The organism is Streptomyces avidinii, assembly GCF_045161815.1.
Classification (GTDB): Bacteria; Actinomycetota; Actinomycetes; order Streptomycetales; family Streptomycetaceae; genus Streptomyces; species Streptomyces avidinii.
In genome coordinates this window covers 2,410,066-2,525,408 of the sequence record NZ_CP108863.1, presented here as the reverse complement: position 1 = coordinate 2,525,408, position 115,343 = coordinate 2,410,066, and the positions used below count along the sequence as shown (strand labels likewise).

The 115,343-nt window shown below is 73.1% G+C and carries 77 protein-coding genes and 2 pseudogenes (2 of these 79 only partly in view); 50 read left to right on the top strand and 29 right to left on the bottom strand.

Going from position 1 to position 115,343, the window contains the following annotated elements:
* The 4 genes and pseudogenes from OG373_RS11005 to OG373_RS10990 form a co-directional block, all read right to left on the bottom strand.
* On the bottom strand, nt 1-914 hold the 5' portion of the coding sequence (locus OG373_RS11005) for an alpha-hydroxy-acid oxidizing protein (RefSeq protein WP_405437828.1). Its footprint begins 1,183 nt before the window's first position; the window shows 914 of its 2,097 coding nt (coding positions 1-914); the start codon lies at nt 912-914; its stop codon lies off the left edge, out of view.
* Nucleotides 911-7,426, bottom strand: a pseudogene (locus OG373_RS11000) (type I polyketide synthase); the annotation flags it as partial. The gene OG373_RS11005 and the pseudogene OG373_RS11000, both read right to left, overlap by 4 nt.
* Nucleotides 7,427-7,540: 114 nt before the next feature.
* Nucleotides 7,541-26,005, bottom strand: coding sequence for an SDR family NAD(P)-dependent oxidoreductase (locus tag OG373_RS10995; protein ID WP_405437826.1), 18,465 nt, complete (start codon nt 26,003-26,005; stop codon nt 7,541-7,543).
* Nucleotides 26,006-26,114: 109 nt separating this feature from the next.
* Nucleotides 26,115-27,305 carry a cytochrome P450 gene (locus OG373_RS10990; protein WP_405437823.1) on the bottom strand — a complete coding sequence of 397 codons (1,191 nt, stop codon included), beginning with the start codon at nt 27,303-27,305 and terminating at the stop codon, nt 26,115-26,117.
* A 454-nt stretch (nt 27,306-27,759) separates the two neighbouring features.
* Here OG373_RS10990 and OG373_RS10985 point away from each other — a divergent pair, with 454 nt between their 5' ends.
* Nucleotides 27,760-28,572, top strand: a complete 813-nt coding sequence (locus tag OG373_RS10985) for an LmbU family transcriptional regulator (RefSeq protein ID WP_405437821.1) — start codon at nt 27,760-27,762, stop codon at nt 28,570-28,572.
* A gap of 87 nt (nt 28,573-28,659) precedes the next feature.
* Here the strand turns inward: OG373_RS10985 and OG373_RS10980 are convergent, their stop codons facing one another.
* Nucleotides 28,660-29,310, bottom strand: coding sequence for an FMN-binding negative transcriptional regulator (locus OG373_RS10980; RefSeq protein ID WP_405444021.1), 651 nt, complete (start codon nt 29,308-29,310; stop codon nt 28,660-28,662).
* Nucleotides 29,311-29,544: 234 nt separating this feature from the next.
* Between OG373_RS10980 and OG373_RS10975 the strand changes: the two genes are divergently transcribed.
* Nucleotides 29,545-30,906, top strand: a complete 1,362-nt coding sequence (locus OG373_RS10975; protein WP_405437819.1) for a lysine N(6)-hydroxylase/L-ornithine N(5)-oxygenase family protein — start codon at nt 29,545-29,547, stop codon at nt 30,904-30,906.
* Between the two features lie 109 nt (nt 30,907-31,015).
* Here OG373_RS10975 and OG373_RS10970 read toward each other — a convergent pair whose 3' ends face one another.
* The gene (locus OG373_RS10970; RefSeq protein ID WP_397730028.1) at nt 31,016-31,252 is read right to left on the bottom strand and encodes an MbtH family protein; all 237 of its coding nucleotides are present in this window, start codon (nt 31,250-31,252) and stop codon (nt 31,016-31,018) included.
* 419 nt (nt 31,253-31,671) lie between these two features.
* Between OG373_RS10970 and argB the strand changes: the two genes are divergently transcribed.
* Nucleotides 31,672-32,580 carry an acetylglutamate kinase gene (gene argB, locus OG373_RS10965; RefSeq protein ID WP_030386168.1) on the top strand — a complete coding sequence of 303 codons (909 nt, stop codon included), beginning with the start codon at nt 31,672-31,674 and terminating at the stop codon, nt 32,578-32,580.
* 466 nt (nt 32,581-33,046) lie between these two features.
* Nucleotides 33,047-35,296 (top strand): MMPL family transporter, encoded by a 2,250-nt coding sequence (locus tag OG373_RS10960; RefSeq protein WP_397730026.1) that lies wholly within the window; start codon nt 33,047-33,049, stop codon nt 35,294-35,296.
* A gap of 122 nt (nt 35,297-35,418) precedes the next feature.
* Here OG373_RS10960 and OG373_RS10955 read toward each other — a convergent pair whose 3' ends face one another.
* On the bottom strand, nt 35,419-35,874 hold the full coding sequence (locus OG373_RS10955; RefSeq protein ID WP_397730025.1) for an Lrp/AsnC family transcriptional regulator: 456 nt from the start codon (nt 35,872-35,874) through the stop codon (nt 35,419-35,421).
* A 151-nt stretch (nt 35,875-36,025) separates the two neighbouring features.
* Between OG373_RS10955 and OG373_RS10950 the strand changes: the two genes are divergently transcribed.
* Both OG373_RS10950 and OG373_RS10945 read left to right on the top strand, forming a co-directional pair.
* A complete protein-coding gene (locus OG373_RS10950) occupies nt 36,026-37,027 on the top strand; it encodes an asparaginase (RefSeq protein WP_397730024.1) in 1,002 nt (333 codons plus the stop codon).
* Nucleotides 37,028-37,093: 66 nt separating this feature from the next.
* Complete coding sequence (locus tag OG373_RS10945; protein ID WP_405437816.1) at nt 37,094-38,212, top strand: NACHT domain-containing protein; 1,119 nt, start codon at nt 37,094-37,096, stop codon at nt 38,210-38,212.
* Nucleotides 38,213-38,255: 43 nt separating this feature from the next.
* On the opposite strand, the gene meaB is transcribed toward OG373_RS10945, so the two are convergent.
* From meaB to OG373_RS10925, 4 genes are read right to left on the bottom strand one after another with little or no spacing between them, the layout of a single operon-like run.
* On the bottom strand, nt 38,256-39,245 hold the full coding sequence (gene meaB / locus OG373_RS10940) for a methylmalonyl Co-A mutase-associated GTPase MeaB (RefSeq protein ID WP_397730022.1): 990 nt from the start codon (nt 39,243-39,245) through the stop codon (nt 38,256-38,258).
* A gap of 10 nt (nt 39,246-39,255) precedes the next feature.
* Nucleotides 39,256-41,442 carry a methylmalonyl-CoA mutase gene (gene scpA / locus OG373_RS10935; protein WP_405437814.1) on the bottom strand — a complete coding sequence of 729 codons (2,187 nt, stop codon included), beginning with the start codon at nt 41,440-41,442 and terminating at the stop codon, nt 39,256-39,258.
* Nucleotides 41,439-43,304 (bottom strand): methylmalonyl-CoA mutase family protein, encoded by a 1,866-nt coding sequence (locus OG373_RS10930; RefSeq protein WP_405437812.1) that lies wholly within the window; start codon nt 43,302-43,304, stop codon nt 41,439-41,441. Before OG373_RS10930 ends, scpA begins: the two co-directional genes overlap by 4 nt.
* A complete protein-coding gene (locus tag OG373_RS10925; RefSeq protein WP_405444020.1) occupies nt 43,288-44,529 on the bottom strand; it encodes an ROK family protein in 1,242 nt (413 codons plus the stop codon). Before OG373_RS10925 ends, OG373_RS10930 begins: the two co-directional genes overlap by 17 nt.
* Before the next feature lie 1,848 nt (nt 44,530-46,377).
* Between OG373_RS10925 and OG373_RS10920 the strand changes: the two genes are divergently transcribed.
* From OG373_RS10920 to OG373_RS10885, 8 genes and pseudogenes are all read left to right on the top strand, one after another.
* On the top strand, nt 46,378-47,340 hold the full coding sequence (locus tag OG373_RS10920; RefSeq protein WP_405437811.1) for a TauD/TfdA dioxygenase family protein: 963 nt from the start codon (nt 46,378-46,380) through the stop codon (nt 47,338-47,340).
* An 18-nt stretch (nt 47,341-47,358) separates the two neighbouring features.
* Nucleotides 47,359-47,928, top strand: coding sequence for an NADPH-dependent FMN reductase (gene ssuE, locus OG373_RS10915; RefSeq protein WP_405437809.1), 570 nt, complete (start codon nt 47,359-47,361; stop codon nt 47,926-47,928).
* A gap of 41 nt (nt 47,929-47,969) precedes the next feature.
* Nucleotides 47,970-49,004: an ABC transporter substrate-binding protein gene (locus OG373_RS10910; protein ID WP_405437806.1), complete on the top strand. Its 1,035-nt coding sequence runs from the start codon at nt 47,970-47,972 to the stop codon at nt 49,002-49,004.
* A 5-nt stretch (nt 49,005-49,009) separates the two neighbouring features.
* On the top strand, nt 49,010-49,840 hold the full coding sequence (locus OG373_RS10905) for an ABC transporter ATP-binding protein (protein ID WP_405437804.1): 831 nt from the start codon (nt 49,010-49,012) through the stop codon (nt 49,838-49,840).
* Nucleotides 49,837-50,829, top strand: a complete 993-nt coding sequence (locus tag OG373_RS10900; protein ID WP_405437802.1) for an ABC transporter permease — start codon at nt 49,837-49,839, stop codon at nt 50,827-50,829. Before OG373_RS10905 ends, OG373_RS10900 begins: the two co-directional genes overlap by 4 nt.
* A gap of 77 nt (nt 50,830-50,906) precedes the next feature.
* The gene (locus OG373_RS10895) at nt 50,907-52,238 is read left to right on the top strand and encodes an LLM class flavin-dependent oxidoreductase (protein ID WP_405437800.1); all 1,332 of its coding nucleotides are present in this window, start codon (nt 50,907-50,909) and stop codon (nt 52,236-52,238) included.
* Nucleotides 52,235-52,840 (top strand): annotated as a pseudogene (locus OG373_RS10890) (FAD-dependent oxidoreductase); the annotation flags it as partial. The gene OG373_RS10895 and the pseudogene OG373_RS10890, both read left to right, overlap by 4 nt.
* A gap of 1,003 nt (nt 52,841-53,843) precedes the next feature.
* Nucleotides 53,844-54,197: a 4Fe-4S dicluster domain-containing protein gene (locus OG373_RS10885; RefSeq protein WP_405444018.1), complete on the top strand. Its 354-nt coding sequence runs from the start codon at nt 53,844-53,846 to the stop codon at nt 54,195-54,197.
* Nucleotides 54,198-54,257: 60 nt separating this feature from the next.
* On the opposite strand, the gene OG373_RS10880 is transcribed toward OG373_RS10885, so the two are convergent.
* Nucleotides 54,258-55,178, bottom strand: a complete 921-nt coding sequence (locus tag OG373_RS10880; RefSeq protein WP_405437799.1) for an NADP-dependent oxidoreductase — start codon at nt 55,176-55,178, stop codon at nt 54,258-54,260.
* A 50-nt stretch (nt 55,179-55,228) separates the two neighbouring features.
* Nucleotides 55,229-55,948, bottom strand: a complete 720-nt coding sequence (locus OG373_RS10875) for a DUF2470 domain-containing protein (RefSeq protein WP_405437798.1) — start codon at nt 55,946-55,948, stop codon at nt 55,229-55,231.
* 156 nt (nt 55,949-56,104) lie between these two features.
* Between OG373_RS10875 and OG373_RS10870 the strand changes: the two genes are divergently transcribed.
* The 4 genes from OG373_RS10870 to OG373_RS10855 all read left to right on the top strand — a co-directional run bounded on the left by OG373_RS10870 (nt 56,105) and on the right by OG373_RS10855 (nt 59,007).
* A complete protein-coding gene (locus OG373_RS10870; RefSeq protein WP_030012729.1) occupies nt 56,105-56,500 on the top strand; it encodes a cell division protein SepF in 396 nt (131 codons plus the stop codon).
* A gap of 67 nt (nt 56,501-56,567) precedes the next feature.
* Nucleotides 56,568-57,983 carry an ATP-binding protein gene (locus tag OG373_RS10865; RefSeq protein ID WP_405437796.1) on the top strand — a complete coding sequence of 472 codons (1,416 nt, stop codon included), beginning with the start codon at nt 56,568-56,570 and terminating at the stop codon, nt 57,981-57,983.
* 74 nt (nt 57,984-58,057) lie between these two features.
* The gene (locus tag OG373_RS10860) at nt 58,058-58,399 is read left to right on the top strand and encodes a nucleotide pyrophosphohydrolase (protein ID WP_030386148.1); all 342 of its coding nucleotides are present in this window, start codon (nt 58,058-58,060) and stop codon (nt 58,397-58,399) included.
* A gap of 122 nt (nt 58,400-58,521) precedes the next feature.
* Nucleotides 58,522-59,007: a DUF6099 family protein gene (locus OG373_RS10855; protein WP_030386147.1), complete on the top strand. Its 486-nt coding sequence runs from the start codon at nt 58,522-58,524 to the stop codon at nt 59,005-59,007.
* A 47-nt stretch (nt 59,008-59,054) separates the two neighbouring features.
* Here the strand turns inward: OG373_RS10855 and OG373_RS10850 are convergent, their stop codons facing one another.
* Entirely contained in the window at nt 59,055-59,300 is a 246-nt protein-coding gene (locus OG373_RS10850; protein WP_405444383.1) for a hypothetical protein, read from the bottom strand.
* Nucleotides 59,301-59,501: 201 nt separating this feature from the next.
* Here OG373_RS10850 and OG373_RS10845 point away from each other — a divergent pair, with 201 nt between their 5' ends.
* The 7 genes from OG373_RS10845 to argF all read left to right on the top strand — a co-directional run bounded on the left by OG373_RS10845 (nt 59,502) and on the right by argF (nt 68,631).
* Complete coding sequence (locus tag OG373_RS10845) at nt 59,502-60,425, top strand: LLM class F420-dependent oxidoreductase (protein ID WP_405437795.1); 924 nt, start codon at nt 59,502-59,504, stop codon at nt 60,423-60,425.
* 14 nt (nt 60,426-60,439) lie between these two features.
* The gene (mmuM, locus tag OG373_RS10840; RefSeq protein WP_405437794.1) at nt 60,440-61,354 is read left to right on the top strand and encodes a homocysteine S-methyltransferase; all 915 of its coding nucleotides are present in this window, start codon (nt 60,440-60,442) and stop codon (nt 61,352-61,354) included.
* A 65-nt stretch (nt 61,355-61,419) separates the two neighbouring features.
* On the top strand, nt 61,420-62,922 hold the full coding sequence (locus tag OG373_RS10835) for a 3' terminal RNA ribose 2'-O-methyltransferase Hen1 (RefSeq protein ID WP_405437793.1): 1,503 nt from the start codon (nt 61,420-61,422) through the stop codon (nt 62,920-62,922).
* Nucleotides 62,919-65,474, top strand: coding sequence for a polynucleotide kinase-phosphatase (locus OG373_RS10830; protein ID WP_405437791.1), 2,556 nt, complete (start codon nt 62,919-62,921; stop codon nt 65,472-65,474). The genes OG373_RS10835 and OG373_RS10830 overlap by 4 nt, the downstream gene beginning before the upstream one ends.
* Nucleotides 65,475-65,653: 179 nt before the next feature.
* Complete coding sequence (locus OG373_RS10825; RefSeq protein WP_405437789.1) at nt 65,654-66,166, top strand: hypothetical protein; 513 nt, start codon at nt 65,654-65,656, stop codon at nt 66,164-66,166.
* A 46-nt stretch (nt 66,167-66,212) separates the two neighbouring features.
* Complete coding sequence (locus OG373_RS10820; RefSeq protein WP_397730001.1) at nt 66,213-67,439, top strand: arginine deiminase; 1,227 nt, start codon at nt 66,213-66,215, stop codon at nt 67,437-67,439.
* 172 nt (nt 67,440-67,611) lie between these two features.
* A complete protein-coding gene (gene argF, locus OG373_RS10815; protein ID WP_405437787.1) occupies nt 67,612-68,631 on the top strand; it encodes an ornithine carbamoyltransferase in 1,020 nt (339 codons plus the stop codon).
* A 12-nt stretch (nt 68,632-68,643) separates the two neighbouring features.
* On the opposite strand, the gene OG373_RS10810 is transcribed toward argF, so the two are convergent.
* Nucleotides 68,644-69,087 (bottom strand): ATP-binding protein, encoded by a 444-nt coding sequence (locus OG373_RS10810; protein WP_405437785.1) that lies wholly within the window; start codon nt 69,085-69,087, stop codon nt 68,644-68,646.
* Nucleotides 69,088-69,327: 240 nt separating this feature from the next.
* Here OG373_RS10810 and OG373_RS10805 point away from each other — a divergent pair, with 240 nt between their 5' ends.
* On the top strand, nt 69,328-70,155 hold the full coding sequence (locus OG373_RS10805; RefSeq protein WP_189973907.1) for an enoyl-CoA hydratase family protein: 828 nt from the start codon (nt 69,328-69,330) through the stop codon (nt 70,153-70,155).
* A gap of 4 nt (nt 70,156-70,159) precedes the next feature.
* Complete coding sequence (locus OG373_RS10800; RefSeq protein WP_405437784.1) at nt 70,160-72,427, top strand: bifunctional salicylyl-CoA 5-hydroxylase/oxidoreductase; 2,268 nt, start codon at nt 70,160-70,162, stop codon at nt 72,425-72,427.
* A 168-nt stretch (nt 72,428-72,595) separates the two neighbouring features.
* Here OG373_RS10800 and OG373_RS10795 read toward each other — a convergent pair whose 3' ends face one another.
* The 5 genes from OG373_RS10795 to OG373_RS10775 form a co-directional block, all read right to left on the bottom strand.
* Entirely contained in the window at nt 72,596-74,155 is a 1,560-nt protein-coding gene (locus tag OG373_RS10795) for a M12 family metallo-peptidase (RefSeq protein WP_405437782.1), read from the bottom strand.
* Between the two features lie 168 nt (nt 74,156-74,323).
* Nucleotides 74,324-74,731 carry an SgcJ/EcaC family oxidoreductase gene (locus OG373_RS10790; RefSeq protein WP_405437781.1) on the bottom strand — a complete coding sequence of 136 codons (408 nt, stop codon included), beginning with the start codon at nt 74,729-74,731 and terminating at the stop codon, nt 74,324-74,326.
* Between the two features lie 84 nt (nt 74,732-74,815).
* A complete protein-coding gene (locus tag OG373_RS10785) occupies nt 74,816-75,655 on the bottom strand; it encodes a GNAT family N-acetyltransferase (protein ID WP_405437779.1) in 840 nt (279 codons plus the stop codon).
* 121 nt (nt 75,656-75,776) lie between these two features.
* On the bottom strand, nt 75,777-76,577 hold the full coding sequence (locus tag OG373_RS10780) for a PaaX family transcriptional regulator C-terminal domain-containing protein (protein WP_405437778.1): 801 nt from the start codon (nt 76,575-76,577) through the stop codon (nt 75,777-75,779).
* Nucleotides 76,578-76,586: 9 nt separating this feature from the next.
* Nucleotides 76,587-78,242 carry an AMP-binding protein gene (locus OG373_RS10775; protein WP_405437777.1) on the bottom strand — a complete coding sequence of 552 codons (1,656 nt, stop codon included), beginning with the start codon at nt 78,240-78,242 and terminating at the stop codon, nt 76,587-76,589.
* Nucleotides 78,243-78,388: 146 nt separating this feature from the next.
* Between OG373_RS10775 and OG373_RS10770 the strand changes: the two genes are divergently transcribed.
* From OG373_RS10770 to OG373_RS10750, 5 genes are all read left to right on the top strand, one after another.
* A complete protein-coding gene (locus OG373_RS10770) occupies nt 78,389-79,522 on the top strand; it encodes an acyl-CoA dehydrogenase family protein (protein WP_405437775.1) in 1,134 nt (377 codons plus the stop codon).
* Nucleotides 79,519-79,917 carry a RidA family protein gene (locus tag OG373_RS10765; RefSeq protein ID WP_405437773.1) on the top strand — a complete coding sequence of 133 codons (399 nt, stop codon included), beginning with the start codon at nt 79,519-79,521 and terminating at the stop codon, nt 79,915-79,917. Before OG373_RS10770 ends, OG373_RS10765 begins: the two co-directional genes overlap by 4 nt.
* 170 nt (nt 79,918-80,087) lie before the next feature.
* Entirely contained in the window at nt 80,088-80,792 is a 705-nt protein-coding gene (locus OG373_RS10760; RefSeq protein WP_405437771.1) for a VanZ family protein, read from the top strand.
* A gap of 67 nt (nt 80,793-80,859) precedes the next feature.
* A complete protein-coding gene (locus OG373_RS10755; RefSeq protein WP_405437769.1) occupies nt 80,860-81,576 on the top strand; it encodes a response regulator transcription factor in 717 nt (238 codons plus the stop codon).
* A complete protein-coding gene (locus OG373_RS10750; RefSeq protein ID WP_405437768.1) occupies nt 81,569-82,648 on the top strand; it encodes a sensor histidine kinase in 1,080 nt (359 codons plus the stop codon). Before OG373_RS10755 ends, OG373_RS10750 begins: the two co-directional genes overlap by 8 nt.
* Here the strand turns inward: OG373_RS10750 and OG373_RS10745 are convergent.
* A complete protein-coding gene (locus OG373_RS10745; protein WP_405437766.1) occupies nt 82,645-84,048 on the bottom strand; it encodes an aminopeptidase P family protein in 1,404 nt (467 codons plus the stop codon). The two genes, OG373_RS10750 and OG373_RS10745, sit on opposite strands and share 4 nt — an antisense overlap.
* A gap of 175 nt (nt 84,049-84,223) precedes the next feature.
* Here OG373_RS10745 and OG373_RS10740 point away from each other — a divergent pair, with 175 nt between their 5' ends.
* The 9 genes from OG373_RS10740 to OG373_RS10700 all read left to right on the top strand — a co-directional run bounded on the left by OG373_RS10740 (nt 84,224) and on the right by OG373_RS10700 (nt 94,534).
* Nucleotides 84,224-86,608, top strand: a complete 2,385-nt coding sequence (locus OG373_RS10740) for a collagenase (protein ID WP_405437765.1) — start codon at nt 84,224-84,226, stop codon at nt 86,606-86,608.
* Between the two features lie 117 nt (nt 86,609-86,725).
* On the top strand, nt 86,726-87,901 hold the full coding sequence (locus tag OG373_RS10735) for an NAD(P)/FAD-dependent oxidoreductase (protein WP_405437763.1): 1,176 nt from the start codon (nt 86,726-86,728) through the stop codon (nt 87,899-87,901).
* Nucleotides 87,898-88,212: a (2Fe-2S)-binding protein gene (locus OG373_RS10730; RefSeq protein WP_405437762.1), complete on the top strand. Its 315-nt coding sequence runs from the start codon at nt 87,898-87,900 to the stop codon at nt 88,210-88,212. Before OG373_RS10735 ends, OG373_RS10730 begins: the two co-directional genes overlap by 4 nt.
* A gap of 67 nt (nt 88,213-88,279) precedes the next feature.
* Nucleotides 88,280-89,782 carry an FAD-dependent oxidoreductase gene (locus OG373_RS10725; RefSeq protein ID WP_405437760.1) on the top strand — a complete coding sequence of 501 codons (1,503 nt, stop codon included), beginning with the start codon at nt 88,280-88,282 and terminating at the stop codon, nt 89,780-89,782.
* 75 nt (nt 89,783-89,857) lie between these two features.
* Entirely contained in the window at nt 89,858-90,772 is a 915-nt protein-coding gene (locus OG373_RS10720; RefSeq protein WP_397729979.1) for a dihydrodipicolinate synthase family protein, read from the top strand.
* A gap of 18 nt (nt 90,773-90,790) precedes the next feature.
* On the top strand, nt 90,791-91,795 hold the full coding sequence (locus tag OG373_RS10715; protein ID WP_405437758.1) for a proline racemase family protein: 1,005 nt from the start codon (nt 90,791-90,793) through the stop codon (nt 91,793-91,795).
* Nucleotides 91,792-92,811: a proline racemase family protein gene (locus OG373_RS10710; protein WP_405437757.1), complete on the top strand. Its 1,020-nt coding sequence runs from the start codon at nt 91,792-91,794 to the stop codon at nt 92,809-92,811. The genes OG373_RS10715 and OG373_RS10710 overlap by 4 nt, the downstream gene beginning before the upstream one ends.
* A gap of 29 nt (nt 92,812-92,840) precedes the next feature.
* Entirely contained in the window at nt 92,841-93,749 is a 909-nt protein-coding gene (locus OG373_RS10705; RefSeq protein ID WP_397730051.1) for an ornithine cyclodeaminase family protein, read from the top strand.
* Between the two features lie 71 nt (nt 93,750-93,820).
* Nucleotides 93,821-94,534, top strand: a complete 714-nt coding sequence (locus tag OG373_RS10700) for a GntR family transcriptional regulator (RefSeq protein ID WP_030386117.1) — start codon at nt 93,821-93,823, stop codon at nt 94,532-94,534.
* 8 nt (nt 94,535-94,542) lie between these two features.
* Here the strand turns inward: OG373_RS10700 and OG373_RS10695 are convergent, their stop codons facing one another.
* Nucleotides 94,543-96,462, bottom strand: coding sequence for a bifunctional metallophosphatase/5'-nucleotidase (locus OG373_RS10695; RefSeq protein WP_405444017.1), 1,920 nt, complete (start codon nt 96,460-96,462; stop codon nt 94,543-94,545).
* A gap of 289 nt (nt 96,463-96,751) precedes the next feature.
* Between OG373_RS10695 and OG373_RS10690 the strand changes: the two genes are divergently transcribed.
* The 6 genes from OG373_RS10690 (at nt 96,752) to OG373_RS10665 (ending at nt 103,391) form a co-directional block, all read left to right on the top strand.
* Entirely contained in the window at nt 96,752-98,494 is a 1,743-nt protein-coding gene (locus OG373_RS10690; RefSeq protein WP_405437755.1) for an ABC transporter substrate-binding protein, read from the top strand.
* Between the two features lie 23 nt (nt 98,495-98,517).
* Nucleotides 98,518-99,540 (top strand): ABC transporter permease, encoded by a 1,023-nt coding sequence (locus OG373_RS10685; RefSeq protein WP_405437753.1) that lies wholly within the window; start codon nt 98,518-98,520, stop codon nt 99,538-99,540.
* Complete coding sequence (locus tag OG373_RS10680; RefSeq protein WP_405437751.1) at nt 99,537-100,523, top strand: ABC transporter permease; 987 nt, start codon at nt 99,537-99,539, stop codon at nt 100,521-100,523. The genes OG373_RS10685 and OG373_RS10680 overlap by 4 nt, the downstream gene beginning before the upstream one ends.
* Complete coding sequence (locus OG373_RS10675; protein WP_405437749.1) at nt 100,523-101,581, top strand: ABC transporter ATP-binding protein; 1,059 nt, start codon at nt 100,523-100,525, stop codon at nt 101,579-101,581. The genes OG373_RS10680 and OG373_RS10675 overlap by 1 nt, the downstream gene beginning before the upstream one ends.
* 104 nt (nt 101,582-101,685) lie before the next feature.
* Nucleotides 101,686-102,621 (top strand): ABC transporter ATP-binding protein, encoded by a 936-nt coding sequence (locus OG373_RS10670; RefSeq protein WP_405444016.1) that lies wholly within the window; start codon nt 101,686-101,688, stop codon nt 102,619-102,621.
* A 122-nt stretch (nt 102,622-102,743) separates the two neighbouring features.
* Complete coding sequence (locus OG373_RS10665; RefSeq protein ID WP_405437747.1) at nt 102,744-103,391, top strand: HAD family hydrolase; 648 nt, start codon at nt 102,744-102,746, stop codon at nt 103,389-103,391.
* Between the two features lie 122 nt (nt 103,392-103,513).
* On the opposite strand, the gene OG373_RS10660 is transcribed toward OG373_RS10665, so the two are convergent.
* Entirely contained in the window at nt 103,514-105,583 is a 2,070-nt protein-coding gene (locus OG373_RS10660; protein ID WP_405437746.1) for an alpha/beta fold hydrolase, read from the bottom strand.
* An 83-nt stretch (nt 105,584-105,666) separates the two neighbouring features.
* Here OG373_RS10660 and OG373_RS10655 point away from each other — a divergent pair, with 83 nt between their 5' ends.
* Nucleotides 105,667-107,220 carry an MFS transporter gene (locus tag OG373_RS10655; protein ID WP_405437744.1) on the top strand — a complete coding sequence of 518 codons (1,554 nt, stop codon included), beginning with the start codon at nt 105,667-105,669 and terminating at the stop codon, nt 107,218-107,220.
* A gap of 42 nt (nt 107,221-107,262) precedes the next feature.
* Here the strand turns inward: OG373_RS10655 and OG373_RS10650 are convergent, their stop codons facing one another.
* Both OG373_RS10650 and OG373_RS10645 read right to left on the bottom strand, forming a co-directional pair.
* Nucleotides 107,263-107,766: an FBP domain-containing protein gene (locus tag OG373_RS10650; protein ID WP_397729967.1), complete on the bottom strand. Its 504-nt coding sequence runs from the start codon at nt 107,764-107,766 to the stop codon at nt 107,263-107,265.
* 14 nt (nt 107,767-107,780) lie between these two features.
* A complete protein-coding gene (locus OG373_RS10645) occupies nt 107,781-109,238 on the bottom strand; it encodes a cytochrome P450 (protein ID WP_405437742.1) in 1,458 nt (485 codons plus the stop codon).
* Between the two features lie 144 nt (nt 109,239-109,382).
* On the opposite strand from OG373_RS10645, the gene OG373_RS10640 reads away from it, so the two are divergent.
* Entirely contained in the window at nt 109,383-109,715 is a 333-nt protein-coding gene (locus OG373_RS10640; protein WP_405437740.1) for a hypothetical protein, read from the top strand.
* Between the two features lie 82 nt (nt 109,716-109,797).
* Here OG373_RS10640 and OG373_RS10635 read toward each other — a convergent pair whose 3' ends face one another.
* Complete coding sequence (locus OG373_RS10635) at nt 109,798-110,052, bottom strand: hypothetical protein (protein ID WP_397729964.1); 255 nt, start codon at nt 110,050-110,052, stop codon at nt 109,798-109,800.
* Between the two features lie 547 nt (nt 110,053-110,599).
* Here OG373_RS10635 and OG373_RS10630 point away from each other — a divergent pair.
* Nucleotides 110,600-111,151, top strand: a complete 552-nt coding sequence (locus OG373_RS10630) for a hypothetical protein (protein ID WP_405437738.1) — start codon at nt 110,600-110,602, stop codon at nt 111,149-111,151.
* A 179-nt stretch (nt 111,152-111,330) separates the two neighbouring features.
* Here the strand turns inward: OG373_RS10630 and OG373_RS10625 are convergent, their stop codons facing one another.
* The 3 genes from OG373_RS10625 to OG373_RS10615 all read right to left on the bottom strand — a co-directional run.
* Nucleotides 111,331-112,860 carry a helix-turn-helix domain-containing protein gene (locus tag OG373_RS10625; RefSeq protein WP_398676047.1) on the bottom strand — a complete coding sequence of 510 codons (1,530 nt, stop codon included), beginning with the start codon at nt 112,858-112,860 and terminating at the stop codon, nt 111,331-111,333.
* A 70-nt stretch (nt 112,861-112,930) separates the two neighbouring features.
* Nucleotides 112,931-113,416 (bottom strand): MarR family winged helix-turn-helix transcriptional regulator, encoded by a 486-nt coding sequence (locus OG373_RS10620; protein ID WP_405437736.1) that lies wholly within the window; start codon nt 113,414-113,416, stop codon nt 112,931-112,933.
* A 193-nt stretch (nt 113,417-113,609) separates the two neighbouring features.
* Nucleotides 113,610-115,343: the 3' portion of an amidohydrolase gene (locus OG373_RS10615; RefSeq protein ID WP_405437735.1), read on the bottom strand. The gene runs 198 nt beyond the window's last position; the window shows 1,734 of its 1,932 coding nt (coding positions 199-1,932); the start codon falls outside the window, past its right edge; the stop codon is at nt 113,610-113,612.

Here is a 115,343-nt window from a genome sequence, read left to right as displayed (position 1 = left end):
CGGCCCTCGAGACCGTCCAGCAGGATCTCCCGCACCAGGTCGGCGAGGGGCTCCTCCGGGGCCGGGGCGGCCGTCTGAGCAGATGCCTGAGCAGATGCCGGGGCGGGCGCCGGATCGGCCCGGGTCAGGTCCGCGCGGACCTGGTGGGTGAGGATCGGTCCGCTCTCCCCGGGGCGTTCGACGAGCGAGAAGTGCCCGCCGGACAGCGTCACGAGGTCCTGCCCGCCGGTGGTGTGCCGGGCCCAGCCGGCCATCTGCTCCAGGGAGTTCTTCGGGTCGGCCGCCGCCAGCAGCACGGTGACGGGGGCCGCCACGGCGGTCCCCTCCGCGCAGTGGTGGCGCAGCAGCGCCCGGTGGTCGGCGCGCAGCAGCCGCAGTACCTCGGCGACGATCTCCGGGTCCCGCAGCAGTGGTTCGGGGATGCCGCCGAGCCGCCGCAGCCCCGCCACCAGCTCCTCGTCACCGACGAGGGTCAGGTCGGGCTCCTCCCAGTCCTGCGCCGGGGGCCGGGCGGCCGAGACGAACAGCCGGGCCACGGTGCCGTGTTCCTCCAGGAGGCGGGCCGTCTCGAAGGCGACGAGCGCGCCCATGCTGTGGCCGAGGAGGAACAGCGGCAGGTCGGAGCGGGAGGCGAGGGCCCCGGTCACTCCCGCGGCCAGCTCGCCGATCTCCTCGGCGCAGGGCTCGGCGCGCCGGTCCTGACGGCCGGGGTACTGGACGGCGAGCAGCTCGATGTCCTCGGGCAGCCCGGCCGACAGCGCGGTGAAGGCGTTCGCGGCGCCGCCCGCGTGCGGGAAGCACACGAGGCGGGCGGTCGCGTCCGGCCGGGCGTGCGGGGTGCGGATCCACCCGGCGGTCCGGCCGGCCGACGGAGCCGCCTGCGGCGCCGGCGGGGCCGTGGTGGTGTTGGTCATGCCCACGCGGACTGATCCTCCTTCATAGAACCCAGTTCGGTCAGCAGCTCGCGCAGCCGCTCGCTGACGACGGCGCTCTGCGCGTCGCTGAGCGGCCGGTCGGCGACGGCGGCCTCCAGCCGGGCGATGTCGGCGAGGAGCGCCACGGTGCCGCCCGCGTCTGCCCCTGCGTCCTGCGCGCCGCTCGTTCCGGCATCCTCCTGCGGGAGCTGTTCCCGCAGGTGGACCACCAGCTCGGCCGGGGTCGGCCAGTCGTAGATGAACGTGGCGGGCAGCCGGACGCCGGTGGCGACGGCGAGCCGGTTGCGCAGCTCCACCGCGGTCAGCGAGTCGAAGCCCAGCCGGTCGAAGGCTCCGTCCCGGTCCACCGCCGCACCGGAGGTGTGCCCGAGGACGGCCGCGACCTCGTGGAGCACCGCGTCCAGCAGCCGGTCGCCGGTCAGCGAGGCCTCGGCCGCCTCCGGCCGCTCCGCCGCCCCGGGCGCCCCGGACCGCGCCCCCGAGGCCGGTGCCGGGGCGGGCACCAGGCCGCGCAGCAGCGGCGGCACCGCCGCGCCCTCCGCGATCCGGGCCCGCAGTCCGTCCAGGTTCCAGCGCGCGGCCACCGTGACCGGACGGTCCCGGCGCACCGCGGCGTCCAGCAGTTCCAGTCCCAGCTCCGAGGTCAGCGGGGCCACGCCCACCCGGGCCATGCGGGCGACGTCCGCGTCGGTGAGCCCGGCGCCCATGCCGCCGGCTCCCTCCCACAGACCCCACACCACGGAGACCCCGGGGCGGCCCACCGAACGCCGGTACTCCATCAGCCCGTCGAGGAAGGCGTTGCCGGCTGCGTAGCCGGCCTGCCCCGGGGCACTGAGCGTTCCGGCGAGCGAGGAGAAGGCCACGAACGAGTCCAGGCCGAGGGGCTCCGTGAGCTCGTGCAGGTTGAGCGCCGCGTCCACCTTCGGGCGCAGCGTCCGCTCCAGGCTCTCGGCCGTCAGCGAGGTCACCAGGCCGTCGTCCAGGACGCCCGCCGCGTGCACCACCCCGCCGATGCGGACGCCGTCTCCGGCCAGCCCGGCGAGGGCAGCGGCCAGCGCGTCCCGGTCGGCCGCGTCGCAGGGCACCGTACGGACGTCCGCGCCGAGGGCGCGCAGCCCGGCGATGTCCCGGGCGGCGTCCTCGCCGGGCAGCCCGCGGCCCATCAGGACCAGCTGCCCTACGCCGTGTTCCGTCACCAGGTGCCGGGCGGCGAGCCGGCCCAGCCAGCCGAGACCGCCGGTGATCAGCACGGCCCTGGTGGTGTCCCAGCGCTCGGTCTCGTCCGCCAGGTCCAGGACCACCTTGCCGATGTGCCGGGCCTCGCCGAGGTGGCGGAAGGCGTCGGGGGCCCGCCGCAGGTCCCAGGCCGCCACCGGCGGCGCCTGGAGCGCGCCCCGCTCGAACAGGTCGAGGAGGTCGGCGAAGATCTCCTGGATCCGGTCCGGCCCGGGGTCGCGCACGTCGTACGTCCGGTAGGTGACCCCGGGGTGCAGGGCGGCCACCTCGGCGGCGTCGCGCCGGTCGGTCTTGCCCATCTCCAGGAACCGGCCGCCGCGCGGCAGCAGTCGCAGCGAGGCGTCCGCGAACTCCCCGGCGAGGGAGTTGAGCACCACGTCGACGCCGGCACCCCCGGTCCCGGCGAGGAAGGTCTCCTCGAAGTCCAGGGTGCGGGAGGAGGCGATCCGCTCCTGCGGGACACCCGCGCCGCGCAGCGCGTCCCACTTGGCGGGGCTCGCCGTGGAGTACACCTCGGCGCCGAGGTGGCGGGCGATCTGGATCGCCGCCGTGCCGACGCCGCCGGTGCCCGCGTGCACGAGGACCTTCTCGCCCGCGCGCAGGTCGGCCAGGTCCACCAGGCCGTAGTAGGCCGTCAGGTAGGTGACGGGGACCGCCGCCGCCTGCCGGAAGGACCAGCCCTGCGGGATCCGGGACACGAACCGGCGGTCGGTGACCGAGGTCGGACCGATGCCGTAGAACAGGCCCATCACCCGGTCGCCGGGCCGGAGGTCGGTGACTCCGGGACCGACTTCCACGACGACGCCGGCGCCCTCGCCGCCCTGCCCGGAGCCGCCCGCGTGCCCGTCCACGGACGGCGGGATCACCCCGAGGGAGAGCAGTACGTCACGGAAGTTCAGGCCCGCGACGCGCATCCGGACCCGTACCTGGCCCTCCTCCAGCGGGGCCGCCGCCTCCGGCCAGGGCTTCAGGGCCAGGTTCGCGAAGGTCCCCTTGGCCACGTAGTCGAGGTGCCAGTACGGGGTGTCCGCGGGCGGGGTCAGCAGCGTCTCGGTGTCGGCGGCGGTGAGCGAGGGCCGGTAGGCGGCGCCGCCGCGCAGGGCGAGCTGGGGCTCACCGGTGGCCAGCGCGGCCGCCAGTGCCCGCCGGGAGGCGGGGGTGCCGTCCTCGTCGAGGACCGTGAACCGGTCCGGGTGCTCGGCCTGCGCGGAACGCAGCAACCCCCACACGGCGCGGTGGGCGAGCTCGCCCGGGTGCTGTTCGCCGCCCAGGGTGACGGCGCCCCGGGTGAGGACCGCCAGCCGGGTGCCGGCCAGCCGCTCGTCCTCGACGAGGAGCCTGACCGTGTCCAGGACCTGGTGCAGGGCCGTGCGCACGGCGTCCGCGCCGGTGCCCGCCGGGAGCGCGCAGGGCAGCAGGAGCAGCGAGGGCGCGGCCTCGCCGGCGGCCAGTGCGTCGACCAGGGCCGCCGCGTCGGTCAGGGCGCCGCCGAGCCCCAGTTCGTGCTCCTGCCCGTAGGCGCCCAGCAGCGACCAGCGGTGCGTGGCGGGTGCGGCGGGCAGTTCGGGGAGCTCCTCCCAGGTCGGCATCAGCAGACCGTCGCGAGGCCCGGCCGTGGCGTGCACGGCCCCCGCCGGGAGCGGGCGCAGGACCAGCGAGCCGATCGATGCCACCGCCCGCCCGGAGGCGTTCGCGACGTCGATGCTCACCGCGTTCACCCCGGCCGGCGCGAGCCGGACCCGCAGCGCCGCCCCGGATTCGCCGTGCGTGCGGACGCCGGACCAGGCGTACGGCAGGAAGGTCCGCTCGTCTCCCTCGTCCGCCTCGTCGATCAGACCGCCGAGCGCGATCGGGTGCAGCGCCGCGTCGAGCAGCGCCGGGTGCAGACCGTAGAGACCGGCGTCCGGCCGGCTCTCAGCGGGCAGCGCCACCTCGGCGAAGACCTCCCGGCCGCGCCGCCACACGGCGCGCACGCCGCGGAAGACGGGACCGTAGGCGAGGCCCTTGGCGCCGAGGGCCTCGTACAGGTCGGCGACCGGTGTGGTGACCGGCTCGGCGCCCCGCGGGGGCCACACCGAAGCCAGGTCGGCGCACTGCACCTCGCCGGAGTCCTCCCGTAGGACCGCGCCCTGGGCGTTGCGGGACCAGCCCTGCCCCTCGGCCCCGTCCTCGGCCCCGTCCTCGGGACGGGAGTGCACGGAGACGGTCCGGCGGCCGGAGCCGTCCGGTGCGGCCAGGGACACCCGCAGCCGGACCTCCCCCTCCTCGGGGACGACCAGCGGGGCTTCGAGGACGAGTTCCTCCACCAGGGCGCAGCCCGCCTCCCGGGCGGCGCGCGTCACCAGGTCGAGCAGCCCGGTCCCCGGCAGCAGTACCCGGCCGCCGACCCGGTGGTCGGACAGCCACGGGTGACGGGCCAGGGAGAGCCGGCCGGTCAGCAACAGGCCGTCACTGTCCGGAAGTTCGGTGACCGCGCTCAGCAGCGGGTGGTCGACGGCGGTGAGGCCGGCCGACCGTACGTCCCCGTGAGGGGCCGGCAGGTCGATCCAGTACCGCCGGTGCTGGAAGGCGTACGTGGGCAGGTCCACCCGCCGCGCCCCCCGGCCCCCGAACACGGCGGCCCAGTCCACCTCGCCCCCGGCGGCGTGCACCCGCGCGACGGCCGTGAGCAGCGCGGTCGCCTCCGGAAGGCGACGCCGCAGCGAGGGGATCAGCGTCGCGGCCGACGTCTCCGGGCAGTCCGCGGCCATCGAGGTGAGATCGGTACCCGGCCCCACCTCCAGGTAGCGGCCGCAGCCCAGCTCCGCGAGGGCGCCCACACCGTCCTGGAAGCGGACGGCGCTGCGCGCGTGCCGGACCCAGTACTCCGGGTCCGCGAGCTCGTCCGCACCCGCGGGCCGGCCCGTCAGGTCCGAGACGAAGGTCAACTGCGGCTCGTGGAAGGTCAGACGGGCGACGACGGACCGCAGCTCGGCCAGGGCCGGGTCCATCAGCGGCGAGTGGAAGGCGTGGCTGACGCGCAGCCGGGTGGCCTTCCCGCCGGCCGCCTCGAAGCCCTCGACGACGGCGGTCAGGGTGTCGCGGTCGCCCGAGAGCACGGTGGCGGCCGGGCCGTTCACCGCGGCCAGCGATATGAGCTCCGGGTGGCCCGCGAGCAGGTCCGTCGCCTCCTCCTCGGAAGCGCGCAGCGCCACCATCGCCCCGCCCGGGGGCAGTTGCTGCATGATCCGGCCGCGTACGGCGGCCAGCTCGGCGGCGTCCGCCAGCGACAGGGCGCCCGCCGTGTGGACGGCCGCGAGGGCGCCGACCGAGTGCCCGAGCACGGCGTCGGGCCGGATGCCCCACGACTCCAGCAGCCGGAACAGGGCCACTTCGAAGGCGAACAGCGCCGGTTGCGTGTACTGCGTCCGGTTCAGCAGCTCGCCCTCGGGGCTGTCTGCGGCCGCGAGGACCACCTCCCGCAGCGGCCGCTCCAGGTGCGGCTCCAGGGCCGCGCACACCGCGTCGAAGGCTGCCGCGTACACCGGGAAGGTCTCGTACAGCTCCTGGCCCATCCGGGCGCGCTGGGCACCCTGTCCGGCGAAGAGGAAGGCGGTACGGCCCTCCCCGGCGGTGGCCCGGACCACGTCCGGCCCCGGCACGCCGTCGGCCAGCGCCCGCAGCCCGTCGAGCAGTTCGTCGCGGTCCCCGGACAGCAGCACCGCCCGGTGCGCCAGGTGCCCCCGCGTGGTCGCCAGCGAGAAGCCGACGTCCAGCAGCCCGTCGCCGTCGGCCTCCGTCAGGTGTTCGTACAGCCGGTCGGCCTGCGCCCGCAGCGCCGGCTCGCTGCTCGCCGACAGCACCGCCGGTACGGTCGGCAGCGCGGCCGGCCGGTCGGCCGCCGCCACCGGCTCCGGCGCGGGCGCCTGCTCCAGGATGACGTGCGCGTTCGTCCCGCTGATGCCGAAGGAGGACACCGCGGCCCGGCGGGGCCGGTCCTCCCGGTCGGGCCAAGGGATCGTCTCGGTCAGCAGGGAGACGGCGCCGCCGGCCCAGTCCACGTGCGGGGTGGCCTCGTCCACGTGCAGGGTCTTCGGCAGCAGCCCCTCCCGCAGCGCCATCGTCATCTTGATGACGCCGCCGACACCGGCGGCGGCCTGGGTGTGCCCGATGTTCGACTTCAGGGAACCCAGGTGGAGCGGCCGGTCCGCCGGGCGGCCCCGGCCGTAGGTGGCCAGCAGCGCCTGCGCCTCGATCGGGTCGCCCAGCGAGGTGCCCGTCCCGTGCGCCTCCACCGCGTCGACATCGGCGGCGGTGAGACCGGCACCCGCCAGGGCGTCGCGGATCAACTGCTCCTGCGCCGGACCGTTGGGCGAGGTCAGACCGTTGCTCGCACCGTCCTGGTTGATGGCAGACCCGCGGACCACCGCCAGCACCGGGTGGCCGTTGCGACGCGCGTCGGACAGCCGCTCGACCAGCAGCAGACCGGCGCCCTCGGCCCAGCCGGTGCCGTCCGCGGAGGCCGAGAAGGCCTTGCAGCGGCCGTCCGGGGAGAGGCCGCGCTGCCGGCTGAACTCCACGAAGGGCATCGGCGTCGCCATCACCGTGGCACCGCCGACCAGCGCCATCGAGGACTCGCCGCGCCGCAGCGAGGCACAGGCCAGGTGGAGCGCCACGAGCGAGGAGGAGCACGCCGTGTCCACGGTGAGGGCCGGACCCTCCAGCCCGAAGGTGTACGACAGCCGGCCGGAGGCCACGCTGCCGGCGCTGCCGACGCTCAGGAAGCCCTCGTACTCCTCCGGCGCCGGTGACAGCCGCGACATGTAGTCGCCGTACATGGTGCCGACGAACACGCCGGTGCGGCTGCCGCGCAGCGTCGCCGGGTCGATGCCCGCGTTCTCGAAGGCCTCCCACGCCGTCTCCAGCAGCAGCCGCTGCTGCGGGTCGATGCTGTGCGCCTCGCGGGGCGAGACGCCGAAGAACTCGGCGTCGAACTGCGCCGCCCCGTAAAGGAAACCGCCCTCGCGGGTGTACGAGGTGTGCGGCCGGTCCGGGTCGGCGTCGTACAGGCCCGCCAGGTCCCAGCCCCGGTCGGCCGGGAACGGACCGACGGCGTCCACCTCGTCGGTGGCCAGTCGCCACAGGTCCTGAGGGGAACGGACCCCACCCGGGTAACGGCAGGCCATCGCCACGATCGCGATCGGCTCCTGCTCGCGTTCCCGGAGGTGGGCCCGGTCCGCCTTGAGCCGCTCGTTCTCCTTCAGCGCGGCCCGCAACGCCTCGACGACCTGCTGTTGGGTTGTGGAAGCCATCCTGCTCTCTCCGTACTTTCCCGTTGGGGTCTGGGTCTGGTGGTGGGGTGTGCGGCCGGGGTGTGCGGCCGGGCGGGGCTAGTGCTCGCCCAGGGCGAGGCGGACCAGGTCGTCGGCGCTCATGGTGTCGAGCGCGCTCCCGCCGTCCGCCGGGTCAGTGCCGTCGGCGCCGTCCCCTACGTCCGTACGGTCCCTGCCGTCCATGCGGTCCGTGCCTTCCTCGGGGACGTCCTGCGCCGGGAGGTCGGGCGCCAGCGAGGCCCGCAGCCGGTCCGCCAGGGCGCCCGGCGTCGGGTGGTCGAAGACGAGCGTGGGCGGCAGCTTGACGCCGGTCGCCGCCGTCAGGCGGTTGCGCAGCTCGACCGCGGTGAGGGAGTCGAAGCCCAGGTCCTGGAACCTGCGGTCGGCCGGCACCCGGCCCTGGCCCGAGTGGCCCAGTACGGCCGCCACTTCGGCCCGTACGGTCTCGAGCAGCAGGTGGTGGTGCTCCCGCCGGGGCGCCCGGGCCAGCCGGTCGCGCAGGGCGGCCGCCGTGTTCGCGGCCTTCGGCGCGGTGTCCTCGCGGCGGCGGGCCGGAGCCAGCCCCCGCAGTACGACCGCCACCGCGTCCGGATCCACCGTCCGCAGGTCCAGGTGCGCGGCCGTCAGGACGGCGGCGCCGGAGGCGACGGCCGCGTCGAACAGGTCCAGGCCCTCCTCGGCCGACAGCGCCCCGATCCCGGAGCGGGCCAGCCTGTTCAGGTCCGCCGCGCCGAGGTCGCCGCTCAGGGCGCTTTCCTGCGCCCACAGGCCCCAGGCCAGCGACAGGGCCGGCAGCCCTTCGGCGCGGCGCCGCTGCGCCAGGGCGTCCAGGAAGGCGTTGGCCGCCGCGTAGTTGCCCTGACCGGCCGAGCCCAGGGTGCCCGCCAGGGAGGAGAACAGCACGAAGGCCGACAGGTCCAGGTCCCGGGTCAGTTCGTGCAGGTGGAGGGCGGCGTCGGCCTTGGGCCGCAGCACCGCTGCCATCCGCTGTGCGGTGAGCCCCGCCAGGACCGAGTCGTCGGTCACGCCCGCCGCGTGGACCACCGCGGTCAGCGGCCGGTCCGCCGGTACGGCGGCCAGCAGGGCGGCCAGCGCCGCCCGGTCGCCGGTGTCGCAGGCGGCCACGGTCACCTCGGCGCCCAGCGAGGTCAGTTCGGCCGCGAGCTCCCGCGCGCCCGGGGTCGCCGCACCGCGGCGGCCGGTCAGCAGCAGCTGCCGTACCCCGTGGTGCTTCACCAGGTGCCGGGCCAGCAGTCGGCCCAGGGTGCCCAGACCGCCGGTGAGCAGGACGTGGCTGTCCGCGCCGAAGACCGCGGCGGCGGGTGCGGCGGCGGGTGCGGCGCCGCCCGCGGGCCGGTGCCCGCGCAGGGCCGGCGTCGACGCCCGGCCGGCCCGCACCGCGAGCTGCGGCTCCGCCGAGGCCAGCGCCCGGGCGAGGGCGCGTAGGGATTCGGGCCGCCCGTCGGTGTCGACCAGGGCGAACCGGCCGGGCTGCTCCGACTGGGCGGAGCGGATCAGACCCCAGACCGCCGCCAGGGCGGGATCCGGGCGCTCGGTGTCCAGGGCCGCCACCGCGCCCTCGGTGAGGACGGCGAGCCGGGAGTCGGCGAACCGCTCGTCGGCCAGCCACTGCTGGGCCAGCTCCAGGACCGGGAGCACCCCGGACCCGTCGGAGGTGGCGGCCAGCACCACGGAGGGCACCGGAGCTCCGGCGCCGACCGCGGCCCGCAGTGCGTCGAGGCCCGCGTGGCTCCGTACGGTCACACCGGCGGCGCGTACGGCATCCGCGACGGCGGAGTCCGCGTCGCCCAGGACGGCCCACGGACCGGCCGGTACGGGAGCGGACCGGCGCACCGGCGACCAGTGCAGGTCGAACAGGGCGGCCCCGTGCACCGGACCGGCGGCAGCCGCCGTCTCCGCCGCATCGGCCCGGAGCTCGCGCACCGCCAGCGCCTCGGCCTCGAACACCGGGCTGCCCGTAGCGTCCGTGATCCGCAGGGAGTAGCTGTCACCGCCCGGGGCCCGCCGCAGCCGGACCCGTAGCTCCGTGGCACCGGCCGCGCCCGGGGTAAGGCCGCTCCACGCGAAGGGCACCAGCAGCCGGTCCCCGGCCCCGGCCCCGACGAGGGCGGTGTGCAGGGCGGCGTCCAGGGCGGCGGGATGCAGGCCGAAGCCCTCGCCCTGCGGGCCGCCGGCGCTCTCGGGGAGCACCACGTCCGCGTAGAGGTCGGAGCCGCGGCTCCATACGGTCCGCAGGCCCTGGAAAGCGGGCCCGTACGTGTATCCGCGCCCGGCGAGCCGCGTGTAGAGGTCGCCGACCGGGATCTCGGTGGCTCCGCGCGGCGGCCAGACGTCCGCGCCGTCCGGGTCGGCCGCATCGACGGCCCGTACGGCGGGAACCTCGTCGGCCAGCAGACCGGAGGCGTGCCGCACCCACGCGGCGCCCGGCGCTCCCTCGGGCCGCGCGTGCAGGGCGACCGTCCGCGTCCCGTCCTCGCCGGGGCCCACCATGAGCTGGACCGCGACGCGCTCGTCGAGCGGGAGCGGCTGCTCGAGGGTGAGTTCGGCGACCTGCGCCGCGCCGGTCCGCCGCGCGGCGTACAGGGCGAGCTCGGCGACGGCCGCCCCGGGCAGCAGCGGCCGGCCCTGGATGGCGTGCTCCGCCAGCCATGGATGGACCTCGGCGTCGAGCGTGCCGGTGAACAACCAGCCCTGCCCGGCGGCGAGTTCGACCGCCCGGTCCAGCAGTGGATGGCCGCCGGCCGGCCTCGGCGCCACCGGGGCCGCGGGGGCGCTCAGCCAGTAGCTGTCGCGCTGGAAGGGGTACGTGGGCAGGGCGACGGCCCGCCCGCCGGGCAACAGCCCGTCCCACCGGATGTCCGTCCCGCGTACGTAGGCGTGGGCGAGGGCCGCACCGAGGGTGTGGCCCTCGGGGTGCCCCGTCCGCAGCAGCGGGATCGCGGTGTACGGCGCCTCCGGCCCCGCGGAGCCCAGGATCGTACGGACCATGGCGGTGAGGGTGGGGTCGGGGCCGATTTCGATGTAGGTGGTGGTGTTGTGGTGGTGGTGGAGGTGGTGGATGGCGTCGTTGAAGCGGACGGTGTGGCGGAGGTGTTGGACCCAGTAGTCGGGGTCGGTGAGTTGTTGGGTGGTGGCGGTGGTGCCGGTGAGGTTGGAGATGATGGGGATGGTGGGGGTGTGGTAGGTGAGGGTGGCGGCGGTGGTGCGGAATTGGTGGAGTATGCCGTCCATGTGGGGTGAGTGGAAGGCGTGGCTGACGTTGAGTTGTTTGGTGCGTCGGCCGTTGCTGCGCCAGGTGGTGGCGAGTTGGTGGGCTGCGTGGTGGTCGCCGGTGATGACGGTGGAGTTGGGTCCGTTGATGGCGGCGATGTCGAGGTGGCCGTGGTGGGTGGGGAGGGTGTGGCGTATTTCGGTTTCGGTGGCTTCGATGGAGATCATGGCGCCGCCGGTGGGGGCGGTTTGCATGAGTCGGCCGCGTGTGGCGACGAGGGTGCAGGCGTCGTCGAGGGTGAGGACTCCGGCGACGTGTGCGGCGGTGAGTTCGCCGAGGGAGTGCCCGACGAGGAAGTCGGGCCTGAGGCCGTAGTGCTCCAGCAGCCGGAACAGCGCGACCTCGACGGCGAACAGCGCCGGCTGGGTGTACTGCGTCCTGTCGAGGAGCGCGGCCTGCTCGCTCCCCTCCTCGGCGAGGATCAACTCCTTGAGTGACCGGCCCAGGTGTACGTCCATCCGGGCGCACACGGTGTCGAGCGCCTCGGCGTAGACGGGGTGCGTCGCGTACAGCTCGGCTCCCATGCCGGGGCGCTGACTGCCCTGCCCGGTGAACAGGAACGCGACCCCGGACGCCCCGTTCGCCCGCCCCGGGTCACCGCTGACGAGCTGCGGCGCGGACTCACCGCGCGCCAGTGCGTCCAGGCCCGCCACCAGAGCGGCCGGATCCTCGGCGAGCACGACGGCACGGTCCGCAAGGGCCGCCCGCGTCGTGGCCAGCGAGTGGCCGATGTCCAGGTGCTCCGGGCCGAAGCCGCCCTCCGTCCCCGCCTCGGCGGCGAGCTGCCGCAGCTGTCCGGCCCGGGCGCGCAGCCCGTCCGTACCGCGACCGGAGACCACCCACGGCACGAGGCCGCCGGTCACCGGCCCGCGGGGCTGTGCGGGTTCGGCGGTGGGGGCCTGTTCCAGTACGACGTGGGCGTTGGTGCCGCTGATGCCGAAGGAGGACACGGCGGAACGGCGCGGCCGGTCCGTCTCGGGCCAGGGAGTGGCCTCGGTGAGCAGGGACACGGCGCCGCTCGACCAGTCGACGTGCGAGGTCGGCCGGTCCACGTGCAGGGTGCGGGGGAGGGTGCCGTGGCGCATGGCCATGACCATTTTGATGACGCCGCCGACGCCGGCTGCGGCTTGGGAGTGGCCGATGTTGGATTTGAGGGAGCCGAGGTGGAGGGGGTGGTCGGGGGTGCGGTTCTGGCCGTAGGTGGCGAGGATGGCTTGGGCCTCGATGGGGTCGCCGAGTGTGGTGCCGGTGCCGTGTGCTTCTACGGCGTCGACGTCGGTGGCGGTGAGTCCGGAGGCGGCGAGGGCTTCGCGGATGACCCGTTCCTGGGAGGGTCCGTTGGGGGCGGTGAGTCCGTTGCTGGCTCCGTCCTGGTTGACGGCGGAGCCGCGGATCACGGCGAGGACCTCGTGCCCGTTGCGGCGGGCGTCGGAGAGCCGCTCCAGCAGCAGCATCCCGACACCCTCGCTCCACGTCGTACCGTCTGCGGAGGCGGAGAACGACTTCACCCGTCCGTCGGGTGCGAGCCCGCGCTGCCGGCTGAACTCGACGAAGGGCCGCGGCGTGGCCATGACGGTGGCACCACCGGCGACCGCGAGCGTGCATTCGCCCTGGCGCAGGGCCTGGGCGGCCAGGTGCAGTGCGACGAGCGAGGAGGAGCAGGCCGTGTCGACCGTGATCGCCGGACCCTCCAGGCCGAAGGTGTACGACAGCCGGCCGGAGGCGACGCTGCCGGCGCTGCCGGTGCTCAGGTAGCCCTCGTACTCGACCGGGACGGCGGACAGCCGGGAGGCGTAGTCGTCGTACATGGTGCCGACGAACACACCCGTGCGGCTGCCACGGAGGGTGGCCGGGTCGATCCCCGCCTGCTCGAAGCTCTCCCAGGTGGTCTCCAGCAGCAGGCGCTGCTGCGGGTCGATCGCGAAGGCCTCGCGGGGCGAGACGCCGAAGAACTCGGCGTCGAAGCGGTCGGCGTCGTACAGGAAGCCACCGTGCCGGGTGTAGCTCTTGCCGGCGCGGGTGGGGTCGGGATCGTAGAGGTTGTCGACGTCCCAGTCGCGGTTGGTGGGGAAGGGGCCGATGGCGTCGACGCCGCCCGCCACGAGCTGCCACAGGTCCTCGGGGGAGCGGGTGTCGCCGGGGTAGCGGCAGGCCATGCCGACGATGACGATCGGATCGTCGTCCCGGCCGACGCCGGTGGTGCTGGTCGCGGCCGCGGACTCCGACGAGCGGTGGGCGGCCGCCTCACCGGCGATCCCGGCGAGCTCGGCGAGCACGAAGTCGGTGAGCGCACCGGGCGTGGGGTGGTCGAAGACGGCGGTCGCGGGAACCGCGATGCCGGTTTCCGACGCCAGCCGGCGGCGCAGCTCCATACCGGTGAGGGAGTCCATGCCCAGCTGGATGAACGGCCCGCTGTCGATGACGGCGGCGGGTCCGGCCAGCCCGAGCACGGCGGCGACGGTGGCCCGTACGAGCTCACTCGCGGCGCGGCGGCGATCGGCGGGGGGAAGGGCGGCGGTGCGCTCGGCCCACGAGGACCCGGTGGCCGCCGCGGCGCGGCGACGCGGGGCGCGCACCAGCGTGCGCAGCAGGGCCGGGGCGGCCTGCTCCGGGGAACGCAGCGCCTTGAGGTCCAACTCGATCGGCACCAGCTCCGGTTCGCCCGAGGCGAGCGCGGCGTCGAACAGCTCCATCCCGCGCTCGGGGGTCAGCGGAAGGATGCCCTTGGCCGCCCAGCGCTTGATGTCGGCCTCCGAGAACTGGGCGGCCATGCTGCCCGTACTCGTGTCCCAGAGTCCCCAGGCGAGGCTGGTGGCGGGGAGGTTGTGGTGGTGGCGGTGGTGGGCGAGGGCGTCGAGGTAGGTGTTGGCGGCGGCGTAGTTGGCCTGGCCGGGGTTTCCGATGAGTCCGGCGATGGAGGAGAAGAGGACGAAGGCCGACAGGTCCAGGTCCCGGGTGAGTTCGTGGAGGTGGTGGGCGGCGTCGGTCTTGGGGCGTAGGACGTGGGTGACGTGGTGGGGGGTGAGGTTGTCGAGGGTGGCGTCGTCGAGGGTGCCCGCGGCGTGGATGACGGCGGTGAGCGGGTGGGCGGCGGGGACGGCGTCGATGACGTCGGCGAGTTCCTCGCGGTCGGAGGTGTCGCAGGCGGTGATGGTGATGTGGGCGCCGGCTGCGGTGAGTTCGGTGGCGAGTTGTTGTGCGCCGGGGGCTCCCGGTCCGGTGCGGCTGGTGAGGAGGAGGTGTTTGGCGCCGTGGTGGGTGACGAGGTGGCGGGCGAGGATGTGGCCGAGTCCGCCGGTGCCGCCGGTGATGAGGACGGTGCCTTCGGGGTCGAAGGGTGTGGCCGCACCGCTTGCGGCGGGCGTGGTTTCCAGGCGGGGGCTGTGGAGTCGGCCTTGTCGCAGGGCGAGTTGGGTGTCGGGGGAGTCGGCGGCGGTCTGCGCTGCGGTGGTGAGGTGTTCGGTGGTGTCGATGTCGAGGAGGGTGATGCGGCCGGGGTACTCGTTCTGGGCGGTTCGTACGAGGCCGGTGAGGGCGGCGGCGGGGAGGTCGAGGATGTCCTCGTCGGCGGCGAGGGCGGTGGCGCCGCGGGTGAGGACCACGATGCGGGTGGAGTCGAGTGCGGTGTCGGCCAGGAGTTGCTGGAGCGTGGCCAGGGTGTTCTGGACGGCCGCGTGCACCTCGGTGATGTCCTCGGACAGGCCGATGAAGGACGGGAGCCGGGTGCCCGAGGCGATCGCGGCCCGTAGGGCGGCCACGTCGGCGTACGTGCCCCCGGATACGGCCGCGGCCAGCCCGTGCGGGTCGGAGCCCAGCACCGCCCAGGGGCCCGTGGCGGCATCCGTGGTCGCCGGGAACGGCTTCCACGCCATGCGGTACAGCCCATCCTGCTTTCCGCCGCGGCCCTGGAGGTCACCGGCCGGGCGCAGGGCGATCTCGTCCACCGTCAGCACGGGTCGGCCGTCGGCGTCCGTGGCCGTCAGTGACGCGGCGCTCGTGCCGTTCGGCGCCAGGCGCACGCGCAGCGCGGTCGCACCCGCGGCGTGCAGGGTGACCCCGGTGAACGAGAACGGGACGTTCACCTCGTCGGAGTCCTCGATCAGCAGACCGTGGAGAGCGGCGTCCAGCGCGGCCGGGTGCAGGGCGAAGGCGTCGCTGTCGATGCCCTCCGGCAACGCGATCTCCGCGTACAGATCCGTACCGCGTCTCCACGCCCGCCGCAGGCCCTGGAAGGTGGGGCCGTACGCGTATCCGCGCTCGGCGAGCCGGGAGTAGAGGTCACCGACCGCCAGCTCCTTCGCCCCCTCCGGCGGCCAGACGGCAGCACCCGGCGCGGGGACCGGGGCCGGGACCGGACCGGCCTCGGCGAGGACACCGGAGGCGTTCCGGGTCCATTCCTCGTCCGCCCCGCCCTCGGCGCGGGAGTGGACGGTGACGGAGCGGGTGCCCGACTCCTCGGCGCCGAGGGACACCTGGAGGTGGATCCGGCCGTCCTCGGGAACGAGCAGCGGTGCCTCCAGGACCAGCTCCCGGAGCCGGTCGTAGCCGAAGCGCTCGCCCGCCGCGACGGCCATCTCGACGAAGGCCGTGCCCGGCAGCAGCACGGTCCCGGAGACCGCGTGCTCGGTGATCCACGGGTGGGTGTTGCGCGAGACGCGCCCCGTGAACAGCAGCCCCTCCCCGCCCGCGAGGCTGGTCACCGCGCCGAGCAGCGGGTGCTCGGCCGGCGTCAGGCCCAGACTCGCCACGTCCTCCGCCGTGGCCGGGCTGTTCAGCCAGAATCGCGTGCCCTGGAAGGCGTACGTCGGCAGCACGACCCGCCGCCCGCCGGGGAAGAGACGCTCGGTGTCCAGTGCCGCACCCCGGACGGCCGCGTGGGCCAGAGCGACCGCCAGCGTCTGTGCCTCGGGCCGGCCCTTGCGCAGGACGCCGACGGCCGTCACCGCGCCCCGGGCGATGTCCTCCCCGAGGATGTTGGTGGTCATGGCGGTGAGGGTGGGGTCGGGGCCGATTTCGATGTAGGTGGTGGTGTTGTGGTGGTGGTGGAGGTGGTGGATGGCGTCGTTGAAGCGGACGGTGTGGCGGAGGTGTTGGACCCAGTAGTCGGGGTCGGTGAGTTGTTGGGTGGTGGCGGTGGTGCCGGTGAGGTTGGAGATGATGGGGATGGTGGGGGTGTGGTAGGTGAGGGTGGCGGCGGTGGTGCGGAATTGGTGGAGTATGCCGTCCATGTGGGGTGAGTGGAAGGCGTGGCTGACGTTGAGTTGTTTGGTGCGTCGGCCGTTGCTGCGCCAGGTGGTGGCGAGTTGGTGGGCTGCGTGGTGGTCGCCGGTGATGACGGTGGAGTTGGGTCCGTTGATGGCGGCGATGTCGAGGTGGCCGTGGTGGGTGGGGAGGGTGTGGCGTATTTCGGTTTCGGTGGCTTCGATGGAGATCATGGCGCCGCCGGTGGGGGCGGTTTGCATGAGTCGGCCGCGTGTGGCGACGAGGGTGCAGGCGTCGTCGAGGGTGAGGACTCCGGCGACGTGTGCGGCGGTGAGTTCGCCGAGGGAGTGCCCGACGAGGAAGTCGGGCCTGAGGCCGTGGTGTTCGAGCGTGCGGTAGAGGGCGACCTCCGTGGCGAAGAGTGCCGCCTGGGTCCACATGGTCTGGTGGAGGGGCGAGGCGGGGTCGTCCTCTTCCGCGAGGATGAGGGTCTTCAGGGGGATGGCCTGCTGGAGGTGCCGGTCGAGGTGGGTGCATACCTCGTCGAGGGCGGCGGCGTAGACGGGGTGCGTCGCGTACAGCTCGGCTCCCATGCCGGGGCGCTGACTGCCCTGCCCGGTGAACAGGAAGGCGGTCTTGCCACCGCCCCGGCCCGCCGGCGGGCCCACGATCACATCGGCCGATTCCTCACCCGCGGCCAGCGCGGCGAGCCCCCGCAGGTAGCCGTCCCGGTCCTGCGCGACCACGGCCGCCGAATGGGCCAGCAGCCCCGGCGCCTCGGCCAGCGTCCTGCCGATGTCGGCCGGTGAGAACGACCGCTTTCCTTCCTCCGCCTTCCTCTCCGCCTCCACCTCCGTCTCCGATGCGGACTCGGAGACGAAGGTCAGCAGCCGGTCCGCCTGGGCGCGCAGGGCCGCCTCCGTGTGGCCCGACAGCAGCCACGGGGCGGACGGCAGGGCCACGGGGGTTTGCGCCGCACGCTCGGCGGGTTCGGCGGTGGGGGCCTGTTCCAGTACGACGTGGGCGTTGGTGCCGCTGATGCCGAAGGAGGACACACCGGCCCGGCGCGGCCGGTCGGTCTCCGGCCATGCGGTGGCCTCCGTCAGGAGGGACACCGAGCCCGTGCTCCAGTCGACGTGCGAGGTCGGCCGGTCCACGTGCAGGGTGCGGGGGAGGGTGCCGTGGCGCATGGCCATGACCATTTTGATGACGCCGCCGACGCCGGCTGCGGCTTGGGAGTGGCCGATGTTGGATTTGAGGGAGCCGAGGTGGAGGGGGTGGTCGGGGGTGCGGTTCTGGCCGTAGGTGGCGAGGATGGCCTGGGCCTCGATGGGGTCGCCGAGTGTGGTGCCGGTGCCGTGTGCTTCTACGGCGTCGACGTCGGTGGCGGTGAGTCCGGAGGCGGCGAGGGCTTCGCGGATGACCCGTTCCTGGGAGGGTCCGTTGGGGGCGGTGAGTCCGTTGCTGGCTCCGTCCTGGTTGACGGCGGAGCCGCGGATCACGGCGAGGACCTCGTGCCCGTTGCGGCGGGCGTCGGAGAGCCGCTCCAGCAGCAGCATCCCGACACCCTCGCTCCAGGCGGTGCCGTCCGCCGCGTCCGCGAAGGACTTGCAGCGGCCGTCCGTCGCCAGCCCGCGCTGCCGGCTGAACTCCACGAACAGATCGGGCACGGCCATCACGGTCACGCCACCCGCCAGCGCGAGCGTGCATTCGCCCTGGCGCAGGGCCTGGGCGGCCAGGTGCAGTGCGACGAGCGAGGAGGAGCAGGCCGTGTCGACCGTGATCGCCGGACCCTGCAGGCCCAGCGTGTACGAGACGCGGCCGGAGGCCACGCTGAGCGTGTTGCCGGTCGTACGGTAGGCCTCCACCGCCTCCGGTGCATTGCGCAGGTGGGAGGCGTACTCGCTGTACATGGCGCCGTTGAAGACACCGGTACGGGTACCGCGCAGCGCGGCCGGGGCGATGCCCGCGCTCTCCACCGCCTCCCAACTGGCCTCCAGCAGCAGGCGCTGCTGCGGGTCCATGGCCGCCGCCTCGCGCGGGCTGATCCCGAAGAACTCCGCGTCGAAGCGGTCGGCGTCGTACAGGAAGCCGCCGTGGCGGGCGTACGAGTGGCCCGCCTGGTTGGGATCGTCGTCGAACAGCCGGTCCAGTGCCCAGCCGCGGTTGGTGGGGAAGGGGCCGATGGCGTCGACGCCGCCCGCCACGAGCTGCCACAGGTCCTCGGGGGAGCGGGTGTCGCCGGGGTAGCGGCAGGCCATGCCGACGATGACGATCGGGTCATCCGGGTCGGAGCTGCTGCGCGCCACGATCGGCTGCCCGGGCCGGACCACCTCGGTCTCTCCGGCCAGCTTGGACAGCTCGCCCGCCAGGAATCCGGCGAGGGCGTCCGGGGTGGGGTGATCGAAGACGGCCGTCGCGGGCAGCGTGACACCGGTGACCGCGACGACCCGGCGCCGCAGCTCCAGGCCGGTCAGCGAGTCCATGCCGAGGGTCTTGAACGCCGCGTCGTCGTTGACGGCGTCGGGCCCGGCGAGGCCGAGTACGGCGGCGACGGTGGCCCGTACGAGCTCACCGACGGTACGCCGGCGGTCGGCCGGGGGAAGGGCGGCGGTGCGCTCGGCCCAGGAGGAGTCACCGGCCGCGGTGACGGCCGCGGCCGCGGCGCGACGCCGGGGTGCGCGAACCAGCGTGCGCAGCAGCGCGGGCGCGGACCGGTCGGGGGAGCGCAGGGTCGCCAGGTCCAGGTCGGCCGCGGCGAGCAGCGGCTCGGGCGAGGCGAGGGCCGCGTCGAAGATTTCCATGCCGCGCTCGGCGGAGATCGGCCGGACACCCTTGCGGGCCCACCGCTTGATGTCGCGCTCGCTCAGCCCGCTCGTCATCGCACTGGAGGTGTCCCAGAGTCCCCAGGCGAGGCTGGTGGCGGGGAGGTTGTGGTGGTGGCGGTGGTGGGCGAGGGCGTCGAGGTAGGTGTTGGCGGCGGCGTAGTTGGCCTGGCCGGGGTTTCCGATGAGTCCGGCGATGGAGGAGAAGAGGACGAAGTGGGTGAGGGGGTGGTTCTGCGTGAGTTCGTGGAGGTGGTGGGCCGCGTCGGTCTTGGGGCGGAGGACCCGGGCGACGTGATCGGGGGTGAGGTTGGTCAGGGTGGCGTCGTGGAGGGCGCCGGCGGCGTGGATGACGGCGGTGAGCGGGTGCTCGGCGGGGATGGTGTCCAGCAGCCGAGCCGTCGCCTCGCGGTCGGAGGTGTCGCAGGCGGTGATGGTGATGTGGGCGCCGGCTGCGGTGAGTTCGGTGGCGAGTTGTTGTGCGCCGGGGGCGCCTGGTCCGGTGCGGCTGGTGAGGAGGAGGTGTTTGGCGCCGTGGTGGGTGACGAGGTGGCGGGCGAGGATGTGGCCGAGTCCGCCGGTGCCGCCGGTGATGAGGACGGTGCCTTCGGGGTCGAAGGGTGTGGCCGCACCGCTTGCGGCGGGCGTGGTTTCCAGGCGGGGGCTGTGGAGTCGGCCTTGTCGCAGGGCGAGTTGGGTGTCGGGGGAGTCGGCGGCGGTCTGCGCTGCGGTGGTGAGGTGTTCGGTGGTGTCGATGTCGAGGAGGGTGATGCGGCCGGGGTACTCGTTCTGGGCGGTTCGTACGAGGCCGGTGAGGGCGGCGGCGGGGAGGCTGAGGATGTCCTCGTCGGCGGCGAGGGCGGTGGCGCCGCGGGTGAGGACCACGATGCGGGTGGAGTCGAGTGCGGTGTCGGCCAGGAGTTGCTGGAGCGTGGCCAGGGTGTTCTGGACGGCCGCGTGCACCTCGGTGATGTCCTCGGACAGGCCGATGAATGAGGGCAGTTGCGCGCCGTCACCGAGCGCGGTCCGCAGCTCGGCGACATCGGCGTACGTGTCCCCGGATACGGCCGCGGCCAGCCCGTGCGGGTCGGAGCCCAGCACCGCCCAGAGCCCGGTCGTGCTCTGCGCGCTCCGGGGGAGCGGCTTCCAGCCGATCCGGTGCAGACCGGCCTGCTGCCTGCTTCCGCCGCGAGCCCGGAGGTCGCCGGCCGGCCGCAGCGTGATGGAGTCGATGGTGACGACGGGCCGGCCGTCGGGGTCCATGGCCGTCAGCGAGGCGCTGTTGGCGTCGACCGGGATCACGTGCACCCGCAGCGCGGTCGCACCGGTGGCGTGCAGAGTGACCCCGTTGAACGAGAACGGGATGGTCAGCCCCGTGCCGTCACCGACGAGCATCGCGTGCAGGGCGGCGTCGAGGAGCGCCGGGTGCAGGGCGAACATGGCGGCGTCGGCGTGCTGCTCCTGCCGGAGGGAGACCTCCGCGAAGCGCTCGGCGAACGGCTCCGCGCCCGACTGCCAGACCCGGCCCAGGCCCTGGAAGACGGGCCCGTACTCGTAACCGCGGTCGGCGAGACGGTCGTAGGCGTCGTCGAGGTCGACGGGCCGTGCGCCCTGCGGCGGCCAGACCGTCGTGGTGGCGGGTGCCGACCGGTCACCGGCGGTCAGCAGGCCCGAGGCGTGCAGGGTCCACTCCTCGTCGGCCCCGGACCCGTCCCCGGCGGACCCGTCCCCGGCGGCCCCGCACTCCGGGCGGGAGTGGACGGTTACGGTGCGGGTGCCCGACTCCTCGCCGCCGAGGGTCACCTGGAGGTGGATGCCGCCTTCCTCGGGGACGAGCAGCGGTGCCTCCAGGACCAGCTCCTGGAGCCGGTCGTGACCGAAGCGCTCGCCCGCCGCGACGGCCATGTCGACGAGGGCGGTACCGGGCAGCAGGACCGTGCCGACGACCGCGTGGTCGACGACCCAGGGGTGGGTGCGCCGGGAGACGCGGCCGGTGAACAGCACTCCCTCACCACCGGCGAGGGTGGTCGTCGCGCCGAGCAGCGGGTGCTCGGCCGGGGCGAGGCCCAGGCCGGACGGGTCCTCCGCGGTGACCGGGGTGTCGAGCCAGAAGCGGGTCCGCTGGAAGGCGTACGTCGGCAGCGGGACCGGGCGGGCGCCCGTACCGTCGAACACGGCGGACCAGTCGACGCCGACGCCGTGGCAGTGCGCCTCGCCGAGCGAGAGCAGCAGCCGGTCGGCCTCGTCCTCGTCGCGGCGCAGGGTGCCGAGGGCGGTGCCCCGGGTGCCGGCCTCGTCGAGGGCGGCCTGCACTCCGATGGTGAGTACCGGATGCGGGCTGACCTCGATGAAGGTGTGGTGGCCGGCGGCGAGCAGGGCGCCGACCGCCGACTCGAACTGCACGGTCTCGCGCAGGTTCTGGTACCAGTACCCGGCGCCCATCACCTTCGCGTCGGGCAGCAGCGCTCCGGTCAGTGAGGAGTAGACCGGGACCTCGCCCGAGCGGGCCTCGATACCGTCGAGGATCCGCGCCAACTCGCCTTCGAGCTCCTCGACATGGGCCGAGTGGGAGGCGTAGTCCACGTCGACGAGGCGGGCCCGCGACCCTCCCTCCTTGCACTGGGCGAGGAACTCGCGGAGCGCCTCCGGGTCACCGGACACCACGGTCTGCGCCGGGCCGTTGACCGCGGCGACCGAGATCCGGCCCTGCCAGGCCCCGATCCGCTCCCGTACCCACGCGGCGGGCTCGGCCACGGACATCATGCCGCCCCGGCCCGACAGCACGGTCAGGGCGCGGCTGCGCAGCGCCACCACGCGGGCCGCGTCCTCGACGCTGAGCACGCCGGCCACACAGGCGGCGGCGATCTCGCCCTGCGAGTGGCCGATCACTGCGGCCGGCTCGACGCCCAGCGAGCGCCAGACCTCGGCCAGGGACACCATCACGGACCACAGCACGGGCTGTACGACGTCCACGCGCTCGAAGCCGGGGGCTCCTTCCGCACCGCGTACGACGTCGAGGAGCGACCAGTCCACCAGCGGCTCCAGGGCCGCCGCGCACTCGGCCATCCGGCGGGCGAACACGGGGGAGGACTCCAGCAGTCCGGCCGCCATGCCCACCCACTGCGCGCCCTGGCCGGGGAAGACGAAGACGGGGCGGGCGGCGGGTCGGCTCTGCCCGGTGACCAGGCCGCGGTCGGTGGAGCCGTCGGCCAGGGCCCGCAGGCCCTGCTCCAGCCCCGCGAGGTCGTCGGCGACGACGGCGGCCCGCCGGTCGAAGTGGGCGCGGCCGAGGGCGAGGGAGTGGCCGATGTCCGCGAGCCGGACGCCGGGGTTCTCCCGGAGGTGGTCCAGGAGCCTGCCGGCCTGGGCCCGCAGTGCCTGGTCGCTCTTGGCGGAGAGGACGAAGGGGACGGAGGCGGGGGAGGCGCCGGAGGCCCCGTCCGTCGGCGCGCCGTCCACATCGGATGCCGTCGCCGGCACGGGCGCCGGTACGGGAACGGACGCCTGCTCCAGCACCAGGTGGGCGTTGGTGCCGCTGACGCCGAAGGAGGACACACCGGCCCGGCGCGGCCGGTCGCTCTCCGGCCACGGGGTGGCCTCGGTCAGCAGCGAGACCGCCCCGCTCGACCAGTCCACGTGCGAAGTGGGGGTGTCCACGTGCAGAGTGCGGGGCAGCAGGCGGTTGCGTATCGCCATGACCATCTTGATGACGCCGCCCGCTCCCGCGGCGGCCTGGGTGTGCCCGATGTTGGACTTGAGCGAGCCGAGGTACAGCGGCCGGTCGGCCTCGCGGCCCTGACCGTAGGTGGCCAGCAGGGCCTGCGCCTCGATGGGGTCGCCGAGCCGGGTGCCCGTACCGTGCGCCTCGACGGCGTCCACGTCCGTGGCCGACAGCCCGGAGGCGGCGAGGGCCTCCCGGATGACCCGTTCCTGCGACGGGCCGTTGGGGGCGCTGAGTCCGTTGCTCGCGCCGTCCTGGTTGACGGCCGATCCGCGGATGACGGCGAGCACCTCGTGACCGTTGCGCCGTGCGTCGGAGAGCCGCTCCAGGAGGAGCATGCCGACCCCCTCGCCCCAGCCCGTGCCGTCGGCCGCCTCCGCGAAGGACTTGCAGCGCCCGTCCACGGACAGGCCGCGCTGCCGGCTGAACTCCACGAACATGCCGGGCGTCGCCATCACGGTGACACCGCCGGCGAGGGCCAGCTCGCACTCGCCGGCCCGCAGTGCCTGCGCGGCCGTGTGCAGGGCCACGAGGGAGGCCGAGCACGCGGTGTCGACGGTGACGGCCGGGCCCTCCAGGCCGAGGGTGTAGGAAGCGCGGCCGGAGACCACGCTGGTGTAGGTGCCGGTCAGCAGGTAGCCGCCGACGCCCTCGCCGGCCTCGTGGAGGCGGGGTCCGTAGTCCTGGGCCATCGCACCGACGTACACGCCGGTGCCGCTGCCGCGCAGGGCGGCCGGATCGATCCCTGCCCGCTCCACGGCCTCCCACACGGTTTCGAGCACCATGCGCTGCTGCGGGTCCATGGCGGTGGCCTCGCGCGGGCTGATCCCGAAGAACTCGGCGTCGAACCGGTCGACGTCGTGCAGGAATCCGCCCTGCCGGGTGTACGAGGTGCCCGCGCGGTCGGGGTCGCCGTCGAAGAGGGTCTCCAGTGCCCAGCCGCGGTTGCCGGGGAACTCGGAGACGGCGTCCCGCTCCTCCACGAGCAGCCGCCACAGGTCCTCCGGGGAGGCCACGCCGCCCGGGAAGCGGCAGGCCATGGAGACGATCGCGATGGGCTCGTCGGAGCTCGCGGTCCGGCGGGCGAGGGCCCGGGAGACAGGTTCGTGCGCGGCGACGACGCCCGACAGTTCGGCGAGCCGGGCCACGAGCTTCTCGGGGGTGGGCCGGTCGAACAGCAGGGTGGTCGGCAGCTTCAGGCCGGTCGCGGCGACCAGCCGGTTGCGCAGTTCCACGGCGGTCGCCGAGTCGAGGCCGAGGTCGGTGAAGGAGCGGGTGGGGTCGATGTCGGCGCCCTTGCCGCGGCCGAGGACGAGGGCCACCTCGGAGCGCACCAGGTCCATCAGGAACCCGGTCGTACGCTCGGGGTCGCCGCCGCTTCCGAAGGGGGCCGGGGCGGCCTCGGGCGTGTCACGCCGGAAGGGGTACGTCGGCAGGTCGACGATCGCGGCGTCCGCCGGGAAGACGGGGCTCCAGTCCACCGGGGCGCCGTGCGCGTACGCCTCCGCCACGGAGGACAGGAACCGGTGCGGGCCGTCGGCGCCGCGCCGCAGCGAACCGACCACGACAGCCGTCGAGTCGGTGGTCTCCAGGGTCTGCTCGACGGGCAGGGTCATCACCGGGTGCGGGCTGATCTCCACGAAGAGGTCGTGGTCGGCGAGGCAGCGGATCCCGCTCTCGAACAGCACGGCCTCGCGCAGGCTGCGGAACCAGTAGGAGGCATCCAGCGAGCGGGTGTCCAGCTGTGCGCCCGTGAGGCCGGAGTAGAAGGGGATGCTCCCCTTCCGGGGGCGCAGCGGTGCGAGGACGGTGAGCAGTTCCTCGTGGATCTCGTCCATGTGGGCGCAGTGCGGTGCGTAGTCGATGGCGACCCGCCGGGCCCGTACCCCTTCGGCGGTCAACTCCTCCTGGAGGCGCTCGACGGCGTCCAGGTCGCCGGCCACCGCGATCGACCGCGGGCCGTTGATCCCGGCGACGGACAGCTTCCCGTCCCACGCCGCCAGGCGCGTCCGCACCTCCTCGAGGGGCAGCAGGACCGAGAGCATGGAGCCGCGGCCCGCGAGCCGGGCCTGCGCCTTGCCCCACAGTGCGCCGGCCCGCGCGCCGTCCTCCAGGCTCAGCCCGCCCGCGACGACGGCCGCGGCGAGCTCGCCGATGCTGTGGCCGACCACGGCGGCGGGCTCGATGCCGAAGGAGCGCCAGAGGGCGGCGAGTCCGAGCGCGGTCGCGAACAGGGCGGGCTGGATGACGTCGATGCGGTCCAGCCCGGGCGCGCCGGGCACCTCGCGCAGGACGTCCTCCAGCGACCAGTCGACGTACGGGGCGAGCGCCTCGGCGGTGGCCCGGATGCTGGTGAGAAAGACGTCGGAGGTGTCGAGCAGGTCGGCTGTCATACCGGCCCACTGCGAGCCGTGGCCGGGGAAGACGAAGACGGCCCGGTCGCGGCGGGTGGCCGTGCCGCTGATGCGGGCGCGGCCGCGGCGGCCCACGGCGAGTGCGGTCAGCTCCTCGGTGAACTCCGCCTCGGTGGCGGCCAGCAGGACCGAACGGTGGGTGAAGGCGGTGCGCGACACGGCCAGGGAGCGGCCGATGTCGGCGGGGCGCGGGCGTGCGGCGCCGCTCGCGTGCTCGGCCTGCTGAGCGTGCTCGGCGTGCTCGGCCTGCTCGGGGTTCGACGCGAGGTGCGCGAGGAGTCGCTCCGCCTGCGCGCTTTCGGCCGCAACGGTGTGTCCGGAGAGGACCCAGGGGAGCGTGCCGCCGCGGAAGGCGGCCGGGGTGCCGGATCGTTCCTGCCCGCCCGCGGTGTCCCCGGCCGCCACCCGTACGGCGGTGGGGTCCAGAGCCTCGACCAGTCCGGCCAGTCCGGCCAGTCCGGCCGTACCGTCCTCGGGCTGCTCCGTGGCGGACCCGGCGCCGGGCAGGACACCGCGCACGCGGTCGCCGTCGGCCAGGGCCCGCGCCAGGGTCTTGAGTACGAGAACGGCCCCGCCCCCGGGTGCCTCCCCGGCGCGGGCTCCGGCCCCGCCCGCGAGCGCGATCACGCTCTCCCCGGTGCGCAGGCTCTCGCACGCCAGGCGGACGGCCGTGAGGGCGGCCGCCGGGCCGTCGGTCACGGTCCGGGCCGGACCGCTCAGACCCAGCACGGACCGGATGCCGTCGGCCGGGCCGGCATCCTCCGCGCCGTCCCCTCCGTCCGTGCCGTCGGAGCCGGCCGCTCCGTCCGTGCCGAGGAAGACCCCCGTGTCGCCGCCGCGCAGTGCGGCCGGCACGATGCCTGCCTGCTCCAGCGCCTCCCAGCCCAGTTCCAGCAGGAGTTGTCGGTGCGCGTCCATCGACGCGGCGGCGTCCGGCGCGATGCCGAAGAAGCCCGCGTCGAAGCCCCCGGCACCCTCGGCGCCTTCGGCGTGCGTGTCCGGGAAGCGGCAGGACAGCCCGATGACGGCGACGGGCTCGGCATCGCGGCGGGTGGTCTCGACAGACATGCGGATCCTCACTCCAAGTCCAAAGGTGTTCCAGGAAGCAGCACTTCATGGGGGACGCCCGGAACACCCGGGAGGCGACCCGCCTGTACGACCGGCCTGCGCGGAGCCGCTACCACTCCACCAGCAGCCGGGACAGCCCGCGCGTACCGAGGCCGTCCTTCCAGACCACGGCCTCGGGGCCGGAGGCCAGCCGCAGCGTCGGGAACCGCCCTACCAGGCGCTCCAGCACGATCCGCACCTGGAGGCGGGCCAGCGGCGCGCCGAGACAGCGGTGCACCCCGTGCCCGAACGTCAGGTGCGCGGCGTCGTGTCCCTGCGGGTCCAGTCCCTCCGGTTCCGTGAACGTCCTGCCGTCCCGGTTCCCGTGCAGCAGCGAGACGATCACGCCCTCCCCGGCCTGGACCGTGACGCTGCCGAGCGGCACCGGCTCCACCGCGACGCGCGGGAAGCTGATGGGGGTGGAGGGGGTCAGCCGCAGCAGCTCCTCGACCGTCGGGGCCAGCTCCTCGGGCCGGTCGCGCAGATCCGCGTACCCGGCGGGGTCGGAGAGCAGGGCGTGCACCGACAGGCCGAGCTGCCCGACGACGGTCTCGTAGCCGGCCATCAGCAGGGTGAGCCCCATGGTGAGCAGTTCGCCCATGGACAGCTCGCCCTGCTCGTGCGCCCCGATCATGGAGGTGAGCAGGTCGTCCTCGGGCCGCCGCCGCTTCGTGTCGATCAGGTCGGCCATGTAGTCGATGAGTTCGAGGCGGCGGCGGGCCTTCTCCTGCGGGGTGCTGGCGGAGATGTCGAAGAGCACCTCGACCCAGTCGCGGAACCGGGTGCCGTCCTCGGGCGGGACGCCCAGCAGCGAGCACAGGACGGCCAGCGGCAGCGGTGCGGCGAGTCCCTCGATCAGGTCGGTGCCCGGTCCCGACGCTGCCATCGCGTCCAGGTGCCGGTCGGCGAGCCGCTCGATGGCCGGTGCCATCGCCGTGGCCCTGCCGGTGGTGAACGCCTTCGTCACGACGCGTCGCAGCCGCGAGTGCTCGGCCCCGTCCATGCTCATCATGGAATTCGGCACGGGCTGGGCGTCGTTGAGCTTCGGGGCGTGCGCGGTGACGGCCTCGGCCCGGCTGAACCTCTTGTCGGTCAGGACCCGGCGCGCCAGCGCGTAGTCGCACACCAGCCACATCTTGTCGCCGGCGGGCGTGAAGAACGGAACGACGTCGATGCCGTCCGGAACGTGCCCCTCCGCGGCCACGTACTGCCCAAGGAATGCCGGAAGCGGGCCCAGCGGGCCGGCGCTGCGGTGCTTCATGCGTGTCCTCCCCGTTGTGTTCGGCGGTCAGATTTCCGGACCTCCCGTCCGAGCGGAATCGATGACCGAATCAGCCGAATGGAGAGGTGGCGTGCTGCGGTTGTGCGGGAAACAGAAAAGGAGCGGTGCCCCCGCTTTACCTCTGACTGCCTTGTGAACAAGCCGAGTCGGCGGCGATTCGAGAATTCTGATGTGCCGCAGCGAAGAAACTCTGGCCGAGAATGAACATACCTCCCGCCCGGGAGGCGGAGAACAGAAAGGCACCGACAACGGTCGGTGGCTGTTCAGTTGTTCGACGAGCTCTCCGGAGGTGTCCCGTCGACGGGACGGCGGCCCGTGCGCCGACGCGGCGCCGCCCGCCGCCGCCCGCCCCGCCCGGGCCGCTTTGGCCTGCCTTTAGCACGGGCTGCGAGCCTCCACACCTGTTCTGTGGACCCCTTCACGTGGAGGCACGATGGCGATTCAGGCCGGCGACATCGAGGGATCGAGAATCGGGCAGATCCGTACGGGCCCCGATCTGGCGCCCCGGCAGCGCAGGCCCATGGGCGAGGATCCGCGCCGCGGGCAGGTGCTGACCACGAAGGTGGGTCTGCAGATGCCCGCCGGGATGTCCTTCGACGACTGGGAGAAGGCCGGTCGCCAGCTTTCCGGAATCGTCGATTCCTCCTCCTGGTGGCTCGGCGACTGGCTCGTGTACGGGAAGGACCACTACACCGACCGTTACCAGCGCGGGATCCGCGCCGCCGGACTCCAGTACCAGACCCTGCGCAACTACGCCTGGGTCTCCCGGCGGTTCGACTTCAGCCGTCGGCGGGGTGCCCTCAGCTTCCAGCACCACGCCGAGCTGGCCTCCCTGCCGCACGACGAGCAGGAATCGTGGCTGGACCGCGCCGAGCAGCGGAAGTGGACCACCAAGCAGTTGCGCAGTGCCATCCGCGCCGCGCGCGAGGACGAGGCGCAGGTCAGACTGCCCGCCGAGCCGACGCGTCGGCTGGAGGTGCCGGGCAGCCGGCTCCAGTGGTGGCACAAGGCGGCGGAACGGGCCGGGGTCGACTTCGAGCGCTGGGTGCTGGTGACCCTGGACAGCGCGGCCAAGCAGGCCCTGGCGGAGCTGGAGCGGCTCGGGGAGCTGGAGGACCCGGACGCTCCGGAGGCTGCGGCACAGGAAGAGCGCGTGGTGGAAGTGCAGGCCGCGGGGGAAGAGGAGGGGATCAAAGGGCTGCAGCAGCCGGCCGGCGCCGTGCGGCGACTGGCCATCGAGGCCTGACCCCGCGGCCCCCGGAGGTCCAGGGCCCGCACTCCCTCCGGAGTGGGGGCCCTGAAGGCCGTCGGGCGCCACTTGCCGTCCGGCGGATCAGACGGGCAGCTGACGCATGAGGTCGGCCGTGTCGCGCTGCCGGGTGCACCCGCTCCCGGTGAACGAGTCCAGTACGCGGCCACGGACCTCGTCGGGCTGTTCCTGGCTGAGCTTGAACATGCCCTCGGCTCCGGACACGGTGACCCGGAAGGCGCCGACGGCGGGCACGATGCGGCGGAAGTAGCCGATCGACTCGCTCATGTCCCAGCCGGTGCCGAACTTGGAGCCCTCGAAGGCCGCGACGGTGGCCTGCACCACGCCCATCGTCTCCTCGATCGAGTCGATCTTCTCCACCACTCCGCGCACGTGCACGGAGGTGAAATTCCATGTCGGCGCGGCCGGCGACTTCTTGTACACCGTCGGCGAGACATAGGAATGCGGGCCGGTGAAGGTCAGCAGGATGACGCTGCCGTTCTCGATCGCGGCCCAGTGCGGATTGGCCCTGTTCATATGGCCGAGCAGTTTTCCGCCGGACAGGTCGGGCGCCCATTCCTCAGGGGCCTGCGGGTCCGCGATGACCGGCAGATGGGTCGCGAACGGGCCTTCCTCCACGGTCCCGTTGATAACCGCCAGGGCCAGTGGATTGTCTCGTATCAGATCGGTCATCCACGAACTGTCCGGTTCGCGGTAATTGCTGGGGACGAACATCCGGAATTCACCCTTTCGGTCGGCGCGGAGCGCGAAGACATAGAAATCCCGGCCGACCGTACCGCTGTCCCGTCGGCCGGACATCGGTATTCGGTAATCGGTCCGCACAAAGGTCTCTCGGATTGCCTTCCTGACGTCTTCAGGTTGGCGCCGGGACGTTCTGCGGCGCAATACTGAATAAAGGTCTCCCGGATCACCGGTCGAGATTCCAAGACGCTAGCGGGAGAATTGTCTATGGGTACAACGGGTACGCATGAGCACGAGATATACGACGTGGTCGGCATCGGCTTCGGCCCGTCCAACCTGTCGCTCGCGATCGCACTGGAAGAGCACCGGGCCAATGTTCCGGAGCGCCCGGTCAAGGCCGCGTTCTTCGAACGTCAGGCCTCGTTCGGCTGGCACCGCAACATGCTGCTGCCGTCGACGACCATGCAGATTTCGTTCCTGAAGGACCTGGCCACGTTCCGCAATCCGGTGTCCCGGTTCAGTTTCGTATCGTATCTGCACGCAGCGGGCCGACTGGTGCAGTTCGTCAACAACCAGGACTTCTTTCCGACGCGTCAGGAATTCCACCAGTACCTGGAATGGGCGGCGTCGAGCCTGGGTGACCAGGTCTCCTACGGATCCGAGGTCACCGCCATCCGGCTCTCGGAGGAAGCCGGACCCGGAGCCACCGAGTGCCTGCAGCTCGATGTCCGTGAGGCCTCGGGCGGTGTACGCCGGGTCAAGGCGCGCAACGTGGCCGTCTCGACGGGACTCGTACCGCGCATGCCGACGGGCGTGGCCCGCGACGAGCGGGTGTGGCACAGCTCCGAATTCCTGGAGCGGTTCCGCGGCCTGGACCCGAACGAGCTCAAGAGCGTGGCGGTGGTCGGGGCCGGCCAGAGCGCGGCCGAGATCACCCGGTTCCTGTACGACATGCTTCCGCACGCGCGGGTCTCGGCGATCCTCCCGTCCTACGGGTACTCCGTCGCCGACGACACCCCCTTCGCCAACCAGGTGTTCGACCCGGCCGCCGTGGACGAGTACTACTTCGGCACCGACCAGGCGCGGGAGGCGTTCTGGCACTACCACCGGAACACCAACTACTCGGTGGTCGACGACGAGGTGATCCGTGACCTGCACCAGCGCTCGTACGACGACGAGGTGCGGGGGACCAAGCGGCTGCACTTCCTCAACCTCACCCGGGTGGCCGGCGTCGCCCGGACGGGCAACGAGACGCGGCTGACCCTGGGCGCGATGCTCGACAGCGAGCCGCAGGAGCTCGACGTCGACGCGCTCGTCTTCGCCACCGGCTACGAGGGGATGGACCCGGCGCGTCTGCTCGGCGACTTCGACCGGGAGTTCCTGCGCGACGAAACCGGCCGGCCCCGGGTGGAGCGCGACTACCGGCTGGTCAGCGCGTCCGGGCTGTCCTGCGGCATCTACCTCCAGGGAGGCACCGAGCACACCCACGGCCTGTCCTCGTCCCTGCTGTCGAACATCGCCGTCCGCAGCGGCGAGATCGCCGACTCCATCGTGCTGCGACGGGCCGAGCGGGAGCTCGGCGGGGCGCGGACCGTGGAGGTCGCGGGAGCCACCGCCGGCCGGGCCTGACCCGGCTTCCCCCGGTCACGGCCGAAGGGTGGGCCCCGGTGCTGGACGAACAGCACCGGGGCCCACCCTTCGGCCTTCTTCGGTCATTCCGCGGAATGCCGCATTCACCTCACGCGGCGCCGGCGGCAACCGGGTCCGCGGCCATCGCGTCGCGCAGGCTCTTCGGTCGCAGGTCGGTCCAGTTGGCCTCGACGTGTTCCAGGCACTGCTGGCGGCTTTCCTCGCCGAATACGATGCGCCAGCCGGCGGGAATCTCGGCGAAGGACGGCCACAGCGAGTGCTGTTCCTCGTCGTTCACCAAGACGTAGAACCGGCCGTCAGCGTCGTCGAACGGGTTGCTGCTCATGAATCCACTCCAATTCAAGCCGTTCACGATCCGATTTCCGGACGGGAATCGGATCGTCATCCATTAGTGGGGATGGAGTTGGCGAGACCGCCGTGCCCGATCATGGCATCTTTCGGGCGCCCCGTGGAGACCGGTGTGCGGATGACGTGCTCCACCGGACGCCGATGTGCCTTCCCCCGCCGTCCTGTTGACGGGACAGCGGTAACACACTGCCCCGAATCTCCTGCGTTCTGCACCGAGTTCGCAGGAATGGGCTTCCGGTCCCGGCTTCCCGCGCGCGATGCTGAACGGGCGACCGCGGCCTCGTTCCGCGGCCCATTGACGTCCCCGGGGAGTCCGGAGTCCTCCACAGAAGGAGTTGTGCCGATGAGCGTCACCAGCGCGGCCGGCGTTCTCTTCACCCTGCGCGCGAGGTTCTCATGACGACCCGTCAGCATCCCGCGATGGCCAAGGCGCAGTCCCTCGGCGACGCGCTGCCGTGGCTGACCCGCCACCAGGACCGGACCGTCGTCATCAAGCTGGGCGGACACGCCATGGTCGACGACCAGTTGACGGCCGCCTTCGCCCGCGACGTGGTCTTCCTGCGCTACGCCGGGCTGAAGCCCGTGGTCGTCCACGGCGGCGGCCCGCAGATCGGTGCCGAGCTGGAACGGCGCGGTCTGGCCAGCGAGTTCAAGGCGGGCCTGCGGGTCACGTCGTCCCGCGCGATGGACGTGGTCCGGATGGTGCTGGCCGGGCAGGTGCAGCGCGAACTGGTCGGGCTGATCAACGCGTACGGCCCGCTCGCCGTCGGTATGACCGGCGAGGACGCCGACACCCTGACCGCGGTCCGCCACGTGCCGTGGATCGACGGTGAACCGGTGGACATCGGCAGGGTCGGCGACATCACCCGGGTGAACACCGGCGCCATCGAGGGGCTGCTTGCGGACGGCCGCATTCCGGTGGTCTCCTCCATCGCCCGCAGCGCCGAGGACGGGCACGTCTACAACGTCAACGCCGACACCGCGGCCGCGGCGCTTGCCACCGCCCTGCAGGCCCAGGCGCTGGTCATGCTCACCGACGTCGAGGGCCTGTACGCGGGCTGGCCGCTGAGCGACGAGGTCATCGGCCGGCTCACGGCCCGTGAGCTGGAGAAGCTGCTGCCGGAGCTGGCCGACGGGATGGTTCCCAAGATGACCGGCTGCCTGCACGCGGTGCGGGGCGGCGTCGGTACGGCGCGGGTGATCGACGGGCGGGTGCCGCACGCGATCCTCCTGGAGATGTTCACCGACGAAGGCGTCGGCACGGTGATCGTGCCGGACCTCGACGAGGCGGAGGTGCTCGCGTGAGCGGGTCGGCCGGGAGCGGCTGCTTAACCCAACTGGTGCCATGGTGGCGCCATGGGTGCCGGAGTGGCTCCGGTGCGGTGGCGGGATCCGGTGAGGTGCCGAGACCGCCGGAAGCGACCTCCGGAATCCCGTACGGCCCCTTGTCTGCAAAGGATTTCCGGGCCGTTTCCCGTGGTGGGCGCCCCGGTCGGCCGGTCGCCCGCACCCCCGTCGGGATGCCCCGCGGTGCGTCCGGCGGGAGGCGCTTTTCGGCCGACTCGACGCACTGGCGCACTTCTGGCACGACAGTGGCGCCATGTGTGTGCCATGATGGCGTCACGACCTCGGCGGCGCCGTCCGCACCGCCGGGGGCGAGACGCCCACCGTCCCTGCCGTCCCCACTGTCGGCCGCCGGTCGTCCTGACCGACTGCTCTGACCCGAATCACCCGCTCGTTCTGTACCGATTCACACAGGAGTTCTTTCGCTATGGCCACCTTCCTTTACAAAGTGGGGCGTCTCGCCTTCCGGCGACGAGGCCTGGTGTCACTGCTGTGGCTCGCCGTCCTCGTCGGGGTCGGTTTCGCCGCCTCCGCCGCTCCGCCTCCGCCCACCGACACGTTTTCGATGCCGGGCACGGAGTCGCAGAAGGCCTTCGACCTGCTGAAAGAGAAGTTCCCGGCCATGAGCGTGGACGGCGCGACCGCCCGCGTGGTCGTCCGGGCACCGGCCGGCGCGAAGCTCTCCGATCCCGCCGAGAAGGCCAAGGTCGAAGCCCTCGTCGGCGCGCTCGCCAAGGCGCCGGACGTCGTTTCCGCCTCCGACCCCTTCAAGACCAACGCCCTCAGCCAGGACGGCACCACGGCGTACGCCGCGGCCACTTACAAGGTGTCCGCCCTCAAGGTGACCGACGAGGCGCACAAGGGCCTCGACAAGGTGCTCGAGGACGCCCGGAGCACCGGGCTGGTCGTCGAGGCCGGCGGTGACGCCGTCAAGGTGGACGGAGCGCCCGGCGGCGGTGCCGAAGGCATCGGCATCCTCGTCTCCGCCATCGTCCTGGTCCTCACCTTCGGCTCGATGATCGCCGCGGGCATGCCCCTGCTGACCGCCATCATGGGCGTCGCCATCGGCGGCGCGGCGATCACCGCACTCGGCAGCACCCTCGGCCTCTCCAGCACGACCTCCACCCTCGCGCTGATGATCGGCCTCGCCGTCGGTATCGACTACGCCCTGTTCATCGTCTCCCGCTACCGCTCCGAACTGGCCGAGGGACGGGAGCGTCAGGACGCCGCGGGACGGGCCGTCGGCACGGCCGGCTCCGCCGTCGTCTTCGCCGGTCTCACCGTCATCGTCGCCCTCGCGGGCCTCAGCGTGGTGAACATCCCGATGCTCACCAAGATGGGTCTCGCCGCAGCGGGCACGGTCGCGGTCTCGGTCCTCATCGCGATCACCCTCGTCCCGGCCCTCCTCGGCTTCGCGCCGATCAAGGTCATGCCCCGCAGGGAGCGCAAGAAGTACTACGGCAAGCCGCTCACCGATCGTCAGCAGCGCAAGGCCGACAAGCGGGCCGCGCGCCAGAAGCCGAACCTGGGCACCCGTTGGGCGACCTTCGTCGTCCGCCGTCCCCTTGCCGTCCTGCTGCTGGGCGTCGTCGGCCTCGGTGTCGTCGCGGTGCCCGCCGCCTCCCTCCAGCTCGGCCTGCCGGGCGAGGGCACCATGGCTCCGGACACCACGCAGCGCAAGGCGTACGACATGCTGTCCGAGTCCTTCGGGGCGGGCTTCAACGGGCCGCTGATGGTCACCGTCCAGGCCAAGGACGCGGCGACCGCCGCCGCCAACGTGGGCAAGGAGCTCGGCAAGGTCGAGGGTGTCGCCGCGGTGACCCCCGCCACGCCGAACGACAAGGGCGACACCGCGGTCCTCACCCTCATCCCGAAGACCGGCCCCGCCGAGCACGAGACCGAGGAACTGGTCGGCAAGATCCGGGGCGTCACCGGCGGTCTCGGGGCCGACAACGGCGCCGAGATCCTGGTGACCGGTCAGACGGCCCTGTTCATCGACTTCTCCCAGACCCTCGACGACGCGATGCTGCCGTACCTGGGCCTGGTGGTCGGTCTCGCCTTCGTCCTGCTGGTGCTCGTCTTCCGCTCGCTGCTCGTCCCGCTCAAGGCGGCCCTCGGCTTCCTGCTCTCCGTCAGCGCGGCCCTCGGCGCGGTCGTGGCCGTCTTCCAGTGGGGCTGGCTCGCGGACGTCTTCGGCATCGACCAGCCCGGCCCGATCATGAGCACCCTGCCGATCTTCATGATCGGTGTGGTCTTCGGTCTCGCCATGGACTACGAGGTCTTCCTCGTGACCCGGATGCGGGAGGCCTACGTCCACGGCGCTCGGCCCGACGAAGCGGTGGTCACCGGATTCCGCTACGGCGGACGGGTGGTCGGCGCCGCCGCGATCATCATGGTCAGCGTCTTCTCCGGCTTCATCATGGAGGTGAACGTCTTCGTCAAGATGGTCGGCTTCAGCCTCGCGATCGCCGTCCTGTTCGACGCCTTCGTCGTCCGCATGGCCCTGGTGCCCGCGCTGTTCGCCCTGCTCGGCCGGTCGGCCTGGTGGCTGCCCCGCTGGCTCGACCGACTGCTGCCGAACATGGACGTCGAGGGCGAGAAGCTCGGCCGCACGGACGGTACCCCGGTCCTGCCCACCCAGCGGCGCCAGGAGCAGGAGGCCCACATCCCGGGCTGACGACCCACCGGGCGCACAGCCCGTACGCCGGCGGCCACGAGCCGCCGGTGTACGGGCCTTTCGGCTGTCAGGGCTCTACCGCGCCGCCGGGACCGGCCACCGGCCCGCTCCGCTCGCGCGGGTCAGCGGTCGACGGGCAGGCCCTTCGGTTCCTTGATGCGCTTCATGATGATCTGCGAGTTGACCTCGGTGATGCCGGTGAGGGCCGTCAGCTTCTCGATCCACAGGCGCTCGTACGCGCGCAGATCGGCGACGGCGATCCGCAGCAGGCAGCCCGGGCTCCCGAAGAGGCGGTAGGCCTCGATGACGTCCGGGATGTCCTGGAGGGCGGCCTCGAAGGCCTCGACCGCCTCCCGGTCGCGCCGCACCTCGACCGAGACGAGCACCTCGAACCCCCGCTCGACCGCCTCGGGGGAGATCACGGCCCGGTAGCCCTGGATCACCCCGTCCTGCTCCAGCTGCCGCACCCGGCGCATACAGGGGGAGGGGGTCAGTCCCACCCGCTGGGCGAGCTCCTGGTTGCTCAGGCGGCCGTCGGCCTGAAGCTCGCGCAAGATATCTCGATCAATGGCGTCCATGGCGCAATTATCACTCGGCGAATGTGAACAGCCCTGGTGGAATACGCAATCACATTGCGCCCGGATCGCTCTATCATTGCTGCTTTGAGCACATATGTACGAGTGACGTACGAGTGACACGAGTGACACGAGTGAAGGGCGGCCACGGCCAATGGGACGGATCGTCGTCATCAGCACCGGCGGGACGATAGCCAGCCGCTGGCAGGGTTCCGGCTTCGCGGCCGACGCCGACGGGAACGAGGTGATCGCCACCGCACCGCTCCCCGAGGGCGTCAGCGTCGAACTGGTCGACCTGTTCAGCGTGAACAGCCCGCGACTGACCACCGCACACCAGCTCACCCTGCTGCGCACCGTGCACGAGGTCCTCGCCGACCCCGGCGTGGACGGCATCGTCGTCACGCACGGCACCGACACCCTGGAGGAGTCGGCCTTCCTCCTCGACCTCCACCACCACGACCCGCGCTCCGTGGTCTTCACCGGCTCGCAGCGCCCCATGGGCACCGCCGACGGGGACGGCCCGGGGAACCTCTACGACGCCCTGCTCACCGCCGCGAACACGCGCGGGCTCGGCGTACTGATCGCCTTCGCCGGACGGGTGCACGCCGCCCGCGGCACCGTGAAGACGCAGGCCGTGGAACTGGACGCGTTCGCCGACCCCTCGAAGGAACTCTTCGGGAAGATCGGCTTCGGCAAGGTCACCGTCCTGCGCACCCCGCAGCGCCCGGCGCCGCTCCCGCTGCCCGCGATGCCGGAGATCCCGCCGCGCGTGGACGTGGTCGTCCACCACGCCGACGGCGACCCGGTCCTGCTGAACGCCGCCGTCGAGGCCGGCGCGCGCGGCGTCGTCCTCGTAGGGACCGGCGCGGGCAATGCCACCCCGGAGATCGTCGACGCCGTCCGGGCCGCCGTCGGCCGCGGGGTGCTGGTCGCCCTGACCACCCGGGTCATGGCCGGACCGGTCACCGAGATCTACACCCACGGCGGCGCGGTGGACCTCGTGGCCGCCGGAGCCGTCCCGACCGGCACCCTGCGCGCCGGCCAGGCCCGTATCGCCGTCCTTTCCGCGCTGCTCGCCACGGACAACAAGGTCGAACAGACCCGCATCCTGCGCGAGGCGCTGGGCGCGGACGGCCCGGTGCTCGTCGGGGCATAACCCCTCCGGGGCAGCGTGTGCGGCCGCTACGATTCGGGTAACGGTCGCTACGCTGCGGGGGGTTGCATGGAGCCCGGGACCATCGGCGTCCGGCTGGCCTCGGCGGCCATCGGGCCCCTCGTCAAGAAACTGTTCGTCACCGAGGGCGGCGGGGCGGGCCTCGTCGACAAACCGATCCGCCTCTCCGGCTACGTGTCCTTCACGGGCGAGAAGCGCACGCTCACGGAAGCCGACCTCCGCACGCTCGCCGCCAAGCTGGTGAAACAGGCACTGCGCACGGGCGAGCGCCCGATCCCCGCGGACGAACAGCAGGCCGTCACCGACGCCCTCGCGCAGACCCTGCGGGGTCTCGGCGACCTGACGATGACCGACCTGGATGCCGTCCGGCTCGGTTCCGCGGCCTTCGCCCGGGAGCTGCGCGCCGTGAGCGGCCGCCCGGAGCGTGAACTCAGCGCCGACGCCACGTACTTCCACGAGCGGCTCGTCGACGCCGCCTGCCTGCACATCCTGCAGTTCTTCACGCAGCGCTCGACGTTCGTGGCCCACGCCATGGTGGAACAGACCCGCGGGATCGCCGAGCTGACGGCCAAGGTCGACGAACTGATCCGCCGCGATCCGCTGCCCGGCGCCGAGGACGCCGCGTTCGAGCAGCTGTACCTGCCGTACGTGGAGAAGAAGCACGGCAAGCTGACCATCTACGGCATCGACCTCAGCAACTCCCCGACCCGGTGGCCGCTGGACGCGGCGTACCTGAGCCTGGAGGCGACATCCGTCCCGCCTGCGCAGGGACCCCCGGACTGGCAGGACCGGGACCGGGACCGGGACCGGGACCGCCGGGACGGTACACAGGACGCGGAGAGCGAGGTGGTCCGTCAGAACGTGGCCGCCTTCTTCTTCGAGCACGGGATCAGCCGGTTGTCGGCGCCGGCACCCGCCGATCAGGCTCTGGCCGACAGCCCCCGGGTCCTGCTCCGGGGCGAAGCCGGGTCGGGCAAGTCCACCTTGGTGCAGTGGCTGGCCGTCACCGCCGCCCGCCAGGACCTCCCGACGCAGATGGACTACCTCTACGACCGCATTCCCTTCGTCCTGCCCCTGCGCACCCTCACCCGCCACGGTGAACGGCTGCCCGCTCCCGCGGACTTCGCCGAGCTGCTGTCTCCGTCCGTACGGCTGCGCTGCAAATGACCGGGCGGCGCCCGGAGGGCGTCGCCCGGTCCGCCGTCCGTCCTCAGATCCCCGGGTTTCCGAAGGCCGCCAGGATGCGGTCCGCCGCCGACGTCGGGGTGACCGTGCCCGCCCGGACCGCGGACTCCAGGCCCGGCGCCAGCTCCCGTACCGCCGGGTCCGCCCGCAGGCGTTCCAGCAGTTCGTCGCGGACCATCGACCAGGTCCACTCCACCTGCTGCGCCGCCCGCTTCGCCGCCAGCCGGCCCCCCGCGTCCAGCAGGGTCCGGTGCTGCTCGAGGCGGTTCCACACCTCGTCCAGCCCGGTCGACTCCCGCGCGCTGCACGTCAGCACCGGCGGGGTCCAGGCCGCGTCCACCGGGTGCATCAGCCGCAGCGCGCCCGAGAGTTCCCGGGCCGCGGCCTTCGCGTCGCGCTCGTGCGGGCCGTCCGCCTTGTTCACCGCCAGGACGTCCGCCAGCTCCAGGACGCCCTTCTTGATGCCCTGCAACTGGTCGCCCGTACGGGCCAGGGAGAGCAGCAGGAAGGAATCGACCATCCCCGCCACCGTGGTCTCCGACTGGCCCACGCCGACCGTTTCGACGAGGACCACGTCGTAGCCCGCCGCCTCCATCACGATCATCGACTCTCGGGTGGCCTTGGCGACCCCGCCCAGCGTGCCCGCCGAGGGCGACGGCCGCACGAACGCCGCCGGGTCCACCGACAGCCGCTCCATCCGGGTCTTGTCACCCAGGATGGAGCCGCCCGTGCGCGTCGACGAGGGGTCCACCGCGAGCACCGCCACCCGGTGGCCGAGCCCCGTCAGCATCGTGCCGAAGGCATCGATGAAGGTGGACTTGCCCACCCCCGGCACACCGCTGATGCCGATCCGGCGGGCCCGGCCCGCGTGCGGCAGCAGCTCCGTCAACAGGCCCTGCGCCAGCACCCGGTGAGCGGGCAGGGTCGACTCGACGAGAGTGATCGCGCGCGCGATGAACGCGCGCTTCCCGTCGAGCACCCCCTTCGCGTAGGCCTCGATGTCGATCTTCGGCACCGGCGGCCGCCTACAGCTCGTGGCCCAGGTCCGCGGCCAGCCGCGTCACCAGGTCGTGGGCCGCGTCCGGGATCACCGTGCCCGGCGGGAAGACCGCCGTCGCGCCCATCTCCAGCAGCGTCGGGACATCGGCGGGCGGGATCACCCCACCCACGACGATCATGATGTCCTCGCGGCCCTCCTCCGCCAGCTGCTCGCGCAGCGCCGGTACGAGGGTCAGGTGGCCGGCCGCCAGCGACGAGACGCCCACGACGTGGACGTCCGCCTCGACGGCCTGCCGGGCCACCTCCGCCGGGGTCTGGAACAGCGGGCCGACGTCCACGTCGAAGCCCAGGTCGGCGAAGGCGGTCGCGATCACCTTCTGGCCGCGGTCGTGACCGTCCTGCCCCATCTTGGCGACCAGGATGCGCGGACGGCGACCCTCCGCCTCCTCGAACCGGTCGACCAGCGCACGGGTGCGCTCCACGGACGGGGACTCGCCTGCTTCGTTGCGGTACACGCCCGCGATCGTACGGATCTGGCTCGCGTGCCGTCCGTACACCTTCTCCAGTGCGTCCGAGATCTCACCGACGGTGGCCTTGGCGCGCGCCGCGTCCACCGCCAGGGCCAGCAGGTTGCCGTCGCCGCGCTCGGCCGCGTTCGTCAGCGCCCGCAGGGTGTCCTGGGTGACCGCCTCGTCGCGCTCCTCGCGCAGCCGCCGCAACTTGGCGATCTGCTGGCTGCGCACCGAGGAGTTGTCGACCTTGAGGACGTCGATCGCCTCGTCGCTGGCCACGCGGTACTTGTTGACGCCGATCACCGGCTGCCGGCCCGAGTCGATCCGCGCCTGCGTCCGGGCCGCGGCCTCCTCCACCCGCAGCTTCGGGATGCCCGCGTCGATGGCCTGCGCCATGCCGCCGGCCGCCTCGACCTCCTCGATGTGCTGCCAGGCACGGCGCGCCAGGTCGTACGTCAGCTTCTCGACGTACGCGCTGCCGCCCCACGGGTCGATCGACCGGCAGGTCCCCGACTCCTGCTGGAGCAGCAGCTGGGTGTTGCGGGCGATGCGCGCGGAGAAGTCCGTCGGCAGCGCGAGGGCCTCGTCGAGGGCGTTGGTGTGCAGCGACTGGGTGTGGCCCTGGGTCGCGGCCATCGCCTCGATACAGGTGCGCGTCACGTTGTTGAAGACGTCCTGAGCGGTCAGCGACCAGCCCGAGGTCTGCGAATGCGTGCGCAGCGACAGCGACTTGGCGTTCTTCGGGTCGAACTGCTTGACCAGCCGCGCCCACAGCAGGCGGGCCGCGCGCAGCTTGGCGACCTCCATGAAGAAGTTCATGCCGATCGCCCAGAAGAACGACAGGCGCGGCGCGAACGCGTCCACGTCCAGCCCGACGGCCTGCCCGGCCCGCAGGTACTCCACGCCGTCGGCGAGGGTGTACGCCAGCTCCAGGTCGGCCGTGGCCCCGGCCTCCTGGATGTGGTAGCCGGAGATGGAGATCGAGTTGTACCGCGGCATCTTCTGCGAGGTGAAGGAGAAGATGTCGGAGATGATCCGCATCGAGGGCTTGGGCGGGTAGATGTAGGTGTTGCGGACCATGAACTCCTTGAGGATGTCGTTCTGGATGGTCCCGGCGAGCTTGTCGGGGGAGACGCCCTGCTCCTCCGCCGCCACGATGTACAGCGCGAGGACAGGCAGCACCGCGCCGTTCATCGTCATCGACACCGACATCTTGTCCAGCGGGATCCCGTCGAACAGCTGCCGCATGTCGTAGATCGAGTCGATCGCCACGCCCGCCATGCCGACGTCGCCCGTGACGCGCGGGTGGTCGCTGTCGTAGCCGCGGTGCGTCGGCAGGTCGAAGGCCACCGACAGGCCCTTCTGGCCGGACGCCAGATTGCGCCGGTAGAAGGCGTTCGACTCCTCGGCCGTGGAGAAACCGGCGTACTGCCGAATCGTCCAGGGCTGGTTGACGTACATCGTCGGGTACGGGCCGCGCAGGTACGGGGCCACGCCCGGGTAGGTCCGCAGGAAGTCCAGGCCCTCCAGGTCCCGCCCGGTGTACAGCGGCTTGACGCCGATGCCCTCGGGGGTCTCCCACAGCAGGTCGGCGGCCGCGGTGCCGGTGGACTCCTTCACCGCGGAGCGCCACTGCTCCTCGGACACCCCTGCGACGGCGGTGGGGTCGAGCGCCAGCTCGGAGAAATCGGGGATGCTCAAGACGGCACTCCCATCCGGTCGAGTACGGAGGACAGCACGGCGACGGCGTCACAGCCGGCGAAGACGTACTCGTCCACGGAAGCCTCTGCGGTGCCCGGCCGGCCGGCGAGGAAGACGGTCGTGGCGCCCGCCGCGCGCAGCGCCCCGGACACCGCCGCGGCCTGCTCCTCGTACAGCGCGTCGCTGGAGCAGAGCACGGCCATGCCGTCCGCTCCGCTCGCGGCGTAGGCCTCGGCGGCCGTCGCCGGATCCACCGACACCGGATCGTGCACCGGTTCGATGCCGCCCGCCTGGAACAGGTTCGAGGCGAAGGTGGCGCGCGCGGTGTGCGCGGCCGCCGGGCCCAGTGCGGCGAGGAAGATCCTCGGCCGGGCCCCGGTCGCCGCCAGGTGCGCGTCGCTGCGGGCGCGCAGTGCCTCGTACGCCTCGTCGCGCCGCACCCGCGGCAGTCCGCCGGTGGGTCCGGCGGGCGCGGGATCGCGGACCACCGGCTTCTCCGACAGCAGCGGGAACTCGCTGACACCGGTGATCGGTTCGCGGCGCCTGGCCAGCTTCTTCGAACGCTCGGCCCAGGTGGCGGCGAGCCGTTCGGCGACCAGCCCGGAGCGCAGGGCGGCGGCCTGACCGCCGGCCTTCTCCAGGGTCTGGAAGAACTCCCAGGCCGCGTGGGCGAGTTCGTCGGTGAGGCGCTCCACGTAGTACGAGCCGCCGGCCGGGTCGATCACCCGGGCCAGGTGCGACTCCTCCAGCAGGATGGTGGAGGTGTTGCGGGAGATCCGGCGCGCGAAGGCGTCCGGCAGACCCAGCTCGTTGTCGAAGGGGAGCACGGTCACCGAGTCCGCGCCGCCCACCCCCGCGGCCATGCAGGCCACGGTGGTGCGCAGCATGTTCACCCAGGGGTCGCGGCGGGTCATCATCACCGGCGAGGTCACCGCGTGCTGGAGCTGGGCACCCGCCTCCGGGGCCCCCGAGGCCTCGGCGATACGGGCCCACAGCCGGCGCGCGGCGCGCAGCTTGGCGATGGTGAGGAACTGGTCCGCGGTGGCGGCGTAGCGGAACTCCAGCTGCCCGAGCGCATCCGCGGTGCTCAGCCCGGCCTCGGTGAGCGCGCGCAGGTAGGCGACACCGGTGGCCAGGGACAGGCCCAGCTCCTCGGCGGCGCTGCCGCCGGCCTCGTGGTAGGGCAGCGCGTCGACGGTCAGGGCGCGCACCCCGGGCCAGTCGGCGGCGGCCTCCCGGGCCAGCTCGACGGCGGCGGCCGAGTCCAGTGCCTCACCCGTGCGGGCCTCGTGGCCCAGCGGGTCGGCGCCCAGCGAGGCCCGAGCGGCCTCGGGGGCCACCGCGCGCTCGGTGAACAGGCGCAGCAACGCGCGCGCGGCCTCGGCGTATTGCGCTCCGGCGTCCAGGACGACGGGGGCGAGGTCCAGGTAGACCCCGTCCAGCGCCCGGGCGAGGCCCTCGACCGGGAGACCGCCCCGGCCCACCGTGAGCCAGAGGGAGGTGACCCCGTTCTCCAGGTCGGCGAGGGCCGCCTCGTTCAGCCGTACCGGATCGGCGCCCGCGAGGCGCTGGCGCACGTCCCAGCCGTTCGCGGTGGTGCCTTCCGGCCTGCCCCCGCGGACGAACGGGGCGAAGCCGGGGAAACCGGTGTCGGGAGCCGTCCCGTCGGGCGGCGCGGTGTACAGCGGGCGCGTGGTGAGCCCGTCCTCGATAGGGGTGGACAACGCGTCTTCTGCGGCCTCGCCGGAGACTTCCTTGCCCGACTTTCGCAGTACGCCTTCTACAAGGCGCTGCCACTGCTCATGCGTCGCGTCAGGGAACTCGGCGGCCAGGGAGAGCCCGTCGTCAGGCAGGACCGTCATGGCTCGAATGTAGGGGAGGGCGCTCAGGTGGCACCATACCGGTGGGTGTGATCTCGCCCTCTCGGGCCAGGCCGAAGGGATCCTGGAACACCCGGCTGAGCAGCACGGTTGCCGCCGCCTCCGGAAGGACGGCCGGACCGGCGTGCGGGACGACGATCCGCTCGGGATCGTCGCACACGTGCGAGAGCTCCGTCGCGGCGTCCCGGATCTCCTGCAGATATCCCTCGTCCAGGACGCTCGCCAGCTCGGTCACGACCATGACCGCCGGATTGAAGACATCCAACAGAAGAGCCGCCGCGCGGCCCACCGCGCGGGCGCGCTCGCGCAGCAGCCGGTCGGCGCGGGGGTCACCGGTGGCGGCCGCGTCCACCAGCAGGTTGACCGAGGGGTCCGGCACGATGCCCCGGCGCACGGCCTCGGCGCCGAGCGCCGTGTCGGACGCGGTCGCCTCCAGGCAGCCGGTACGCCCGCACGCGCACGGGACGTCCGACCGCGGCACCGGCAGATGGGCCACGTCGCCGGCGGCCGCGCCCGGACCCTGGTGCACGGTCCCCTCGATCCCGAAGGCGGCGTCGACGACCCGGCCGATGAACAGGTGCACGAGGCTCCGGCGGGCCGCGGGGCGGCCGAAGAGGATCTCCGCCCGCGCGACGGCCCGGGCGTGGTTGTCCACCCGCACCGGCAGCCCGAGCGCGGCCGACAGCTCGGCGGCGAGCGGCTTGCGGCTCCACCCCAGCGCGGGGTGCCGTACGACGATCCCGTCGTCCGGGCTGACCCAGCCGCCCAGGGCGGCGCCGACGCCGAGGAGCGGCCGCCCGGAGTCGAACGCGGCGAGGAAGCGGCGGAGTTCGGCGGTGATGGCGAGGGAGAGGTCGGCCGTGGGGCGCCCCTCGTGCGGGAAGGCCCGGCGGGCCAGCAGTTGCCCCCGCAGGTCGACGAGGCTGAAGGTCGAATGCGGCACCCCGATGTGCAGACCGGCGGCGACCGGCCCGCCGACGGCCCCGGTGTGCAGGTCCAGCGGGATCCGCGGCCGCCCCACGCCGCCACCGGGCCCGGGCAGCTCGCGCAGCAGCCCGCCGCGGAGCAGCCCGGTGGTCTGGCGGGACACGGCGGCGGGGCTCAGCCCGGACAGCGGGGCGATCCCGCTGCGGGCGACCGGGCCGTGGTCGAGCACCGTCCGCAGCACGGTGGCGGCATTGGCGGAGGCCCGGCTGTCGCCGGCCATACGCGTCACGCGGTCTCCTCGGGGGTGGGGTGTGTGTCCCCCGATCATGCCGGGTCGGCCCCGGCGGCCCCGTACCCCGGCGAACGCGTGGCGGCCGCGTTGCGGGGGCATGAAATCCGGCCACGGTTTTCGGCCGCCGGAAGGGGGTGGCGGGCGGTTCGGGGTACGGGGGAAAGTGCAGGTCGTAGGGGGTGTGCAGGGTGGGCCGGAGGCCCGGGTGCGGGAGCGTTCGGTGGCTGCGGACGGGGGTTGACCGGGGGCCGGAGCCGCTGACACGCTCCGGGACATGTCCGCGAACGCATACCTCGCCCCGCGGCTCCACACCCCCGGCCTCTGTACCGAGCCGGGCGAGTGTCCGGGCCGCTGTCCGGCCCCCGGCCACCCCTGACCCACCGATCCGGCGGAACGCCTGACCGGGCCACCTCGAGGCGGTGCCCGACCCGTCCGGGAGGGCCGCGGGGATCGCCCGGGGACGCTGTCCTCCGACTGCTCCTTTCACGACGCCCCTCACGGGGAGGCCTTCGGGCGGTGTCCCGCCGGGAAACCCCTGGGGTCGCCGCCTTCGGCGCCGAATCGGCGGCGTCGTCCTACGGGTGACCCAGGGGTCAGCCCCCACCGGGCCCATCCCGGCAGGCCGCCCCACCGGGTGCCCCACGGGACGTCGCCCCAGGGGTGATCCACGGGACAGCGCCCGCGGGGCCTCCCCGGGGCGACGTTCCACAGGTGCCCACCGGCGCTCCCTGAGGGGGCGTTGTCCGGAGGCGACCCCAGGGCGGACCTTCCGGGAGACGTCCTCCGGGGCCTGCCCTCCGGGATCCGTCCTGGGGGTGATCCACGGGGACGGTCCCCATGGGGCTTCCCGTGGGAGGACGTTCCACGGGGTGTCCTCCGGGGCTTCCCGGTGGGGGAGTCGCCCTGGGGGTGACCCGCGGGGCGGTCCCCAGGGGCTTCTCGTGGGAGGACGTTCCACGGGGTGTCCTCCGGGGCTTCCCGGTGGGGGAGTCGCCCTGGGGGTGACCCGCGGGGCGGTCCCCAGGGGCTTCTCGTGGGGAGACGTTCCACGGGGTGTCCTCCGGGGCTTCCCGGTGGGGGAGTCGCCCTGGGGGTGACCCGCGGGGTGGTCCCCAGGGGCTTCTCGTGGGGACCACCCCGCGGGCTGTTCTCCGGGGTCTCCCGGTGGGGAGTCGTCCTCGGGGTGATCCACGGGGACGGTCCCCATCGGGCCTCTTGCGGGAAGACGTTCCACGGGTGCCCACCGGCACTTCCCGCGGGGTGTCGTTCCGCGGGTTTCCTGCAGGGTCCCCTCGAGGGTTCCCTGCTGTGCGATCCATGGAGGGGCCGCCGCCGGGTTTCCGTCCGGGGATCGGGCGGTGCACCTGCTGGGGCACCGCCAGGGGGATCCCCAGCGGTTCCTTCGCGAGGGATCCCTGCGTGGGTTGCCACTCGGGGTGACCCACGGGGGTCCGTCGCCGGGGCGTACTGGCGGGCGGCGCGCCGACCGGGGGCGCGTCCCGAGGGGAGCGCCCTGCCTGGACGCAGCTTCGGAGCGTCCGCCCGGGTGGCGCCGCTCTCCGGGGTCCCCGGTTGCGCCGGGGTCACCCGAGGGGCCTCCGCGCCCTCGGGAGCCCGGTGCCCGCACCACCGCATACCTGCACCACCGCGTACCCGGACCACGTACCCGAGCCCGCACGACCTCGTCCCGGCCCAGCCGATCCCGGCCCGCACCGCACACCCGAACCCGGACACAGGACAACCGCACCGCACAGCGCAGCGAACACCGCGGCGCCTCGTCAGCCTATTTCTTCCGCTGCGGAAAAAATCACCGCAGCCCCCGACCAGGGAGTCCTCATGGCCACTGCCACTGCCACTGCCACCATCACCGTCACCAAGATCGGCGGCCGCATCGGCGCCGAGATCGGCGGCGTACAGCTCGGCGGCGATCTGCCCGACGGCACCGTCGCCGAGATCCGGGCCGCCCTCCTCGCCCACAAGGTCGTCTTCTTCCGCGGGCAGGACCACCTCGACGAGGCCGGGCACGAGGCCTTCGCCCAGCGGCTCGGCGCGCCCGTGGCGCACCCCACCGTCCCCTCCGCCGACGGCCGCTACGCCCTCGGCATCGACTCCCACCACGGCGCCCGGGCCAACCAGTGGCACACCGACGTCACCTTCGTCCCCGCCTACCCCGCCTTCTCCATCCTCCGCGCCGTCACCATCCCCCCGTACGGCGGCAACACCCTCTGGGCCAACACCGCCACCGCCTACAGCAACCTCCCCGAGCCGCTCCGCGCCCTCGCCGACAGCCTGCGCGCCGTCCACTCCAACGAGTACGACTACGCCGCCCTCAAGCCCGACGCCCTCCCCGAGGCGCTGGCCCAGTACCGCGAGGTGTTCACCTCCACCAAGTTCCTCACCGAGCACCCGGTGGTCCGCGTCCACCCCGAGACCGGCGAACGCACCCTGCTCCTCGGCAACTTCGTCCAGCGGATCAACGGCCTCACCGGCCGCGACTCCCGCGCCCTGCAGGACCTCTTCCAGTCGCACATCGAGAGCCCCGAGAACACCGTCCGCTGGCAGTGGCGGGCCGGCGACGTCGCGATCTGGGACAACCGCGCCACCCAGCACTACGGCGTGGACGACTCCGACGACCACGAGCGCACCCTGCGCCGCGTCACCGTCGACGGCGACGTCCCGGTCGGTCCCGACGGCGAGCCCTCCCGCCTGATCAGCCCGGAGGCCGTCCCGGACCCCGCCTTCGGCATCGCCTCCGGCGCCTCCGCCTCCACCTCGTCCGCCGCCACCGCCACCGCCTGACCTCGAAGGAGCGCCCCCGTGCCCCACCTGCTCGCCATCACCGGCAGCCCCTCCGCCCACTCCCGCACCGCCGTCGTCGCCGACCACGTGCTGCGCCGCCTGTCCCACTCCGGCTTCGAGACCGCCCACCTGTCCGTGCGCGAGCTCCCCGCCGCCGACCTCCTCGCCGCCCGCCGCGGTGAGCCCGAGATCCGCCGGGCGCTCGAAGCCGTCGCCGGGGCCGACGGCCTGGTCATCGCGACCCCGGTCTACAAGGCCTCGTACACCGGACTACTCAAGGCCTTCCTCGATCTGCTCCCGCAGGACGGCCTCGACGGCAAGACCGTCCTGCCGCTGGCCACCGGCGGCAGCCTCGCCCACGTCCTGACCATCGACTACGCCCTGCGCCCGGTGCTCGCCGCCCTCGGCGCCCGGCACGTCACCGCCGGCCGCTTCGTCCTGGACTCCTCCGTCGAGCGCGGATCCGGCCCCGACCGGTTGCGACCCGAGGCCGAACTCGACCTCTACCAGGCCGTCGACGAGTTCGCCGCCGCCCTGCGCTCCGCCCCCGTGGCCGTCGCGCCCGCCGCCCTCACCACCACCCCGTAGCACCGCCGCCACCCAGCACCCCGCACCGACAAGGATCCGTCATGCCCGCAGCCTTCACCTCGACCACCACCTCCCGACGCCAGTTCCTCGCCCTGCTCGGCATCTCGGCGGCCGCGGTGAGCTGCGGCACGGCCACCGCACGCGGCGGCGGTTCCGGCGCTCAGGTCACGACCTTGAAGTACCAGGGCTCGGTCGGCGCCGTCACCCTCCCCGAACTCGCCGCCGACCTCGGATACCTGGGCGACCTCAAGCTGGAGTGGGTCGGCAACACCATCAGCGGTCCGCAGGACATCCAGTCCGCAGCCACCGGCCAGACCCACTTCGGCGGCGCCTTCAACGGCGCGATCGTCAAACTCGCCTCCAGCAAGGCCCCCATCAAGGCCGTCATCTCCTACTACGGCGTCGACGAGCACTCGTACAGCGGTTACTACGTCCTGGAGGACAGCCCGATCCGCTCCGCCCGCGACCTGCTCGGCAAGAAGGTCGGCATGAACACCCTGGGCGCGCACTCCCAGGCCGTCCTCGACATCTACCTCAGCCGCAACGGCCTCGCCAAGGCCGACTCGTCCAAGGTCGAGTCGCTCGTCGTGCCGCCCGTCAACACCGACCAGGTGCTGCGCCAGAAGCAGATCGACGTGGGCGTGCTGGGCGGCGTCCTGCGCGACAAGGCCGTCGCGGCCGGCGGGATCAGACCGCTGTTCAGCGACTTCGACCTGCTCGGCAAGTTCAGCGCCGGCTCCTACATCATGACCGACCGGTTCATCAAGGAGAACCCGGACACCGTACGGACCTTCGTGACCGGCGTGGCCAAGGCCATCGAGTGGGCCCGCACCACCCCGCGCGAGGAGGTCATCGCGCGACAGACCGAGATCGTCAAGAAGCGCGGCCGCAACGAGGACACCTCGACCCTCCAGTACTGGCGCTCGTACGGGGTCGCCGAACAGGGCGGCCGGATCGAGGACAAGGAGTTCCAGCTCTGGCTGGACTGGCTCGGCGAGCGCGGCGACATCAAGCAGGGGCAGCTGAAGGCCGCCGACCTCTACACCAACGAGTTCAACGGCTTCGGGAAGGGCTGACCGGCATGGCGAAGATCGTGTTCGAGGAAGTGACCAAGACCTTCCCGACCAAGGACAGGAAGAACAGGAGGAACAAGGAGGCGTTCACCGCCCTCGACGGCATCGACCTGGAGATCGGGGCGGGGGAGTTCGTGGTGGTCGTCGGCCCCAGCGGCTGCGGCAAGTCCACCCTCCTGGACCTGCTCGGAGGTCTGACCCGCCCGACGTCCGGGCGGATCCTGCTCGACGGGAAGCCCATCACCGGGCCGGGCCTGGACCGGGGCATCGTCTTCCAGCAGTACGCCCTGCTGCCCTGGCGGACGGCGCTCGGCAACGTGGAGTTCGGCCTGGAGGCGACCGGCGTCCCGCGCCGCGAACGCAAGGACAGGGCGCGGGAGTTCCTGGACCTCGTCGGCCTCACCGGCTTCGAGGACCGGCACCCGCACGAACTCTCCGGAGGGATGCGCCAGCGCGTCGCCATCGCCCGCTCGCTCGCCTACGACCCGGACGTGCTGCTGATGGACGAGCCGTTCGCCGCCCTCGACGCGCAGACCCGCGAGTCCCTCCAGGACGAGCTGCGCCGCATCTGGCAGCGCACCGGCAAGACCGTCGTCTTCATCACGCACGGCATCGAGGAGGCGGTCTACCTCGGCCAGAAGGTGGCCGTCATGACCTCCCGCCCCGGCCGCGTCAAAGAGATCGTTCCGGTCTCCTTCGGGGCCCGAGGCGCCGGCCTCCAGGGCGAGGACCTGCGCTCCAGCCCCGAGTTCGCCCGCTACCGCCACGAGATCTGGACCCTGCTCCATGACGAGGTGGCCCGTGCTCAGCAACTGGAGAAGGAGGAGGCCACCGTATGACCACGAACGTCACCACCCCCGCCACCGAGGCCCCGGCCCGGCCGGACACGGTACGGGCGGACTCCGCGCCCGCCGCTCCCACAGCTCCCGCATCCGCCCTGGCGGAGGCTCCCGCCACCGGACCGGATGCCGCGCCGGTACCGAAGGCCGCCTCCTCACCGGGCGCCGACCCGAGCACAGGCCGCACCGGCCACGCCCCGTCGGCCGTCCGGCAGACCGCCCGGGCCCTCGCCCGGTGGCTGCGCGCCGCCGCCGTGCGCTCGGCGGCCCTCGTCGCCCTGCTCGCCCTCTGGGAGACGGCGCCCCGCCTCGGCCTGGTCGACGCCACCTTCCTGCCGCCGGTCAGCGAGGTCGCCACGGCCTGGTGGGAGCTCCTGGGCAACGGCCAGCTCGGCCAGCACACCCGGGCCAGCCTCGCCCGTTCCTTCGGCGGCTTCGGCATAGCCGTCGCCATCGCGGTCCCGCTCGGCCTGCTCATCGGCTGGTACCGGCCGGTCGCCGCGCTGCTCGGCCCCCTGCTGGAGGTGTTCCGCAACACCGCCGCGCTGGCCCTGCTGCCGGTCTTCGTGCTGCTGCTCGGCATCGGCGAGACCTCGAAGGTCTCGATCGTCGTCTACGCCTGCGTGTGGCCGGTCCTGCTGAACACCATCAGCGCGGTCGGCAACGCCGACCCCACCCTCGTCAGACTGGCCCGCTCGATGGACCTGTCCACCCCGAGGCTCTTCCAGAAGGTGATCCTGCCGTCCTCCGTGCCGGCCGTCTTCACCGGCATCCGGCTGGCCGGCGCGGTCTCCATCCTCGTCCTGGTGGCCGCCGAGATGATCGGCGCCAAGGCGGGCCTCGGCTACCTGATCAACGCCTCGCAGTACAACTTCGCGATCCCGCAGATGTACGCGGGGATCATCACCATCTCCGCCGTCGGCGTGGCCTTCAACCAGCTGCTGGTCACGATCGAACGCCGCCTCAGCACCTGGCGCGTCCCCGCCTGACCCGCGCGCAGCGCCACCGCCGCACCGCGGCTGCCGCACCGCCACCGCCGCACCGCCACCGAACACGAGGAACAGCCATGACCGCGAACCGGACCCTCCACCTCAACGCCTTCCTGATGAACGCCGGTCACCACGACGCGGCCTGGCGTCACCCCGACAGCCGGCCCGACCTGATCACCGACGTGCGGTACTTCCAGGACCTGGCCCGCACCGCCGAGCGCGGCCTGCTCGACTCCATCTTCTTCGCCGACGGGGTCGCCCTCTGGGGCAAGGCCCGCCACAACGCCCTCGGCGGTTTCGAGCCGCTCACCCTGCTCTCCGCCATCGCCGCCGTCACGGAGCACATCGGGCTGATCGCCACCGTCTCCACCACCTTCAACGAGCCCTACAACCTGGCCCGCAAGTTCGCCTCGCTCGACCACATCAGCGGCGGTCGCGCCGGCTGGAACATCGTCACCTCCGGCACCGTCGACGAGGCCCGCAACTTCAACCGCGACGAGCACCTCGAACACCACCTGCGCTACGAGCGGGCCCGCGAGTTCCTCGACGTCGCCACCAAGCTCTGGGACAGCTGGGAGGACGACGCGATCGTCCTCGACAGGGAGCGCGGCATCTACGCCGACACCGACAAGCTGCACCCCGCCGCCCACCGCGGGGAGTACTTCGGGGTCGCCGGACCGCTCAACGTCCCGCGCTCGCCCCAGGGCCACCCGCTGCTCGTGCAGGCCGGTTCCTCCGAGGACGGCAAGGAGTTCGCCGCCCAGTACGCGGAGGCCGTCTTCACCGCCCAGCAGACCCTCGCCGACGGCCAGACCTTCTACAAGGACCTCAAGTCCCGCCTCGCCAAGTACGGCCGCGCCGAGAGCGACCTCCTCGTCCTGCCCGGCATCGCCCCCGTCATCGGATCCACCGAGGCCGAGGCGAAGGCCCTGGAACAGCAGCTCACCGACCTCCAGGTGCCGGAGTACGGGCTCGCCCAGCTCTCCGGGATGCTGAACGTGGACCTCACCGGGCTGCCCCTGGACGGCCCGCTCCCGGACCTGCCCGAGGAACGGGACATCAACGGCAACAAGAGCCGCTTCACCCTCGTCGCCGAGCTGGCCCGCCGCGACGGGCTCACGCTGCGGCAGCTGATCGCCCGCCTCGGCGCCGGCCGCGGCCACCGCGTCTTCGCCGGCACCCCCGAGCAGATCGCCGACCAGCTCCAGGAGTGGTTCACCCAGGGCGCCGCCGACGGCTTCAACATCATGGCGCCGGTCCTGCCCACGGGCCTGACCGCCTTCGTCGACCACGTCGTGCCGATCCTCCAACGGCGAGGTCTCTTCCGCACCGAGTACACCGGCGCCACCCTCCGCGAGAACTACGGCCTGGCCCGCCCGGTCAACCGGTACACCCGGGAGAGTTCATGACCGGGTCCATGGCCGGGTCCATGGCCGGGTTCGACACCGACGTCCTCGTGGTCGGCGGTGGACCGGCCGCCACCTGGGCCGCCCTCAAGGCCGCCGGGGCGGGAGCCCGGGTCGTCCTCGCCGACAAGGGCTACTGCGGGACGAGCGGGGCCACGGCCGCGGGCGGTACCGGTGTCTGGTACGTCCCGCCCGAACCCGCCGCCCGGGAGGCCGCCATGGCCTCCCGGGAGGGACTCGGCGGGTACCTCGCCGACCGCCGCTGGATGGCCCGGGTCCTGGACGAGACCTACGACCGGGTGAACGAGCTGGCCACGCAGGGCCGTTACCCGTTCCCCAGCGGCCCGGACGGGCAACCGCTGCGCGGCGGGCTGCAGGGCCCCGAGTACATGCGGCGGATGCGCATCCGGATCCGCCGGGCCGGGGTCCGCGTCCTGGACCACAGCCCGGTCACCGAGCTGCTCACCGACGCGGACGGGGCCGTCGCGGGCGCCGCCGGCTACCGCCGGCAGGTGCGCGAGTCCTACCGGGTACGGGCCGGCGCCGTCGTCCTCGCCACCGGTGGCTGCGCCTTCCTCAGCGGGGCACTCGGCACCAACACCAACACCGGGGACGGCGCGCTCTTCGCCGCCGAGGCCGGGGCGGAGCTCTCCGGGATGGAGTTCTCCAACGCCTACGGGATCGCCCCCGAGGGCACCTCGGTCACCAAGACGGCCTTCTACTCCTACGCCACCTTCTACCGGGAGGACGGCGGCGTCCTGGAGGGCGCGGCCAGCCAGGGCGGCCGCTCGGTGATCGCCCGCGAACTCCTCACGGGAGCCAAGGTGTACGCGCGCCTCGACCGCGCCGACGAGCCCGCCCGGGCGGCGATGCGCCTCGCGCAGCCCAACTTCTTCCTCACCTTCGACCGGCTCGGCATCGACCCCTTCACCGACCGATTCGCCGTCACCCTGCTCGCCGAGGGCACGGTCCGCGGCACCGGCGGCATCCGCATCACGGGCGACGACTGCGCCACCGGCGTCCCGGGGCTGTACGCCGCCGGGGACGCGGCAACCCGCGAGGAGATCTGCGGGGGCTTCACCGGAGGCGGCAGCCACAACGCCGCCTGGGCCATCTCGTCGGGCAGCTGGGCCGGCCGGGGCGCCGCCGGACACGCCCTGTCCCTGGGCTCCGGCAGCGCCGCCCGCCGCACCGTCACCGGGGCGGGCGGTGCGGGGCTGCGCCCGACGGGGCACCGGGCCCGTCCCGGCGGGCACCGGGCGGCCGTGGAACTTGTACAGGCCCAGGTCCTTCCGTACGACAAGAACTACCTGCGCCGCGGCGAGGTCCTGGCGGATTCGCTGCGGACCCTCGACGCGGCCTGGTCCGAGCTGCGGGCCACGCTGCACGGCGAGGGGGCGGAGCTGGTCAGGGCCCGGCAGGCGGCGGCGATGACGGCGCACGCGCGGTGGATGTACGCGGCCGCCCTCGCCCGGACCGAGCCCGGGGGATGGCCAAGCGCCTGGACCACCCGCACCAGGACCCGCGGCAGCACCACCGGATCCTGGTGGGTGGCCTGGACCGGGTGTGGACCCGACCCGCGGCGCTGGCCGCAGCGGGGGCCACGGGATGATCGAACTGATCTCGGACGCCCGGTGCATCGCCTGCGACAAGTGCATCGAGGTGTGCCCGACGGACGTGTTCGAGCGGGGGCCGGAGGGGATTCCGCTGCTCGCCCGGCACGAGGACTGCCAGACCTGCTTCCTGTGCGAGGCCAACTGTCCGGTGGACGCGCTGTACGTGTCCCCGCTGACCCGGCCGCTGCCGCAGGACCCGGCCGTACGGGACGAGGCGGGGCTGGTGGGGCGCGGGCTGCTCGGCAGCTACCGACGGGAGATCGGCTGGGGCGAAGGGCGGACGCCCGGTGCGCTGCGGGCCGTGGGACCGGCGCCGGCGCCGACGGCGCCGCCGATCACGTCCTGACCGCGGGGGAGGCGGGGCGGGCCGGCCGGGACCCCGGCCGGCATGCCCCGCCGTGCCTGCTCAGACCGTCAGGACGATCTTGCCCCGGGTGCGGCCCGAGGCGCTCAGCTCCCAGGCCCTGGCGGCCTCGGCGAGCGGCAGCGCGTGCTCCACGTTGACCGTGAGCTTCCCCGCCTCGGCCAGTTCCGCCAGGAACGTGAGGTCGGCGGTGTCGGGGCGCACCCACAGCTGGTGGGCGCCCTGGGCGGCCGCCTCGTAGTCGGCGATGGAGACCACCCGGTGGCGCTCCTTGACCAGGGACTGGAGCGTCCCGATGACGCCGTCCCCGTAGAAGTCGAGGCCCGCGTCGATGCCTTCGGGCGCCAGCTCGCGGATGCGGTCCGCCAGGCCCTCCCCGTACAGCACGGGCTCCGCGCCGAGGGAGCGCAGGTAGTCGTGGTTGTGCGCGCCCGCCGTGCCGATGACCCGCAGACCGAGCGCGACCGCGATCTGCACGCCGAAGGACCCGGTGCCGCCCGCCGCGGAGTGGATGACCACGGTCTCCCCGGCCTTGAGGCCCACCCGCGTGAGCGACTGGTAGGCGGTCAGGCCGGCCAGCGGGATGCCCGCGGCCTGCTCGAAGGTGAGCCCGCGGGGCTTGCGGGCGAGGGTGCGGACGGGAGCGGACACCAGCTCGGCGTACGTGCCGAGTTCGACCCACTCCTTGCGGACGTAGCCGTAGACCTCGTCGCCGACGGCGTGGTCGAAGGTGTCCTCGCCGACTGCCTCGACGACTCCGGCCACGTCCCAGCCGGGTATGACCGGATGGCGGACCTCGAGGATCGGGTCGAGATATCCGGCGGCGAGTTTCCAGTCCACCGGGTTGACCCCGGCGGCCTTGACACGGACGAGCACCTCGCCCGGGCCGACCTTCGGCTTCGGTGCATCAACGAGCGTGAGGGTGGCGGGAGTTCCATATGCGTTGTATGTGATGGCCTTCATGATCGTCCCCAACGCGGGGCCGCGGCCGGGTATTCCGGCCCGTCAGGCCGTCAGGCCGGAAGGGTGTTGCGGTGCGAGTTGCGGCGGGCCGCGCTGAAGAGCGCCTGGATCTGCGCACCCGCCTGCTCGACGTCGTCGAGGGGCGAGGGGAAGGGCAGCCGCACGTCGCGGTGGCCGCGCCGTTCCTCCAGCCGCAGGGTGATCCCGTACCGGTCCATGGCGACCGGCAGCGCGCGGAGCACGGTGGCGGTGGGCAGCGGCCGGACCAGCCGCAGCAGCAGGGTGACCAGGTCCTGGTGGTCGTCGAGGAGGTGCGTGAGCATGCCCGCCTCGTACGGGGCCAGCGGGTCGGGGCAGGCCGCGTCGAGCTCTTCGAGGCCGACGTGCGAGCGGCCCTCCGGGGTCTCCAGGACGGCCCGGTCGAATTCCATGCAGGTGGAGTTGACGCCGGAGTCGTCGGCCGGGTCGGAGTACGGGGTGAGCAGGCGGCCCAGCACGGTGACCCGGGCGCGCACCCGGTCCCGTACGGGGGTGGGGGCGACGTCGGTGAACTCCAGCCGGATCGCGGGCCGGTACTCGCACTCGCCGCCGGGCTCGGCGGGGTGCAGGTGCAGCCGTCCCATCGGGTCGCTGCCGTCGAGGTGGCGCACCTCCGACCGCAGCCCGTCGGTGACCACGTTCATGGAGTGGGCGGCGGTCAGGATCGACCGGATCCGCTCGGCATCGGTGGGCCGGGCGGCCGGGGTGGCGGGGGCACCGAACTGGCGCATGCGGATCTCTCCATCGTCCGGGTGACTTAGGTATGCCTAACCTAACCTATCCGGCTCTTCGAGAGTACCCGGCCCGCTCGTGTCGTTGTTGGGCTGAACGGGTGAAACGCGAGAGGATGGGGGGATGCACATGAAGCGCACGGCCGAGGCGGCCCGGTGAGCAGGTACGACGTCACCGACGAACAGTGGGAGGGGCTCGCGCAGGTGGTCCCCCTGCGCAGTCGCAACGAATGGCCCTCCCGGGTGGACCACCGCACGATTCCCACGGCGCCCGGAGCGTCGGCGGCGGAGCAGCGGCGCTTCGTGGTGATCAGAGTCCAGATCTTCGCGGACGCCCGGGAGGTGGCGGAGTACCTGATCGCGCAGATCCCGGTGCTGCTCGACCTCACCGGTGCGGACAGCGAAGTGGCCAAGCGGATCCTCGACTTCAGCAGCGGCGTGGTCTTCGGTCTGGGCAGCGGCATGCACCGGGTGGACCGGAACGTCTTCCTGCTCGCGCCGGTGGGGACCGAGGTCGAGGGGATCGCGGCCGCGGCCGTCCCCCGATCGTAGGAAGGTCCGTGCGAGGGAACGGTTCGCCGGAGCCGCGGGGGGTCCGGCGGGCCGTACCGTCCCGCGCATGGACGCCACTTCGGACACGACGGCGGTAGGCACGGCCGCCGCCGTCGCGTTAGCCGACACCCGTACCGATCCCCCCGAGGCCGGCCCGGCCGGTGCCGCGGGAGGCCCGTCCGCCGCGGTGCCCCCGGCCCCGGCCGACCCGCCCGTTGCGCCCCGCGCGCCGGCCGCTTTCACGGCCCCGGCGCCGGGCGGGCCTCCCGAGGCACCGGCCGGGCCCGGCGCCGACCCGGTCGTGCCGGGGCAGGCGGGGCCCCGTGGCGCCGGTCGTCCTGCCGGGCCCGCGCAGCGGTATCCGCGGCCCGCGGTCACCGAGCTGCGGCTCTCCGCCTTCGGGCCGCATCGCTCGGCGGTCTTCCCACTGGGCCCCCTCACCCTCTTCGCCGGACCGAGCGGCAGCGGCAAGTCCCAGGCCCTGGAGGCCTACGAGGCCCTGGCCGGGCTTGCTTCCGGAGTCATGCTGGAGGAGGCCTTCCCGGACGCGTGCGCCCGCATCCCGGACCGGGCCGTCCCCGACGCGCAGCGGCGCCGCGGATTCCGCCTCGGCGTCACCGTCGACGGCCCCGCCGGCCCGGTCCGGCTCGACCTCGCGGTCCAGGCCGAGCCCGCACTGCGGATCGTCGGCGAACGGCTCTCGCAGGACGGGAAGATCCTGCTCGCCACCGCTCTGCGCGACCCCGGCCGGCGCTCGGTCCAGGCCGCCTGGCTGACCGGCGGGACCATCGGCGTCACCCGGGCCCCGCTGCCCGACGACCGGCTCGGCACGGCGCTGCTCCCGCTGCGCGTCGCCGGATCCACGGCGGGCCAGCGCCAGGTCCTGGCCGCCGCGGAACAGGTGGTCGTGGCCCTGCGCGCGGTGTTTCCCTGCGACCCCCGCCCGGACCGCATGCGCGGGGCCGTCCCACCGGGCGAGGGCCGGCTGCTGGGCGACTGCGCCAACCTGGCCGACGTGCTGCGCCGGACGCGCAGCGAATGCGGCACCCGCCACGCGCTGCTGGCGGAGGCGGCCCGTACCGGCTGCGCGGGGCCCGTCGCGGGGCTGGACGTACGGGCTGCCGCGGGTGGCGGCCCCGTCGCGGCGGTCCTGGACCGCGGGCCGGACCGGCCCGCCACGGGACTGGGCCGGTTGGGCGCGGGCGAACTCCGCTTCCTGGCACTGGCGCTGGTCCTGCTCACCGGGCCGGGGGTGCTGGCCGTGGATCCGGCCGCCGAGTTGCTCTCCGCGCGGCAGGCGCTGACGGTGCTGGCCGACGACTTCGACCGCGGCCTGGACCGGCGGCAGAGCGCCGAACTGCTGCGGCTCGCCCTGCTGTCCTGCGGCCGCGGTCACATCAGGCTGGTGGCGGCGGTGGGGGAGACGACCGCGGCCGCCGCCCGCGACCTTGCGGGCGTCGCGATGGTAGACCTGGGTACATGAACGAGACGCAGGAGCCGCCCCGGCCGCCGGAACCGTCGGAGTCGTCCGGGCAGCGGCAGCCGCCCGAGGAGCGGCTGGACCGGCTGCAGCGACGGCTCGCGCAGTTCGCGGCGGCGCGCGGCTGGGAGCCGTACCACACGCCCAAGAACCTGGCGGTGGCGCTGAGCGTGGAGGCGTCCGAACTGGTCGAGATCTTCCAGTGGCTGACGCCCGAACAGTCGGCGAAGGTCATGGAGAAGCCGGAGTCCGCCCATCGCGTGGCCGATGAGGTGGCCGACGTGCTGGCGTATCTGCTGCAGTTCTGTGAGGTCCTCGGGGTGGATGTGCTGGATGCGCTCGCCGCGAAGATCGAGAGGAACGAACTCCGCTTTCCGGTTCCGGGCTCATCCAGGCCGAATCGTCACTCTTCGGAGTGATGGACTCATCCACAATCACGATTCTGTCCACATTTTCCGAATACCCCTGGCTTTACTGGCCTGTTGCCCTCACTCTGGGTAGTGGTGAGGATGGCGGATGTCGTGCGGACGGGGGACGGCATATGGATGCGGTACGGCTCATCGCGGCCGGCCGGCACGCGCTGGCACAGAGTGGGGCTGCGTGGGACATCGTGGGCGAGGCCTGGCAGGCCCAGGCGCTCGCACAGGGCGTAGGGAGCTATCTGGCGGTCACCGGGCCGCCGGAGCTGAGATCGGAGGCACGGGGACTGGGGGAAGCGGGTGGCAGAGGCTGCGGGGTGCTCGACCGGGCGGCCCTGCGCGGAGAGGGCAGTGCGCCCGAGTATCCGCCGCGGGCGGCGCAGTTGAGCGAGGTGTCGGACATCCGGCAGGCACTGCTCGGACTCCAGGCACTGCTGGGTGAAGTCGGCATAGCCCTGGTCGGGGTGGCCTGCGGGACGGACGACGAATCCCTGTACTGGCAGTGCATAGAGTCGATCGACGCGGCGGACGAGTCGAGCGACCGGGTGCGGGCGATCCTGCGCCGTATGACGGTCCGCGAGCGGGGGTCGGCCTCGGGCGTGGCCTGAGGGCCGACACAGGTGGGGTCCCGCCGTGCGTGGCGGGACCCGCACGGTCAGGACGACCGGGAGGACGGGCGTTCGCCTTCGGGGGTGCGGTCCGTGGAGGCCTGGAGATCGGCGTCGAGCCGTGACAGGTCGGCGTTCAGCGCCGCCATCAGTTCTTCCATCTGCTGCAGCAGGCCCTTCGGCGCCCCGCCGCCCTGGGCGGGCACCGCGAACTCCTGACCTGCTTCGCCGTGTGCTGCCTGTCCGGTCGGTCCGGTGTGTCGGTGGGTATCCGGCACGGCCTCGTGGGACATGGCGGCCTCCTCGGCCCTGGCCCTTCCGAGGGGGAAGGGGGCGGTGGACGCACCGGCGGGACGCCGCCGGCGCGTGGGCCGGGCGGTCCGGCTCCGTCCGAGCAAACGATCCCCATCCGGCCCGGTCACCGGCGCGCCGGGGGGTGGACCTTCCGGTTGACGAAGATTCACCCTGCCGGGGCGGGAGGGCAGGATGGGGGTATGGACCTCCGCATTTTCACCGAGCCCCAGCAGGGCGCGAGCTACGAAACCCTCCTGACCGTCGCCAAGGCCACCGAGGACCTGGGCTTCGACGCGTTCTTCCGCTCCGACCACTACCTGCGGATGGGATCCGCCGACGGCCTGCCCGGACCCACCGATGCCTGGATCACCCTCGCGGGCCTGGCCCGGGAGACCAAGCGGATCCGCCTCGGCACGCTGATGACGGCCGGCACCTTCCGGCTGCCCGGTGTCCTCGCCATCCAGGTGGCCCAGGTCGACCAGATGTCCGGCGGGCGCGTGGAACTCGGCCTCGGCGCGGGCTGGTTCGAGCAGGAGCACAAGGCGTACGGCATCCCCTTCCCGGCGGACCGGATGTCCCGGCTGGAGGAGCAGCTGGCCATCGTCACCGGCCTGTGGGCCACCGAGCCCGGCGCCTCTTTCGACCACGCGGGCAAGCACTACCGGGTGGAGAACTCGCCCGCGCTGCCCAAGCCCGCCCAGACCAAGATTCCCGTCCTCATCGGCGGCCACGGGGCCAAGCGCACCCCGCGGCTCGCCGCGCAGTACGCGGACGAGTTCAACATGCCCTTCGCGTCGATCGCGGACAGCGAGAGGCAGTTCGGCCGGGTCCGGGAGGCCGCCGAAGAAGCCGGCCGCAAGGCCGGCGACCTGCGCTACTCCAACGCCCTCGTCGTGTGCGTGGGCAAGGACGACGCAGAGGTGGCCCGCCGGGCCGCCGCCATCGGCCGCGACGCGGACGAGCTCAAGGCCAACGGCCTGGCCGGCTCCCCGGCCGAGGTCGTGGAGAAGATCGGCGCCTACGGCGCCGCCGGCTCCTCCCGCGTCTACCTGCAGCTGCTCGACCTCGACGACCTGGACCACCTGGAGCTGATCTCCGCCCAGGTGCTCGCCCAGCTCCGCTAGGGCTCGGGGAAGCCGTGCCGCGCGCGTCCGGCCCGCTCGCCGAAGCCCTGGCCCACAGGGCCGTACTCCTGGACGGCGGGCTCAGCAACCAGCTCGCCGCCCAGGGCTGCGACCTGTCCGGCGGCCTCTGGTCCGGCCGGGTGCTCGCCGAGCGCCCGGACCAGGTGGAGGCCGCCCACACCGCGTACGCGCGAGCCGGCGCCGAGGTGCTGATCACCGCCAGCTACCAGGTCGGCTACGAGGCCTTCGCGGCCCACGGCCACGACCGCGCCGAGACCACCGCCCTGCTGCACCGCAGCGTGCGCCTGGCCGCCCGGGCCGCCGAGGCCGCCGACCACGAGGTGTGGGTGGCCGCCTCCGTGGGCCCGTACGGTGCGGTGCTCGCGGACGGCTCCGAGTACCGCGGCCGGTACGGCCTGGGCGTCCGCGAACTCGCCGCCTTCCACCGTCCCCGCATCGAGGCCCTGCTCGCCGCCGGCCCCGATGTGCTGGCCGTGGAGACGATCCCGGACGCCGACGAGGCCGAGGCGCTGCTCACCGTCCTCGCGGAGACCGGCGCCCCCGCCTGGTTCTCGTACACGGTGGCCGCCGGCCGTACGCGGGCCGGCGGTCCCCTCCCGGAGGCCTTCGCCCTCGCCGCCGCGTCCCCGCAGGTCATCGCGGTCGGCGTCAACTGCTGCGACCCCGCCGACGTGCTGCCCGCCCTCGGAGCGGCGGCCGCCGTCACCACCAAACCGCTGCTGGCCTACCCCAACGACGGCTCCGTCTGGAACGCCGCCACCGGAACCTGGCACACCCCCGAAGCCCCTGCGCCCTGGCCCCTGCGGGCCTGGCGCAGCGCCGGCGCCCGCCTCGTCGGCGGCTGCTGCCGCATCGGCCCGGAACACATCTCCGCCCTCGCAGCCCTCCTGCCGGACCGGCGGCCCTGAGGGCTGTCCCAAGGGCGCGAAAAAGCAGAGGCACGCAGAGAGGGTGACCAGCGAGAATCGGTCGTGTGTTCCTGACGATCTCCACCACCGGCTCCCCCGAACGACCCGCGACCGACCTGGGCTACCTGCTGCACAAGCATCCCGGGAAGACGCAGGCGTTCTCCACCTCCAACGGCAACGCCCACGTGTTCTATCCCGAGGCCTCGGTCCAGCGGTGCACGGCGGCCCTGCTGCTGGAGGTCGACCCCGTCGCGCTCGTGCGGCGCGGCCGGGGCAAGGGCCGCGGCGGGGCGCCGGACGCCGCGCTCGCGCAGTACGTGAACGACCGGCCGTACGCCGCGTCCTCGCTGCTCGCCGTCGCGCTCGGCGGAGTGTTCCGCACCGCCCTCAAGGGACAGTGCACCGCCCGCCCGGAGCTCGCGGAACAGGCCCGGCCGCTGCGCATCGAGGTTCCGGTACTGCCCGCCCGCGGCGGGGCCGAGCTGGTGCGACGGCTGTTCGGGCCGCTCGGCTGGGACCTCGTACAGGCCGAGGCCGTGCCGCTCGACGCGCAGTTCCCCGAGTGGGGCGACTCCCGCTACGTACGGCTCGTCCTGGAGGGCGAACTGCGCCTCGCCGACGCCCTGCGCCAGCTCTACGTGCTGCTGCCGGTGCTCGACGACGCCAAGCACTACTGGATCGCCCCGGACGAGGTCGACAAACTGCTGCGCGCCGGGGACGGCTGGCTCGCCGCCCACCCCGAGCACGGGCTGATCACCTCCCGCTACCTGGCCCGCCACAAGCGGCTGACCCAGGACGCCATCGAGCGCCTGGAACTGGTCCGCCTCGCCGAGGCCGACGGCAGCGAGGTCGAGGAGCTCGACAACGCCGTGGACGAGAACCGCGACACGGAGGAGCGGCCCGTGCCGCTCGCCGTACAGCGGCGCGAGGCGATCCTCGCCGCGCTGCGGGCCGCCGGCGCCCAGCGGGTGCTGGACCTCGGCTGCGGCCAGGGACAGCTGGTCCAGGCGCTGCTGAAGGACCCGGCGTACACCGAGATCGTCGGTATGGACGTGTCCGTGCGGGCCCTGCAGATCGCGGCCCGGCGGCTGCGGCTGGAGCGGATGGGCGAGCGGCAGAGCTCGCGCGTCACGCTCCTGCAGGGTTCGCTCGCCTACACCGACAAGCGGCTGGCCGGCTACGACGCGGCCGTGCTCAGCGAGGTCATCGAGCACCTGGACCCGGAGCGGCTGCCCGCGCTGGAGTATGCGGTGTTCGGCTCGGCCCGCCCCCGGACGGTGCTCGTCACCACCCCGAACGTCGAGTACAACGTGCGCTGGGAGACCCTGCCCGCCGGGCACGTCCGCCACGGCGACCACCGCTTCGAGTGGACCCGCGAGGAGTTCCGGGCCTGGGCCGGCGAGGTCGCGCGGCGCCACGGCTACGGGGTGCGGTATGTGCCCGTCGGCGACGACGACCCCGAGGTGGGGCCGCCGACCCAGATGGCCGTCTTCACCCAGCACGACCCCACCGACACCACCGACGCCGCCGCAGGCACCGAGACCCCGAAGGAGGGCGAGGCAGCATGACCGGCACCGAGACCCCCCGTACGCGCACACTTCCCGTCACCGATCTGTCCCTCGTCGTCCTGATCGGGGCCACCGGATCCGGCAAGTCCACCTTCGCCCGCAAGCACTTCAAGCCCACCGAGGTCATCTCCTCCGACTACTGCCGGGGGCTGGTCTGCGACGACGAGAACGACCAGAGCGCCAGCCGGGACGCCTTCGACGTCCTGCACTACATCGCGGGCAAGCGCCTCGCCGCCGGCCGCCTCACCGTCGTCGACGCCACCAGCGTCCAGGCCGACGCCCGCCGGCAGCTGGTCCAGCTCGCCCGCGAGCACGACGTCCTGCCCATCGCCATCGTCCTGGACCTGCCCGAGGAGGTCTGCGCCGAGCGCAACGCCGGCCGCCCCGACCGGGCCGGCCTGCCCCGCGCGGTCATCCAGCGGCACCGCCGCGACCTGCGGCGGTCGCTGCGCGGGCTGGAGCGCGAGGGCTTCCGCAAGGTCCACGTGCTGCGCTCCGTGGAGGAGGCCGAGACGGCCCAGGTCGTCCTGGAGAAGCGGTTCAACGACCTCACCCACCTCACCGGTCCCTTCGACATCGTCGGTGACATCCACGGCTGTTCCTCCGAGCTGGAGACGCTGCTCGCCGAGCTCGGCTACGAGGACGGGGTCCACCCCGCGGGCCGCACCGCCGTCTTCGTCGGCGACCTCGTCGACCGGGGCCCCGACAGCCCCGGCGTCCTGCGCCGCGTCATGGGCATGGTCAAGTCCGGGAACGCCCTGTGCGTGCCGGGGAACCACGAGAACAAGCTCGGCCGTTACCTGAAGGGCTCCAAGGTCCAGCGAACCCACGGCCTCGCCGAGACCATCGAGCAGCTGGAGAAGGAGCCGGAGGAGTTCGTCCAGGAGGTACGGGAGTTCATCCGCGGCCTCGTCAGCCACTACGTCCTCGACGGCGGCAAGTTGGTGGTCTGCCACGCCGGCCTGCCCGAGAAGTACCACGGCCGCACCTCCGGCCGGGTCCGCTCGCACGCCCTGTACGGGGAGACCACCGGCGAGACCGACGAGTTCGGCCTGCCCGTGCGCTACCCGTGGGCCGAGGACTACCGGGGCAAGGCCGCCGTGGTCTACGGCCACACCCCGGTCCCGGACACGACCTGGATCAACAACACCATCTGCCTCGACACCGGCGCCGTCTTCGGCGGCCGGATGACGGCCCTGCGCTGGCCCGAGCGTGAACTGGTCGACGTACCGGCCGAGAAGGTCTGGTACGAGCCGGTCAAGCCGCTCGCCGCCGAGGCGCCGGGCGGACACGACGGCCGCCCGCTCGACCTGGCCGACGTACACGGCCGCCGGGTCGTGGAGACCCGGCACCTGGGCAACGTCAACGTGCGCGAGGAGAACGCCGCGGCGGCCCTGGAGGTCATGAGCCGCTTCGCCGTGGACCCCCGCCTGGTCCCGTACCTGCCGCCGACCATGGCGCCCACGGCCACCTCCCGCGAGGAAGGCTACCTGGAGCACCCGGCCGAGGCCTTCGCCCAGTACCGCAAGGACGGCATCGCCCAGGTGGTGTGCGAGGAGAAGCACATGGGCTCCCGCGCCTCCGTCCTGGTCTGCAAGGACGCCGACGCGGCCCGGACGCGCTTCGGCGTCGACGGCCCGACCGGATCCGTCTACACCCGCACCGGGCGGCCCTTCTTCAAGGATCCGGCGGTCACCGAGGAGGTCGTCGCCCGGCTGCGCTCGGCGGTCACCGACGCCGGCCTGTGGGAGGAGCTGGGCACCGACTGGCTGCTGCTCGACGGGGAAATCCTGCCCTGGTCCCTGAAGTCCGCCGGCCTGCTGCGCAACCAGTACGCCGCCGTCGGCGCGGCCTCCGGCGCCGTCTTCCCGGGCGCCCTCGCCGCCCTGGAGGCGGCCGCCGCCCGGGGCGTCGACACCGGAGAACTGCTGGAGCGCCAGCGCGGCCGGGCCACCGACGCGGCCGCCTTCACCGAGGCCTACCGCCGCTACTGCTGGACCACCGACGGGCTGGACGGCGTGCGCTTCGCGCCGTTCCAGCTGCTGGCGGTGGCCGGGCGGTCGCTGGCCGCCGTGCCCCACGACGAGCAGCTGTTCTGGCTGGACCGCCTGGTCGCCGCCGACGAGGCGGCGGGCACCGGACTGCTGCGCCGCACCGGCCGGATCCTGGTGGACACCGCGGACGAGGACTCCGTACGCGCCGGCACGGACTGGTGGCTGGAGCTGACGGCCGCCGGGGGCGAGGGCATGGTCGTCAAGCCGCTCCAGGCCTACGCACGGGACGGCAGGGGCCGGCTGGTCCAGCCCGGGGTGAAGGTGCGCGGGCGCGAGTACCTGCGGATCATCTACGGCCCGGAGTACACCCGTCCCGACCAGCTGGAGCGGCTGCGCGACCGGTTCCTCGGGCACAAGCGCTCGCTCGCCCTGCGCGAGTACGCCCTCGGGCTGGAGGCGCTGGACCGGCTGGCGGCCGAGGAGCCGCTGTGGCGGATCCACGAGGCGGTCTTCGCGGTGCTCGCGCTGGAGTCGGAGCCGGTCGACCCGCGGCTGTGAGCCGGGACCGTCGCCGGGGCGGGCCGCGTCAGCACGGCCCGTAAAGGAGGGGCCCCCGTACGGCCGCTAATTAGGTCGTATGGGGGAACTTTCACGGAGAACGCCGGGAAAACCACCGGCGGGATCGTTCATCCAGGGCAGCGGAATGTCCGCGACCCTGGAAGGACGGAACGTCACCTATGAAGATGACCGCGCGCGGAAGCATTGCGGCGCTCATGACCTGTATGGCCGCGGCCGGCGCGGCCACCCCGGCCGTGGCCCAGTCGGTGCCGGTCGGTGTCCCGCTGGACGCCGTGAAGACCACGCTGGGCGTGGACACCCCGCGCGTGGGCACCGGCGTGCCGGTGCCGGTCGTGGGAGCGCCCGAGGCGCCCCGCTTCCACAAGGGGAACATGCTCCCGACCCCACTGCTCCCCTCGGTCCCGCTCGGCACCGAGCTCGGCAGCACCCTCGTCACCTCCCCGGTGCCGAACCTGCTGGGCAAGCCGGAGACGGACGGCGAGGGTTCCGTGGAGGCGCCGGCCACGAACCTGCTCGCCCGGACCCCCGGGCTGGTCGCCGGCGGTCTGCTGACGATGCCGGACGCCTCCAACTCCGGTGTGCCGAACCTGGCCGCGCCCGAACTGGGCCTGACCGCCCCGCAACTCACCGGCGCCCCCTCGGCACTTCTCGGCCTCGCCACCCCCCGCTGAGCAGACGCCGCGTCAAAAAGCCGTTCGGTCTGGGAATGTGTACGTCATGGGATTCCATGTCGACTCCGAGACCGGGCGGCTTCGCCGCGTCATCCTCCACCGGCCCGACCTGGAGCTGAAGCGGCTCACACCGAGCAACAAGGACGCGCTCCTCTTCGACGACGTGCTGTGGGTGCGCCGGGCCCGCCAGGAGCACGACGGATTCGCGGACGTGCTGCGGGACCGGGGCGTGGAGGTCCACCTCTTCGGGGACCTCCTGTGCGAGGCCCTCGACATCCCGGAGGCGAGACACCTCGTCCTGGACCGGGTCTTCGACGAGAAGGAGTACGGCCCGCTCGCCACGGACCACCTGAGGTCGGTCTTCGACGGTATGTCCTCGGCCGATCTGGCGGAGGCGCTGGTCGGCGGGATGACCAAGCGGGAGTTCCTGGAACGGCACGCCGAACCGGTGTCCGTGCGCTTCCACGCGCTGGACCTGGACGGCTTCCTGCTGGGCCCGCTGCCCAACCACCTCTTCACCCGGGACACCTCCGCCTGGATCTACGACGGGGTGTCCATCAACGCGATGCGCTGGCCCGCCCGGCAGCGCGAGACGGTCCACTTCGAGGCGATCTACAGGCACCACCCGCTCTTCACCACCTCCGGCGCCTTCCACTACTGGTCGCAGGGGCAGGCGGACTACCCCTCGACGATCGAGGGCGGGGACGTGCTGGTCATCGGCAACGGCGCCGTGCTGATCGGGATGAGCGAACGGACCACCCCGCAGGCGGTGGAGATGCTGGCCCGGGGCCTGTTCGCGGCCGGTTCGGCGAAGACCATCGTGGCCCTCGACATGCCGAAGTCGCGCGCCTTCATGCACCTGGACACGGTGATGACGATGGTCGACGGAGATACGTTTACTCAGTACGCGGGGCTCGGCATGCTCCCCTCCTACACGATCGAGCCGGGCGGCGGCCCGCACGAGCTGAAGGTCACCGACCACCCCGAGGACCACATGCACCGGGCCATCGCGGGGGCGCTCGGACTGGACTCGATCCGGGTACTGACCGCGACGCAGGACGTGCACTCGGCGGAGCGCGAGCAGTGGGACGACGGGTGCAACGTGCTGGCCGTGGAGCCGGGGGTGGTGGTCGCGTACGAGCGGAACGTGACCACCAACACGCACCTGCGCAAGATGGGCATCGAGGTGATCGAGATCCCGGGCAGTGAGCTGGGGCGGGGCCGGGGCGGGCCGCGCTGCATGAGCTGTCCGGTCGAGCGGGACGCCGTCTGAAGCCGGCCGGGTCCGGGGAGGCGCCGCCCCGGACCCGGGAGGGGCCCGGCGAGGACGAGGGCGGGCCGGCGAGGACGGGGGAGAGTCGGGGAGAGCCCCCGGTCTGTATATCAATACAGAGGATCGTATAGACTTCCAGCATCCCCTGTCACCGTGACGCTGGAGCGACCCCATGGCCACCGACCTCGCAGGCCGCAGTTTTCTCAAGGAGCTGGACTTCACGGCCGCCGAGTTCCGCAGCCTGATCGAGCTCGCCGCCGACCTGAAGGCGGCCAAGAAGGCCGGGGTCGAGCGGCGTCTGCTCCGGGGCAGGAACATCGCGCTGATCTTCGAGAAGACCTCGACGCGGACCCGCTGCGCCTTCGAGGTCGCCGCCGCGGACCAGGGAGCGCACACCACCTACCTCGACCCCGCCGGCTCCCAGATGGGTCACAAGGAGTCGGTCAAGGACACCGCGCGGGTGCTGGGCCGGATGTTCGACGGGATCGAGTACCGGGGTGACAGCCAGCAGGCCGTCGAGGAGCTCGCCGCCCACTCGGGAGTCCCCGTCTTCAACGGCCTCACCGACGACTGGCACCCGACCCAGATGCTGGCCGACCTGCTCACCATGACCGAGCACACCACCAAGCCGCTGGAGCGGATCGCCTTCGCCTACCTCGGCGACGCCCGCTTCAACATGGGCAACTCCTACCTCGTGACCGGTGCGCTGCTGGGCATGGACGTACGGATCGTCGCGCCCCGCTCGTACTGGCCCGCCGAGTCGGTGGTGGCCGCGGCGCGGGAGCTCGCGGCGGAGAGCGGCGCGCGGATCACCCTGACCGAGGAGGTCGCCGAGGGGGTCGCCGGGGCGGACTTCGTCGTGACCGACATCTGGGTGTCCATGGGGGAGCCCAAGGAGGTCTGGGACGAGCGGATCGCGGCCCTGTCCCCGTACGCGGTGACCATGGACGTGCTGCGCGCCACCGGGAACCCGGACGTGAAGTTCATGCACTGCCTGCCGGCCTTCCACGACCTCGGTACCAAGGTGGCCCGGGAGATCCACGAACGGCACGGGCTCGCATCGCTGGAGGTGACGGACGAGGTGTTCGAGTCGGAGCACTCCGTCGTCTTCGACGAGGCCGAGAACCGGCTGCACACGATCAAGGCCGTACTCGTCGCCACCCTCGGCCGGCCCGGCCGGGGTGACGCATAGTCATACGCCGGGTCATGCCCCGGTGGGGCGGGTCCGCTGTGCGGGCAGGGTGAACCACACGGCCTTGCCGTGCGGGGTCGGACGGTGCCCGCAGCCGGAGCTCAGGCTCCGGATCAGCAGCAGCCCGCGGCCGTGTTCCTGCCAGGGGTCGGGCCGGTCCGCCTCCGGCCGGTCCACGTCCGGCCGGGCCGACAGGCCGCCGGGCGGGTTCGGATCGCTGTCGTGGACCTCGACCTGGCAGCCGTTCGCCAGCAGCTCCACGACCAGCTCGATCGGGGCGCCGGAGCGGGTGTGCGCCACGGCGTTGGCGACCAGTTCCGCCGTCAGGAGCTCCGCCGTGTCCCGGTCGGCGGGCGCGTCGGTCTCGGCCAGCGCCGTACGGACGAGGGCGCGGGCGAGGGGTACGGCGGCCGCCGTGTGGGGCAGGGCGATCCGCCAGGCGGAGGCGTCGTGCAAGGAAGGACCATCCGTTCCGGGGTCTGGTTCGGGTTCGGGTTCGGGCCGATGGGGAGAGGTGAACTCCCGGTTTCAACGATACGAACTCGAATTCTCATCCCGCGCGGCACCCCGGCACCCCGGCACCCGGCGCCCCGACATCCCGAAACTCCGGCGCCCCGGCACGACCGTGACGGCCGACGGGATGAAGATGTCGCGCTTCTGTGACGGCAGTCACGATCTGGTGATACCTTCGGTGGTGTGAGCCCCTTCACCGGTTCCACCCCAGCGACCGAACGGTGGCACCACCTCCGGGTCACCCGGCAGGACGGCGTCGCCACCGTCACCTTCGACCGCCCCCAGAAGCTGAACGCGCTCACCTTCGGCGCCTACGCCGACCTGCGCGATCTGCTCGGCGAACTGTCCCGTGAGCGATCCGTACGCGCCCTCGTGCTGGGCGGCGAAGGGCGCGGCTTCTGCTCCGGCGGGGACGTGGACGAGATCATCGGCGCCACCCTCGCCATGGACACCGCCCAGCTCCTCGACTTCAACCGGATGACCGGCCAGGTGGTCCGCGCCATCCGGGAATGCCCCTTCCCCGTGATCGCCGCCGTGCACGGGGTGGCCGCCGGAGCCGGCGCGGTCCTGGCGCTCGCCGCGGACTTCCGGATCGCCGACCCCACCGCCCGCTTCGCCTTCCTCTTCACCCGCGTCGGCCTCTCCGGCGGGGACATGGGCGCCGCCTACCTGCTGCCCCGCGTCGTCGGCCTCGGCCATGCCACCCGGCTGCTGATGCTCGGAGAGCCCGTACGCGCCGCCGAGGCCGAGCGGATCGGCCTGCTCAGCGAGCTCACCGAGGAGGGCAAGGCCCACGTACGGGCCGCCGAACTCGCCGCGCACCTGGCCGCGGGCCCCGCCCTCGCCCACGCGCAGACCAAGGCGCTGCTCACCGCCGAGCTCGACATGCCGCTGGCCGCGTCCGTGGAACTGGACGCCAACACGCAGGCCCTGCTGATGCACGGCCAGGACTACGCGGAGTTCCACGCGGCCTTCACCGGGAAGCGGCCGCCGGAGTGGAAGGGCAGGTAGCCACATGACTCCTGGTGCCATGAGGGTCGCCGTCGTCGGCGGGGGACCGGGAGGGCTGTACGCCGCCGCACTGCTGGCCCGTCAGGGCCACCGGGTGGAGGTCTGGGAACGCAACGCCCCGGACGACACCTTCGGCTTCGGCGTGGTCCTCTCCGACGAGACCCTCGGCGGCATCGAGCGGGCCGACACCCTCGTCCACGCGGCCCTGAGCGCGGAGTTCGTGCGCTGGGACGACGTGGACATCGTGCACCGGGGGCGGCTGCTGACCTCCGGCGGCCACGGCTTCGCGGCCATCGGGCGGCGCCGACTGCTGGAGATCCTGCACGAGCGCTGCTCCGGGCTCGGCGTCCGGCTCCGCTTCCACTCCGGGGCGCCGGCCGCCGCCGGGCTCGCGGCCTCGTACGACCTGGTGGTCGCGGCCGACGGGGTGCACAGCGCCATCCGGGAGGCGGACGCGGCGCACTACGGCCCGACGCTGACGAGCGGACGCTGCCGCTACATCTGGCTCGCCGCCGACTTCGCCTTCGACGCCTTCCGCTTCGAGATCGCGGAGACCGAGCACGGGGTCGTGCAGCTGCACGCCTACCCCTACTCGGCCGACGCCTCCACGGTGATCGTGGAGATGCGCGACGAGGTGTGGCGGGCGGCCGGCTTCGACCTGTGCGACGAGAACGAGTCCGCGGCCCGCTGCGCCAAGATCTTCAGCGAGGCCCTGCGGGGCCGGCCGCTGCACGGCAACCGCTCCACGTGGACGCAGTTCCGTACCGTCGTCAACGCGCGCTGGTCCCACGGCAACGTGGCCCTGCTCGGCGACGCGGCGCACACCGCCCACTTCTCCATCGGCTCCGGCACCAAACTGGCCGTGGAGGACGCGCTCGCGCTCGCCGAGGCCGTGGGCGCCGCACCCGGCGACGTACCGGCGGCACTCGCCGCGTACGAGGCCGCACGCCGTCCGGCGGTCGCCAGCACCCAGCGGGCGGCCGCCGCGAGCCGGCACTGGTTCGAGGAGATCGCCGGATACGTCGACCAGCCCGCCCGGCAGTTCGCCTTCAACCTCCTCACCCGCAGCCGCCGGGTCACGCACGACAACCTGCGGCTGCGCGACGAGCGCTTCACCCGGGCCGTGGAACGGGACTTCGGCTGCCCCCCGGACGAGCCGGACGGGACGCGAACCCCGCCGATGTTCACCCCCTTCACCCTGCGGGGGCTGACCCTGCGCAACCGGGTCGTCGTCTCACCGATGGACATGTACTCGGCCGAGGAGGGTGTCCCGGGCGACTTCCACCTCGTGCACCTGGGCGGGCGGGCCCTCGGCGGGGCCGGCCTGGTGATGACGGAGATGGTCTGCGTGTCCGCCGAGGGCCGGATCACCCCAGGCTGCACCGGCCTCTACACCCAGGAACAGGCGGCCGCCTGGAAGCGGATCGCCGACTTCGTCCACACCTCTGCGCCCGGCACCGCCCTCGGCGTCCAGCTCGGGCACGCCGGCCGCAAGGGCTCGACACGGGTGATGTGGGAGGGCATGGACGACCCGCTGCCGGAGGGGAACTGGCCACTGGTGGCCGCTTCCGCGCTGCCCTACCGGCCCGGCGTCTCGGCGCTCCCGCGCGCCCTCGCGCGCGAGGACCTGACGGAGCTGCGCTCCGAGTTCGCGGCCGCAGCCGTCCGCGCCGCCGACTGCGGATTCGACCTGCTCGAACTGCACTGCGCCCACGGCTACCTGCTCTCCGGCTTCCTGTCCCCCCTGACCAACCACCGCACGGACGACTACGGGGGCTCCCTGGAGAACCGGCTGCGCTTCCCGCTGGAGGTCTTCGACGCGATCCGCGCGGTGTGGCCCGAGGACCGCCCGATGACGGTCCGTCTCTCGGCCACCGACTGGGCGCCCGGAGGTACCTCGCCCGAGGAGGCGGTACGGATCGCGGCCGCCTTCGCCGCCCGCGGCGCCGACGCCATCGACGTCTCGACGGGCCAGGTGGTCGCTGACGAGGCACCCGAGTACGGGCGCTCGTACCAGACCCCGTACGCCGACCGGATCCGCAACGCGCTCGGCGTCCCCGTCATCGCCGTCGGGGCCATCTCCTCCTGGGACGACGTGAACTCCCTGCTGCTGGCCGGCCGCGCCGACCTCTGCGCCCTGGGCCGCCCGCACCTCTACGACCCCCACTGGACCCTGCACGCGGCCGCCGAGCAGTCCTGTGCGGGACCGGCCGCCCCCTGGCCGGCCCCGTACCGCGCGGGCAGCCGCACCCCGCCCACGGGGCGCGGCTAGGCCGTCTCTTCCGGATCTTGTCGGCCGAGTCCGCGGCGTCCGGTGCCGTGCCCGGCAAGGCGGAGGGGCGCCCGTGTACTGGACGTACTCGGGCGCCCCGACAACGCGGCCGGGTGCGGCGCCGGGCGTCGCGGGCCCGGCAAGATCCGGAAGAGACGGCCTAGGCACCTACGGCTGTGCGATCGGCACGAACAGGGCGTTGATGGTCCGGTCCGCATTCATCGTGAGCTGGTAGTTCGGGTTGTTCCCCTCCAGCTCGAAACCGTCCACCGCCCAGGCGTCGAACCGGAAGCCGGGGTTCGGAATGGCGGTGACGGTGACCTGCGTGCCGGGGTCGTACGGACCGTACTCGCTGACCCGGACCGTGCCTGCGCCCGCGGGGTCGTGGAGCAGGGTCAGGGAGACGCGGTTGGTCACCGTGGACGCGCGGTACCCGGCCAGGATGTCCGCGTTCTGCAGGGCGACGGCGGCGTTGTTGTTCAGGGCGTTGCCCAGGGGCTGGTTGTTCCAGGTGCGGTCGGGGGTGGAGTACGAGTTGACGACGTTGCACGCCTGGGGGCAGGCGTTGGAGTAGGCCATGAGCGTGCGGTGCTGGCCGTTCGGCGTGACCCAGCCGTAGTTGAACGTGCCCGCGGGGGTGGTTCCGCCCTGGCTCGTGACCGTCAGGCGGTCGTGCTTCATGCCGAAGTTGTGGCCGATCTCGTGCGCGAGGTTCTCCCAGGCCGTCACGGACCCGATGCTGGTGACCGAGAACGCGGCACTGTCGGTCGTCGAGGACGGGCCCGGTTCGGGCAGGGTCGCCGCCCCGGAGCTGTCCTCGAAGGGGACGGAGGCGAGCAGCGCCACGAGGTCGGCGCCGTACGTCTGCCGCTGGGCGGCGGCCGTGGCGCCGAGGACCGTGTTCGCGGGGTTGCGGATCATGCTGAGCAGGGTGTTCACGTTCTCGCGGGGGACACCGGTCGCCGCGGTCTGGTACGTGTTGACGACGTGCACGCTGGCCGGCACGTTGTCGGTGGCGAGCGCCCTGTTGAGCTGGTTCACGCCGTAGGTGATCTGCCCCTGGACCGCCTGGACACTGCCCATCACGGCGACGCTGGCCGGCGTGTAGGCGACGACGATGTCGATGGCGGCCGGGTCGTTGGGCGTGGCGGCCCTCGGACCCGGCCGCTGCGGCTTGTGCGGGTGGTGCGGGTGGTGCGGCTTCTTCGCGGGGACCTCGACCGTGTCGATACCGCGCCCGCTGGGCGGCAGGGCGAGGGAGTCGATCTCCTGGAGCTCGTACCAGCCCGGGCGCTCGGCCAGCGGCTGGTACGCGTACTGGCGGAAACCGATCGTGATGACGCCGGAGAGGGTGACCGGCCCTTCGGTGCAGGCCCCGATGGCGGACACGGAGATGGTGTTCTGCGGGTTCTTGGGGTCGTGGCCGCCCCAGTACACCGTGCCGTTCGGCTCCTGGCGCTGGAAGTCCTGCACCGCGGTGAAGCCCTTGCCGCGCCCGAACAGCGGGAACGTGCGGCGCTCGGGTCTGCCCTCCTTCTGCTCGCCGCACAGTGAACGCAGCGCCTTGGCGTCCGTCCGCTGCGCGGCGGCGCGCACCACCCAGGGCTCGTGCTCACCTCCGCCCCCACCCGTCCCGGCGGAGGCGGCGGGTGCGGTCAGGGCGAGTGACATGGTGGCGGTGAAGGCGGTCGCCGCGGCGGCGGCGGCGAGCAGGAAACGACGGCGCATGGGGAACACGGGCCTCTCTGTGGGGGTTCCCGCCCTGTATCCCGCGGCAGGGATCACGCCACGCCGGTGCGTCCGTCCCCGCGCCGCCGACCGGGCCGAGGTTCACCCGAATACGGGGGGGTGCCCCCGCCCCGAGACTCGGGCCCGGCAAGATCCGAAAGAGACGGCCTAGGCCTTCTGGACCTGGGTGTTCTGGCAGACGGTCAGGAGCCAGCGGCCGTCGTCCTGCTTGGTCATCACGTACGTCGGGACGCCCTCGTCCCCGGGCCCGTCGGCCGAGTGGTACACCTGGCTGACCTTGACCGCGGCCACGTCCGGACGGAGGAACTGGACATGGGTCACGGTGTAGCTGACCCGGCCGTCCCAGCTCGCGCCGGGCAGGACCTCGCGGGTGAACGCGGAGATGGCATCGAGGCCGATGAGGACCTTGCCGCCGCCGGTGGTCCACAGGGCGTCGGGGTGGAACAGGGAGAGGAAGGCATCGGGGTCCTTGGCCTGCTGGGAGGCCTCGACGGCGGCCACCACCCGGTGGAGGGCCTCGATGTCGGCGGTCTGGGCTGCGCTCTCTGTCGTCATGCGGACCACGATCCGACCTCAAGGGCCCTTGAGGTCAAGACCCGGCTCGCATCCGGGTGACGGGCCCTGCCGCGGTCCGGTCCGTCACGCCGGGACGATCTCGGCGCGGTCCTCGACCGGGGTGTAACCCAGGCGCAGGTAGATGCCGTTGCTCGTGGGGTTGGCCAGGTCCGTGAACAGCAGGACCTCCGTGGCGCCGGCCGCGTACGCCGCTTCGCTCGCCGCGTGCGTGACCCCGGCGGCGTAGCCGCGCCCGCGCTGCTCGGGCGGGGTGTAGACCGGGCCGACGCGGGCGGCCGAGCCGATCGTGCGGGAGAAGGCGGCCAGGGAGACGGGAGCGCCGGCGTGCTCCCAGAGCAGGATCCCGCCGTAGGAGATCCGGTCGCGCAGGAAGGTCTCGGAGGCCTTGCCCGGAACGCCGGCCTCAGCGTTGAAGGCCGTGATCCACTCCAGCAGCAGCGGGAGGTCCGCCTCGGTGGCGGGCCGGACCTTCCCGGCCGGGGCGGGGTCCGGGGCGGCCAGGCCGGCCAGCCGGTACAGGCGCAGTTCCTCGGCGATCCGGGTGGGCCGCCCCCAGGCCTCGGCCAGTGCCTCCGCGGCCGGCCGCAGGGCGTTGAATCCGGGGGCCCCGGCGAGCAGCGGTTCGGTGGCGAGCGCGGCCCCCAGCTCCCGGACCGCTTCCTCGGGCAGTACGGCGAGGAGCACCGGGAAGGGCGGGGTGCACAACAGGCCACCGGCGACGGCGCCGTCGGGCCCTGTCCACCAGCCGAAGAAGGGGGTGTCGCCGCCGTAGGCGCCGGTCCCGCGCCGCAGCAGGGCGTCGGTCACCGTCAGCATCATGGTGTTGGAGACGGGCCGCGCGGCCACGGCCGGGCCTGCGGCGCTCGCATAGGCCGCCAGGTCAGTGGTGAAGGTCCAGGTCATGACCCATCCTGGCGCGCCGCACGACACCCCCGCACCCCTTTTTCCACCGGCCCCGATCGACCCCCCGACCGCCAGGCAACCCGTCGGAGTGCGGCACAGCGCCCGTCGCGGCCCCGGCCGGCTACGGTTGCGCGAACCCGGCCCCGACGTCACGCAGTCGCTCGTGCAGTTCGGCGAAGACGGCCGCCGCCCGGTCGCCCGGCCAGCCCGCCGGGAGCAGCTCGCGCGGCAGGCCCGGGTCGGCGTACGGCAGACGGCGCCAGGTGTCCAGCGCGAGCAGGTAGTCGCGGTAGGCCTCCTCCGGGCTCGGCTCCGGACCCGACTGGAGGGCGCGCAGGACAGGTTCGTGCAGGTCGAGGAACTCCTCGTGCTGTTTGGCCAGGGCCGCCAGGTCCCACCAGCGGGCCACCGCCTCGGTCGTCGGGGCGAAACCGAGGTGGGCCCCGCGGAACAGCTCCACGTACGGGGTCAGGTGCAGCCGCTCCAGCGTGTGCGCGGTCTCCTCGTACAGCCGGGCGGGGGCGATCCACACGCCCGGTGCGACCGCGCCGAAGCCGAGCCGGCCCAGCCGCGAGCGCAGCAGGTGCCGTTTGTGCCGCTCCTGCTCCGGGACGGAGAACACCGCCACCAGCCATTCGTCCGACAGCTGCGGGCTGCCGTAGATACGCCGGTCGCCGTCGTCCAGCAGCTGCCGCGCCTCATCGGAGAGCCCGTACGCCGCGGAGCCGTCCGTCGCGCGGCCGGGCACCAGGAAGCCGCGCCGCTTCAGCCGGGACACCGACGAGCGGACCGACGGGGCGTCCACGCCGGCCGCGCCCAGCAGGCGGATCAGCGCGGACACCGGGACCGGGCCCTCGAAGGCCCGCCCGTAGGCTCCGTAGAACGTGACGATCAGGGATCGCGGAGTGTGCTGCTCGACCACGGGTTCACTCTAGGCCGTCTCCTGCGGATCGTGCCGGGCGCCGGGATCGCGCAGCCGGAAGCGCTGCAGTTTGCCCGTCGCGGTGCGGGGGAGGGCGGGGAGGAAGACGAAGGACCGGGGGCACTTGTGCGGGGCCAGCTCGGCCCGCATGAAGGTGCGCAGGATCTCCTCCGTCAGCACCGCGCCGTCGCGTGCGACGGCGTACGCCACCACGATCTGCCCGCGTCGCTCGTCGGGGAGGCCCACCACGGCCGCCTCCACCACGTCCGGGTGGCGCAGCAGGGCGTCCTCCACCTCGGGGCCCGCGATGTTGTAGCCCGCCGAGATGATCATGTCGTCGGCCCGGGCGACGTAGCGGAAGTAGCCCTCCGGATCGCGTACGTAGGTGTCACCGGTCAGGTTCCACCCGCCCTGTACGTACTCCCCCTGCCGCGGATCGGCCAGGTAGCGGCAGCCCACCGGGCCGCGCACGGCCAGCAGTCCCGGCTCGTTGTCCGGGAGGGGGCGGCCGGCCCGGTCCACCACCCGGGCCTCCCAGCCCGGGACCACCCGGCCCGTCGTACCGGGCCGGATGTCCTCGTCGGCGGCGGAGATGAAGATGTGCAGCAGCTCGGTCGCCCCGATGCCGTTGATGATGCGCAGCCCGGTGCGCTCGTACCAGGCCTGCCAGGTGACGGCGGGCAGGTTCTCCCCGGCCGAGACGCAGCGGCGCAGCGCCGACAGGTCGTACATGCCCACGTCGTACGGGCCCAGGGCGTCCAGCATCGTCCGGTAGGCGGTGGGCGCGGTGAACAGCACCGTCACCCGGTGCTCCGCGAGCGCGGGCAGCAGCCGGCGCGGCACCGCCTCCTCCAGCAGCAGCGCCGAGGCCCCGGCCCGCAGCGGGAAGACGACCAGCCCGCCCAGCCCGAAGGTGAACCCGAGCGGCGGGCTGCCCGCGAAGACGTCGTCCGGGCGGGGCCGCAGCACGCTGCGGGAGAAGGTGTCGGCGACGGCGAGCAGGTCGCGGTGGAAGTGCATGCAGCCCTTGGGCCGTCCGGTGGTCCCTGAGGTGAAGGCGATCAGGGCGACGTCGTCCGCGGAGGTCGGGGCGGCCGTGAACGGCTCCGGATGTCTCTCGGCCAGCCGCAGCAGATCGTCCGGGGACGTGCCCCCGTAAACGGTGATCCGCAGCCCGGGGACCTCCGCCTTGACCAGGTCGTCCAGCACGTCCGCGTGGCACAGCGCGTGTCCCACCCGAGCCATCGCGCACACCGTGGCCAGCTCCTGCGCACGCTGCTGGGGCAGTACGGTGACGGCCACCGCGCCCGCCTTCATCACCGCGAGCCAGCAGGCCGCGAGCCAGGGGCCGGTGGGCCCGCGCAGGAGCACCCGGTTGCCGGGGACCACGCCGAGGTCGGCGGTGAGGGTGTGGGCGAGGCGGTCCACGCGCTCGCGCAGCCCGCCGTACGTCCACACCTCGCCCGCCCCGCTGCGGAAGGCCGGGCGGTCGGCGCCCGCGGGGCCGAACCGGGCGATCGTGGCGTCCAGCAGCTCGGCCCCGCAGTTCAGGCGGTCCGGGTAGGCCAGTTCGGGCAGATCGAAGACGAGCTCCGGCCAGGTGTTCGCGGGTGGCAGATGGTCACGGGCGAAAGTGTCGGTGTGAGCGGAAGGCTTGAGGTCCAAGGCGGGTCGCCCCCATGGCAGCGGTCCGGGGTGGGGTGGAGCCGGCCGTGCGGTAGTTCCCCCAGCCACCGCTGGAAGGTCCTTCCAGGAGCGTATCGTGATGGTGACGGCAGTCAACAGGACGCGATAGATGCGGGGATGTTCGGATGACCGGATTCGCGCTCGGGGTGGACCAGGAGGAGTGGTGCGGGCAGTTGCGCGCACTGGCGGCGGAGCGGCTGAGGCCACTGGCCGAGGAGGGGGAACCGGGGCGGGTCAACCGGCCGCTGCTGGCGGCACTGGGGGAGCTGGGCCTGCTGGAGCGGGTGTTCGCCTCGGGCGCGCTGGAACTGTGCCTGCTGCGGGAGTCCCTCGCCTACGGTTGCACGGAGGCGGAGACGGCGCTCGCCCTGCAGGGGCTGGGCGCCCACCCGGTCCTGCGGGCGGGCAGCGAGGCGCAGCGGGAGCGGTGGCTGCCGCAGGTGCGGGCCGGGCGGGCGGTGGCGGCCTTCGCACTGAGCGAGCCGGGGGCGGGCTCGGACGCGGCGGCGCTGGCACTGGCGGCGACGCCCGATCCGGCGGGCGGGGGCGGCTGGCGGCTCAGCGGCGAGAAGTGCTGGATCTCCAACGCCCCCGAGGCGGATTTCTACACGGTGTTCGCCCGAACGGGCGAGGGGCCGGGCGCGAAGGGCATCTCGGCCTTCCTCGTTCCGGCGGACCGCCCGGGACTGTCCGGCGCGGCCCTGGACATGCTCTCCCCGCACCCCATCGGCTCCCTCACCTTCGACGGGGTGCCGGTCGGCCGGCGGGACCTGCTCGGTGAGCCGGGGCGGGGCTTCCGCGTCGCGATGGACACGCTGAACCTCTTCCGGCCGAGCGTCGGCGCCTTCGCGGTGGGCATGGCCCGGGCCGCGCTGGACGCGACGCTCGGCTACACAGCGGACCGGACGGCGTTCGGCGGAACGCTGAGCGACCTCCAGGCGGTGGCCCACCGGGTGGCCGAGATGGCCACGCGCACGGAGGCGGCCCGGCTGCTGGTGTACGCGGCGGCCGGCGCCTACGACCGCGGGGCGGAGGACGTCCCGCGCCGGGCGGCGATGGCGAAGCTGCTGGCCACGGAGACGGCCCAGTACGTGGTGGACCACGCGGTCCAACTGCACGGCGCGGTCGCCCTCCAGCGCGGCCACCTGCTCGAACACCTCTACCGGGAGGTACGGGCACCGCGGATCTACGAGGGGGCCAGCGAGGTGCAACGCACGATCATCGCGAAGGAGCTGTACGGGGCGGTGGCGCCGCGATGAGCCTGGACCGGATCAACCCGGCGGAGCTGTCGCCCGCGACGGGTTTCTCGCACGCGGTCGCTGCGACCGGCAACCGGCTGGTGTTCCTGGCGGGCCAGACCGCGCTGGACGGCGCGGGCAAGGTGGTCGGCCAGAGCCTGCCGGAGCAGTTCGGGATCGCCCTCGCCAACCTCCTGACGGCCCTCGCCGCGGCGGGCGGCACCCCGGCGGACCTGGCCCGGGTGACGGTGTACGCGGTGGACGTGGCCGCGTACCGGGCCCACGCGGCCGAACTGGGCCGCATCTGGCGGCGGTCGGCGGGCCGTGACTACCCGGCGATGGCCGTCATCGGCGTGGTCCGCCTCTGGGACGACCAGGCCCTGATCGAACTCGACGGCATCGCGGTCCTCCCGTAGCCGGCGCGCACTGCTCGGCGCTGCTCACGGACCCCGCCTCCACCTGCCGTGACACGTAAGGCAGTCGGCGTCCGGCAGGGGCCGGGGGCGATCCGGTGATCCCCGTGTATCGCGGGCGTATCGAAAACCGCATACGCCACCGCAACGGCCCCGCGTCTCCCATGGGGGGCATGAACCACAACGCATCCCCGTCGGCCCCACTTCGCCGCGCGCGCAGGATCGTGCTCCTCGGCCTGGCGATCCTCGGTGCGGCGAGCGCCCTGTTCGTCCTGCGGCGGCCGCTCATGATGTCCGCTCCGCGGTGCATGGCCGGGCGCTGGCACGGCTGCCTCGACACCTTCAACGGGGTGGTGCTCATGACGCTGGTCACGCTGCCGTTGGCCGTGCTGGTGGCGTGGGCCCTGGCACGCGGTCGGCGGGCCGTCGCGGGCACGTCGGCGTGGCGGATGTCGCTGGCCGAGGTGGGCATGGTCCACGGGACGGTGCCGTTCGTGTGGATGACCATGATGCCGGGCGGCGGGGCCGGCATCGTGCCCGCCCGGGTGAGCCTCGTACCGCTGCGGGACCTGGCCACGATGGGGCCGCTCGGGATCGGCGGCAACCTGCTGGTCCTCGCGGCGCTGGGGTTCTTCGCCCCGATGCGGTTCGCGGCCCTGGCGTCCGTGCCGCGGCTCCTGCTGCTCGGGGCGGGCTGCTCGGTCCTGGTCGAGACCGCCCAGTACGTCCTGCAGCTGGACCGGGTGTCGTCGGTGGACGACGTCCTGGTCAACGCCGCGGGCGCGGCGTCGGCCGGGCTGGCGTCGCGCCGCTGGTGGCGCACCACGGCGCAGGCGCCGTCGGAGCGGCTCCGTCCCGCGCCGGCGACGGCGGGCTGAGCCGCGTGTCCGGTGTGTCCACGTCCCCGCATGCATCGGCGACGGGCGCGCTGCTTAGGCTGCCGACATGCGCGTACTGATCGTGGAGGACGAGCCCTACCTGGCCGAGGCCGTCCGTGACGGTCTGCGGCTGGAGGCCATCGCCGCCGACATCGCGGGGGACGGTGACTCGGCCCTGGAACTGCTCAGCGTCAACTCCTACGACCTCGCGGTCCTCGACCGCGACATCCCCGGTCCCTCCGGCGACGAGGTCGCCCGGCGCATCGTGGCCTCCGGCAGCGGTATCCCGATCCTCATGCTCACCGCCGCCGACCGGATCGACGACAAGGCCTCCGGGTTCGGGCTCGGCGCCGACGACTACCTCACCAAACCGTTCGAGCTGCGGGAGCTCGTCCTGCGGCTGAGGGCGCTCGACCGCAGACGCGCGTACGCCCGGCCCCCGGTCCGCGAGATCGCGGGCCTGCGGCTCGACCCCTTCCGCCGGGAGGTCTTCCGCGACGGACGCTACGTCGCGCTCACCCGCAAGCAGTTCGCCGTGCTGGAGGTCCTCGTTGCCGCCGAGGGCGGGGTGGTCAGCGCCGAGGAACTGCTCGAACGGGCCTGGGACGAGAACGCCGACCCCCTCACCAACGCCGTGCGCATCACCGTCTCCGCCCTGCGCAAACGACTCGCCGAACCATGGATCATCGCCACGGTGCCCGGCGTCGGCTACCGGATCGACACCGGTACGGACACCACCGCCCCCGACGGTAACACCACCGGCTCCGGCCCGGCCCGTGGATAGACGCCCGGGGCTCAGCGCCCGGCTGAAACTCACCCTCAGCTACGCCGGGTTCCTCGCCGTCGCGGGCGCCCTCCTGCTGGCCGTGGTGTGGGTGTTCCTGCTGCGCTACGTACCCGACAACCCCCAGGGGCTGCTCGGGATCTCACCCAACCGCTACCTCCTGGTGCGCACCTTCGCCCCCGCCGCGGCCGTGGCGATGGCCTTCCTGCTCGTGTTCGGCCTGGTGGGGGGATGGATCCTCGCCGGCCGGATGCTCGCACCGCTCACACAGATCACGGACGCGGCCCGGAAGGCCGGGAACGGGTCGCTGTCCCACCGGATCCGCATGAAGGGCCGCCAGGACGAATTCCGCGAACTCTCCGACGCTTTCGACTCGATGCTCCAACGGCTCGAGTCCCACGTCGCCGAGCAGCAGAGGTTCGCCGCGAACGCCTCCCACGAACTGCGCACCCCACTGGCCATCTCGCGGACGCTCCTCGACGTCGCCCGCAAGGACCCCACCCGGGACCGGGGCGAACTCATCGAACGCCTGCAGACCGTCAACACCCGGGCGATCGACCTCACCGAGGCCCTTCTGCTGCTCGGCCGCGGCGACCGCGGGAACTTCCGCCGCGAGAGCGTCGACCTGTCCCTCGTCGCCGAAGAGGCCGCCGAAACGCTGCTCCCCCTCGCCGAGCAGCGCCGGATCACGCTCGACGTCACCGGCGGGGCGGCCCGGACCAGCGGCTCCGCGGAGCTCCTGCTGCGGATGGTGACGAACCTCGTCCAGAACGCCGTCGTCCACAACCTCCCCGCCGGTGGCACGGTGACGGTCCACACCGAGGCGCACGGCGACACGAGCGTGCTGCGGGTCGAGAACACGGGCCGCACGCTCCCGCCGGACCTGGTGGCGACCCTCACCGAGCCCTTCCGGCGCGGCACGGAACGCGTACGCACCGACGAGCACGCCGGTGTCGGCCTCGGGCTGGCCATCGTGGACAGCATCGTCCGCGCCCACGACGGCACCCTCGACCTCGCCGCCCGCCCCACCGGCGGACTCCTCGTCACGGTCCGCCTGCCGGGCCCTGCCTAGGCCAGCAGGTGCCCCATCCACTCCTCGATGCCGGCGACCGTGCGCGGCAGTGCGCCCGACATCAGGCGGGCGCCGTCCGAGGTGATGACCAGGTCGTCCTCGATGCGGACGCCGATGCCCCGCAGCTCCGCCGGGAGCGTCTCGTCGTCGGGCTGGAGGTACAGGCCCGGTTCCACCGTCAGGACCTGGCCCTCCTCCAGGACCCCGTCCAGGTAGGTCTCCGCCCGCGCCTTCGCGCAGTCGTGCACGTCCAGCCCCAGCATGTGGCCGCTGCTGCACAGCGTGTACCGCCGGTGCAGGTCGCCCTCCGCGTCCTTCAGCACGCCCCACTCGGCCAGGCCCTCCGCGATCACCCGCATGCCGGCCCGGTGGAAGTCCCCGAAGCTCGCCCCCGGGCGGAGCGCCGCGATGCCCGCGTCCTGGGCGGCCAGCACCAGCTCGTACACCTGGCGCTGGACGGGGGAGAAGCGGCCCGACAGCGGCAGGGTGCGGGTGATGTCCGCCGTGTAGAGGGTGTCCGTCTCCACGCCCGCGTCCAGGAGCAGCAGTTCCGCCCCGTTCAGCCGGCCGTCGTTGCGGATCCAGTGCAGGGTGCAGGCGTGGGCGCCGGACGCGGCGATCGTCTCGTACCCGGTGCCGTTGCCCTCGGCCCGGGCGCGCAGGCCGAAGACCCCCTCGATCCACCGCTCCCCGCGCGGATGCGCCAGCGCGCGCGGCAGGGCCCGTACGACGTCCTCGAAGCCCGCCGCCGTGTGGTCGACGGCAAGCTGGAGCTGTTCGACCTCCCAGGCGTCCTTCACCAGGCGCAGCTCCGAGAGCGCGGAGGCGAGTTCGGTGTCGGTGGCCGCGTTGCGGCCGGCCGGTGAGCCGAGTCCGTCCAGGTGGGCGCAGCGGATGCCGGTGAGGCGTTCGGCCTCCGCCAGGTCCGGCCGGCGGCCCACCCAGAACTCCCCGTACCGCCGGTCCCGGTAGAACTCCCCGTCCCCGTCCGCCCGCGGCGAGCGCGGCCGCAGGTACAGCACGGCCTCGTGGGCGTGCGGGCCCGAAGGCTCCAGGACGAGGACGTGGCCCGCCTGGTCCTCGCCGGTGAGGCCGGTCAGCCAGGCGTACGCGCTGTGCGGGCGGAACCGGTGGTCGCAGTCGTTCGAGCGGACCTTCAGCTCGCCGGCCGGGACGATCAGCCGCTCGCCCGGGAAGCGGGCCGAGAGCCGGGCCCGGCGGGCCGGGGTGACGGCGTGGCCGGGGACGCGGGCGGAGTCGGGCAGCGGGCTCGCGGCCCAGTCACCAGCCATGAACCGGGACAACTCGGCGGATACAGGGCGGTCGTGGCTGCCCGTGTTGAGTCGGGCGGTGGTGCCGGAGGAGGCGTCGGTGGAGGTGTCTGCGGGGGCGTCGGTCACGAGGGCTCCCTCAAGAAGATGCGAACTGGTGGGCGCACAGGGCTTGTCAGTGCAATTTCACATTACTATGTTACAGCTCACATCGCGGCACGTTAATCCCCGTCAAACGCCGTGTGACGCAGGGCAGTTCACGCACCACCCCCCACCTCACCTCTCTCCACATCAGGAGTTCTCGGTGCTCAAGCACAGAGCTGTGCGCTCTTCCCTTCTGGCCTCCGCCGTAGCCGTGACCCTCCTCGCCACCGCGGGACAGGCCACCACGCAGGCCGCCGAATCCGCGGCCCCGGCCGCCTTCACCGGCGCACAGGCCGCCCCGGCCGCCCCCGCCCCCGGGTCCACGGGGAACCCGTTCGACGAGGTCGACCGCCTGGCCAACCCGAAGGACAACACCCCGGCGCCCGCCCCGGCCCCGGGCGGCCAGAACATCACCGGGCAGGTCCCGGGCGCGGCGACGGCCGCCGCGCCCGCCGACGACCTGCAGAAGCGCGGCAAGGCGCCCAAGGCGGCCCCCACCGCGAAGAGCGTTGCCGCGGGCGTCCCCTGCACCCTCGACGGGATCACCGGCCTCACCCCGGAACAGTTCGCCGACTTCCTCGGCGACCAGGCCGTCCTCGCCGACGGCTGTCTGCGCGGGCTCATCTGGACCTGGGACGCCCGCCTGACCCCGGTCATGTCGGACGCGCACGTCCAGGCGGTCTCCCGCCGGATATCCAGCCTGGCCGCCGCCCACGACGGCCGTAACTCCTCGCACCTGGAGGAGATGTTCACGTACCTGCACGCGGTCGCCTACCACGACTACGCGCGCTCCGAGATCGACGTCACCGACGCCCCCACCGTCGACGCCATGCGCCGGGCCATCGCCGACTTCGCGGGCGCCGCCCACACCTTCGACGTGACGCCCAGCAATGCCCGCACCCTGCGCGAGGCCCTCTACGCCGGCAGTGCGCCCGGCCTGCGCCAGCACCAGCTGGGCCTCATCAAGAAGGTCCTGGCCACCATGGACCCGGCCCACCCGGCCACCCACCTCGACGCCGGCTGGGGCGGCGCCGCGCTGGCCGCCCTGTCCGTCTCCTACCTGGGCGTCTACCCGGGCAACCAGGACGCGGCCTTCCACTCCGCCGTGTCCGCCGACGCCTCCTACCGCGACACCTTCAAGGCCTTCTCCACCTACACGCACCTCAAGGGCACCGGCAACGCCTGGGTGGTGCGCGACGCGCTGAGCGAGTACGCCCGCTTCGGCCAGGTCGCGGGCCTGCGGGACGGGGTCGTCGCCGACCTGGGCGCGATGCTCGGTCCCGTCCGCGCCGCCTTCGGCGACGGCAGCGAGCCGTGGGCCAAGATCGTCTCCTGGCTCAACGTCTACGAGGCCTGCAAGCCGTACGGGGTGTGCAAGGAGGACATCGAGAAGCAGCTGTTCCCCTACACCTACACCTACGACAACGGCGCCATCAAGGTCCGCACCGCCCTGGACCGGGCCACCGTCGACCAGCTGTACTACGCCAGCAAGCAGGTGAAGGCCCAGTACCACCGCGTGCTCGGCACCGACCAGCCGCTCGCGGGCGACCCCAACTCCACGCTCAACATCGTGCTCTACGCCTCCCGCGCCGACTACGTGAACTACCACCCGATCCTGACCGGCTACGACACCAACAACGGCGGCATCTACATCGAGAACGGCGCCACCTTCTACACCTACCAGCGCCGCGTCCCGCAGGACTCCTCCCTCACTCTCGAGGAGCTCTTCCGCCACGAGTACACGCACTACCTCAACGGCCGCTTCGCGGTGCCCGGCTTCTTCGGCGAGGGCGAATGGTACGAGGGCGACCGGACGACCGCCATGGACGAGGGCACGGCCGAGTTCTTCGACGGCGCCACCCGCGACAACGGCATCGCCGTCCGCAAGTCCCTGGTCAAGAGCATCATCAGCGACACGGCCGGCGGCGGCCCGCGCATGAGCGTCGAGCAGCTGCTGAACGCCACCTACGACGGCGACGGCTTCCGCTTCTACAGCTACGCGGGCACCTTCTTCGAGTTCCTGTGGACCGAGAAGCCCGCGCTGCTGCGCGAGATGTACACGCACCTGCGGGCCGACGACGTGGCGGCCTACGACGCCTGGCGTCACCGGCTGGGCGCCGACACCTACCTCCAGCGCGACTACGACCGCTTCCTGGACGCGCAGATCGCCAAGGTCGACCAGCTCTTCGTGCCGAACACCGTCTTCACCCCGAACGACCGGCTGCGCGACTCGGCGCTCGCCTCGGTGAAGTCCTCCTTCGCCACGGCCACGTACAACACCCCGGACTGCGTGGAGAACGGCGACCCGGGCAAGCGCCGCTTCACCTGCACCGGCCGGATCACCGCCAACCTGAAGAACTGGCGCAGCGACGACCAGGTCTTCAAGGACATGTCGGAGACGGTCGACTACTTCATCCTCGACCGGGCGGGTGCGGCCTCCAACAACCTCGCCGACATGAACTGCTCCTTCGGCCCGGTGGAGATCTGGAGCAACAAGGTCGCGGGCACCTCCGGTTACAGCTGTGAGGGTCCGCTCCGCGGCTGACCGGCACCGGTCCGCCGCCGACACCGGCCCGGCGCCGGAGCGGTCCCGCATCCGAGGGGGGTGCGGGACCGGTCCGGGCGTCTGGGCAGGCCCTAAAGAATGTGACATATTACTGCCGTGCTCAAGAGACACTCCCTGGACGTCGTAATCATCGGCGCCGGCGTCGTCGGGGCGGCCTGCGCGTACTACGCGGCCCGCGCCGGACTCTCCGTGGCCGTGGTCGACCGGGGCCCCGTCGCGGGCGGCACCACCGGCGCCGGCGAAGGCAACCTGCTCGTCTCCGACAAGGAGGCCGGCCCCGAACTCGACCTCGCCCTGCTGTCCACCCGGCTGTGGACCGAACTCGCCGCGGTCCTCCCGCGGGAGATCGAGTACGAGTCCAAGGGCGGGCTCGTCGTGGCCCCCGACGCGACCACCGTCAAGGCCCTGCGGACCTTCGCGGAGGGCCAGCGCGCGGCCGGGGTCGACGCGGTCGAGGTGGCGGCGGACGCCCTGCACGAGCTGGAGCCGCACCTGGCCCCGGGCATGGCGGGCGGGTTCCACTACCCGCAGGACGCCCAGGTCCAGCCCGCGCAGGCGGCGGCCCGGCTGCTGGCCGCGTCGGCCGCCGAGGTGCACCTCGGCGAGGAGGTGACGCAGATCCTGCTGGACCGGGGCGCCGTACGCGGGGTGCGCACGCCCCGCCGCGAACTCCTGGCCCCGGCCGTCGTCAACGCGGCCGGCACCTGGGGCGGGCACATCGCCTCGCTGGCCGGGGTCACCCTGCCCGTCCTCCCGCGCCGCGGCTTCGTCCTGGTGACCGAACCCCTGCCGAGGGTGGTCCGGCACAAGGTCTACGCCGCCGACTACATCGCGGACGTCGCCAGCGGCTCCGCCGCCCTGCAGTCCTCGGCGGTCGTCGAGGGCACCCCGTCGGGCCCGGTCCTGATCGGTGCGACCCGGGAGCGCGTCGGCTTCGACCGCACCCTCTCCACGGAGGCCCTGCGCCGGCTGGCCTCCCAGGCGGCGGCGCTCTTCCCCGTCCTGGCCGACATCCGGGTCATGCGCACCTACCACGGCTTCCGCCCCTACCTGCCCGACCACCTCCCGGCGATCGGCCCGGACCCGCGGCGCCCCGGGCTGCTGCACGCCTGCGGCCACGAGGGCGCCGGCATCGGCCTGGCCCCCGCCACCGGGCTGCTGGTGGCGGCCGCCCTGACCGGGGCCGAACCGCCGCTGTCCGCCCGCCCGTTCCGCCCGGACCGCTTCGCGGCCGACCCGGCCGCCACCGACACCCCCGAGGAGCAGCAATGATGCGCAGCCCCCGCTCGCTGGTCGGCGGCAGCCCGGCAGCCGCGCACGAGATCACCTTCGACGGGCGGGAACTGCCCGCCCTGCCCGGCCAGAGCATCGCCGCCGTGCTCTGGGGCGCGGGCATCCTCGCCTGGCGGACCACCCGCGAGGGCGGCGCCCCGCGCGGGGCGTTCTGCGGGATCGGCAGTTGCTTCGACTGCCTCGTCACCGTCAACGGCCGCCCGAACCAGCGGGCCTGCCTGGTCCCCGCCCGGCCGGGGGACACCGTCACCACCCAGGAGGGAACCGGTCGTGCCGACCTCGCCGTCTGAACCCGCCGGTCGCACGGGCCGCGCGGACACCGCGGGTGTGCCGGATCCTGCCGCCGCGCCGACACCGGTGCCTGCTGTCGCACCGCCCGCTTCCGCGCCCGCGCCCGCGCCTGCTTCCGCGCCCGCGCCGTCCGCTTCCGCGCCCGGCCCGGGCCGGGTCGATCTCGCGATCGTCGGGGCCGGCCCGGCCGGACTGGCCGCCGCTGTCACCGCCGCCGGGCTCGGGCTGCGGGTCACCCTCCTCGACGCGGGTGACCGCCCTGGCGGGCAGTTCTACCGCCACCCCGCCCCGGGCCTGGGCGCGGCCCGCCCCGAGGCGCTGCACCACGGCTGGGCCGAGTTCGCGACCCGCGAAGCCGCCCTGCGCGCCCACGAGTCGGCCGGCCGGATCACGTACCTCCCGCTCCACCACGTGTGGACGGTCGTCCCGGGCGAGGCGGCCGAGGCGCGCCGCGGGCACGCCGCGCCCGCCACCGAGTGGATCCTGCACGCCGTCGCCGGTCACGCCCCCGAGGAGCGGGCGGCCACCGTCACGGCCCGGGCGGTGCTCATCGCCACCGGTGCCTACGAGCGGCAACTACCCTTCCCCGGCTGGACCCTGCCCGGGGTGATCGGGGCCGGCGGGGCCCAGGCCATGCTCAAGGGCGGGCTGGTGCTGCCGGGCAAGCGGGTGGTCGTCGCCGGGAGCGGGCCGCTGCTGCTCGCCGTGGCCGGCTCGCTGGCCGCCGCCGGAGCCACCGTGCCCGCCGTGGTGGAGGCCGCCTCCTACACCGCGTACGCGGGCCGGGTCCCCGCCCTGCTGCGCAACCCCGGCAAGCTCGTCGAGGGCGCCGGTTACGGCGGGGCGCTGGCCCGCCACCACGTCCGGCTCCTCACCCGGCACGCCGTCACCGAGGCGCACGGCGCCGACCGGGTCGAGGCCGTCACCGTGGCACGGCTCGACCGGAACTGGCGCCCGCTGCCCGGCACCGCCCGCCGGATCCCGTGCGACGCCCTGGCCGTCGGCCACGGGCTGGTGCCCCAGCTGGAACTCGCCACCGGCCTCGGCTGCGTCACCCGGCGAAGCCCCGACGGCACCGTCGCCCTCGAACTCGACGCCGAGCAGCGGACCTCCGTCCGCGGGATCTGGTCCGCGGGCGAGACCGGTGGTATCGGCGGAGCCCAACTGGCCGTGATCGAGGGCGAACTGGCCGCGCACTCCGTCGCGGGCGCGCTGCCCGGGGCCCGGCTCACCCGCCGCCGCGCGCGGCTGCGCGCCTTCGCCGACGCGATGGCCGCCGCGCACCGACCCGGCGACGGCTGGATCGGCTGGCTCCGGGACGACGCGGTCGTCTGCCGCTGCGAGGAGGTGCCGGCCGGGCGGATCCGGGAGGCCGTCGGCGACCTCGGCGCGCGGGACGCCCGTACCGTCAAACTGCTCACCCGGGCCGGCATGGGCTGGTGCCAGGGCCGGATGTGCGGTCCTGCCGTCGCGGCCCTGGCCGGGGAGGAGGGTGCGCCCGACCGGCGTCCGCTGTCCTGTCCGGTGCCGCTGCGCCATCTCGCCGAACTTCCGCCCGCCGGGCACTGATCGGGGTGCGCGGGCCCTTGTGGCCGCGCCGCACCCACTAGTAAAATGTCACACACCACTCTAGGGAGCTCTCACATGACCCACGCGCACACCCCCGCGCCCCGCACCCGCCCCTGGCACGGAATCATGGTCGCCACCGCGCTCCCGCTGCGCGAGGACCTCACCGTCGACCACGACGCCTACGCCGAACACGTGGCCTGGCTGATCGCCAACGGCTGCGACGGCGTGGTCCCCAACGGTTCCCTCGGGGAGTACCAGACCCTCACCGACGAGGAGCGGGCGCGCGTCGTGCGTACCGCCGTCGAGGCGGCCGGCGACGGCGCCCGCGTCATGCCCGGCGTCGCCGCCTACGGCAGCGCCGAGGCCCGCCGCTGGGCCGACCAGGCCGCCGAGGCGGGCGCCGGCTCCGTCCTCCTGCTGCCCCCCAACGCCTTCCGGGCCGACGAGGACGCCGTACGCGCCCACTACGCCGAGGTCGCCCGCGCCGGGCTGCCCGTCGTCGCGTACAACAACCCCATCGACACCAAGGTGGACCTGACCCCGGCCCTGCTCGCCCGGCTGCACGCCGACGGTTCCATCGTCGCGGTCAAGGAGTTCAGCGGGGACGTGCGCCGCGCGTACGAGATCGCCGAGCTGGCCCCCGGTCTCGACCTGCTCATCGGCGCCGACGACGTCCTGCTCGAACTCGCCCTCGCGGGCGCCGTCGGGTGGATCGCCGGCTACCCCAACGCGCTCCCGAACTCCTGCGCCACCCTCTACCGGGCCGCCGTCGCCGGGGACCTCGACACCGCCCTGCCGCTCTACAAGTCCCTGCACTCACTGCTGCGCTGGGACTCCAAGACCGAGTTCGTCCAGGCCATCAAGCTCTCCATGGACCTGGCCGGACGCCCCGGCGGCGCCACCCGCCCGCCCCGCTTCCCGCTCACGGGCGAGACCGAGGCCGCCGTCCGCGCCGCCACCGAGAAGGCCCTCGCCGAGGGCCTCAACTAGTCACCGGGGGAAACCGGAATGCGTACGCGCCACGTCTACCACGCGGTGGACTCGCACACCGAGGGCATGCCGACCCGCGTCATCACCGGGGGAGTCGGGGTGGTACCCGGCGCCACCATGGCCGAGAAGCGGCTCCACTTCATCGAGCACATGGACCACGTCCGGACGCTGCTCATGTACGAGCCGCGCGGGCACTCCGCGATGAGCGGCGCGATCCTGCAGCCCCCGACCCGCCCGGACGCCGACTACGGCGTCCTCTACATCGAGGTGTCGGGCCTGCTCCCCATGTGCGGGCACGGCACCATCGGGGTCGCCACCGTCCTCGTCGAGACCGGCATGGTGCCGGTCGTCGAGCCGGTCACCACCGTCCGGCTCGACACCCCGGCCGGGCTGGTGAGCGTCGACGTCCGGGTCGAGGACGGGGCGGCGACCGCCGTCACCCTCACCAACGTCCCCTCCTTCAGTGTCGGCCTCGACCTCAAGACCGAGGTCCCCGGCTTCGGAGCGATCACCTACGACCTGGCCTACGGCGGCAACTTCTACGCCTTCGTCGAACTCGACGCCCTGGGCCTGCCCTTCGACCGCGCACGGGGGGACGACCTGATCGCCGCCGGCCTCGCGGTGATGGAGGCGATCAACGCCGGCCCGGACCGGCCCGTCCACCCCGAGAACCCCTCCATCGCCGGGGTCAAGCACGTCTACCTCGCCGCCCCCGGCTCCGACGCCCGCCGCTCCCGGCACGCCATGGCCATCCACCCCGGCTGGTTCGACCGCTCGCCCTGCGGTACGGGGACCAGCGCGCGGATGGCCCAGCTGCACGCCCGCGGCCTGCTGGAGCTCGGCGCGGACTTCGTCAACGAGTCCTTCATCGGCACCGAGTTCACCGGCCGGCTGGTCGGACAGACCACCGTCGGCGGCCTCCCGGCCGTCGTCCCCACGGTCACCGGACGGGCCTGGATCACCGGCACCGCCCAGTACTTCCTCGACCCGACCGACCCCTTCCCCGGAGGGTTCCTGCTGTGATCACCGTCCGCACGGTGGACTACCACACCGCCGGCGAGCCCTTCCGGATCGCCGACTGCGCCCTGGAAGGGATGCCGCCGGTCCCCGGGGACACCGTCGCCGAGCGCTGCGCCACCGTCATCGGCCCGGGCGGCTCCGGCACCGCGCCGCGCCGGGGCGCACTGGACGACGTACGATGCCTGCTGGTGCAGGAGCCGCGCGGACACGCCGGGATGTACGGGGGGTTCGTGGTCCCCGCCGACGACGACGGGGCCCACTTCGGCGTGCTGTTCTGGCACAAGGACGGCTACTCCACGGCCTGCGGCCACGGCGCCATGGCCCTCGGGGTCTGGGCCGTGGACACCGGCCGGGTCGCCGCCCCGGACGACGGGGACGCCCCGGTGCGCATCGACGTGCCGTCGGGGCGGGTCACCGCCACCGTCCACCGCGGCGCGGGCCGCACCACCGGGGTCACCTTCCGCAACGTCCCGGCCCTGGTGGGCGCCCGCAAGGTGCCCGTCGCCACCTCGTTCGGCATCGCCGAGGTGGACATCGCGCACGCCGGGGCCTGTTACGCCGCCGTCCGCGCGCGCGACCTGGGCCTGGACGTCTGCCGGGCGGTGCTGCCCGACCTGGTGCGGGCCGGGCAGGAGATCCGGGCGGCGCTGGCCACCCACCCCGCCACCTGGCACCCGGGCGGCCCGCTGCTCTCCGGGGTCTACGGGGTGATCCTCCACGAGGAGCTGCCCGACACCCCCTTCGGGCCGCACCAGCGCAACGTCACCGTCTTCGCCGACGGGCAGATCGACCGCTCGCCCTGCGGTTCCGGCACCTCGGCACGGCTCGCGCTGCTCGCCGAGGACGGGCGGCTCGGCCCCGGCGAGGACCTGCTGCACGAATCGGTCACCGGCACCGTGTTCACCGGGCGGATGCTGGCGGGCGGGGTCACCGAGGTCACCGGCACCGCCCACCGCACCGGCGAACACGCCTTCGTGGTGGACCCGCACGACGCGCTCGGCACAGGGTTCCTGCTGTGACGGGCATCCTCCGGTTCGACGCCGGGAGGATGGCCGCACTGCTCACCCCGGCCGAGGCCGCCGACGCCGTGGCCGCCGCCCTGCTCGGCGGCCTCGACCCGGAGAGCTGCCCGCCGCGCTCCGCGATCGGGGTGCCCGGCGGGGGTGAACTGCTGCTGATGCCGGCCGCGTCCGGCGCGTACGCCGGGGTGAAGATCGCCGGGGTCGCGCCCGGGAACCCGGCCCGCGGGCTGCCCCGGATCACCGGCTCCTACCTGCTGCTGGACGGGCCCACCCTGCGGCCGCTGGCCCTGCTCGACGGCGCGGCGCTCACCACCCTGCGCACCCCGGCGGTCTCCGCCCTCGCGCTGCGGTACCTGGCCCCGGCCGGGCGCCCGTTGCGGCTGGTGCTCTTCGGCTCCGGGCCGCAGGCGTACGGGCATCTGGAAGCGGTGCTCGCCGTAAGGGAGTTGGCCGAGGTCGTGGTGGTCGCCCGGCACCCCGGGCGGGCGGAGGGACTCGCCGCTTACGCCCGTACCCTGGGCCCGGCCGCCCGGACCGGCACTGCGAAGGAGGTGGCCGACGCCGATCTGGTGATCTGCTGCACCACGGCCCGGGAACCCCTCTTCGACGGGCGCCTCGTCGGGCCGGGCGCCACCGTCGTCGCCGTCGGCTCGCACGAGCCGACGGCCCGGGAGACGGACACCGCCCTCGTGCGACGGGCGGCGGTGTACGTGGAGTCCCGGGCGGCGGCCCTGCGCGAGGCCGGGGACCTCCTCGTCCCGGAGGCCGAAGGGGCCGTCGGACCCGGTCATATCACCGGCACCCTGGCCGACCTGGTGGGCGGCCGGATACCCGGGGGCGGGCCGCAGAGTTGTCCACAGCTCTTCAAGAGTGTGGGCATGGCCTGGGAAGATCTCGCTGTGGCGGTCGCGCTGGTCGAGGCCGCCGGAGTGTGAGCAGCGCAACGTGACATTGTACGCTGTTCCTCTCCTCGTCGGTGGTGTACGGGGGTCTCGGAGGAAAAGCAATGGGTGACCTGAAGCAGCACAGTCTCATCAAGGCCCAGGAACGCCTCCGCGACCAGGTCGGCCACGCACTGCGGGCCGCGCTGATAGCGGGTGAGCTGCGCCCCGGCAGCGTCTACTCCGCACCGGGCCTCGCGGCCGAACTCGGCGTCTCGGCCACACCGGTGCGCGAGGCCATGCTCGACCTGGCCCGCGAGGGTCTCGTCGAGCCCGTTCGCAACAAGGGCTTCCGGATCACCGAGGTCAGTGAGCGCGACCTGGACCAGTTCACCGAACTGCGCACGATGATCGAGGTGCCGACCATCGGCCGGATCACGAAGATCGCCACGGCCGAGCAGCTGGAGGCGCTGCGCCCCATCGCCGAGGAGATCGTCAGCAGCGCGCGCGAGCACAACCTCATCGGCTACCTGGAGGCCGACCGCCGCTTCCACCTGTCCCTGCTGGCCCTCGCGGGCAACGACCGGCTGGTGGAGACGGTCGGCGACCTGCGCAAGCGGTCCCGGCTGTACGGCCTGACCGGCCTGGACGAGGCCGGCAAGCTGGTCTCCTCGGCCGAGGAGCACATCGAACTGCTGGACCTGATGATCGGCGGCGACGCCGAAGCGGCGCAGGAGTGCATGCTCCGCCACCTCGGCCACGTCCGCTCCCTCTGGGCCCAGGGCCGCGACGAACCGGTCGGGCGCGTCCCCGGTGGCCTCGGCTCGGGCCTGCAGTAGGCAGGCGCTCAGCACGGTGCGCGGCCGCCGGCCCCGGACTGCCGGGGCCGGTCCGCGGAGATGATCGCCGCCTCCGGGCGGGGTAGGGGCGTGCCGTCGGGCAGGAGCAGGAGCGGCGGGTCCACCACGGCGCCCACGTCGGCCGCCGCGTCGCTCGCGTTCACCGCCGTGACCCGCCCCGTGGGCTGCGGGGTCAGCACCGCCGTCTCCCGGACGTACGCGACGAAGCTCTCGAAGTCGCGCTGGTGCCGGTACGGCTCCTGGAACTCGGAGAGGGACGGGTAGCCGTCGCTCGCGAGCAGCGTGTACGAGGGGGCCGCGAGCCGGTAACCGCGGCCGGGATCCAGCGGCTTGCCGTCGATGAACACCTCCTCGGGACGCACCCGGTCCCCGACCGGGCCCCGCGCGTCGAAGCTGTAGCGCACGTTCCGGGAGACGGCGAGGGGCGCGAAGCGCAGCTCGCCGCTCTCCGTCGTCGTCCACTGCTCCTCCAGGGCGTCGTGGATCCGCTGCCCGCTCACCCACACGCTGACGATCGGATCGCCGAAACCGATGGCGCGCCAGGCGTCGCCGAAGGTGACGCCGCCGCCCGACTCCTGGTCCAGGACCAGGTCGCCGGCGACGACCGCCTGGCCGACCCGGGGCGCCGCGGCGATCACGGCGAGCTCGGCCGGGACGTTGGGGTGGACGTTGCCGTCGTTCTCGGGATCGCCGGGCCTGCTGCCCGCCCACAGGGCCCAGTCGGCGGCCAGGTTGCCCATGGTGCTCTCGCCCGCCGTGTTCCGGGCCCGCAGGAACGAGCCGGACTGCCGCCCGATCCGCGTCCGGTCGCGCTCGGCCGCCTGCCCCGCCCAGTAGGTGACGACCTCCTGCAACCCGGGATGGGGCGCGATGTCCCGGGTGTTGGGGTGGTTGGTGGAGACGGTCAGCTCCCGGATCACCCTGCCGGTGAGCGGATCCAGCCGCAGGTTGATCTCGTTGATGACCTGGCCGTAGCAGCCGGCCTCGACGAACGGCCGCAGGACGCCGTCCGGGTCGGGGAGCATCATGTTGAACCGGGTGTGCCAGTGCCCGGTGACGATCGCGTCGATGTCCCGCGAGACCCGCAGCGCGAGGTCGAGGGCGGGCCCCGAAGGGTCGACACCGCTGTTGAAGTCGGCTCCCGCCACTGCCCCGTCGTGCACGCTGAGCACGATCGCGCCCACGCCCCGGCCCTTGAGCAGCGCCGCGTAGCGGTCGGCGGTGGCGACCTCGTCCAGGGTGGCCAGGCCCGGCTGGTAGGAGCCGGGGAAGCGTTCGCTGCCCAGGGCCGTGAGGTGGATGAACCCGATGGGCAGCTCCCGGCCGTCGGCGGTGCGCACCTGCTCGACGTGGTAGGCGGGCAGGACCGTACGGCCGTCCCGGGCCCAGGTGAGGTTGGCGCTGTAGTAGCGGAAGTCGGCTCCGTGGAAGCGCCGGCCGGAGGAGTCGGGGAAGGAGGTGTCGCGGCCCTCGACGGGGAACACGATGCCCTGCTCCATATGGCGTCGCAGCATGGCGGGCGACTTGTCGAACTCGTGGTTGCCGGCGGTCGCGAAGTCGAGCCCCATGCGGTTGAGGGCCTCGATGGTCGGCTCGTCGGCGAAGGCCGCGGCGTCGAACTCCCAGCCGGAGAAGGCGTCCCCGGGGGTGAAGAAGAAGGAGTTGGCGTGCCCGTCGCGGAGCCGTTCGAGGTGCGCGGCCATGTGGGCGACGCCGCCGACGGTGTAGCGGTGGCCGCCGTTGCCGACGATGACGGAGTTGCTGCCGGGAGCCCCCTGCAGAAAGCCGTGCAGGTCGGCGATGTTGAGGAGCTGGACGTCGACGTACTCGGCGGCGGTGGCGGCGTCCCGGCCGGCGGCCGTGGCCCGGGCGGGCACCCCGAGCGCGTAGGTCGCCGCCGCTCCCATGGCGGTGAGGAAGTCCCGCCGTCCGGGTTCCCACCGCTCGGCTCCCCACCGGCCGGCCTCCTGCCGTCCCGGTTCCCGTCGCCGTGAACTCCTGCTCCGCTGCGTGGCCTTGGCCTGCGTGATCACATCCGGCATGGTCCCGCCCGCCGGGCGGGGGTGTCGTGCCGACGCGCCGCCCGCGGACTTTGGACACGGCTGGATAACGGCGGCACCAACCCCTTGTCAGTACAATTTCACATTACTATGTTACCGGTCACATCCTAGAGCGCGGCCCTTCACTGGAGTGACCATGACCAAGCGCACCCAACTCGCCCTCGCCACCGCCCTGGTGGCAGCACTCGCACTCGGCGCCTCGGGCTGCTCCGGCACCACGAAGGGCTCGTCCGGCGCGGGCGGCTCCAACCCCGCCGCCGCCAACGACGGGAAGATCCTGGGCGGCACCCCGGTCAAGGGCGGCACCCTCACCGTCCTGTCCAACCAGGACTTCGCCCACCTCGACCCCGCCCGCAACTGGACCATGCCGACGATGGACTTCGGCACCCGGCTGCTCTACCGCACGCTCGTCACCTTCAAGGCCGAGCCCGGCAAGGGCGGCAGCGAACTGGTCCCCGACCTCGCCACCGACCTCGGCACCCCCTCCAACGGCGGCCGCACCTGGACCTTCACCCTCAAGGAGGGCGTGAAGTACGAGGACGGCAGCCCGGTCAGGGCCCAGGACATCAAGTACAACGTCGAGCGCTCCTTCAGCCCCGACCTGACCGGCGGCCCCGACTACGCCGCCCAGTACCTGGCCGGGGCCGATGGCTACAAGGGCCCGCTCCAGGGGCAGCACCTGGACTCCGTCAAGACCCCCGACGACCGCACGATCGTCTTCGAACTGAAGCGCCCGGTCGCCGAGTTCTCCGCGACCGCCACCCTGCCGACCTTCGCCCCCGTGCCCCGGTCCCAGGAGAAGGGCACCCAGTACGACGCCCGCCCGTTCTCCTCCGGCCCGTACAAGATCGAGTCGTACGACCGCGACAAGAAGCTCGTCCTGGTCCGCAACGAGCACTGGGACCCGGGCACCGACACCGTCCGCAAGGCCTACCCCGACCGGTTCGTGGTCGTCATGGGCCTCAAGGGCGGCCAGATCGACGACCGGATCATCGCCGGCGAGGGCGCGGACGCCTCCACCGTCCAGTACGCCGACATGCGCCCCGAGAGCGCGCCCAAGGTGCTGCCCAAGCCCGAGGTCAAGGCCCGGCTGCTCGCCGAGTCCCAGGGCTGCACGGAGATGCTCCACCTGAACAACTCCCGCGCCCCCTTCGACGACCCGAAGGTCCGCGAGGCCATGCAGTACGCCGTCGACAAGGAGGCCGTCGTCACCGCGGGCGGCGGCCCGGCCCTCAACGAGGTCGCCACCGCCTACCTGCCCCCGTCCCTCTCCGGCGGCAAGCAGGCCGACGTACTGAAGATCGCCCCGGCCGGCGACCCGGCCAAGGCCAAGGAACTCCTCAAGGCCGCCGGCAAGGAGACCCTGAAGGTGTCCCTGTCCGTATCCACCGGCGACAAGGGCAAGGCAGAGGCCATCCAGCAGGGCCTGTCCCGCGCGGGCATCGAGGTCGTCATCGACACCGTCGACCCGGGCGCCTACTACGACGTCATCGGCGACCTGTCCACCACCCCCGACATGACCCTCGCCGGCTGGTGCCCCGACTACCCCTCCGGCTCCACCTGGATCCCGTTCGTCTTCGACGGACGCACCATCAAGGAGAAGGGCAACCAGGGCAACTACAGCCAGTTCCGCGACGAGGCCACCATGAAGCGGATCGACGAGATCAGCGCCATGGCCGACGCCAAGGAGGCCAACCAGGCCTGGATCGACCTCGACGCGGCCCTGATGGCCAAGTCCCCGAACGTCCCGCTGCTCCTGGAGCGCAAGCCGCTCCTGGTCGGCACCAACATCGCCGGCGCCTTCGGCCACCCCGTGTGGACCGGCACCATCGACTACGGGACCGTCGGCCTCAAGGACCCCTCGAAGAGCCAGGGCTGAGAAAGCCGGAGGCCTGCGACACCATGACCACCACCGCACCGGTCCCGGACGACCGGGCACCCCTCGGCCCTCCGGCCCCCGGCAGCGCCCCGGCCCCCGGCACTGCCCCGGCCCCCGAAGCCGCCACGGTCCGGCCGTCGGCAGCGCCCGGCAGCAGTCCCTGGCAGCTCGCCCGGCGGGAGCTCCGCCGCCGCCCCGCCGTCCGCGTCAGCCTCTGCGTCGTCCTCCTCTTCGTCCTGATGGCCGCGACCGCCCCCTGGCTGGGCGCCCTCGGCGGCTGGTCCCCGAACGAGTTCGACAAGACCGCCATCGACCCCTACCTCGGCGGCCAGCCGCTCGGCGCCCTCGGCGGGATCAGCCCCGAGCACTGGCTCGGAGTCGAACCCGTCACCGGCCGCGACCTGTTCGCCCGCGTGATCCACGGCGCGCAGGTCTCCCTCCTGATCGCCTTCGCCGCCACCGCCATCGTGGTGGTCGCCGGCACCGCCGCCGGGATCGCCGCCGGCTACTTCGGCGGCCGCACCGACACGATCCTGTCCCGGCTCATGGACCTGACCATGTCCTTCCCCTCGCTGATCTTCATGATCGCGATGCTGTCCGTGGCCAAGGACGTCAACCGGATCGTCCTGATGACCGCCGTCATCGGCGTCTTCGGCTGGCCGGGCGTCGCCCGTGTGGTCCGCGGCCAGACCCTCTCCCTCAAACACCGCGAGTACGTCGACGCCGCCCGCGTGGGCGGCTCCGGCCCCTGGCGGATCCTGACCCGCGACATCCTGCCGGGCGTCTCGGGCCCAATCATCGCCTACACCACCCTGCTGATCCCCGGCATGATCAGCACCGAGGCCGCCCTCAGCTACCTCGGCGTCGGCGTCCGCCCGCCCACCCCGTCCTGGGGCCAGATGATCGCCGAGTCCGTGGCCTACTACGAGACCGACCCCATGTACTTCGTCATCCCCAGCGTCTTCCTCTTCCTCGCCGTGCTCGCCTTCACCCTCCTCGGCGACGCCCTGCGCGACATCCTCGACCCGAGGGGCGGCCGCAGTTGATCCTCTACCTCGCCCGCCGGCTGCTCGCCCTCGTCGGCGTGCTGCTCGCCATCGCCGCCGTCACCTTCCTCATCTTCTACGTCCTGCCCGCCGACCCGGCCGCGGCCGCCTGCGGCAAGACCTGCAGCGCCGAACGCCTGGCCGACGTACGGGCGTACCTGGGCCTCGACCAGCCCCTGTGGCGGCAGTTCGGCGACTTCCTGACCGGCATCTTCACCGGCCGCACCCTCGGCACCGGCCAGTACGCCGTCGTGTGCGACTTCCCGTGCCTGGGCTACAGCTACGAGAACTCGCTGCCCGTGTGGGACCTGCTGATGGACCGGCTCCCGGTCTCCGCCTCCCTCGCCGTCGGCGCCGCCGCGCTGTGGCTGGTCCTCGGCCTCGGCGCCGGGGTCACCGCCGCCCTGCGCAAGGACACCGCCACCGACAAGGCCCTGATGGTCGGCGCCGTCGCCGCCGCCTCACTGCCCGTGTACTTCACCTCCGTGATGCTCATCCACGGGGTCATCCGCATCGCCGGACTGCTGCCCTACCCCACCTACCGGGCCTTCACCGACAACCCGCTCGCCTGGGCCTCGAACCTGGCCCTGCCCTGGATCGCGCTCGCCCTGCTCTACGCCGCCATGTACGCGCGCCAGAGCCGCGGCTCGATGATCGAGGCGATGGCCGAGCCGTACATCCGCACCGCCCGCGCCAAGGGCATGCCCGAGCGCACGGTCGTCGTCAAACACGGGCTGCGCTCCGGAATGACCCCGATCCTCACCATCTTCGGCATGGACCTCGGCGGACTGCTCGCCGGAGCCGTCATCACCGAGTCCATCTTCGGACTCCCGGGCATCGGCCGGCTGTTCTACGGCGCCCTCGTCAGCTCCGACCAGCCCGTGGTCCTCGGGGTCACCCTCCTCGCCGCCTTCTTCATCGTCGTCGCGAACCTCCTCGTCGACCTCCTGTACGCCGTCATCGACCCGAGAGTGAGGTACTGATGACCGCCGCGCCGCTCCTCGAAGTACGCGATCTGCGCGTCACGTTCACCACCGGGCGGGGGACCGTACGGGCCGTCGACTCGATCGGCTTCACCGTCGAGGCCGGCCGAACCCTCGGCATCGTCGGCGAGTCCGGCTCCGGCAAGTCCGTCACCTCGCTCGCCGTCATGGGCCTGCACCGCGGCCCGGTCGAGGTCACCGGCTCCGTGGCCCTCGCCGGGCGGGAGCTGACCGGGCTCCCGGAACGGGAACTGTCCAAGGTCCGCGGCCGCCGGATGGCCATGATCTTCCAGGACCCGCTCTCCAGCCTGCACCCCTACTACACGGTCGGCGAGCAGATCGCCGAGCACTTCCGGGTGCACTTCAGGGCCGGCCGGTCCGCCGCCCGCAGGCGCGCGGTCGACATGCTCGGCGAGGTCGGCATCCCGGAACCGGCCCGCCGCGCGGGGGAGTACCCGCACCAGTTCTCCGGCGGCATGCGCCAGCGCGCGATGATCGCCATGGCGCTGGCCTGCGAGCCCGACCTGCTGATCGCCGACGAGCCGACCACCGCCCTGGACGTCACCGTGCAGGCGCAGATCCTGGAACTGATCGCCCGGCTCCAGGAGGAGCGCGGCCTCGGCGTCGTGATGATCACCCACGACCTGGGTGTCGTCGCCCGCGTCGCCCACGAGGTGCTCGTCATGTACGGCGGCCGGGCCGCCGAACAGGCCCCGGCCGACGCACTGTTCGCCGACCCCGCCCACCCCTACACCCGGGGCCTGCTCGACTCGCTGCCGCGCCTCGACACCGCCGACGACGTCCCGCTGCCCTTCATCCCCGGCTCCCCGCCCTCCCTGCTCGCGCCCGCCCCCGGCTGCGCCTTCGCACCGCGCTGCCCCGTGGCGGCCGCCGGGCCGGACGACCGGAGGGCGCGCTGCTCGGGGGAGCGGCCCGCACTCGGCCCGTACGGTGCACCGGGGCGGCTGGTCGCGTGCCATTTCGCGGGATCCGCCGCGACCTCACCGGGCGGCCTCGCGCCCGCGTTCCCTTCGACCGCCCCGGGGGTGTCCCGATGACCGTCGGAGCCGAGCCGTCCGCGAATGCCACGGCCGGGGCCGCCGCCGAGGCCGCCACCGGGCCGGACGCGGCCGTACCGCTGCTGTCCGTACAGGACCTCACCATGACCTTCCCCGGCCGACCATCCGTGACCGGGCGCCGGGGGGCGCCCGTGCGCGCCGTCGACGGGGTCTCCTTCGACCTGGCGGCCGGGCAGACCCTCGGTCTCGTCGGGGAGTCGGGCTGCGGGAAGTCGACCACCGGCCGGATGCTGGTACGGCTGCTGGAGCCCACCTCGGGACGGGTCGCCTTCGAGGGCAAGGACATCAGCCGGCTGTCCCAGGGCGCCATGCGCCCGCTGCGCAAGGGCATCCAGATGGTCTTCCAGGACCCGCACTCCTCCCTCAACCCCCGCCAGACCGTGGCCCGGATCATCTCCGACCCGCTGCTGGTGCAGGGCTGGAGCGCGGGGGACGCCCGGCGGCGGGCCGCCGAGCTGATGGAGCTCGTCGGTCTGATCCCCGAGCACATCGACCGCTACCCGCACGAGTTCTCCGGCGGCCAGGCCCAGCGCATCGGCATCGCCCGCTCGCTGTCCACGAGCCCCCGGCTGATCGTCGCCGACGAACCGGTCTCGGCGCTGGACGTCTCCGTACAGGCCCAGATCGTCAACCTGATGGAGCGGCTGCGGGCCGAACTCGGCCTCGCGTACGTCTTCATCGCGCACGACCTGTCCGTGGTCAAGCGGGTCAGTGACCGGGTCGCCGTCATGTACCTCGGCAGGATCGTCGAGATCGGGGACAAGAAGTCCCTCTACGAGAACCCGCAGCACCCGTACACCCGGGCGCTGCTGTCCGCCGTACCGCTGCCCGACCCGGCGGCGGAACGGCGGAGGGAGCGGATCGTGCTGCTCGGCGACCCGCCGAGCCCGGCCGCTCCACCCCCGGGCTGCACCTTCCACCCGCGCTGCCCGAAGGCGCAGCCCCTCTGCCGCACGGAGCGCCCCGTCCTGCGCCCGGCCGCCGCCCGCGAGGTGGCCTGTCACTTCCCCGGTGACTGACGGGGATCCAGGGGAAGAAAGGGAAGGACCCGGAGCCGACACCGTCGACCCCGGGTCCTTCCGCCTTCCGCTCTCGGCCGCCCGCCGCCCGACGGGCGATGCGTTGATGGCATGATCACGCCGTGACCGACAGACCGGCCCGGGCGGGCTCCGCGCGATACGTCCTCTTCGATGTCGACGGGACGCTGATCGATGCGGTGGCCAACCAGCGCCGCGTCTGGGAGACATGGGCGGCGCGCTACGGACTCGACTCCGCCGCCGTGTACGAAGTGGCGCTGCGGACGCGCCCCATGGAGACCTTCGCGGCGGTGGCCCCGGAGCGCGACCCGCAGTCGTGCCTGACCGCGTTGCACGCGCTGGAGGACGAGGACGTCCGGACCGGCGACTACACCGCGTTCGACGGTGCGTCGGAGCTGCTCTGCGGCCTGCCGGCGGGGCGCTGGGCACTGGTGACCTCGAACTACGAGCACCGGGTGCGCGGCCGGTTCGCCCGGACCGGACTCCCCGTGCCGGACCTGGTCGTGGATGCCGCCGCCGTCGACGAGGGCAAGCCCTCGCCCGTTCCCTACCTGCTGGCGGCGGAGCGTCTGGGGGCCGCGCCGGAGGACTGCCTGGTCATCGAGGACGCCCCGTCCGGCGTCGCCTCCGGGCTGCGGGCCGGCATGACGGTGTGGGGGGTCAACACCGCGGACCCGGTGGACGGAGTGCACCGCCACTTCGCGAGCCTGCGCGAGGCAGCGCCCGAGATCCTCGCCTTCGCGACGGTCTGAGTCCGAGCGGACGGCGACGGGCGACGGGCGACCGGTGACCGGCGACGGGCGGCCTGCCCCGGCCGCCCGTCACCGCCCGGCCGGGGCCCGCACAGGGCGGTGCGCCGGCCGGCCCCGGTCCGTCAGGCCAGTTCGCGGCGGAAGAACTCCAGCTCCAGGGCCATCAGCTTCTCCCGGGTGCCGCCCGGGGTCATGTGCGTGACGCCGGGCAGGGCCAGCAGCTGGTGGGGGCGGCCCGCGTCCGTCAGGGCCTGGGAGAGGCGCAGGGTGTGGGACGGGTGGACGTTGTCGTCGGCCAGGCCCGTGATCAGCAGCAGCGGGCGGGACAGCTCGGGCGCGTCGGGCAGCAGCGAGTCCCGCTCGTAGACCTCCGGGTGGTCCTGCGGGAGACCCAGGTAGCGCTCGGTGTACGCCGTGTCGTAGTGCCGGAAGTCGGTCGGCGCGGCCCCGGCCGCCGCCGCGTGGAAGACGTCCGGGCGGCGCAGCACGGCCATGGCCGCGAGATAGCCGCCGTACGACCAGCCGCGTACCCCGACCCGGCCGAGGTCGAGGTCGGTGTGGCGGGCGGCGAGCGCGTGGAGCGCCGCGACCTGGTCGTCGAGGGTGACCTCGGAGAAGCCCCGGTACATGGCGTGCGTGTGGGCGGGGGAGACGTACGGGGTCCCGCGGTTGTCGACGGTCACCACCGCGAAGCCCTGGTCGGCCCACCACTGGCGGTGCTGGCGGCGCCGCTGGTCGGCGGTGATGTCCTGCGCGCCGGGGCCGCCGTAGCCGTCGACCAGGACGGGCAGCCGCCGGCCGGGGACGTGGTCGCGGGGCAGTACGAGGGCGGTGGGGACGCCGTGCTCGGTGACCCGCTCCAGGATCGCCTCCACCCGGTACGGCAGCGGCTCGGACAGGTCGGCGGGAGTGAACTCCCGCCCCTCGGGGGTGCGTACGGTGCGCCGTACCCCGTCGGCGTCGGCGCGGGTCAGCAGCAGGGTTCCGGCCGACGCGGACACGCTGTTCACGCCGGGCCCGTCGGCGAGCGGGGTCGGTTCCCCGGTGGCCGGGTCCAGCAGCAGCACCTGCTGCTCGGAGGGATCGCGCAGGCCCGCCTCGATGAGCAGGGCGCCCTCGTGCACCCCGGCCACGGCGCGGACCTGGATCCCGTCCCCGGTGAGCAGTACGCCGTCCACCGCGAGGGCGCGGGCGGCGCCGCCGGGGGTGTCGGCGGCGGTCAGCATCCGCCCGTCGGCGAGGCGGGCCGGGGTACCGGGGACCAGCGGGTCCACCCACTGCGGGTGGCTGGTGCGGGACAGCTCCCGGGTGCGGCCGGTGGCCGGGTCGGCGGAGAGCAGCAGTACGTTCTGCTGGAGCCGGTCCTGGACGGTGAGCAGGATCTCGCTTTCGGACTCCCAGCCCGCGTCGGAGACGTACGGATAGGTCTCGGCGTCCCAGTCGAGCCGTATCCGGGCCCCGGCGTCGCCGAGCACCCACAGCTGGACGTCGGCGTTGGGCCCGCCCGCCTCGGGGTACGCGAAGTCCTCGGCCGGCCGTTCGGGGTGCGCCGGGTCGGCGAACCAGCGCCGCTGGAGGGCGGACTCGTCGACGCGGGCCGCCAGCAGGGTGAACCCGTCCGGGGACCACCAGTGGCCCCGGGTACGGCCCAGTTCCTCGGCGGCGGCGAACTCGGCGAGGCCCCAGCGGGCCCCGTCGTCGGGGCTGACCCGGCCGCCCGGGGCGACGTACAGGACGTCGTCGGTGACGTAGGCGGTGCGTGAGCCGTCCGTGTTCGGCCTCGGGTCCAGTGCGGGGCCGGCGGCCGGGATCTCCGCGGGCGTCCCTGATCCGCCCGCGGCGTCCTCGAAGGCGACCTCGAAGAGGCGTCCGTACAGCGCGAAGACGGCGCGCAGGCCGTCGCCGGAGAGGGCGTAGGAGCCGATCCCGGCGGCGACGAGCCGGGTCCGCTCGCGCAGCCGGCGTTCGGCCACCGGGAGGGGTCCCGGCTCGGGGCACAGTTCGCGGGGGTCGGCGAGCCGGGTCTCGGCGCCGGTGGTGGTGTCGAGCACCCAGAGGCTGTCGAAGGCGTCGGTGGGGCCGGTCGACCGGAGGAACCAGAGCAGGCGGCCTTCGCGCCCGAAGGAGAAGGCGCGCGGGGCGCCGTAGGTGAAGCGGGCCGTGCTCGCGGAGAGCCTGAGGAAGTCATCCATGATCGTAGTGTGACATGTGAAATGTCACCACTACTAGGCCGTTCGAGTGGTGACCCCAGGGGTGCGGGCTTAGCGTCGAAAGGGTGCACCCGAACGCATCGCCGAGCAGCAACGGGACCGACGGCAAGGTCCGCGGAAGCGGCAACGGACTCGCCCTGTTCGTCATCGCCTCCTGTCAGCTCATGGTGGTTCTCGACATCACGATCGTGAACATCGCCCTGCCGCACATCCAGACCGCTCTCGACTTCTCGACCGAGAGCCTTTCCTGGGTCGTCAGCGCCTACACCCTCGCCTTCGGCGGACTGCTGCTCCTCGGCGGCCGCACCGGTGACATCCTCGGCCGCAAGCGCGTCTTCATCTTCGGTGTCCTGCTCTTCGGGCTGGCCTCGCTCCTGGGCGGGCTGGCCCAGAACGAGGGCCAGTTGATGGCCGCGCGCGCCCTCCAGGGCGTCGGTGGCGCGATCGCCTCGCCCACCTCCCTCGCGCTGATCACCACCACCTTCCGCGAAGGCCCGGCCCGCAACCGGGCGTTCGGCGTGTTCGCCGGCGTCTCGGCCGCCGGAGGCGCCATCGGACTCCTCGCGGGCGGCATCCTCGTCGAGTGGCTCGACTGGCGCTGGGTGCTCTTCGTCAACGTCCCCATCGCCATCGTGATCGCGCTGCTGGCGGTCAAGGTGCTGCACGAATCCGAACGCCACCCCGGGCACTTCGACTTCGCGGGCGCGCTGCTGTCCACGCTGGGCATGGTCTCGCTCGTCTACGGCTTCATCCGGGCCTCCCAGGAGGGCTGGCGCGACCCGGTCACGCTGGGCTCCTTCGGCGCGGCCGTGGTCCTGCTGTCCCTGTTCATCCTCAACGAGCGCCGCTCGCCGCAGCCGATCACGCCGCTGCACATGTTCGCCGACCGCAACCGGTCCGGGACCTACGGCATCATGCTCATGCTCGCCTGCGCGATCTTCGGCATGTTCTTCTTCCTGACGCTCTTCGTGCAGATCGTGCTGGGCTTCAGCCCGATTCAGGCCGGCCTCGCCTTCCTGCCCGTCAGCGCGGTGATCGCGGTGGGCGCCGGCCTCACCGCGAAGCTGCTGCCGAGGTTCGGGCCCAAGCCCTTCATGGTCACCGGCGCGCTGTCCTCGGCGGCCGGCCTCGCCTGGCTGACGCAGGTCGACATCGACTCGACGTACCTGGGCAGCATCCTGGGCCCGATGCTGCTCTTCGCCCTGGGTATGGGCCTGCAGTTCGTCTCGCTGACGCTGATGGCCCTGTCCAACGTCACCGACCGGGAGTCGGGCGCCGCGTCCGGTCTGCTGAACACGATGCAGCAGGTGGGCGGCTCGCTCGGCCTGTCGATCCTGGTGACCGTCTACGGCACGGCGAGCCGCAAGGAGGCCAAGGAGCAGGTGCCCGACTTCCTCAGCACGGCGAGCCCGATGCAGAAGGCCTTCTTCGCGCGCACCGGGCAACTGCCGAAGCCGTGGGGCGACCAGGTCCTCACCTCGGGCATCAGCTCGGCCTTCGTCGTGGCCTCGCTGTTCACCCTGGTCGGGGCGGTGATCGCGCTGTTCGTCATCCAGGTCCGGCCCTCGGACCTCGAACGCCTCCAGGGCAACCACAAGCCGGCGGCCGACCGTACGTAGTACGTAGGCCGGCCGCGATCGCTCGGGTCCGCGGCCGGTCGCTCAGGTCCCGGTGACGCGGGCCACGAAGGCGTCCAGGTTCTCGGACATCCGGGCGAGCCGCTCGTCGAGCGTCAGGGACTCCTCGTACCGCCCGGCGCGCAGCCTCGGCTGCCGCTTGCCGCGCACGTACAGGGGGCAGGCCAGGTCCGCGCAGATGTAGGTGCCGACCGTGTTGCCCTCACGACCGCGCGCCCCCGCGAGCGGAGCCGCGAGCAGGGTGACCCCGGAGGAGGCGTGACCCGTCAGGCAGATCTGGCACAGGCTGGACTTCACCACGCTGGTGCGGCCGACGGACGGTACGCGCAGCGAGATCCCCAGCGGGCCGTCCTCCCGCGGCAGCACGAGATGCGCACGCAGCGGCGCTCCCGGGTCCACCCACCCCAGGAAGTCCAGGTCCTTCCAGGGCAGTTCGGTGAAGTCGAGCGGCAGTCGCAGCCGCGCCGCCTCGCCCTTGGTGCAGTTCACGAAGGATGCACGGATCTGTTTCTCGGTGAGTGGTTCCACGGGCATCGACCCTATTACCTGCTCTGACCTGCCCGCATCTCAATATCCGGGCCGGCCTGGCCATCCACACGACGGATCCGGCAGCGCGCCGGGCCGTTCGTCCGCAGGGTGATCCCGGCGCCGACCGGGATCTCCGTGTCCACGGCCTCGAACGTGTAGGCCCGCAGGATCATCGCCAGCGCGATCACCGACTCCAGCATCGAGAAGTGCTGTCCGATACAGGCCCGGGGACCCCCGCCGAACGGGAACCACGCGTAGCGCGGCCGCCCCGCCTCCGCCTCGGGCGTGAAGCGCTCGGGGTCGAAGCGGTCCGGGTCCGGCCAGTAGTCGGGGTGGCGGTGCGTCACCCACGGCGCCAGGATCACGTCCGCGCCCGCGGGGATGGTGTGCTCCCCGATCCGGGTGGCGGCGACGGCCTTGCGTCCGATGACCGGCGCGGCCGGATAGAGCCGCATCGCCTCCTTGAGCACCCGGGTGAGGTACGGGAGCCGGTCCAGGTCGGCGGCCCCGGGCGTACGGTCGCCCAGCACGCGGGAGATCTCCTCACGGGCCCGGTCCTGCTGCTCGGGGTGCCGGGCCAGCAGGTGCAGGGCGAAGCAGAGGGACGTGGCGGTCGTCTCGTGCCCGGCGAGGAGGAAGATCAACACCTGGTCGCGCAGCTCGGCGGCGTCGAACTCCCCGTCGTCCGAACTCCTGGCGGCGGCGAGCAGCGACAGCAGGTCCTCACCGGGAGCCTCGGCGCCCGTGCCCGTGCCCGCGCCCGTGCCGGACGTCCGCCGCCGCTGGGCGATGATCCGGTCGCAGACCCCGTACAGCTCGTCCATCGCGGCGGCCGCGCGCCGGTTGCCGGGGGTGGGCCAGTGGCGCGGGATGTTGGCGGGGGAGTAGCCGCGGCGCAGTACGTAGTCGGTGATCACCGGAAAGCACTCGGCCACGACGCCGGCGGTGGCCTCGACGTCGGTGCCGAAGAGGATGCGGGCCACGGCGCGCAGGGCGAGGTGCATCATCTCGTCGGAGACGTCGACGACGCCGCCCGGGGCCTCGCCCCAGGCGGTGATGACCGCGTCGGTCTCGGCGGCCACCGCCCCGGCGTAGCCGTCCACCCGGCGCCGGGTGAACAGCGGCTGCACGAGCCGGCGTTGGCGCAGGTAGTCCTCGTCCTGGCTGGTCAGCAGCCCGTTGCCGAAGGAGTCCCGCACCTCCTGGTAGAAGTGGTTGTCCTTGCGGAAGCGGGCCGCGTCGGAGGCGAGCACCTGCTGGGCGCCCGCGGGGGAGAAGACGCAGTACAACTCGGCGCGCATGCCGGGCGGACCGGCCGTGATCCGCACCAGGTCACCGTGCCGGTGCTGGGCCCGCAGATAGGTACCGAGGGAGTCGGACTTCAGGTCGAAGAGCGACCCCAGCAACGGCGCCCCGGCCAGCCCGGGTACCTCCCTCCCCGTATCCACGCCGGAGTTCGTTCCCATCGCCATGGCCGCTCCTTCGTCCTACGGGATCCCGATTCTGCCGCGCCCGCACCGCACCTGGCGAGGACATGGCCCCCATCAGGCCGAACAGTGGCCTGATCCAGGTCCCCCGGACCCGCCCCCCGGGCACCCGTGCACGACGATGACCACATGAACAGAGCCGCCGAGTACGACACCGTGGCCCGCTTGTGGCAGGACCACATGGACACCCCCTTCCCCGCGGCACAGCGCGGCGCGGTCCTCCCCGCCCGCCCGGGAGGGGAGGAGCAGGGCGTCGAGATGGTGCTGCTCGACACCTACACCGCGGGGGGCGTCATCACCTGGCTGGGCAACGGCGGTTCCCTCGACGAGCGGCACCACAGGATTCTGCGCAGCTGCATCGAAGACCTGGACCACGTCCTGCCGCTGCTCGAAGCCCCGGAGGACCACGCCTACTACCGACGCCTGCGCGAGGTGGCCCGACTCGTCTCCGACACCGCGTAGCGGTGAGCCTCTACCGGGTCCCCGCCCCGCCTTCGGAACGGCAGCGGAATTCAGGAAGGCGCGCGCCGTCCGGCGCTGTTGGTCACCGGGCACCCGGACGACGACGGCCCAGCAGGGCGCTTCCTGCGAGTACTCCGCCGATGGCGAGGACCTTGGCGGCCTGGTAGTAGCCGGTCGCCAGGTTCTCCGGGGTGCCGGGCAGCCGGAAGAAGACCCACGCTGCCGAGAGGACCCCGACGACGATCAATCCGACAGCCCCCCACGTCCCGAGGTCCGCCCACCAGGGCCCCGGGCCGTAAGCCCGCTCGTCGGTCTGCTCAACGTCCTTGTCGGTCAACGGTCTCTTCTCCCGTGCGCGTAGTAGCGATCGAGAGTGAAGACGCAGGCCCGGTGCGGGAGGTTCACCGGGCCGACCGGCTACCGGGTCGGCCGGCACGTCCGCCACCACCCTCAGGCAGCACAGGACCGGTACGCCCGCAACTCCTCACGCATGCTGCATGGCCGTGTGCCGACAGAAGTCCCGTGCACACACAAGGTCTTCGTTCCCGGAGGAAAGGAAGCTGCCGCACGTGCAGACATGGCAGTACAGAGGACCGCCGGGATCGTAGTCCGCGTCACGCAGGGTTCCTCCGGGCAGAACACATCCCGCTTGGTTCCGGAAAGCGGCCCCGCCGGGGCTGCTGGGTGAACGGAAGAGGCAGCAGACTGTGCTCGGACCGAAGGGTGAATCGCGGAAACGAGTGACGGGCAACCGGGCATAGCCGTGGGCCCTCATCTACGCTGAGCGCGACTCCATTGTCCGACCGGGACGCGGGCCCGCCACTGGAGTTCGCCGGCTGCCGCAGGCTGACCCGGGGAGATGATGCTCACTAGCATCGCCTCCCATGATCACAGTAGTTGTCACCATCGCGCTGGCGTTCGTCGGCTATGCGGCCACCTATCTCAACGGCATGCGCCTGTCGCAGCGCCAAGAACGCCTCGCTCGCCTGAATCGGCAGCTCAGCGATTTCTACGGACCGCTGTTCGCCCTCACGGAAGCCAACAGCCGTATCTTCGGGGCGTTCATGGAGCGCAACGCTCGTCCCGACGGCCGGTCGCCCTTCGCGCATGAGATACCGCCTTCCGACGAGGAACTCGCCGAGTGGCGGTTGTGGGTCAGGATCGTCTTCCTCCCGAACATTCGGGCGATGCGCGACCTCGTCATCAAGCACGCCGACCTCGTGAGCGAACCGGAGATGCCGCCGATTCTGCTCCAGCTGTGCGCACATGTTTCCGGCTACGAGATCACGGCCGCCCGATGGGAGCAGGGGAGCTATGACCAGCACCTGTCCGTGGTGCCCTTCCCCAGTGAGGAGATAGCCGCGTACGCGAGTCAGGGGTTCGCGGGCCTGAAGCAGGAGCAGGGCCGTTTGCTCGGGCGCCGGCAGGACGGCTGACCAGGACGGGACCGGGGACGGTACGTCAGCCCGGACCGCGCCGACAGGTTCACCCTGCGGACCGCAGCCGGGCGCGAGCGCGAAGGGCCGTCGCCGGTGTCTTCCGCGGGGGCGGAGACACCGGCGACGGCCCGGAGGCGGCCCGGGAGGACAGGAACGCGCCCTGACCCGCGGCGGACTTAAATGTCGCGGAAGATCTCGATCTGGGCGCCCACCGAGTTGAGGCGCTCCGCCAGTTCCTCGTAGCCGCGGTTGATGACGTAGACGTTGCGCAGCACCGAGGTGCCCTCCGCCGCCATCATCGCCAGGAGGACGACCACCGCCGGGCGCAGGGCCGGCGGGCACATCATCTCCGACGCGCGCCAGCGGGTGGGGCCCTCCACCAGGACGCGGTGGGGGTCGAGGAGTTGGAGGCGGCCGCCGAGGCGGTTCAGGTCCGTCAGGTAGATGGCCCGGTTGTCGTACACCCAGTCGTGGATCAGCGTCTGGCCCTGGGCCACGGCGGCGATGGCCGCGAAGAAGGGGACGTTGTCGATGTTCAGCCCGGGGAACGGCATGGGGTGGATCTTGTCGATCGGGGCTTCGAGCTTCGAGGGGCGGACCGTGAGGTCGACCAGGCGGGTGCGGCCGTTGTCCGCGTTGTACTCCGCCGAGCGGTCGTGGTCCAGGCCCATCTCCTCCAGGACCGCGAGCTCGATCTCCATGAACTCGATCGGCACCCGGCGGATGGTGAGCTCCGACTCCGTGACCACCGCGGCGGCGAGCAGGCTCATCGCCTCGACCGGGTCCTCGGAGGGGGAGTAGTCCACGTCCACGTCGATGCTCGGGACGCCGTGCACGGTGAGCGTGGTGGTGCCGACGCCGTCGACCCGGACGCCCAGGGCCTCCAGGAAGAAGCACAGGTCCTGGACCATGTAGTTGGACGAGGCGTTGCGGATGACGGTGACGCCGTCGTGCCGGGCGGCGGCCAGCAGCGCGTTCTCGGTGACGGTGTCCCCGCGCTCGGTCAGCACGATCGGGCGGTCCGGGGAGATGCCGGGCACGACCTTCGCGTGGTAGATGCCCTCGGTCGCGGTGATGTCCAGGCCGAAGCGGCGCAGGGCGATCATGTGCGGCTCGATGGTGCGGGTGCCGAGGTCGCAACCGCCCGCGTAGGGCAGTCGGAAGGAATCCATCCGGTGCAGCAGCGGGCCCAGGAACATGATGATGCTCCGGGTCCGGCGGGCCGCGTCCGCGTCCATGGCCTCCATGTCGAGGCGGGCCGGCGGGATCAGCTCAAGGTCCACGCCGTCGTTGATCCAGCGGGTGCGGACGCCGATGGAGTTCAGGACCTCCAGGAGACGGTAGACCTCTTCGATGCGGGCCACCCGCCTCAGCACCGTACGGCCCTTGTTGAGCAGGGAGGCGCACAGCAGGGCGACGCACGCGTTCTTGCTCGTCTTGACGTCGATGGCGCCGGACAGGCGGCGGCCGCCCACCACGCGCAGGTGCATCGGGCCGGCGTAGCCCAGGGAGACGATCTCACTGTCGAGCGCTTCGCCGATTCGGGCGATCATCTCAAGGCTGATGTTCTGGTTGCCGCGCTCGATCCGGTTCACGGCGCTCTGGCTGGTGCCCAGGGCGTCTGCGAGTTGACTCTGTGTCCAGCCCCGGTGCTGCCGGGCGTCACGGATGAGCTTGCCGATGCGTACGAGGTAGTCGTCTGCCATGGGGGCACGCTATCTCAGATATGAGATGACCTCCGCGTCGGGTGTGGCAAATGGGTGTATTGCACCGGTCTTACCGGCCGTCAGGCCCCATGACGGTGCCCCTGTAGGCGTGATGCTCGACGATCCGGCCCAGTAGACGGGTGAGCTGCTCCCGTTCTGTGGTGGACAGCGGGGCCAGGAGTTCCGCCTGGGCCGCGTCGAGGATCTGTCCCGGTTTGCGCAGTTGCCGCCGGCCGGACGCCGTGAGGGTGATGACATTGCGCCGGCGATCCCCGGGGTCGGGGGTCCGCTCGACCGGTTCGCGCGCGGCGAGTTCGTTGAGGACGGCGACCAGGTCGCTGCGGTGGATTCCGGTGCGGGCGCTGAGGTCGGCCTGGCTCGCCGGGCCGGAGTCCTCCAGGGCGACCAGGGCCGCGTAGTGCCAGGTGCGGGCATCCGCACTGCTCAGCGCCTCCGTCACCAGCCGCTGCGCGTGCGTGGAGGCCTGCCCGAGCAGCCGGCTGGGCAGCTCGCGCAGCCGGGCGGGGACGAGAGCGCCGTTCTCTTCCGTGGTCATGGGGCGATGCCGAGGACCGGCCCGAGGAGATCGCCGCCGCCGTCAACGCCTGGGCAGCCCGGCACGGCCTCGCGGCAGGCTGAGCCCGGCGCGGAAGGCACCGCCCGTACCGCCGGTGCCCGCCCGCGCCGGTGCCCGCCCGTGCCCCGCCGGATCCCACCCGCGCGCCGCCGGGCCCCGCGCGTCGGCCCGTTCAGTGCTTGCAGGCGTGGTGCCGACCCCCGGCGTGCACCGCCGCGTACGAGGCCGGCCGCGGGCCGGCCGAGGCCGCGCCGGCCACCCGCGCCGAGGCCGCCCTGCCCGACGCGGAATCCGCGTCGTGCACCACGCGGCCGCCGACCAGGGTCATCCGTACCCCCGTCCCGCTGATGTCGGCCACCGGGCACCGCCTCACGTCCCGGTCCAGCACCACCAGGTCCGCCGCCCGGCCCGGCTCCACCGTGCCCGTCAGCCCCTCCTGGCGCAGCTGCCACGCCGTCCCCGAGGTGTGCATCCGCAGCACCGTGTCCCGGCTCAGCCCCTCCAGTTCGCGGTACAGCGGGCCCGCCCCGAAGGCACCCCGGCGGTCGATCGCCGTCCTCAGCTGGTTCCACACCTGAAGGGCGTCCACCGGCCAGTCGGAGCCGCCCGACAGCCGCGCCCCCGCCTTCTCCAGGCTGCACGCCGGGTACATCCACCGGTGCCGTTCGGGCCCGATGTAGGGGAGGAGCGCCTCCATCGTCCAGGTGTCCTCCGCCGCCCACTGGAGCTGCATGCACGCCGCGACGCCCAACTGCGCGAAGCGCCGCAGATCCGCCGGGTCCACGAGCTGCAGGTGCGCCACGGCATTGCGGGCGTCCCGCCGGCCCGTCACCCGGCCGGCGTACGCGTACCCGTCCAGCGCGGTGCGGACCGCACGGTCGCCGAGTCCGTGTGCGTGCATCTGCCAGCCCGCCTGGTTGAAGGCGGCGGCGAGCCGCCCGTAGTCCGCCGCCGAGGTGTACAGCTCGCCCCGGTTGCCGGTCGGCCTGCCGTTCCCGTCGAGGTACGGCTTCAGCAGCGCGGCGGTCTGCGCCGGGTACTCGATGACCCCGTCCAGGAAGACCTTGATCATCCCGAACCGGAGCCCCCGCACCCCCTCGAACTCCCGCCGAAGCCCCCGCGCGTACGCCAGCGAGCCCGCCGGGTCCCTGGTCTGCTCCGCCTCCAGCCGGATGGCCGGCACGATCCGCTGCGGCAGCTTCCCCGCCGCCGAGAGCGCCTGGTACAGCTCCAGCTCGTGCCGCCCCACCAGCGCGTCCATCATCGTCGTGACCCCGGAGGCGGCCGCCAGTTCCAGCACCTTCGCGCACGCCGCGACCAGGTCGGCCCGGGTGGGCTCCGGTATGTGCCGCCGCACCAGGCCCTGGGCGTCGTCCTTGAGGACGCCGGTCGGCTGCCCGTCCGCGCCCTTCACCACCTTGCCGCCGACCGGGTCGGGCGTGGCCGCCGTGATCCCGGCGATGTCCAGGGCCCGCTGATTGGCCCACAGGTTGTGCCCGTCCCCGCCGACGAGGGCGATCGGCCGCCGGGTCGGCAGCGCGTCCAGGATCGCGTGGTGCGCAAGGGTGCCCACGGGGAGCAGCCCGACCGGGTTCCAGTCCTCGACCACCAGCCAGCGGTCGGGTTCCGCGCCCGAGCCGCCCGTCTCGGCGAGGAAGCCGGTCAGGATCTCCCGGAGTTCGGCCGGGGTGGTCTCGGCGCCCTCCAGCGAGGGGGACAGCGAGCGTTCGCCCGCGCCGAGCGGGTGCACGTGGCCGTCGTGGATGCCGCTCATGACGGTGTTGCCGCGGGCGTCGACGACCTCGGTGTCCCGGCCCACGTGCCGGCGTACCGCCGCGTTCGTGCCGGTGGCCAGGATCCTGCCGTCCCGGCCGACGGCGACGGCCTCGACGGGCGCCCGGCCGCC

Excerpts from the sequence above, each read along its gene's own strand:
- OG373_RS10785 (WP_405437779.1), bottom strand. The coding sequence starts at position 75,655 with ATGACCTGGACCTTCACCACTGACCTGGCGGCCTATGCGAGCGCCGCA.
- OG373_RS10900 (WP_405437802.1), top strand. The coding sequence starts at position 49,837 with ATGACCACGAACGTCACCACCCCCGCCACCGAGGCCCCGGCCCGGCCG.
- OG373_RS10955 (WP_397730025.1), bottom strand. The coding sequence starts at position 35,874 with ATGGACGCCATTGATCGAGATATCTTGCGCGAGCTTCAGGCCGACGGC.
- OG373_RS10855 (WP_030386147.1), top strand. The coding sequence starts at position 58,522 with ATGGATGCGGTACGGCTCATCGCGGCCGGCCGGCACGCGCTGGCACAG.
- OG373_RS10800 (WP_405437784.1), top strand. The coding sequence starts at position 70,160 with ATGACTCCTGGTGCCATGAGGGTCGCCGTCGTCGGCGGGGGACCGGGA.
- OG373_RS10630 (WP_405437738.1), top strand. The coding sequence starts at position 110,600 with ATGATCACAGTAGTTGTCACCATCGCGCTGGCGTTCGTCGGCTATGCG.
- OG373_RS10700 (WP_030386117.1), top strand. The coding sequence starts at position 93,821 with ATGGGTGACCTGAAGCAGCACAGTCTCATCAAGGCCCAGGAACGCCTC.
- OG373_RS10910 (WP_405437806.1), top strand. The coding sequence starts at position 47,970 with ATGCCCGCAGCCTTCACCTCGACCACCACCTCCCGACGCCAGTTCCTC.
- OG373_RS10850 (WP_405444383.1), bottom strand. The coding sequence starts at position 59,300 with ATGTCCCACGAGGCCGTGCCGGATACCCACCGACACACCGGACCGACC.
- OG373_RS10640 (WP_405437740.1), top strand. The coding sequence starts at position 109,383 with ATGAACAGAGCCGCCGAGTACGACACCGTGGCCCGCTTGTGGCAGGAC.
- OG373_RS10920 (WP_405437811.1), top strand. The coding sequence starts at position 46,378 with ATGGCCACTGCCACTGCCACTGCCACCATCACCGTCACCAAGATCGGC.
- OG373_RS10715 (WP_405437758.1), top strand. The coding sequence starts at position 90,791 with ATGCGTACGCGCCACGTCTACCACGCGGTGGACTCGCACACCGAGGGC.
- OG373_RS10765 (WP_405437773.1), top strand. The coding sequence starts at position 79,519 with ATGAGCCTGGACCGGATCAACCCGGCGGAGCTGTCGCCCGCGACGGGT.
- OG373_RS10720 (WP_397729979.1), top strand. The coding sequence starts at position 89,858 with ATGACCCACGCGCACACCCCCGCGCCCCGCACCCGCCCCTGGCACGGA.
- OG373_RS10990 (WP_405437823.1), bottom strand. The coding sequence starts at position 27,305 with ATGAAGCACCGCAGCGCCGGCCCGCTGGGCCCGCTTCCGGCATTCCTT.
- OG373_RS10865 (WP_405437796.1), top strand. The coding sequence starts at position 56,568 with ATGGACGCCACTTCGGACACGACGGCGGTAGGCACGGCCGCCGCCGTC.
- OG373_RS10660 (WP_405437746.1), bottom strand. The coding sequence starts at position 105,583 with ATGGATGACTTCCTCAGGCTCTCCGCGAGCACGGCCCGCTTCACCTAC.
- OG373_RS10930 (WP_405437812.1), bottom strand. The coding sequence starts at position 43,304 with ATGACGGTCCTGCCTGACGACGGGCTCTCCCTGGCCGCCGAGTTCCCT.
- OG373_RS10820 (WP_397730001.1), top strand. The coding sequence starts at position 66,213 with ATGGGATTCCATGTCGACTCCGAGACCGGGCGGCTTCGCCGCGTCATC.
- argB (WP_030386168.1), top strand. The coding sequence starts at position 31,672 with ATGACGACCCGTCAGCATCCCGCGATGGCCAAGGCGCAGTCCCTCGGC.
- OG373_RS10685 (WP_405437753.1), top strand. The coding sequence starts at position 98,518 with ATGACCACCACCGCACCGGTCCCGGACGACCGGGCACCCCTCGGCCCT.
- OG373_RS10645 (WP_405437742.1), bottom strand. The coding sequence starts at position 109,238 with ATGGCGATGGGAACGAACTCCGGCGTGGATACGGGGAGGGAGGTACCC.
- OG373_RS10980 (WP_405444021.1), bottom strand. The coding sequence starts at position 29,310 with ATGTTCGTCCCCAGCAATTACCGCGAACCGGACAGTTCGTGGATGACC.
- OG373_RS10905 (WP_405437804.1), top strand. The coding sequence starts at position 49,010 with ATGGCGAAGATCGTGTTCGAGGAAGTGACCAAGACCTTCCCGACCAAG.
- OG373_RS10730 (WP_405437762.1), top strand. The coding sequence starts at position 87,898 with ATGATGCGCAGCCCCCGCTCGCTGGTCGGCGGCAGCCCGGCAGCCGCG.
- OG373_RS10675 (WP_405437749.1), top strand. The coding sequence starts at position 100,523 with ATGACCGCCGCGCCGCTCCTCGAAGTACGCGATCTGCGCGTCACGTTC.
- OG373_RS10950 (WP_397730024.1), top strand. The coding sequence starts at position 36,026 with ATGGGACGGATCGTCGTCATCAGCACCGGCGGGACGATAGCCAGCCGC.
- OG373_RS10960 (WP_397730026.1), top strand. The coding sequence starts at position 33,047 with ATGGCCACCTTCCTTTACAAAGTGGGGCGTCTCGCCTTCCGGCGACGA.
- OG373_RS10825 (WP_405437789.1), top strand. The coding sequence starts at position 65,654 with ATGAAGATGACCGCGCGCGGAAGCATTGCGGCGCTCATGACCTGTATG.
- OG373_RS10885 (WP_405444018.1), top strand. The coding sequence starts at position 53,844 with ATGATCGAACTGATCTCGGACGCCCGGTGCATCGCCTGCGACAAGTGC.
- OG373_RS10895 (WP_405437800.1), top strand. The coding sequence starts at position 50,907 with ATGACCGCGAACCGGACCCTCCACCTCAACGCCTTCCTGATGAACGCC.
- OG373_RS10795 (WP_405437782.1), bottom strand. The coding sequence starts at position 74,155 with ATGCGCCGTCGTTTCCTGCTCGCCGCCGCCGCCGCGGCGACCGCCTTC.
- OG373_RS10770 (WP_405437775.1), top strand. The coding sequence starts at position 78,389 with ATGACCGGATTCGCGCTCGGGGTGGACCAGGAGGAGTGGTGCGGGCAG.
- OG373_RS10790 (WP_405437781.1), bottom strand. The coding sequence starts at position 74,731 with ATGACGACAGAGAGCGCAGCCCAGACCGCCGACATCGAGGCCCTCCAC.
- OG373_RS10875 (WP_405437798.1), bottom strand. The coding sequence starts at position 55,948 with ATGCGCCAGTTCGGTGCCCCCGCCACCCCGGCCGCCCGGCCCACCGAT.
- OG373_RS10755 (WP_405437769.1), top strand. The coding sequence starts at position 80,860 with ATGCGCGTACTGATCGTGGAGGACGAGCCCTACCTGGCCGAGGCCGTC.
- OG373_RS10670 (WP_405444016.1), top strand. The coding sequence starts at position 101,686 with ATGACCTTCCCCGGCCGACCATCCGTGACCGGGCGCCGGGGGGCGCCC.
- OG373_RS10985 (WP_405437821.1), top strand. The coding sequence starts at position 27,760 with ATGGCGATTCAGGCCGGCGACATCGAGGGATCGAGAATCGGGCAGATC.
- OG373_RS10830 (WP_405437791.1), top strand. The coding sequence starts at position 62,919 with ATGACCGGCACCGAGACCCCCCGTACGCGCACACTTCCCGTCACCGAT.
- OG373_RS10880 (WP_405437799.1), bottom strand. The coding sequence starts at position 55,178 with ATGAAGGCCATCACATACAACGCATATGGAACTCCCGCCACCCTCACG.
- OG373_RS10760 (WP_405437771.1), top strand. The coding sequence starts at position 80,088 with ATGAACCACAACGCATCCCCGTCGGCCCCACTTCGCCGCGCGCGCAGG.
- OG373_RS10845 (WP_405437795.1), top strand. The coding sequence starts at position 59,502 with ATGGACCTCCGCATTTTCACCGAGCCCCAGCAGGGCGCGAGCTACGAA.
- OG373_RS10975 (WP_405437819.1), top strand. The coding sequence starts at position 29,545 with ATGGGTACAACGGGTACGCATGAGCACGAGATATACGACGTGGTCGGC.
- OG373_RS10695 (WP_405444017.1), bottom strand. The coding sequence starts at position 96,462 with ATGGGAGCGGCGGCGACCTACGCGCTCGGGGTGCCCGCCCGGGCCACG.
- OG373_RS10690 (WP_405437755.1), top strand. The coding sequence starts at position 96,752 with ATGACCAAGCGCACCCAACTCGCCCTCGCCACCGCCCTGGTGGCAGCA.
- OG373_RS10925 (WP_405444020.1), bottom strand. The coding sequence starts at position 44,529 with ATGGCCGGCGACAGCCGGGCCTCCGCCAATGCCGCCACCGTGCTGCGG.
- OG373_RS10945 (WP_405437816.1), top strand. The coding sequence starts at position 37,094 with ATGGAGCCCGGGACCATCGGCGTCCGGCTGGCCTCGGCGGCCATCGGG.
- argF (WP_405437787.1), top strand. The coding sequence starts at position 67,612 with ATGGCCACCGACCTCGCAGGCCGCAGTTTTCTCAAGGAGCTGGACTTC.
- OG373_RS10620 (WP_405437736.1), bottom strand. The coding sequence starts at position 113,416 with ATGACCACGGAAGAGAACGGCGCTCTCGTCCCCGCCCGGCTGCGCGAG.
- OG373_RS10995 (WP_405437826.1), bottom strand. The coding sequence starts at position 26,005 with ATGTCTGTCGAGACCACCCGCCGCGATGCCGAGCCCGTCGCCGTCATC.
- OG373_RS10625 (WP_398676047.1), bottom strand. The coding sequence starts at position 112,860 with ATGGCAGACGACTACCTCGTACGCATCGGCAAGCTCATCCGTGACGCC.
- OG373_RS10705 (WP_397730051.1), top strand. The coding sequence starts at position 92,841 with ATGGCCGCACTGCTCACCCCGGCCGAGGCCGCCGACGCCGTGGCCGCC.
- OG373_RS10970 (WP_397730028.1), bottom strand. The coding sequence starts at position 31,252 with ATGAGCAGCAACCCGTTCGACGACGCTGACGGCCGGTTCTACGTCTTG.